The sequence below is a fragment of the Collinsella sp. CLA-AP-H1 genome, assembly GCF_040092945.1.
Lineage (GTDB): Bacteria > Actinomycetota > Coriobacteriia > Coriobacteriales > Coriobacteriaceae > Collinsella.
This window is the reverse complement of the sequence record NZ_JBBNKO010000010.1, coordinates 1-81,348: the sequence shown is the minus strand read 5'-3', so window position 1 is coordinate 81,348 and position 81,348 is coordinate 1. Positions and strand designations below refer to the sequence as shown.

The 81,348-nt window shown below is 58.7% G+C and carries 77 protein-coding genes, 6 tRNA genes and 1 riboswitch; of the genes, 56 read left to right on the top strand and 27 right to left on the bottom strand.

Going from position 1 to position 81,348, the window contains the following annotated elements:
- A partial coding sequence (locus AAAV44_RS06925) for an ATP-binding protein (RefSeq protein ID WP_349115139.1) occupies nt 1-414 on the top strand: 414 nt, incomplete at its 5' end.
- Here AAAV44_RS06925 and AAAV44_RS06920 read toward each other — a convergent pair.
- Nucleotides 404-1,264 carry a transposase gene (locus AAAV44_RS06920; RefSeq protein WP_349115137.1) on the bottom strand — a complete coding sequence of 287 codons (861 nt, stop codon included), beginning with the start codon at nt 1,262-1,264 and terminating at the stop codon, nt 404-406. The two genes, AAAV44_RS06925 and AAAV44_RS06920, sit on opposite strands and share 11 nt — an antisense overlap.
- A gap of 765 nt (nt 1,265-2,029) precedes the next feature.
- Between AAAV44_RS06920 and AAAV44_RS06915 the strand changes: the two genes are divergently transcribed.
- The 13 genes from AAAV44_RS06915 (at nt 2,030) to folB (ending at nt 12,033) form a co-directional block, all read left to right on the top strand.
- Nucleotides 2,030-2,119 (top strand) — tRNA-Leu (locus AAAV44_RS06915).
- A gap of 59 nt (nt 2,120-2,178) precedes the next feature.
- Complete coding sequence (locus AAAV44_RS06910; protein WP_349115136.1) at nt 2,179-4,524, top strand: SpoIIE family protein phosphatase; 2,346 nt, start codon at nt 2,179-2,181, stop codon at nt 4,522-4,524.
- Nucleotides 4,525-4,605: 81 nt separating this feature from the next.
- Nucleotides 4,606-5,352 carry an anti-sigma factor antagonist gene (locus tag AAAV44_RS06905; protein WP_349115135.1) on the top strand — a complete coding sequence of 249 codons (747 nt, stop codon included), beginning with the start codon at nt 4,606-4,608 and terminating at the stop codon, nt 5,350-5,352.
- A 105-nt stretch (nt 5,353-5,457) separates the two neighbouring features.
- A tRNA-Gly gene (locus AAAV44_RS06900) sits at nt 5,458-5,533 on the top strand.
- A 34-nt stretch (nt 5,534-5,567) separates the two neighbouring features.
- Nucleotides 5,568-5,641 (top strand) — tRNA-Cys (locus tag AAAV44_RS06895).
- A gap of 42 nt (nt 5,642-5,683) precedes the next feature.
- Nucleotides 5,684-5,759, top strand: a tRNA-Gly gene (locus tag AAAV44_RS06890).
- A gap of 486 nt (nt 5,760-6,245) precedes the next feature.
- Nucleotides 6,246-6,321 (top strand) — tRNA-Gly (locus tag AAAV44_RS06885).
- Between the two features lie 3 nt (nt 6,322-6,324).
- Nucleotides 6,325-6,399: transfer RNA gene (locus AAAV44_RS06880), tRNA-Val, on the top strand.
- 666 nt (nt 6,400-7,065) lie between these two features.
- Nucleotides 7,066-9,288 carry an anaerobic ribonucleoside-triphosphate reductase gene (gene nrdD / locus AAAV44_RS06875; protein ID WP_343001063.1) on the top strand — a complete coding sequence of 741 codons (2,223 nt, stop codon included), beginning with the start codon at nt 7,066-7,068 and terminating at the stop codon, nt 9,286-9,288.
- 426 nt (nt 9,289-9,714) lie between these two features.
- Nucleotides 9,715-10,296: an anaerobic ribonucleoside-triphosphate reductase activating protein gene (nrdG, locus tag AAAV44_RS06870; protein WP_349115133.1), complete on the top strand. Its 582-nt coding sequence runs from the start codon at nt 9,715-9,717 to the stop codon at nt 10,294-10,296.
- A 66-nt stretch (nt 10,297-10,362) separates the two neighbouring features.
- The gene (folE, locus tag AAAV44_RS06865; RefSeq protein ID WP_349115132.1) at nt 10,363-10,920 is read left to right on the top strand and encodes a GTP cyclohydrolase I FolE; all 558 of its coding nucleotides are present in this window, start codon (nt 10,363-10,365) and stop codon (nt 10,918-10,920) included.
- A 2-nt stretch (nt 10,921-10,922) separates the two neighbouring features.
- The gene (locus tag AAAV44_RS06860) at nt 10,923-11,504 is read left to right on the top strand and encodes an HD domain-containing protein (protein ID WP_343001061.1); all 582 of its coding nucleotides are present in this window, start codon (nt 10,923-10,925) and stop codon (nt 11,502-11,504) included.
- Nucleotides 11,505-11,547: 43 nt separating this feature from the next.
- On the top strand, nt 11,548-12,033 hold the full coding sequence (gene folB / locus AAAV44_RS06855) for a dihydroneopterin aldolase (RefSeq protein ID WP_349115131.1): 486 nt from the start codon (nt 11,548-11,550) through the stop codon (nt 12,031-12,033).
- A 6-nt stretch (nt 12,034-12,039) separates the two neighbouring features.
- Here the strand turns inward: folB and AAAV44_RS06850 are convergent, their stop codons facing one another.
- Together AAAV44_RS06850 and AAAV44_RS06845 are read right to left on the bottom strand one after the other, a co-directional pair.
- Nucleotides 12,040-12,816, bottom strand: a complete 777-nt coding sequence (locus AAAV44_RS06850) for a SprT family zinc-dependent metalloprotease (protein ID WP_343001059.1) — start codon at nt 12,814-12,816, stop codon at nt 12,040-12,042.
- 74 nt (nt 12,817-12,890) lie between these two features.
- Nucleotides 12,891-13,904: a membrane dipeptidase gene (locus AAAV44_RS06845; protein WP_349115130.1), complete on the bottom strand. Its 1,014-nt coding sequence runs from the start codon at nt 13,902-13,904 to the stop codon at nt 12,891-12,893.
- A 120-nt stretch (nt 13,905-14,024) separates the two neighbouring features.
- On the opposite strand from AAAV44_RS06845, the gene AAAV44_RS06840 reads away from it, so the two are divergent.
- From AAAV44_RS06840 to AAAV44_RS06830, 3 genes are all read left to right on the top strand, one after another.
- Entirely contained in the window at nt 14,025-14,453 is a 429-nt protein-coding gene (locus AAAV44_RS06840; RefSeq protein ID WP_349115129.1) for a peptidylprolyl isomerase, read from the top strand.
- Between the two features lie 3 nt (nt 14,454-14,456).
- A complete protein-coding gene (locus tag AAAV44_RS06835) occupies nt 14,457-15,035 on the top strand; it encodes a hypothetical protein (RefSeq protein ID WP_349115127.1) in 579 nt (192 codons plus the stop codon).
- Between the two features lie 81 nt (nt 15,036-15,116).
- A complete protein-coding gene (locus tag AAAV44_RS06830) occupies nt 15,117-15,914 on the top strand; it encodes an HAD family hydrolase (protein ID WP_349115126.1) in 798 nt (265 codons plus the stop codon).
- A gap of 14 nt (nt 15,915-15,928) precedes the next feature.
- On the opposite strand, the gene AAAV44_RS06825 is transcribed toward AAAV44_RS06830, so the two are convergent.
- The 5 genes from AAAV44_RS06825 to AAAV44_RS06805 all read right to left on the bottom strand — a co-directional run bounded on the left by AAAV44_RS06825 (nt 15,929) and on the right by AAAV44_RS06805 (nt 19,451).
- Complete coding sequence (locus tag AAAV44_RS06825; RefSeq protein WP_349115124.1) at nt 15,929-16,309, bottom strand: transcriptional repressor; 381 nt, start codon at nt 16,307-16,309, stop codon at nt 15,929-15,931.
- A 61-nt stretch (nt 16,310-16,370) separates the two neighbouring features.
- Nucleotides 16,371-16,781 carry an acylphosphatase gene (locus AAAV44_RS06820; RefSeq protein ID WP_022094408.1) on the bottom strand — a complete coding sequence of 137 codons (411 nt, stop codon included), beginning with the start codon at nt 16,779-16,781 and terminating at the stop codon, nt 16,371-16,373.
- Nucleotides 16,782-16,783: 2 nt separating this feature from the next.
- The gene (locus tag AAAV44_RS06815) at nt 16,784-17,890 is read right to left on the bottom strand and encodes a Gfo/Idh/MocA family oxidoreductase (RefSeq protein ID WP_349115122.1); all 1,107 of its coding nucleotides are present in this window, start codon (nt 17,888-17,890) and stop codon (nt 16,784-16,786) included.
- Nucleotides 17,891-17,963: 73 nt separating this feature from the next.
- Nucleotides 17,964-18,449: a ribonuclease HI gene (gene rnhA, locus AAAV44_RS06810; protein ID WP_117800865.1), complete on the bottom strand. Its 486-nt coding sequence runs from the start codon at nt 18,447-18,449 to the stop codon at nt 17,964-17,966.
- A gap of 63 nt (nt 18,450-18,512) precedes the next feature.
- Nucleotides 18,513-19,451, bottom strand: a complete 939-nt coding sequence (locus tag AAAV44_RS06805; protein WP_349115120.1) for a LysR family transcriptional regulator — start codon at nt 19,449-19,451, stop codon at nt 18,513-18,515.
- Nucleotides 19,452-19,724: 273 nt separating this feature from the next.
- Between AAAV44_RS06805 and AAAV44_RS06800 the strand changes: the two genes are divergently transcribed.
- From AAAV44_RS06800 to AAAV44_RS06790, 3 genes are all read left to right on the top strand, one after another.
- On the top strand, nt 19,725-21,035 hold the full coding sequence (locus AAAV44_RS06800) for an O-acetylhomoserine aminocarboxypropyltransferase/cysteine synthase family protein (protein WP_349115119.1): 1,311 nt from the start codon (nt 19,725-19,727) through the stop codon (nt 21,033-21,035).
- A gap of 312 nt (nt 21,036-21,347) precedes the next feature.
- Nucleotides 21,348-22,124 carry a hypothetical protein gene (locus tag AAAV44_RS06795; RefSeq protein WP_349115117.1) on the top strand — a complete coding sequence of 259 codons (777 nt, stop codon included), beginning with the start codon at nt 21,348-21,350 and terminating at the stop codon, nt 22,122-22,124.
- A 186-nt stretch (nt 22,125-22,310) separates the two neighbouring features.
- A complete protein-coding gene (locus AAAV44_RS06790; protein WP_238022794.1) occupies nt 22,311-22,517 on the top strand; it encodes a hypothetical protein in 207 nt (68 codons plus the stop codon).
- A gap of 108 nt (nt 22,518-22,625) precedes the next feature.
- Here the strand turns inward: AAAV44_RS06790 and AAAV44_RS06785 are convergent, their stop codons facing one another.
- Nucleotides 22,626-23,540 (bottom strand): ketopantoate reductase family protein, encoded by a 915-nt coding sequence (locus AAAV44_RS06785; RefSeq protein WP_349115116.1) that lies wholly within the window; start codon nt 23,538-23,540, stop codon nt 22,626-22,628.
- A gap of 327 nt (nt 23,541-23,867) precedes the next feature.
- On the opposite strand from AAAV44_RS06785, the gene AAAV44_RS06780 reads away from it, so the two are divergent.
- From AAAV44_RS06780 to AAAV44_RS06755, 6 genes are all read left to right on the top strand, one after another.
- A complete protein-coding gene (locus tag AAAV44_RS06780; protein ID WP_349115115.1) occupies nt 23,868-25,058 on the top strand; it encodes an aldo/keto reductase in 1,191 nt (396 codons plus the stop codon).
- Nucleotides 25,059-25,148: 90 nt separating this feature from the next.
- A complete protein-coding gene (locus AAAV44_RS06775) occupies nt 25,149-26,168 on the top strand; it encodes a Gfo/Idh/MocA family oxidoreductase (protein ID WP_349115114.1) in 1,020 nt (339 codons plus the stop codon).
- Nucleotides 26,169-26,318: 150 nt separating this feature from the next.
- Nucleotides 26,319-27,185, top strand: a complete 867-nt coding sequence (locus AAAV44_RS06770) for a deoxyribonuclease IV (RefSeq protein WP_349115113.1) — start codon at nt 26,319-26,321, stop codon at nt 27,183-27,185.
- A 147-nt stretch (nt 27,186-27,332) separates the two neighbouring features.
- A complete protein-coding gene (locus tag AAAV44_RS06765) occupies nt 27,333-28,193 on the top strand; it encodes an ABC transporter substrate-binding protein (protein ID WP_152067906.1) in 861 nt (286 codons plus the stop codon).
- 118 nt (nt 28,194-28,311) lie between these two features.
- Nucleotides 28,312-29,673, top strand: coding sequence for an ABC transporter permease subunit (locus tag AAAV44_RS06760; RefSeq protein ID WP_349090823.1), 1,362 nt, complete (start codon nt 28,312-28,314; stop codon nt 29,671-29,673).
- A 12-nt stretch (nt 29,674-29,685) separates the two neighbouring features.
- Nucleotides 29,686-30,438, top strand: a complete 753-nt coding sequence (locus AAAV44_RS06755) for an amino acid ABC transporter ATP-binding protein (protein WP_342996639.1) — start codon at nt 29,686-29,688, stop codon at nt 30,436-30,438.
- 115 nt (nt 30,439-30,553) lie between these two features.
- Here the strand turns inward: AAAV44_RS06755 and AAAV44_RS06750 are convergent, their stop codons facing one another.
- Together AAAV44_RS06750 and AAAV44_RS06745 are read right to left on the bottom strand one after the other, a co-directional pair.
- Complete coding sequence (locus AAAV44_RS06750) at nt 30,554-30,973, bottom strand: flavodoxin (protein WP_342996638.1); 420 nt, start codon at nt 30,971-30,973, stop codon at nt 30,554-30,556.
- 46 nt (nt 30,974-31,019) lie between these two features.
- Nucleotides 31,020-31,724 carry a DUF3793 family protein gene (locus tag AAAV44_RS06745; RefSeq protein ID WP_316366364.1) on the bottom strand — a complete coding sequence of 235 codons (705 nt, stop codon included), beginning with the start codon at nt 31,722-31,724 and terminating at the stop codon, nt 31,020-31,022.
- A 175-nt stretch (nt 31,725-31,899) separates the two neighbouring features.
- Between AAAV44_RS06745 and AAAV44_RS06740 the strand changes: the two genes are divergently transcribed.
- Nucleotides 31,900-32,283, top strand: a complete 384-nt coding sequence (locus AAAV44_RS06740; RefSeq protein WP_349115111.1) for a heavy metal-associated domain-containing protein — start codon at nt 31,900-31,902, stop codon at nt 32,281-32,283.
- A gap of 26 nt (nt 32,284-32,309) precedes the next feature.
- Here AAAV44_RS06740 and AAAV44_RS06735 read toward each other — a convergent pair whose 3' ends face one another.
- Nucleotides 32,310-32,735, bottom strand: a complete 426-nt coding sequence (locus AAAV44_RS06735) for a hypothetical protein (RefSeq protein WP_349115110.1) — start codon at nt 32,733-32,735, stop codon at nt 32,310-32,312.
- Nucleotides 32,728-34,233 carry a DNA repair protein gene (locus AAAV44_RS06730; protein ID WP_349115109.1) on the bottom strand — a complete coding sequence of 502 codons (1,506 nt, stop codon included), beginning with the start codon at nt 34,231-34,233 and terminating at the stop codon, nt 32,728-32,730. Before AAAV44_RS06730 ends, AAAV44_RS06735 begins: the two co-directional genes overlap by 8 nt.
- Nucleotides 34,234-34,470: 237 nt before the next feature.
- Here AAAV44_RS06730 and AAAV44_RS06725 point away from each other — a divergent pair, with 237 nt between their 5' ends.
- Nucleotides 34,471-34,995 carry an iron-containing alcohol dehydrogenase gene (locus AAAV44_RS06725; RefSeq protein ID WP_349115108.1) on the top strand — a complete coding sequence of 175 codons (525 nt, stop codon included), beginning with the start codon at nt 34,471-34,473 and terminating at the stop codon, nt 34,993-34,995.
- Between the two features lie 199 nt (nt 34,996-35,194).
- Nucleotides 35,195-36,889, top strand: coding sequence for a glucose-6-phosphate isomerase (gene pgi, locus AAAV44_RS06720; RefSeq protein WP_349115107.1), 1,695 nt, complete (start codon nt 35,195-35,197; stop codon nt 36,887-36,889).
- 141 nt (nt 36,890-37,030) lie between these two features.
- Here the strand turns inward: pgi and AAAV44_RS06715 are convergent, their stop codons facing one another.
- The 3 genes from AAAV44_RS06715 to AAAV44_RS06705 all read right to left on the bottom strand — a co-directional run bounded on the left by AAAV44_RS06715 (nt 37,031) and on the right by AAAV44_RS06705 (nt 39,899).
- The gene (locus tag AAAV44_RS06715) at nt 37,031-38,335 is read right to left on the bottom strand and encodes a VirD4-like conjugal transfer protein, CD1115 family (protein ID WP_349115106.1); all 1,305 of its coding nucleotides are present in this window, start codon (nt 38,333-38,335) and stop codon (nt 37,031-37,033) included.
- Nucleotides 38,328-38,945, bottom strand: coding sequence for an ATP-dependent Clp protease proteolytic subunit (locus AAAV44_RS06710; protein WP_349115105.1), 618 nt, complete (start codon nt 38,943-38,945; stop codon nt 38,328-38,330). Before AAAV44_RS06710 ends, AAAV44_RS06715 begins: the two co-directional genes overlap by 8 nt.
- A 63-nt stretch (nt 38,946-39,008) precedes the next feature.
- Nucleotides 39,009-39,899 (bottom strand): hypothetical protein, encoded by an 891-nt coding sequence (locus AAAV44_RS06705; protein WP_349115104.1) that lies wholly within the window; start codon nt 39,897-39,899, stop codon nt 39,009-39,011.
- 489 nt (nt 39,900-40,388) lie between these two features.
- On the opposite strand from AAAV44_RS06705, the gene AAAV44_RS06700 reads away from it, so the two are divergent.
- The 8 genes from AAAV44_RS06700 (at nt 40,389) to AAAV44_RS06665 (ending at nt 48,884) form a co-directional block, all read left to right on the top strand.
- Nucleotides 40,389-41,231 carry a Cof-type HAD-IIB family hydrolase gene (locus AAAV44_RS06700; protein WP_152067803.1) on the top strand — a complete coding sequence of 281 codons (843 nt, stop codon included), beginning with the start codon at nt 40,389-40,391 and terminating at the stop codon, nt 41,229-41,231.
- A 63-nt stretch (nt 41,232-41,294) separates the two neighbouring features.
- Nucleotides 41,295-41,954, top strand: a complete 660-nt coding sequence (locus AAAV44_RS06695) for an HAD family phosphatase (protein WP_040358370.1) — start codon at nt 41,295-41,297, stop codon at nt 41,952-41,954.
- 150 nt (nt 41,955-42,104) lie between these two features.
- On the top strand, nt 42,105-42,848 hold the full coding sequence (locus AAAV44_RS06690) for a GntR family transcriptional regulator (protein ID WP_006234364.1): 744 nt from the start codon (nt 42,105-42,107) through the stop codon (nt 42,846-42,848).
- 218 nt (nt 42,849-43,066) lie between these two features.
- Nucleotides 43,067-44,530, top strand: a complete 1,464-nt coding sequence (locus AAAV44_RS06685; RefSeq protein ID WP_006234363.1) for a YfcC family protein — start codon at nt 43,067-43,069, stop codon at nt 44,528-44,530.
- A 9-nt stretch (nt 44,531-44,539) separates the two neighbouring features.
- Nucleotides 44,540-46,123, top strand: coding sequence for an amidohydrolase family protein (locus AAAV44_RS06680; protein ID WP_349115103.1), 1,584 nt, complete (start codon nt 44,540-44,542; stop codon nt 46,121-46,123).
- A 1-nt stretch (nt 46,124) separates the two neighbouring features.
- On the top strand, nt 46,125-46,976 hold the full coding sequence (locus AAAV44_RS06675) for a sugar phosphate isomerase/epimerase family protein (protein WP_118449024.1): 852 nt from the start codon (nt 46,125-46,127) through the stop codon (nt 46,974-46,976).
- 61 nt (nt 46,977-47,037) lie between these two features.
- Nucleotides 47,038-48,006 carry an SIS domain-containing protein gene (locus AAAV44_RS06670; protein WP_022094440.1) on the top strand — a complete coding sequence of 323 codons (969 nt, stop codon included), beginning with the start codon at nt 47,038-47,040 and terminating at the stop codon, nt 48,004-48,006.
- A gap of 14 nt (nt 48,007-48,020) precedes the next feature.
- The gene (locus tag AAAV44_RS06665) at nt 48,021-48,884 is read left to right on the top strand and encodes a PfkB family carbohydrate kinase (protein ID WP_006234359.1); all 864 of its coding nucleotides are present in this window, start codon (nt 48,021-48,023) and stop codon (nt 48,882-48,884) included.
- Nucleotides 48,885-49,163: 279 nt separating this feature from the next.
- On the opposite strand, the gene AAAV44_RS06660 is transcribed toward AAAV44_RS06665, so the two are convergent.
- Together AAAV44_RS06660 and AAAV44_RS06655 are read right to left on the bottom strand one after the other, a co-directional pair.
- Nucleotides 49,164-49,946, bottom strand: coding sequence for a TatD family hydrolase (locus AAAV44_RS06660; RefSeq protein ID WP_260699856.1), 783 nt, complete (start codon nt 49,944-49,946; stop codon nt 49,164-49,166).
- A gap of 14 nt (nt 49,947-49,960) precedes the next feature.
- Nucleotides 49,961-50,758: a tRNA threonylcarbamoyladenosine dehydratase gene (locus AAAV44_RS06655; protein ID WP_349115102.1), complete on the bottom strand. Its 798-nt coding sequence runs from the start codon at nt 50,756-50,758 to the stop codon at nt 49,961-49,963.
- A 179-nt stretch (nt 50,759-50,937) separates the two neighbouring features.
- Here AAAV44_RS06655 and AAAV44_RS06650 point away from each other — a divergent pair, with 179 nt between their 5' ends.
- The 5 genes from AAAV44_RS06650 (at nt 50,938) to AAAV44_RS06630 (ending at nt 55,554) form a co-directional block, all read left to right on the top strand.
- Complete coding sequence (locus AAAV44_RS06650) at nt 50,938-51,216, top strand: autorepressor SdpR family transcription factor (RefSeq protein WP_260699858.1); 279 nt, start codon at nt 50,938-50,940, stop codon at nt 51,214-51,216.
- Nucleotides 51,209-51,913 carry an SdpI family protein gene (locus AAAV44_RS06645; protein WP_349115101.1) on the top strand — a complete coding sequence of 235 codons (705 nt, stop codon included), beginning with the start codon at nt 51,209-51,211 and terminating at the stop codon, nt 51,911-51,913. Before AAAV44_RS06650 ends, AAAV44_RS06645 begins: the two co-directional genes overlap by 8 nt.
- Before the next feature lie 184 nt (nt 51,914-52,097).
- Nucleotides 52,098-53,777, top strand: coding sequence for an energy-dependent translational throttle protein EttA (gene ettA, locus AAAV44_RS06640; protein ID WP_349115100.1), 1,680 nt, complete (start codon nt 52,098-52,100; stop codon nt 53,775-53,777).
- A 279-nt stretch (nt 53,778-54,056) separates the two neighbouring features.
- Complete coding sequence (locus AAAV44_RS06635) at nt 54,057-55,184, top strand: hypothetical protein (protein ID WP_148345610.1); 1,128 nt, start codon at nt 54,057-54,059, stop codon at nt 55,182-55,184.
- Between the two features lie 31 nt (nt 55,185-55,215).
- Nucleotides 55,216-55,554, top strand: a complete 339-nt coding sequence (locus tag AAAV44_RS06630; RefSeq protein ID WP_196022586.1) for a hypothetical protein — start codon at nt 55,216-55,218, stop codon at nt 55,552-55,554.
- Nucleotides 55,555-55,608: 54 nt separating this feature from the next.
- Here AAAV44_RS06630 and AAAV44_RS06625 read toward each other — a convergent pair whose 3' ends face one another.
- A complete protein-coding gene (locus tag AAAV44_RS06625; RefSeq protein WP_349115098.1) occupies nt 55,609-56,907 on the bottom strand; it encodes a hypothetical protein in 1,299 nt (432 codons plus the stop codon).
- Between the two features lie 140 nt (nt 56,908-57,047).
- On the bottom strand, nt 57,048-58,001 hold the full coding sequence (locus AAAV44_RS06620) for a hypothetical protein (RefSeq protein ID WP_260699863.1): 954 nt from the start codon (nt 57,999-58,001) through the stop codon (nt 57,048-57,050).
- 203 nt (nt 58,002-58,204) lie between these two features.
- Here AAAV44_RS06620 and AAAV44_RS06615 point away from each other — a divergent pair, with 203 nt between their 5' ends.
- From AAAV44_RS06615 to AAAV44_RS06595, 5 genes are all read left to right on the top strand, one after another.
- Nucleotides 58,205-60,184 (top strand): NAD(+) synthase, encoded by a 1,980-nt coding sequence (locus AAAV44_RS06615; RefSeq protein ID WP_349115097.1) that lies wholly within the window; start codon nt 58,205-58,207, stop codon nt 60,182-60,184.
- 118 nt (nt 60,185-60,302) lie between these two features.
- Nucleotides 60,303-61,466 (top strand): aminotransferase class I/II-fold pyridoxal phosphate-dependent enzyme, encoded by a 1,164-nt coding sequence (locus AAAV44_RS06610; RefSeq protein WP_006234344.1) that lies wholly within the window; start codon nt 60,303-60,305, stop codon nt 61,464-61,466.
- A gap of 201 nt (nt 61,467-61,667) precedes the next feature.
- Nucleotides 61,668-62,618 carry an L-lactate dehydrogenase gene (locus AAAV44_RS06605; protein WP_022094138.1) on the top strand — a complete coding sequence of 317 codons (951 nt, stop codon included), beginning with the start codon at nt 61,668-61,670 and terminating at the stop codon, nt 62,616-62,618.
- A gap of 126 nt (nt 62,619-62,744) precedes the next feature.
- Nucleotides 62,745-63,905: a DUF2974 domain-containing protein gene (locus AAAV44_RS06600; RefSeq protein WP_349115096.1), complete on the top strand. Its 1,161-nt coding sequence runs from the start codon at nt 62,745-62,747 to the stop codon at nt 63,903-63,905.
- Between the two features lie 110 nt (nt 63,906-64,015).
- On the top strand, nt 64,016-65,020 hold the full coding sequence (locus AAAV44_RS06595) for a nucleoid-associated protein (protein WP_195503303.1): 1,005 nt from the start codon (nt 64,016-64,018) through the stop codon (nt 65,018-65,020).
- Between the two features lie 142 nt (nt 65,021-65,162).
- Here AAAV44_RS06595 and dapD read toward each other — a convergent pair whose 3' ends face one another.
- The 3 genes from dapD to dapA are packed head-to-tail and all read right to left on the bottom strand — an operon-like array spanning nt 65,163 to nt 68,964.
- The gene (gene dapD, locus AAAV44_RS06590) at nt 65,163-65,882 is read right to left on the bottom strand and encodes a 2,3,4,5-tetrahydropyridine-2,6-dicarboxylate N-acetyltransferase (protein WP_349115095.1); all 720 of its coding nucleotides are present in this window, start codon (nt 65,880-65,882) and stop codon (nt 65,163-65,165) included.
- 39 nt (nt 65,883-65,921) lie between these two features.
- Nucleotides 65,922-66,662: a 4-hydroxy-tetrahydrodipicolinate reductase gene (gene dapB / locus AAAV44_RS06585; RefSeq protein WP_349115093.1), complete on the bottom strand. Its 741-nt coding sequence runs from the start codon at nt 66,660-66,662 to the stop codon at nt 65,922-65,924.
- A complete protein-coding gene (gene dapA, locus AAAV44_RS06580; protein WP_349115092.1) occupies nt 66,655-68,964 on the bottom strand; it encodes a 4-hydroxy-tetrahydrodipicolinate synthase in 2,310 nt (769 codons plus the stop codon). The genes dapB and dapA overlap by 8 nt, the downstream gene beginning before the upstream one ends.
- A 65-nt stretch (nt 68,965-69,029) precedes the next feature.
- Nucleotides 69,030-69,198, bottom strand: a riboswitch (Lysine riboswitch).
- A gap of 144 nt (nt 69,199-69,342) precedes the next feature.
- Between dapA and AAAV44_RS06575 the strand changes: the two genes are divergently transcribed.
- The 7 genes from AAAV44_RS06575 (at nt 69,343) to AAAV44_RS06545 (ending at nt 74,227) form a co-directional block, all read left to right on the top strand.
- Nucleotides 69,343-70,530, top strand: coding sequence for an N-acetyldiaminopimelate deacetylase (locus AAAV44_RS06575; RefSeq protein WP_349115090.1), 1,188 nt, complete (start codon nt 69,343-69,345; stop codon nt 70,528-70,530).
- Between the two features lie 101 nt (nt 70,531-70,631).
- Nucleotides 70,632-70,913: a type II toxin-antitoxin system RelE/ParE family toxin gene (locus AAAV44_RS06570; protein WP_271744584.1), complete on the top strand. Its 282-nt coding sequence runs from the start codon at nt 70,632-70,634 to the stop codon at nt 70,911-70,913.
- Nucleotides 70,885-71,226, top strand: coding sequence for a HigA family addiction module antitoxin (locus AAAV44_RS06565; protein ID WP_343007032.1), 342 nt, complete (start codon nt 70,885-70,887; stop codon nt 71,224-71,226). Before AAAV44_RS06570 ends, AAAV44_RS06565 begins: the two co-directional genes overlap by 29 nt.
- A 29-nt stretch (nt 71,227-71,255) precedes the next feature.
- Entirely contained in the window at nt 71,256-71,579 is a 324-nt protein-coding gene (locus tag AAAV44_RS06560) for a hypothetical protein (protein WP_349115088.1), read from the top strand.
- A gap of 186 nt (nt 71,580-71,765) precedes the next feature.
- On the top strand, nt 71,766-72,287 hold the full coding sequence (locus AAAV44_RS06555) for a DUF4352 domain-containing protein (RefSeq protein WP_349115087.1): 522 nt from the start codon (nt 71,766-71,768) through the stop codon (nt 72,285-72,287).
- Between the two features lie 39 nt (nt 72,288-72,326).
- Entirely contained in the window at nt 72,327-72,749 is a 423-nt protein-coding gene (locus AAAV44_RS06550; protein ID WP_349115086.1) for an XRE family transcriptional regulator, read from the top strand.
- A gap of 98 nt (nt 72,750-72,847) precedes the next feature.
- Nucleotides 72,848-74,227, top strand: a complete 1,380-nt coding sequence (locus AAAV44_RS06545) for a protein kinase (protein ID WP_349115085.1) — start codon at nt 72,848-72,850, stop codon at nt 74,225-74,227.
- Between the two features lie 38 nt (nt 74,228-74,265).
- On the opposite strand, the gene AAAV44_RS06540 is transcribed toward AAAV44_RS06545, so the two are convergent.
- Nucleotides 74,266-75,399 (bottom strand): hypothetical protein, encoded by a 1,134-nt coding sequence (locus tag AAAV44_RS06540; RefSeq protein ID WP_343001016.1) that lies wholly within the window; start codon nt 75,397-75,399, stop codon nt 74,266-74,268.
- A 234-nt stretch (nt 75,400-75,633) separates the two neighbouring features.
- Nucleotides 75,634-76,266, bottom strand: coding sequence for an MOSC domain-containing protein (locus AAAV44_RS06535; protein WP_349115083.1), 633 nt, complete (start codon nt 76,264-76,266; stop codon nt 75,634-75,636).
- Nucleotides 76,267-76,500: 234 nt separating this feature from the next.
- Between AAAV44_RS06535 and AAAV44_RS06530 the strand changes: the two genes are divergently transcribed.
- Both AAAV44_RS06530 and AAAV44_RS06525 read left to right on the top strand, forming a co-directional pair.
- Nucleotides 76,501-77,757: an ATP-grasp enzyme gene (locus AAAV44_RS06530; protein WP_035137907.1), complete on the top strand. Its 1,257-nt coding sequence runs from the start codon at nt 76,501-76,503 to the stop codon at nt 77,755-77,757.
- Nucleotides 77,758-77,841: 84 nt separating this feature from the next.
- Entirely contained in the window at nt 77,842-78,588 is a 747-nt protein-coding gene (locus AAAV44_RS06525; protein ID WP_270226906.1) for an aspartate/glutamate racemase family protein, read from the top strand.
- Between the two features lie 124 nt (nt 78,589-78,712).
- On the opposite strand, the gene AAAV44_RS06520 is transcribed toward AAAV44_RS06525, so the two are convergent.
- Together AAAV44_RS06520 and AAAV44_RS06515 are read right to left on the bottom strand one after the other, a co-directional pair.
- Entirely contained in the window at nt 78,713-79,459 is a 747-nt protein-coding gene (locus AAAV44_RS06520) for an energy-coupling factor transporter transmembrane component T (RefSeq protein WP_349115082.1), read from the bottom strand.
- Nucleotides 79,452-81,203 (bottom strand): energy-coupling factor transporter ATPase, encoded by a 1,752-nt coding sequence (locus tag AAAV44_RS06515; protein ID WP_349115081.1) that lies wholly within the window; start codon nt 81,201-81,203, stop codon nt 79,452-79,454. Before AAAV44_RS06515 ends, AAAV44_RS06520 begins: the two co-directional genes overlap by 8 nt.
- Nucleotides 81,204-81,348: the final 145 nt, after the last annotated feature.

The following is an 81,348-nucleotide window of genomic DNA, read 5'->3' as shown; positions in this document are numbered from 1 at the left end:
GTAGAGGTCGACTATCTGCCTCTTGAACTCGTCGGTGAAATGCCTCGGGTGCCTGGGGTCCCTCATATACGGCCCTCCCGTCTCTCGCGCCCCTCCCGGAACTGTCCACATCAGTGTAGCCAATCCAAGTACTACGCCCACTCGAGGCTGCTGATCATCGACGAGCTCGGCTACCTCGACGTCGGCAGCGCGGGCGCGGACCTGCTGTTCCAGCTGATATCGACGCGCTACGAGCAGCGCTCGACGATCATCACCACCAACGTGGGGATCAGCGGCTGGGGCAGGGTGTTCGGGGACGACGTGGCGGCGAGCGCGATCGCGGACAGGGTGTGCCACCACTGCCACCTGGTCAAGATAACCGGCAGGTCCTACAGGCTGAAGGACCTGCCGAGGGACGGGCCCGTCAAGCCGTGACCGGAATCGGTGAAAATACGTTAGCGCAACCGGTGAAACCGCCTTTGCGCGAACGGCGCGCCTGTTTGGCGAAACTGGTGAAAAATAGATTGACGCTAACATCCCCGGCCGCGACCGCGAGCTTGGCCGCGCTCACGGGCCCGCACCCGTACATCGCCAGCAGCGCGGGGCAGTTCTCCTCCAGGGACGCCTCGATCGCGCGCTCCATGTCGAGCGCCGCGTCGCGCGCCGCCGCCCACAGGTCCGCCAGCGCGCCGAGCGCGGCGCCCAGCGCGCCCTCGGCGCGCACGGAGGGGAGCTCCTCCATCAGCCTCGGCCCTCCCATGCCGCGGAACCTCGACCTGAGCCCCTCCGGCGCGGTGGTGAGCAGCGACCTCGCGGTGTTGATCGCCGAGGTCCGCGCCTTCACCGCCCCGGAGCGCGCCGCGAGCATGCAGCGCACCCCGTCGACCCACCCGTCCTGGCTCTTGGGGGTCCCGAGCTTCGAGCCGGACATCGCCGCGCGGGCGGCCCTCTCCGCGTCCGCCTCGTCGCACTTTCCCTGCCCCGGGCGCCTCCTCTGCGTCCCCGCCGGGGAGAGCGCCTCGCGCACGGGCATCCCCAGCGACGCGAGGTGCCTGGTGAGGCCCGCCCCGTAGGACGACGTCCCCTCCATCGCGATGCAGGCCGGCTCCCCGGCCGCCGCGATCGCCCCGGCGAGCGCCTCGTAGCCCGCCGCGTCGGCGGGGAACTGGCGGGACAGGACCTTGCGGCCCCTCCAGTCGAGGACGCACAGCCAGTGCGAGTCGGCGTGGGTGTCGACCCCGCAGAAGACCGGCCCGCGGGCGCCGGGTGTCGATTCGGCTCTCATGTCTCGCTCCGTTCTTTCCGTGCTCGCCTGGACCGGGCAGACGGCACACTGACGGGGCGCGATAGAATGCGGTTGTTCGGGTCCGCGGTATCGCTCCATGCTCCTATTAGGTCATGCGGCGGTCTCGGCTCGCCGCGGCCCGCGCGGGACATGTCAGGAAACGAGGGCAGCCCTGTGGGCGCCAGCGGAATGTGGGGTCACCGCGCGGTCCGCATCTTATGGTGTCGACGCCAATGGTATATGGGTGCGCGATTGGCGTCATCAATTCAGAAGATATCAGTGCGGAATGTTCTGAAAAGTAACACCAGGGCGGGCCCTACGTTAACTCGGCAGGGGGAGTGCGATTCCTCGATCGCTCACTAAACCTAATAAGAAATTGAGTGAGGCCGGAGCATTAGCTCCGGCCTCCTTATATAAGGGCTCGGCAAAGCCGAGCCACTAAATATATATCAGCCCCAGAACATGTTTGAGAACGGTGTCTGGAGTACGTGGACGCAGGTCCCGAATCGGTGTTGCCTCCCGGCGCATTCCGCAGGGGGAGCGATATTTTGCAGCACGAAGTGCGTAGCAAAATATCGCTCATGCCCGAGGACGCGCCGGAGGCAACACCGATTCGGGACCGGACATAAGCGTCTACCTGCGCATTTACAATTTCGTAAACTTTTTTCAAAAAAGTGCTTGCACAGTTCTCGAATCATAGGTTATTATCTTCCTCGTTGAAAGAGCGGGTCCAACCAAACGGACCGCGAATCAACAACATAGCATGTCGGAGTGGCGGAATTGGCAGACGCGCTAGCTTGAGGTGCTAGTGACCGCTTTTTGGTCATGCGGGTTCAAGTCCCGCCTCCGACACCATCGCATTTGAGAAGCCTCTTCGGAGGCTTTTTTGTTACCGATAGACGGTGGGGTTCACGATGGAAACGCTTGAACGCAACGAGTGGGCAGACGTTGCCCAACTAGTCGAGATCACGAGCGATGCTGTCATCATCTGCGAGCTCGACGGAACCATTTTGCATGTGAATAATCGCTTGCTTAGTTTGATGTGCGAGGAACGTGCTGACGTCATCGGTGGAGATGTCAAAGACGTCCTGTACTCTTCCGCTTTTGAACGTGCGACGGAACATCGCCTGCCATTTGAAACTGATGGCTCCGAGAACGAACTGATGCTCAAGCTGAGTGACGGTTCCTTTATCCCCGTCCTGGTTTGTGCCGGCTCGGTTACACCGCCTCGCATCTTTGGGCGCCGCGCGCCGCGTGTTCTGGTGGCGCTCCATAGCATCGAAGAGCAATACTCGCACGATCGCCAGCTCAAGCGTGCGCTTTCGGAGCTCAGGGTGGCGAATAAGCGCCTTTCGGGCACATTGTCGGTCATTATGAGTACGGTGGGTTCCGATGAGCTGCCTAGTTTGTTAGATACCGTTTTGAACCAGCTTGTAGGAACGCTCGATGCTTCGGGTGCCGCTATCTATTTTTCTGAGAGCGGCGGTTTTAAGCTTCGCGGTGTTTCCAAGGAGCTGCACGACAGCTACCTGCCCGAGTTTTTGCCGTATGGCGCTGGCATTCCGACGTATGTTCTTCGCGAGTCGCGCGCCTGTCGCTTGTCGATTCAACAGGACCTTGAGGGTGATAGGGCCGCCTCCGGTATGTTCATGGACCTGGACAATCGTTCTAAGCACCTGCTGCGCGTGCAAGATATGCCTCCATACCGCAGTGAGATATGTCTTCCCGTGTTTTACGGTACTCAGGTGCTCGGTGTGTTGGAGGTCGGTTGGAAGCGTCCGCAGGCACCGCTTGCCTATGACGTCAACGTGCTCGAGGTCATTTGCGATTACCTCTCCATCCAGCTGGTCGGCATGGCGTCAAGCTTGCGCTCGCGTCGTACGGCAGAGCTTGGTCGCTCGTTGAATGTGCTTCGGGATGAGCTGTTTACCTACCTCGATGATCCTGTTGCCGCCTCGCGTGCGGTGTCGACCGAAATCTGCGCCGTGCTTAATTGCCATTTCTGCCCCGTGGAGTATGATGCGGACCTCGAAACCTATGTCATCGATTTCGAGGGCGGCAGCCGTGTGGCGCTGCCGGGCGATCCGGAGTCGCTCTTCTTTTCCGTCACGACGCCGGCGGCACGCCTGGGGACATCTTCCGATGGGTTCGAGGCATCGGTGCTGGGCGGGACGAGCGCAGATGACCTCAAACATGTGCGCCTTACACGTGTGGACGAATCCACGTCTATGGGCGCATGGTTGAGGGCCCACGGCCTACCGTGTCAGGGACTTTATGTCGACTCCGGCATCGAAGCGGGGCGCTATCACTCGGAAGCGGATGGCAAACGAAGCAACGATGCGATTGTTCCCGCCGATATCGCCAAGGGGCCTACGAGGCGCGTTTTGCTGCTTCGTGATGGCAGCCAGGAGCCAATCGATGACCTTGAATACGACTACATGGTGCATTTAGCGCACGACTTTGAGCTGATCTACGAGGGTGAGTCTCAAAAGCGCGAAGAACGTCATATTGCTCAGACGCTTCAGATTGGCATGAGAAATTCGCTTGGTGACGTTCCGGGTATCGCAACCGATTCGGTGTACCTGTCAGCCACGAACTCGGCGTTGGTTGGCGGCGACTTTTATACGCTTGTCCGTCTTCCCGACGATTGCGCTGTAATGATTTTGGGCGATGTTTCCGGCAAAGGAATCGAGGCGGCGTCGATGTCAGCGCTCGTCAAGACGGCGCTGACGGCCTATGCCTGGGAGGGTGCGGGGCCTGCCCGCATGGCTCGCTCGCTCAATAGCATGCTCATGGGCTTTTCGAGGGTCGAGACGTTTGTGACGGCGTTTATCGCCAAGATTGACCTTAAAGCGGGTCGCGCTACCTATTGCTCAGCGGGACATCCTCCCACTATGGTCATTAGGCCAGAGTCGAAGCCGCTTGGCGGCGGAGAAGCCCGAGGGGGAGAAGTGGAGCTCCTTGGGTGCCAATCGGGTGTGATCGGTGCCTTTGGGAGCATGGTGTACGAGACGGGCGTGTTTACGTTCGCTCCTGGTGACATGCTATTTATGTATACCGATGGAACAATCGAAGCACGTGATCGCTCGGGTGCTTTCTTTGGCGAGCAACGTCTTCGTGACCTTCTGCTCTCTGTTTCGGGCGAGGGCGTATCGGGAATCTGCGGTAAGGTCTTGGGCGAGCTTGACCGCTTTACCGAGTCAGCGCTGGACGATGACATCGCGCTGGTTTCCCTTGAGTTTTTACGGGGTCGATCGTAGGCCGCGACGCTTGACGGGCAAAATCTGCGCAGTTGCAGATACGTATGCATCGAGCGAGCTCTTTTGGGGAACCATGGTCGTATGAATGAGTGGAATGACATAGCGGTTTTGACGCCACCGGGTGATGTCGACATCGCCTCGGTGTCCGTCCTGCGCCGACGGTTGGATAATCTGATCGACCGGGGCGTGCGTCGTGTTGTCATCAATTGCCAGGCCGTGGGCTTTATCGACTCGACGGGTTTGGCGTTTTTGCTTACACGTGCCAGAGAGCTCATGAGGCGAGAGGGCCTGCTTTCGCTCGTTAACGCCTCCGATGAGGTCATTCGCTTTTTGGAGATTGCCCGACTTGTCGACATCCTTCATGTTGCGGGTCCGGCGCGTGAGTCGATTCCCGCCATTCCGGTGGGAGAGTTGCCACGATGGAGCAAGAGCATCGAAGTGCGGCGAGGCATCGAGAACCTCCCGTATTATCGGCACCGTGTGGCCGAGCTTCTCGAATCGCTTCCCCTGAGGCGTGATGAGCGTTATGACGTCGCATTGGCGTTGGGGGAGGCATTGGGTAACGCGTATGACCATGCGGGCGGTGTTGGCTGCATCCTGACGGTTCAGGCCTATGGGGACCGTGTTGTGCTCGAGGTGCTTGATCGGGGTGCTGGCTATTCTATCGATGGGGCGAGCGAGCCGGTGGCATCCGAGGAACGCGGACGTGGTATCAAGCTTATGCGCATGCTCGTCGATAATGTGGAGGTTGCCCGTCGTACGGATGGCGCCGGCACACGCGTTCGGATGGTGAAGCTGTTTAGCTCGGCATTGGAATCGTGCGCTTAGCGCTCTGGCTTGACGTTGCCCACCTGCGCGAACTTGCACTGGACAACTTTTTTGAAAAAAGTACTTGCGTCTTTTGGACAACTCGCGTAAATTAATAACCCGCAAGCGGACATGGCTCAGTTGGTAGAGCACAACCTTGCCAAGGTTGGGGTCGCGGGTTCGAGCCCCGTTGTCCGCTCCATTGCATTTCCGGACCGTTCAGTCGGTCCTTTTTCGGCGAAGTGGCCAAGTGGTAAGGCAGAGGCCTGCAAAGCCTTTACCCCCGGTTCGAATCCGGGCTTCGCCTCCAGGCAACATCCGGGCGCTCCGGCGCCCGTTTTGTTTTACATATGCGGACATGGCTCAGTTGGTAGAGCACAACCTTGCCAAGGTTGGGGTCGCGGGTTCGAGCCCCGTTGTCCGCTCCAAACGCAACAGCCCGACTACCACGGTAGCCGGGCTTTTTCGTACCCATCGCCTGGGCTCGAACCCGAGAGGGAGCGAGCGTTAAGCAAACGCGGAGCGTTTGAAGCGAGCTGGCGAGGACGCCGACAGGCGGCCGAAGCCGGTGCGGATCCGCGAAGCGGATACGCGGACGCCCCGTTGTCCGCTCCACTAATTTTACGCGGTTCTAACGAACCGCGTTTTTTGTTGACGCTGCGCGGGCTCCGGGCACCCCATCTTGCCCCTCAGCTTCACGGGCGTGGCCATCCGGCCTACGCCCGCTTGCTTTGGGGTGATCCGGGGCACTGGGACGTCGCTCGCTGCTGGGGCTCTTTCCCCGTGATCTCCATCCTTCCAATGTAATGAACGGCAAAGCAGGCGGGGGTCATCGGTATCGGGAACTATTTTCAAATTATTCGAAAATAATTCTTGCATTTGGGTTAATCATCCCGTATATTAAATCCTCGCAGGCGGACATGGCTCAGTTGGTAGAGCACAACCTTGCCAAGGTTGGGGTCGCGGGTTCGAGCCCCGTTGTCCGCTCCATTTGGGCGTTTAGCTCAGGGGGAGAGCGCTTCCCTGACACGGAAGAGGTCAGAAGTTCAAATCTTCTAACGCCCACCAAATGTTCGCAGCTCAGAGACTAAGTCTCTGGGCTGTTTTGTTTTGGTTGCCAAATACGTCACCAAATTTCGAGTTTTTTGATCTTCCGGGATGCTTCTCAGTAGTCATCCGAGGAAACTCTCATCTTCTCCGCTTGCATACACATATCTTTCAAGGATTCGTGCCGCGGTTGCATGAGGCTCGGCAAGGCACGACCGCAACATGTTGGTCAAGGACAAACTTTTGGATTCTTTTAGCGCGAGCGGCTTGATTTTGGTGCTATTTGGCGGCGACTCGGTTGAGGGGGTTTCAAAACTGCCGCGCAGGTAGTCGAGTTGATAACGTTTTAGCAGCCTACCAAGAGGCCTTCATTTTTAATGCGTCTGCAAATTGACTAATTACTTTTACCTGCTGAAACACTATATGTTGTGTTTAACTTAAAAAATGAATACAGGATATAGATGCCTCTTTGTCGTATGATAGATGATGGACAGAGAGCGAGAACCTTATTCGCCCCATTTGGATGGATCTTTGAGCCCCTTGATCGGCTGCGAGGATTGTCCGCATGAGGGTCTATGGTTATCGAAAACACAGATTGCGCGACGGCGCCGCAAGACAGGGTAAGCCCTGCCAGGCATCGTTTGGCTCTGAAGCGCAATGAGGCTACGATGCGAAAGAGGCAAGAGGATGAAGATCATCAAGCGCAGCGGCACCGAGGTTACCTTTGACATCGATAAGATCGTCAATGCGATTCGCGCCGCAAACTTGGAGGTCGAGGAAGGCTCTCGCCTTACCGACCGCCAGGTGATCTATGCGGCACAAAACGTCGCCGAGGCATGTGAGAAGGCCGGTCACACCGTATCGGTCGAGGAGATCCAGGATTTGGTCGAGGACGAGATTATGCGTCTCGATTGCTACGAGGTCGCTCGCCACTACATCATCTATCGCTATGTTCAGAGCCTAAAGCGCCAAAAGAACACGACCGACGACAAGATCCTGTCGCTGATCGAATGCAACAACGAAGAGGTTAAGCAGGAGAACTCTAACAAGAACCCGACCGTCAACTCCGTTCAGCGCGACTACATGGCCGGCGAGATTTCCAAGGACCTGACGCAGCGCGTGCTGCTGCCCCAGGAGATCGTGGATGCTCACAACGAGGGCCTGATTCACTTCCACGATTCGGACTACTTTGCCCAGCACATGCATAACTGCGACCTGGTGAACCTGGAGGATATGCTCCAGAACGGTACTGTTATCTCGGGTACGCTGATTGAGAAGCCGCACAGCTTCTCGACGGCCTGCAACATCGCGACGCAGATCATCGCCCAGGTTGCTTCCTCCCAGTACGGCGGCCAGTCGATTTCGCTGACTCATCTCGCCCCGTTCGTCGAGGTGAGCCGTCAAAAGATTCGCGGCGAGGTTGCTCGCGAGCTTGAGGAGCTCGGCGTTTCCGCATCTCCCGAAAAGGTCCGCGAGGTCGTGGAGGATCGTCTGCGCGACGAGATCCGCCGCGGTGTCCAGACGATTCAGTATCAGGTCGTGACGCTTATGACCACGAACGGCCAGGCACCGTTCGTGACGGTCTTCATGTATCTCAACGAGGCCCGTACGCCCCAGGAGAAGCATGACCTTGCCATGATTGTGGAGGAGACGCTTCGCCAGCGCTATGAGGGCGTTAAGAACGAGGCTGGCGTGTGGATCACTCCGGCGTTCCCCAAGCTTATCTATGTGCTCGAGGACGATAACGTTTACGAGGATTCCCCGTACTTCTACCTGACTCAGCTGGCTGCGAAGTGCACCGCCAAGCGCATGGTGCCCGACTACATCTCCGAGAAGAAGATGCGCGAGCTTAAGCTGTCGAAGGGCGAGACCGCGGGCAACGGCGATTGCTACACCTGCATGGGTTGCCGCAGCTTCCTGACGCCCGATCGCTCGGGCAACGGCTTTAACAACGTGGCCAACGCGCTCAATTATGATCCGAACAAGCCCAAGTACTACGGCCGCTTTAACCAGGGTGTTGTGACCATTAACCTGCCCGATGTCGCGCTGAGCTCGCATCAGGACATGGACAAGTTCTGGAAGATCTTCGACGAGCGCCTTGAGCTGTGCCACCGTGCCCTGCTGTGCCGTCATGAGCGCCTGATGGGCACGCTTTCGGATGCCGCGCCGATTCTTTGGCAGTACGGTGCCCTGGCGCGCCTTAAGAAGGGCGAGACGATCGACAAGCTGCTCGTGGGCGGTTACTCCACCATTAGTCTGGGTTATGCCGGTCTGTATGAGTGCGTCAAGTACATGACGGGCCACAGCCACACCGAGAAGGAGGGCACGCCCTTTGCCATGGCGGTCATGCAGCACATGAACGACAAGTGTGCGGAGTGGAAAGCCGCGAGCGACATCGATTTCTCGCTGTACGGCACGCCGTTGGAGTCGACGACGTACAAGTTCGCCAAGTGCCTGCAGCGCCGTTTTGGCATTATTCCGGGCGTGACGGACAAGGGCTATATTACTAACAGCTATCACGTCCACGTGTCCGAGGAGATCGACGCATTCGACAAACTCAAGTTCGAGGGCATGTTCCAGCAGCTTTCGCCGGGCGGTGCCATCTCCTACGTCGAGGTTCCCAACATGCAGGACAACCTCAAGGCTGTCATTCGCGTGATGCAGTACATCTACGACAACATCATGTACGCCGAGCTCAACACCAAGAGCGATTACTGCCAGGTGTGCGGCTACGACGGTGAGATTAAGATTGTCGAAGATGACGGCAAGCTGGTGTGGGAGTGCCCCAACTGCGGCAACCGCGATCAGGAGAAGATGAACGTCGCCCGTCGTACGTGCGGCTACATCGGTACCCAATTCTGGAACCAGGGTCGAACCGAGGAGATCCGCGACCGCGTGCTGCATCTCTAATAACCATCCCAGGCCGCCCCGTAGCGAGGCCCCGGACCTTTACTCGCTATTTCGGACAGTCCTGGCTCACGACGGAGGCGCCACTGGCGCCTCCTGTTCGTGCGGAACTCATATCGAGCAAAGGTCCGGGGCCTCGCTACGGGGCGGCCAAGTTGACGTAGCTGAGATGCAGTATGCGGCCTGCTCACCCCTCGAAGTTCTTAGCGGAAATGAGTTGACTTGCAACAACGCTTTGCTTGTGATGACGGTTGAGCTGCAACAAAGTTTTTATTAGACCTCGAACCCTATACTCGATGTTCGCTTCGTTCATTGAGTTACCCTTTGCATGAGGCCGGGACATATCGTCCCGCCCGCAGTTTCGCAGGCCGCAGGCCGAGAATGTTTGAGGACGGGATGATATGTCCCGGCCTCCCGGGAGAGTTATCTATGAACTACGCGAACATTAAGTATTTCGACATTGCTGATGGGGAAGGTGTTCGTACTTCTCTGTTTGTGAGTGGGTGCCGTCGTGGGTGCAAGAACTGCTTTAACTCCGTCGCGTGGGACTTTGCCGCGGGCGAGCCATTCGATCGCGCCGTCGAGGATAAGATTATCGAGAGTCTCGACCATCCCTTTATTGATGGACTGACGATTCTGGGCGGGGAGCCGATGGAGCCCGAGAATCAGGCGGGTCTCGTTGAATTTATCGAACGCGTGCGTGCTGCCTATCCTGTGGAGTCGGGGAAGACCATTTGGTGCTTTACCGGCGACGTGCTCGAGGAGCTTATGCCGGGCGGTTGTCACCATACCGAGGTGACGGACCGTATCCTTGCCTGCCTCGACATGCTGGTGGACGGCCCGTTTGTTCAAGACCTGTACGATATCTCGTTGCGCTTTAGGGGTTCGAGTAATCAGCGGGTGATCGACATGAACGCCACGCGCGCTCGTGCCGCGCGTGAGGGCGTTGCGCTTTGCGATGCTGTGGAGCTTTGGCGGGACGATCCGGTCTATTCGACCCATACTATGTAGCTTGCGGCCGATGTCGGAGGGCGTGGTACCATAGCGCGAACGCAAAATCGGAAAAGTGAGGCCCAGATGGTCAATCAGGAAAAAGTCGAGGCCGCCATAAGGCTGTTGCTTGAGGGCATGGGCGAGGACCCAACTCGTGAGGGCCTGCTGGAGACGCCGGCGCGCGTCGCCCGCATGTATGGTGAGATTGCCGGCGGCATGGACCAGAGCGCCGAGGAGCACCTGTCCAAAACCTTTGCCGTCGCTTCGAACGATTTGGTTGTCGAGCGCGACATTACGTTTTACTCGCTGTGCGAACACCATCTGCTGCCGTTTTACGGCAAGGCTGCGATCGGCTATATCCCTAACGGTCGCGTTGCCGGACTCTCTAAGCTCGCTCGCACGGTTGAGGTCTATGCCCGTCGCCTGCAGCTGCAGGAGAAGCTGTGTGCACAGGTTGCTGATGCCCTCATGGAATATCTTGCTCCCCAAGGAGCGATTGTGATGATGGAAGCTGAGCATATGTGCATGACCATGCGCGGCGTGCAAAAGCCCGGCACCAAGACCGTAACGCTTGCTCGTCGCGGTGTCTTTGAGACTGATCCGTCGCTCGAGGAGCGATTCTTTAGGATGCTGGGCCGCTAACCATGAGGGTCGTCAACGACTTTGCATCGAAGACCGATGAGGGAACGCCGCGTCGTGGCTTTATGGCTTCGGGCCTGACCCCCTTTGGTGCCATGCCTCGCATTGACTACATCTGTGCCAACGGGCTGTTCCGGCGGCATCTGGGCAACATTGCGCAGTTGGAATCGGGGCGCATCTTTTGCCGCCACGGTATTGACCATCTGCTGGATGTCGCGCGCATTATGTGGATCAAGAATCTTGAGGAGCAACTCGAATTTGACCGCGAGGTCATCTATGCCACGGCACTTCTTCACGATATCGGCAAAGATGAACAGTATGAATCGGGTATATCCCATGATGTTGCAAGCGAACGCGTCGCTGATGCGATTCTCGGCGGCATGCCCGAAGACGTGGCGTTTGAGCCGGCAGATGCCGCAGCCATTAAGACGGCCATTCTGGGTCATCGAAAGCTGCGCGTGAACAGCCAGCCGCTTGAGCGTCTGCTTTATGCAGCCGACAAAGCGTCGCGCGCCTGCTTTGCATGCCCTGCGCGCAATGCCTGCAACTGGAGCGATGATAAAAAGAACCTGTCGATTCGCGTGTAGTCGGTATGCGCGGTCGGGGTTCTGAACGAAGGAGACGATCGCGATGACTAACAAAAAGCTACCTGAGAATGCAACCAAGACCGAGGGCGCCGAGCTCGCCCGTCGTGGCAGGGGCGAGATTTCCACCGCAACGGCAGTGCCTCATGTGAGCTATGACGACCTGCGCCATGCCGACCGCATTACTATCGACGGTCTCGAGGTCTTTGCCAACCACGGCGTGTATCCCGAGGAGAACGCCCTGGGGCAGAAGTTTGTCGTGTCCTTGGTGCTCTATGCCGACCTGCGCGCGGCAGGGGAGCACGATAACCTGGATGCCTCGATTGATTACGGCTCGGTGTGCCACGATGTCGACGGCTATCTGCGCGAGCATACGTTTAAGCTCATCGAGGCCGCGGCCGAGGGTGTGGCCTCGATGCTACTACGTCGTTACCCCTTGCTGCTTGGCGTGCGTGTTAAGCTCGATAAGCCTTGGGCGCCCGTCGGTCTTCCCCTGGCAAGCTGCGGCGTCGAGATCGAGCGCGTGCGCTAACCGGTTCTAATACGTCTCTATGGGCGGTTTTTTGAGCCGCTGCGACAGAGCTCTGTTGTTGGGGCAGTACGTGTCGAGGAGGGCGTGGAACCGCTGATTGTGGCTTGGCTCGAGCAAGTGGACGAGCTCGTGGGCGACAACCATGTCGAGGCATTCGACGGGGTAGGCGGCAAGTTCGCGTGCGATGCGAATGGCACCGGTTTTGGGCGTGCACGAGCCCCAGCGCGTTTTCATGCTGCGTACGGAAACGCGGGAAACGGTGACACCCATTGCGATTTCGTATGCGTGCACCATATCGCGCAGCGCTGATGTGACCTCGGACATATAGAGCTGGTCGATGTGGGCTTGGAGCTCATCGGACGTTAGGCCGTCGAGAGCCGTGAGCTGCTTTGCCTGCGTGCGCCCACTTGGCTCATCGGTACCCATAAAACTTGCGAAGGTAGCCTGCTTGGGTCGCGGTGCGGGTGATGCAAAGTTGTGGTCGAGCGCATCCTGTACCGTGATGGGCTTGCCCCAAAGTGCAATGATGGACGAGGGACTGAGCGGCTCTCTCGCCGTCGCCTGACGTTGCTCGCGCTGGGCAAGTCTGCCGATAATCCAGGCGCTGTTGCGCTTCACAAACGCTTCGATACGCTCGCGGCTGGCGCCGAGCGGTGCGCTGGCGTGGACCTCACCGCTCGATGTGACGCGTAGGTTGAAGTTCTTGACGCGCTTTTTGGTAACGACGACGGGGATGGATGTGCCATCCGGTCGGGATACGGAAATCGTAAACTGCTGCGTCAAAAGTGATCCTTCAGATTGGGGATGGGCCGGCATGTCGATCGCTTGACATGCCGGCCCGCTCAAGGGATGTGAAATTAATAACGCTCAAAGAAGGCAAGCGCGTTGTCGCTGCAGAGCTTTTGCATCACGGTCTTGCCAAAGTGCTTGGAGAGCATGTTCTGGAACTCGGGCATCATGCTGGCATCGGAGAGGAAAGCGGGTACCGTGGCGCCGTCCCAGTCGCCGCCGAGCGCGATGACATTTTCGCCGCCCAGGTCGAGCCAATGCTCGATATGTGCCGCCAGCTGGTCGAAGGTGACGTTTGCGGCGGTCTTGTCGGTTGCGTCGTTGGAAAGGAACTCGCTGCAGTAGTTGAGGCCGACGATGCCGCCCATGTCGCGAATGGTGCGGAACTGGTCGTCGGTGAGGTTGCGTTTGACGCCGCAAACCGCACGGGAGTTGGAGTGGCTGGCGACGAAGGGGCGCGTGGCGTGGGCGACAACCTCGTCAAAGCACTCATCGTTGAGGTGGGAGACGTCGAGCACCATGCCGGCGTGCTCCATCTGCGTAAGCGCCTCGATGCCAGCGGCGGTGAGGCCGGCGTGGGTGTCGTGGCCGCTCGCGAGCGGTCCCTGCGCGTTCCAGCTGAGCGATGACATGAGTACGCCCAGGCTCTTGAGTACCTCGATCAGCGCGGGGTCCTCGGCAAAGAACGTGGCGTTTTCGATGGTGTGGATGCAGGCGACCTTGCCGTCTTTGAGCGCGGGGCGAATGTCTGCGGCGCTGCGCACATTGACCATGCGGTCGTGGTTGAGCATGGCCTGGCCGCTCATATGCGCCATGATTTGCGCCTGGAAGCGCGCGGCGTGGGCGGTGGGAATCTCGTCGGGGACAAACGTGGCGAAGCACTGTGCCCAAGGAGTTTTGCCGATCTTTGCGAGCGAGATGGCGCAGGCGTTGCCCTCGATAAGGTCGAAATCCTGCGGATGCGTCTCGTCGCCGGGGAAATAGCCGTCGGTGCCCGCGGTAAAGCGCAGGTCGAGATCGAGCGTGGTCCAGCCGATGCGGTCGGCAGTGTCGCAATGTAAGTCAAATACGGGATATGCCATGGTTCCTCCGGTTGCAGCGTTTCTTTGCAAACTGTCTTTGAATTGTATGACTAGGGTATAGTTAGCGCCATATGTTCACGGCGGCCCGCGTTGTGCGCCGCCCTTATTACGGAGGTTACCATGTCCAACCAGGGCAAGAAGGTCAAGACCCATTATCGTGGCACGCTCGACGACGGCACGCAGTTCGATAGCTCCTACGATCGCGGCGAGCCGCTGGAGTTCACCTGCGGTGCCGGTCAGATGATCAAGGGCTTCGACGCCGCCGTTATCGATATGCAGGTGGGCGAGAAGAAGTCCGTACACATTCCTGCGGCCGATGCCTACGGTGAGCACAATCCCGAGATGGTTATCACCTTCCCGGCCGAGCAGGTTCCCAACATCGAGCAGATCGAGAAGGGCATGAAGCTCTTCCTGTCCACGCCGAGCGGCATGCCTGTCCCCGCCGTCGTCATCGACGTGACGCCCGAGGCCGTGACGCTCGATGCCAATCACGAGCTCGCCGGCAAGGATCTCAACTTTGATATCGAGCTCGTCGAGGTCGAGGGTTAGAGTATGCCTGAACGCTTGGTTTCGACGACATGCTTGGGAAATCTCAACGACCCGTCCTATGAACTCCTGCTTCGTCGGGAGATGGGTGGCATTTTTGAGGTTGACGAGCTGCTACTCGATTGGGACCAGGCTGATACGCGCACGTTTGTGGGCGTGACGGAGCTGGGGCGCACGGTGAATGTCCGGCTGGATGCCGCTGATGGCGAACGCCTTGCCGACGGCGACGTGCTCGCTATCGACCGCACGGGCACGGTGTCCGTAGTGGTTGTCGTGCGCCTGCGCAGTGCCGAGGTCTATTTGGTCGAAGTCGACCGCATGGATCCGATTGCGCTCGCGCATGCGTGCTGGGAGATCGGCAATATGCACGCGCCGCTCTTCCGGGGTGACTCGGACGAGCATACCGTGCGCATGTATACGCCGGTGCAACCGGTTTTGGGTCGCATGCTCCGGGGCATCGAGGGCGTTCGGCTCTCGGTGGTCACACGCGAGCTCGATGCCAGTCGACGCTTTGCATCGAGCGCGGCGGATGTTGTTGTGAGTATGGCTCCAGACTTTACGATCGTAAAGAAGGCGCGCGGCTAACGTGCGTATGCGTAAGACGGACTTTGAGAGGCAACTATTCAAAGTCCGTCTTGCTGTTGATGGGATGCTTTGGGGGAACATATGGGTCTTGAGGGAATCAAGCTGATCGCCTGCGATTTGGATGGCACGTTGCTGCATCCGGGGGAGCGCGAGCCACGCCCCGAGGCATTTGAGCTCATCGACGAGCTGCACCGTCGCGGCATTGTGTTTATGCCGGCGAGTGGCCGTCAATATGCGAGTTTGCGCTACCTGTTTGCCCCGGTGGCAGACGAGCTTGCCTATGTGTGCGAAAACGGCGCCCTGGTCATGAGCGAGGGGCGTGCCGTTGTCAAGCGCTCTATGGGGCGTGACCTGGCGATGGATATCGCGAATGCCGTAGTCGCCTACCCCCATGCCGATGTAACCCTTTCCTGCGAGGGGCACCTCTACACCATAAGCGACAACGATGCGTTCGTCGACCATTTGCGTTACGAGGTCCATTGCGATGTGGCGGTGGTCGACCGTCCCGAGGACATTGACGAGGATGTCATTAAGATTGCGTTTCAAACGCCCGAGACAGAGCAGCCGGCGGCGCTGGAGTATTTTGTGCGTCGCTTTAGCGACCGGGTCGATGTGATGACGTCGGGAACCGAATGGACCGACTTTATCGGCTTTGATTCGGGCAAGGGGTCCGCGCTTGCCGATTACGGTCGTGCCCTGGGAATTTCGCCCGATGAGATGATGGCGTTTGGCGATAACGAAAACGACCGCGACATGCTCAACGTGGTGGGCCATCCCTATCTGATGGAAAGCTGCAATCCCAGCATGCGCGGCATTAATGACCGCGTCCGCTATGTGCACACGGTCGAAGAAGAACTGCGTCGCCTGCTTGCCGAGTAGGCATGTCCCAAAATCTACCTACAGTTGGGGCAGAGGCCCTCGAAGATGGTGTAGTGCGAGGTGACGTTCCAACCGATTTGCTCGGACGCCTTGGCATCGAGCCGGGCGTCGAAGGGGAGCGGCACATCGATGACGCGGTTGCACGAGGTGCAGATAATATGCGCATGCGGCTCGACGGTGCGATCGAAGCGGCTGCCGCCCGGCGTCTTGATCGAGAGAATCTCCCCGGCATCGGCCAAGAGATTGAGGTTGCGGTAGACCGTACCGCGGCTGATTTTGTCATCCTGCGCGCGCACGACGTTGTAGATTTCGTCGGCGGTGGGATGGTTGTAGCTTTGGCGCACGGCGTCAAGAACCAGCTTTCGCTGCTTGGTATTCCTTCTTTGCACCGCCATGCGCCTCGCCTCTTTTCTATCAACGGTCGTAGGTAAATGATACCGTATTTAGCACACAATACTAATAATGAGGACTGAAACCGTCTTCATTGGCAAGTGGGGCTCGGGCCTGGGCATCTACAAGGCGAAAACGCGTTCCCATGCGCTCGTAGGAGGCATGAAGTGCCTCGAGATGAGATAGGATGTCTGCCGGAGCTCCCTGTATCTCCATCTCGACTGAGCCGTCTTCCATGTTACGCACCCAGCCGGTGAGTGCGCGTGCCTGCGCGAGGTTGGTGTTGGTAAAGCGAAAACCAACGCCTTGGACTTGCCCCGCCCAGCGCAGGAAATAACGCAGGGGAGTGTCTTGAGTGGCCTCGTCGCTTGCAAGCACGGTAAGCCTGCGGCGCAGCTCGAGCTCGACGTTTGACGGTTTTTGAGGCTCTCGACTGCCGCCGGTGACGCTGGAGAAGAACGTATCGAAGAGGCCCATCGCTATGCCTGCTTGCCTGCGTCGGCCGGGAAGGTAATGCCGGCCTGCTGGCGCACGGCATCCATGATGCGCAGTGAGACGAGCGTGACATCGCGGTAGTGGCCAAGCTCGTGGCGTCCTGCCGGGGTCTCCCAAATCTCTTCCTTAACGTTATTGATGCCGCCGATGGCGGTGATAAAGTCTGTGAGTTCGTATTCCATAGTGTTGCTCGATTTGGGCAGGTCGAGCACGCGGCCGTTGTCGCCCTGTTCGCGCGGTGCCTCGGTCGCCGAGCCGCGTACGACATCGCCGCGATAGTCGATGCGGACGTTGCGGGGCGTGGACAGATGGTCGATCTGGATAGTGCCACGCTCGCCTTCGATCTGCGAGGGCAGCAGGTCATTCGTAATTTTGGAGTGCGCGAGCTCGACGGAGATGCGGCCTCCGCCGTAGCTGGCGAGGATGGAACCGCAGCCATCGATGGGGCCGTGCGTGAGCTGTCGCGTGGTGGGGTCGAGCAGAGTAGCCATGCTCGTAAGGCCGGAGGGCATGCCGAAAATCTCGACCATGGGCTCGACGGTGTAGACGCCAATGTCCATGAGGGAACCCGATGCCATATTGCAGTCGAAGATATTGGTGGCGCGTCCCGCGAGAATCTCGTTGTAGCGCGAGGAATACTTGCCAAAGCGCAATGAGGCGCGGCGGATGGGCGCAATCTCGCCCAGGGCGTCCTCGATGGCGTGGAAAGCGGGGTCATGGAGCGGACGCATGGCCTCGAGGGCTACGACGCCCGCTGCCTCGGCAGCGCGGAAGACTTCCAGCGCCTGCGCCTCGGTGGCGCAGAAGGGCTTCTCGACGATGACGTGCTTGCCACCGGCGATGCAGACAAGGGCCTGCTCGTAGTGAAGTGCGTTAGGGCTGCCGATGTAGACGGCGTCGACGTCGTCGGCGGACGCAAGCTCGTCAAGTGCGGTGAAGTTACGCTCGCCGCCGTGCTTAGCGGTGAAGGCGGCGCCGCGATCTGCGTCGCGCGAGAGCGTGCCCACAAACGCGGCTTGGTCGTTGGCGTTGACGACCTGGATAAAGTCGTCGGTGATCATGGATGTGCCGATAGTCGCGATGCGCAGCATACGTCCCCCTTGCGTTGTTTGGTCTACAGGATGAGTGTAGCGCGTGGGGATATAAAGCTGCGCGAAAACGCTATTACAGGTCGCTCTCGTTAAAGCCGGTGTCGATATCGAGGTTGCTGCCGTCGGCCGCCGTGGTGGCAAGCTCGTCGCAGCGCTCGTTGAGCTCGTGACCGGCATGCCCCTTAACCCAGATGAACTCAACCTTGTGCTTGCTCTTTGCGGTGAGCAGGCGCTCCCACAGATCGCGGTTCTTGACAGGCTGCTTGTTGGCAGTCTTCCAGCCGCGTTTTTTCCATCCGTCAATCCAGTGCTTGTTGAAGGCGTTGACGACGTACTGCGAATCGGAATGGACTTCGACGTCGCAGGGGCGGTTGAGTGCCTCGAGCGCCACGATGACCGCCATGAGCTCCATGCGGTTGTTGGTGGTCTTGGCGTAACCGCGCGAAAGCTCGGAGGTGAAGGTCTTGCCGGCGGGGTTGGTGTATTTGAGCACGGCACCGTATCCGCCGCGTCCCGGATTTGATCGGGCCGAGCCGTCGGTATAGATGATGACCTTCACATGGTTCCTTTCGTTGGGTACGTTTCGTGTGAGTGACCATTGTAGCGCCGCGTTCGCCGAGGGCTAGCAATCTACCATATCTACCCCGTCCTCTGATGGCTGGTTTTCTTGGATGATGCGGTCGAGCTCGTCGAGGTATTGCTGCAACAGGGGAGAGGCCTTGCGTTCATCGTGCATGATATAGCCTACGTGCATCGTCGGGGCATCTGCCAGCGGAATCGATGCCATGCCCCATTGCATTTCGTTTGAGAGCACGCCGGTGGAGAGCGTGTAGCCGTTCGAGGTGATCAGCAGGTTGGTGAGCGTGCCGCGGTCAGAGACTCGAATGTTGCGATCGCAGGGGATGTAGCTAAACGGCTCCTCGGCGTAATAGAAGGAGTTTGAGGTTCCCTGCTCAAAGCTGTAGCGCGTATAGGGCGTAAGGTCGGCAAGGGACAGCTGCGGGCGGCGGGCAAGCGGGTGGCGCTCACTTACGAACACGTGGACCTTTGCATCAAAGAGGTGATGGAAGCTTGCTCGGGCATCGGTAAAGGCCTTCTGCAAGACACGGGTATTAAAGTCGTCCAGATAGAGGATGCCGATGTCACTGCGAAACGCGCGCACGTCGTCGATGATCTGCGCTGTGGTGGTCTCGCGCATGATGAACTCGAACTTGCTGTCGCGGCAGCGCTCGACGACGTTGACAAAGGCCTCGACCGAAAACGCGTAGTGTTGGGCCGAGATGGCAAGGCGGGCCTGAGGTGTACCGCCGTCCTCGTAGCGGGCCTCGAGCATGTCGGCCTGCTCTACGACCTGACGTGCATAACCCAAAAGCTCGGTGCCGTCGTTGGTGAGTGCAACACCGCGGCTAGAGCGCGTAAAGATTTCGATATGAAGTTCCTGCTCTAGGCTTTTGACGGCATTGGAGATATTGGACTGTGCCGTATAGAGGCGCTGGGCTGCGGCGTTGATCGAACCGGACTCTGCAACGGCGATCAAAAAGCGAAGCTGCTGGAGGGTCATCGGCGCCCATCCTTTCGAGTGTTATCTACAAAACCGATAACAGGTTAGCGCTTTTAAGTGATTGACCCGGGGAGACGATGCTCGTACTATTCAAAACACACAAAGGCGGTAGGTAATTAAGCCGACCACGGAACCGGGATGCGAAAGGAGGCCCGCATATGAATTGCTTACCAAGACGAATGCCGGGCTCCTGTTTGCGCCCGTCGGCGTGATCAGGAGACAGCGACTTACTTCTCTTACTCTTATTACTTTTGTTCGATCAAGGAGATCATCATGAGCCAGTTCATCAACAACCCCGAGCACACCTTTGGTTTCGACACCCTGCAGCTTCACGTTGGCCAGGAGAGTGCCGATCCTGCATCCGACTCCCGTGCCGTGCCTATCTACCAGACCACGAGCTATGTGTTCCGCAACTCCCAGCACGCCGCCGACCGCTTTGGCCTTGCCGACGCCGGTAACATCTACGGCCGTCTGACCAACTCCACCCAGGGCGTCTTTGAGGACCGTATCGCCGCCCTCGAGGGTGGCGTGGCAGGTCTTGCCGTCGCCTCCGGCGCTGCTGCCATCACCTATACCCTGCAGGCTCTTGCCCAGGCCGGTGACCACGTGGTGGCTCAGAAGACCATCTACGGTGGCTCCTACAACCTGCTGGAGCATACGCTCTCCCAGTTTGGCGTCGAGACCACGTTTGTCGATGCCCATAACCTGGAAGAGGTCGAGGGTGCCATCAAGGACAACACCACGGTCATCTATCTCGAGACGCTCGGCAACCCCAACTCCGACATCCCCAACATCGACGCCATCTCCGAGATCGCCAAGAAGCACGGTCTGCCGGTTGTCGTCGACAACACCTTCGGCACCCCGTATCTGTTCCGTCCGCTGGAGCATGGTGCCAACACCGTCGTCCACTCCGCAACCAAGTTCATCGGCGGCCACGGCACCTCGCTGGGCGGTGTGATCGTCGACGGCGGTAACTTCGATTGGAAGGCGAGTGGCAAGTATGCGCAGATCGCCGAGCCCAACCCCTCCTACCATGGCGTCTCGTTTGCCGAGGCTGCCGGTCCCGCCGCCTTCGCGACCTATGTCCGCGCTATCTTGCTGCGTGACGAGGGCGCCTGCATCAGCCCGTTCAACGCCTGGGTCCTGCTCCAGGGCACCGAGACTCTGTCGCTGCGCGTTGACCGTCATGTCGAGAACACCAAGAAGGTCGTTGAGTTCCTGGTTGGTGACAGCCACGTTGCCAAGGTGAACCACCCGAGTCTGTCTGAGCACCCCGATCACGAGCTCTATCAGAAGTACTTCCCCAACGGTGGTGCCTCGATCTTTACCTTTGAGATTAAGGGTGGCCAGGAGGCAGCTTGGAAGTTCATCGATCATCTGCAGGTCTTCTCACTGCTCGCCAACGTGGCCGACGTCAAGTCGCTCGTCGTGCACCCGGCTACTACCACGCACTCGCAGCTCTCTGCCGAGGAGCTCGCCGAGCAGAACATCACGCCCTCCACGATCCGTCTTTCCATCGGTACCGAGAACGCCGAGGATATCATTTGGGATCTGAAGCAGGCCTTCGCCGCGCTGGACGAGTAAGGCGACTTGTGCAAGGACCCCTTGCGACTCGATAGGTATAACTGCATAAAATGCCTGCTCAAGACGCCTGTGCGAACAATGGTTGCACAGGCGTCTTTTTTGCATAGAGAGGGCGCAAAAACAGGGTTTTTGACATGCTTTATGCATTCGAGTTGTGGAAAACTCCTGTTGAGAGGATGTGAGTTTTACGCAATTGACGTGCGCCTTTTGAGTAAAACCGCAGGTCGCGATTTGCTCGGGGTACTATGCAGCGCGATCGAATCATACGCAGCTCAAACGCAGCAAAAACGCACTACGGAGGTTTCCAGCTACATGAGGATCGATTCACGAAAACCGAAAGCCGCCGCCCTTTCCGCCGCTCTGACCGTGGCACTTTTGGCGGGCGCCGGTGCAACTGATGCCCACGCGGCAACACTGTCCGACACGGTTGGATCCACGCCGTCCGAGGCGACGCTGGTGCAGCCTGTCGACTATCGCAGCGACGGCTTTGGCTCCATGCAGGAGTGGAACGCCTCGATGGAGGTCAAGCGCGATTCCCTTGAGATGCGTGCTCAGATCATCATGAACATGTACGGTGACTATGCCACCGATGACGAGCGCGCTGTACTGCAGAGTTGTATCGACGGTGCGGGCAGTCTTTTGACGATGGAGGAGGTCGACGCGAAGTCGACCGAGCTCGATGAGCTGCGCACTGCACTTGAGGATGCCAAGCGCGAAGCGCTCGAGGTTGCTGCCACCGAGGCGGAGGCTGCCGAGGCCGCCCGGGCTTCGTACTACAACGCCGGTTACACTCCGTCCTACGCGTCTGCCGCGTCCTACGCGAACGGATCGGGCCTGACGCGCTCTATGGGTGTCAATAACTACAACGGTCGCCGCGAGACCTATTACAGCAGCAATGTGCTTTATCACTATCGCACGGGCGAATGGACTCAGGATTCTGAGGGCTTCTGGCGCGATTCCGACGGCTATTACGTTGTTGCCGCGGGCGATATGGCCCAGGGCTCGACCTTTACGGGCTCCAAGGGTGATTGCAAGGTCTATGACTCCGGCTGTGCTGCCGGAACCACCGATTACTACACCGGTTGGTAATTTTTCTGCATCACGGATATTTGGCGGACGGGCGTCTTTACCGAGCTTTAGGGCAACGTAAGGACGTCCGTTCTATGTATGCGTTTGAGTTAACAGAGCCCTTACCGTGGCGGTACGCTGGGCGTATGGATGCGGGGCACACTGGTTCTTGAGAAATAAGGTCTTTCTCTTGGAGGAAGTGGTCTTGTGAATGCTCGAGATATTGCCGTTGCCGCCGTCGCGTTGATGCTTGGCTGCCTTGGTCCCACGGCCGCGCTCGTCGCGGGCATGCAGGGGACATGCGGGGCTGCTCCTATCGTGGTCGGCGCGCTGATCGCGGCCACGCTGCTGGGAAGCGCAGGCGTGGTTCTTTGCCGCGACGATGAGGACGAGGTGCCGGGGTCGCAACGCTAACTGTTGTGAGATCGGCCGCCGGTCATAGACGAAGATGAAGGCCGCCGTAAGGGGAGTGCTCCTTGCGGCGGCTTTGCTGTTAAGGCTGTTGAATGCGGCGCGTCGGCGCTACCAACTTTTCTCGATATCGCGAATGCGTCGATAGAGCCATTCGTTTTGCGGTGCCTGGATATCGTGTTTGGCTGCGAGGCGGCAGATGGTGCCCGCGAACTCATCAACCTCGGTTTTGCGCCTTGCGATGCGGTCTTGAGCCATCGAGGGCATACCGGCGGGGTCGATTCCCTCGATGAGGTGCACCATTTGCGTCAGGTCTGCCTCGGTCAGTTCAACGCCCTCGGCGTTGGCGACCGCAAGCGTTTCGCGCATGGCGGAGACAAAACAGCGGCGCTGCTCGGAGCCCGGCTCCGTGGCGCTTCCGTAGGTCCCGCCGTAGGCCATGCAGGTCTGGTTGATGCCGTCGTTGAGCATGAGTTTGGCCCACATGCGGTGCGCAATGTCGCTCTCGACGGTATGGGCGATGCCGCAGCGCGTATAGAGCTCGTCGATGGCGGTAACGGTTGCGGGCTTGGTGCCCGCTGCCGCGCCAAAGCGGATTTCGCCCGCATTGGTAAAGGTGAGCGCGCCGTTGAGGAACACGGCGTCCATGCCCTGGCAGATACCAAGAACGGTATGCTCCCAGCCAAAGCGTTCGGCAATCTTTTGCTCGCTCGTAATGCCGTTGCACAGCGAGGCGATGAGCGTGTTGGGCCCCACGACACGCTCCATAGTCTTGAGTGCTTGGTCGAGACCGGTGGTCTTGACCGTCAGGATGACCAGATCGGCGGGCGCTGCCTCGCTGGCACGGACGGACGTGAGATCGCAAGGCTTTCCGTTGACGGTGAGCGCATCGCCCGCGTGACGCTCAAAACGGGCGTCATCCATAACGTATTGGACGGCGTCATTGCCGAGGGCCTTGGCAATCATGCTGCCGTAGAGCAGGCCGACGCCGCCCTTGCCGATAAAGGTGACCTTGTTGATCTGCATGTGAATCATCTCCCCATATAAAAGGCGCCCGCGTAAGGGGGCGCCTGATGGATTGTATGCTGCCAGGGTGATTGGTGGGTGCGCGGGGCGGCTGTTATAAAAAGAAACTATTGCGCTGTGCGCTTATGCCGCGGGGCAGACCGCAAAGACATGCGCGTGGTCATGCCCGGCTCCTTTCATCGGGCTTTTTGCTGATGTTAAAGCGGTGCCGTGACGGCTCGATTTCTGCTGCGTTACGATACGTTCTCGATTGCGATTCCACGATGTTTCGGCTGCGTGACCATTGTGTTTCGCCTTGCCGGGGCGCTGATGGCGAAGGGAGGGGCCGTGCAATACCGTGTTGACCCCAAAAGTGGTAACCGAATATCCGCTCTGGGTCTGGGCTGCATGAGGTTTCCCGGTGCGCCGGGACACCCCGATGCGAAGACGGCCGATGCCATCATCTCCCGTGCGGTGGAGCAGGGGATTAATTATCTGGACACGGCCTATCTCTATCCCGGCAACGAGGCTTGCGTGGGCGCTTCGCTTGAACGCCTGGGCTTGCGCGACCAGGTTTTGCTCGCAACCAAGCTGCCGCATGCTTCGTGCAAATGCGCGGAGGATTTCGATCGGTTTTTCGACGAGCAGCTGCGCCGCCTGCAGACCGACCATATCGACTATTACCTTATGCACAACATCACCTCGCCTGCGCAGTGGGAGCGCGTGGTGGCGCTGGGCATCGAGGACTGGATCGCGCAGCAAAAGGCTGCAGGGCGTATTCGTCAGATAGGCTTTTCGTACCACGGCAGCGCGGCGGACTTCCTTACGATGCTCGATGCGTATGAGTGGGACTTTTGCCAGATCCAGTACAACTACGCTGGAGAGCGATATCAGGCGGGAACGGCGGGGCTCATGGCCGCCGCCGAGCGAGGTCTCGCGGTGTTTGTGATGGAGCCGCTTTTGGGCGGACGCTTGGCAGGCAAATTGCCTCCGCGGGCGCGCGCTGTTCTCGATGGTGCATGCGATCGGCATTTGCATGCGCCTGCCGCTTGGGGGCTCTCGTGGGTGTGGAATCATCCCCAGGTGACCATGTTGCTTTCGGGTATGACCGATACCGCGCAGGTGGACGAGAATTCGTCACTGGCAGACCTTGCGTTGCCGAATTCGATGACTGCCAACCAGCTCGACACGATTGCGCGCGTGCTGATGGAGTTTGAGAAATCGAACCGTGTGCCCTGCACGGGATGCGGCTACTGTACGCCATGTCCCAAGGGTATCAACATTCCCGGCTGCTTTGCCGCCTACAACGCGAGCTATGCGCACAGCTGGTTTACGGGTCTATCGCAGTACTTTACGGCGAGTGCGGTGCGCACGAGCGAGCCCAAGCTCGTGAGCAATTGCGTCAAGTGCGGCAAATGCGCGCGCCACTGCCCGCAGCATATCGATATCCCCGAGCGTCTCGATGACGTGCGCCGACGCTTCCAGCCGGGCCCCGTAACGGCCATGCTTAAAGTCTTCGGCAAAACACGCTCCTCATGACCCTTTTATAACTTGTGGTGGAATAGTTCCTGTTTGCGGCAGAATAGGGACCAAACAGGAACTATTCCACCGCAACTGAAGGGGGCTGTCGTGGGTCATCGAGATTCATGTGATGATTTGCGTGAGGTTCGTTGGGGCATTTTGGGCGCTGGGCACATTTCTCATCGATTTGCTTCGTCGCTCAAGAAGGTCGACGGGGCACGGCTGGTGGCTGCGGCCGGCCGCACTCCTGCACATGTCGAGGAATTTTGCCGAGCGTTTTCGATCGATGCTGCGCATGGCCATGCCTCGGTCGACGATAACGGCGATGCGGCTTATGACGCGCTGATTGCCGACCCCGATGTCGACGCAATCTACTTGGCTCTTCCGCATTGCATGCATGCGCGTTGGGCCTGTCGCGCGCTGCGCGCCGGAAAGGCCGTGCTGTGCGAAAAGCCGGCCGTTTTGAGTGAGGAAGAGGCTCTCTCGATTGCCTCCACCTCTCGTGAGCGCGGCGTGCTGTTTATGGAGGCGATGAAGAATCGGTTTTGCCCGATGCGCACTCGCGTGAAGGACTTGCTTGCGTCGGGTGAGCTTGGCCGTATCGTCTCGATTGAAAGCGTGCAAAAGCTCGATTACGGCGAGCCTCCTTCGGGCTATCTGCTTGATCCGCTGCAGGGCGGCTGTCTATATGACATGGGCTGCTATGCGGTCGGTTGGTTTGAGGATTTGCTCGCGGGCGCGTGCGAGGTTTCATCCCGTGAAGTTCGCTGGCGTGACGTATCGGGCGGCCGCGTCGATTGGGCCGACGAGATCCGTATGAGCGTCGGCGGTATACCCATTCATATGGTGTGCGACGGCAAAGCAACATATGAAAGCCGCTTAACGATTGCCTGTGAGCGGGGCTCGTTGGAAATCGAGCGTCTCCATCGCCCCGAGCTCGCCCATGTGAAGTACTCCGACGGGCGCACGCTCGAAATAAATGCCCCGTTTGAGGTCGATGATTTCTACGGCGAAATCCAGCATGCGACGCAGCTCATTCAGGCGGGGAAACTCGAAAGCCCCATCATGTCCCTAGCCGCCACACAGCGCTGTGCGCACATCATCGATGCGATTCGTTTGAAACTTTAGGGCGTGGGGCATGGCACCAGCGCTTGGAATGCCTGGAGGCCTTTGTCCCTGATGCCCCTTTTATAACTTGCGGTGGAATACGGTCTGTTTGCGCCAAAATAGGGCACCAATAGACCGTATTTCACCGCAACTGATGAGGGGGAGCTGGAGATGCTGACGATCGGGTGTCATCTTTCGACGACGAAGGGCTATCGGGCAATGGGGGAGACGGCGTTGTCCATTGGCGCCAATACCTTTGCATTCTTTACGCGCAACCCGCGCGGCGGCAAGGCGAAAGACCTTGACATGGATGACGTGGCGGCCCTGCGCGAGCTTATGGAACAAAACGACTTTGGCCCGCTCGTAGCTCATGCCCCGTATACCTATAACCCCTGCTCAGCCAAAGAGCGGGCACGCGAGTTTGCCCTGGAGGCCATGGCAGAGGACCTGCGGCGCATGGAGGCGCTGCCCGGCAACTACTACAACTTCCATCCCGGTGCGCATGTGGGGCAGGGCTCCGACGCCGGCATTCAGATGATTGTCGACACCCTGTGCCAGGTGATGTTTGAGGGCCAGCAGACGACAGTGCTGCTCGAGACCATGGCCGGCAAGGGTACCGAGGTGGGCCGCAGCTTTGAGGAACTGGCGCTCATCATTGAGGGTGTTGCCGGCAAACGCTCCGAGCTGTCGTCCAAGCTGGGCGTTTGCCTAGACACTTGTCATGTGAGCGATGCCGGCTACGACATCATCCATGATCTGGACGGCGTACTCGACGAGTTCGACCGCGTGGTGGGTATCGATCGCTTGCATGCCGTACACATCAACGATTCGAAGAACCCTTGTGGCGCCCATAAAGATCGTCACGAGTGCATCGGCAAGGGATACCTTGGCAGCGAGGAATTTGGTGGCGGTATGCAGGTTATGCAGAATATTGTATCGAATGGCCGTTTGTGTTCGCTGCCGTTTATTTTGGAGACTCCGAACGAACTTGCAGGTTATGCAGCTGAAATTAGATTATTAAGGTCATTGCAGCAGTAATGACTGTCACAAAGTAGAGTATTCCATTCACGTTATGGGTTTGTTTCAATCAGTTTTCTCATTGCAGATTCGTAATTCCAGGTGCATAATAGCCAACAGTTTTTGCAGGCCTCTGAATCAAACGAGGTCACCGGAAGGAGACTGATTATGAAGCTCAAGAAGCTTGGCGCATTTGCCGCCACGGGTGCCATGGCGCTCGCCCTCGCACTGACGGGCTGCGGCTCGTCCAACGCCACCTCTGGTTCTAATGCCGGTTCCAGCAGCTCTGACGACGCTAAGGTCGAGAAGGTCGACGGCTCCAAGGAGTACGCGCTCGTCAAGGACGGTACGCTGACCGTCGGCACCTCTGCCGAGTACGCTCCGTTTGAGTACAAGGATGACAACGGCGATTATCAGGGCTTTGACCTTGAACTCATCAAGGCTATCGGCGACAAGCTGGGCCTGGATGTCGAGTATGTCAACAATGACTTTGACACGCTGGTTCCGGGCGTCGCTTCGGGCGCCAAGTATGACGTCTCCATCGCGGCTATCACCGACACGCCCGAGCGTGAGAAGGAAGTCACTTTCTCCGATTCCTACTACATGGACGATCAGGCTATCGTGACCAAGGTCGATAACACCGACATCACGGCCGACAACTACAGCGAGAAGCTCAACAACGCCGATGCTACCATCATCGTCCAGTCTGGCTCGACCGCCGAGTCCTTTGCCCAGGAGAACTTCCCCAAGGCCAAGATTGTCCCCTACAAGGACGCCACCGAGTGCTTCAGCGCCCTGCAGTCCGATAAGGGCGACGCCGTAGTCACCAACCGCTCCGTTGCCAGCCAGCTGACCGCCGAGCAGTTCAACACCTGCCAGACCATTAAGCAGATCAGCACCGGCGAGGAGTACGCCATCGCCATCAACCAGGGCAACACCAAGCTCAAGGACGACATCAACCAGGCCATCAAGGACCTGACCGACGACGGTACCGTTGACGCCCTCATGGCTAAGTACAACATCAAGTAAAATAGCTACTTGATTGCTCGCGGGCCCTTTCCGCTTTGGCGGAGAGGGCCTTTGCGCTTCTCTTGACGGAGAGCATTTCCGTCTCGTTTTGCCGGCAACTTCTACGATAGGAGCCACCTTGTCTCGACTGAACAAAGGGGCCGTGGAGCAGCGTTTTCCACTGCCCGCCTTGCTCCAAAAGCTAGTCTGCGTCATGGCTGTGGCGCTCGCGCTGGTGTGTGTGGGGGCATATGCGCCCACGACCGCCCAGGCGCTTGAGACCGCAAAGATTACCGCCCGACCCAACACCGGTTCGGGCAGCGCTGTGGTCGGCGGTACCGAGACGCGCATTACCTGGGAGGTCCAGGCCGATGCCGATGAGGAGCTGAGCGGTCTTTCGCTGACGTTTGTCGACGGCACGACGTTTGGTACCGATGACACGCGATTGACGATGCTCTCGGGCGAGGACCTCATGGATCGTACGCCCATGAAGCCCACGTGCAAGGCTGACGGCCAGACGCTCAAGATTGATTTTGGCGAGACGGCGCCTGCCGGCGGCTTTTTCCGTGTCGAGGTTTACGGCGTGACCTTCCCCGTCGAGGGCGGCGATGAGGCCTTTAGCGGCACCTACACTTTGGCCGATGGCTCGACCAAGAAGATCTCCAAGATTCCGTCGGTGGAGATCAAGGGTGTGACGGCCTTCGATAACTTCTTGGCCGATCTTAAGGAGCAGCCGTGGGTCGAGGCTTGGAACTCCAATATGTTCCTGCGCCTGTTCTTGAACCCGGTCATTTTGGTCCAAAGCCTGCCGATCGTCTTCAAGGGCTTCCTCATGTCGCTTTCGATCGTGCTTGTGGCGTTTCCGCTGGCAATTCCCTTCGGTTTCGCTCTATCGCTCATGCGCATTTCCAAGTCGCGCATCCTTCGTTGCCTTGCCGGCATCTATGTGAATATCATCCGTGGTACGCCGGCGTTCCTGCAGATCTATATCGCGTTCTTCGGTCTGCCGTTGGCCGGCGTCAAGGTTGATGACTACGTGCTCGGCGTCATCGTCATGGCCATGAATTCGTCTGCCTATTTGTGTGAGATCTTCCGCGCCGGTATTCAGTCGATCCCCAAGGGCCAGAACGAGGCTGCGCGTTCGCTGGGCATGAATGCCTTCCAGACGCTGCTCTACGTTATGATTCCGCAGACGTTCCGCAATGTTTTGCCTACGCTGACCAGCGAGTTTATCTTGCTTTACAAGGATACGTCGCTGCTTGCCGCCGTGGGTGTGGTCGAGATCGTCATGAACGCCCGTACCATCGTGGCCACGACGGGCTCCATTACACCGTACGTGGTTGCCGCCCTGTTCTATCTGGTCATCACCCTGCCGCTCGCTCGCTTGGTGAGCGGTCTTGAGGCGAGGCTTTTGGGCACGGCCGAGACCAAGAAGAAACGTCCCGCAAAGAGCGCCGGACAGGTTGTCGCGACGCCTGCCGATCACATCGCCGGTCTGTAAGGAGGTCCTATCATGAGCGAAACCAATAACTCGAACGAGGTCGTCGTCAGCATCAAGAACCTCCAGAAGGCCTTTGGCGACAACGTGGTCCTGCGCGACATAGATCTGGATGTGCACAAGGGTGAGGTCGTTGTGGTCTTGGGCCCCTCGGGCTCGGGCAAGTCGACGATGCTTCGCTGCATCAATCGTCTGGAGCATCCCACGAGCGGCTCGATTATCGTTGAGGGCGTGGATGTGTGCGCCAAGGGTGTCGACCTCAACAAAGTGCGCACGCACCTGGGCATGGTCTTTCAGCAGTTCAACCTGTTTCCGCACCTGTCGGTCAAAAAGAACGTCATGCTTGCGCAGCAAAAGGTGCTCAAGCGCAGCAAGGAAGAGGCCGAGAAGATTGCCATCGAGGAGCTGACCAAGGTCGGCCTTGCCGAGCGTATCGACTTTATGCCGAGCCAGCTCTCGGGCGGCCAGCAGCAGCGCGTTGCCATCGCCCGCGCCCTGTCGATGAACCCGCACGTCATGCTCTTTGACGAGGCCACCTCGGCGCTCGACCCTGAGCTCGTGCGCGACGTCTTGGGCGTCATGCGCGACCTGGCACACGACGGTATGACCATGATCGTCGTGACGCACGAGATGGGCTTTGCCCGCGATGTCGCCGACCGCGTCGTCTTTATGGACGGAGGCGTCATTGTGGAAGAGGGTACGCCGAGCGAGGTCTTCGACCACCCCAAGAGCGAGCGCACCAAGGCGTTCTTGGGCAATATCTCGTAGCCGGTTGATGTAACTGCCGTTACAAAAGAGCGGGGCTGGACTTGAATCCAGCCCCGCTCTTTTGTAGGGATGGGGATGCGCTTTGATGCAGGCTCTCTTGGAAGCCCTGGGTTCGTTACGCGAGCTCGGCTCCGAGGGCCTTGCAAGCGGTCTCGCCCTCGTCGTCGGGCGCGTCGTAGCAGATGGTGGAGTCCACGACGTTGACGCCGGCCTCGTCGGCGTCGGCCTTCCAGTTGTCCATCCACTCGCCCTCGGCCCACGAATAGGAGCCAAAGAGGACGACCTTCTTGTCGCCGAGAGCCTCCTTGACCTCGTCCCACATCGGCTGGAACTCATCGTACTCGAGTTCCTCGGAGCCCATGGCTGGGCAGCCGAAGGCGAAGGCATCATATTCGGTGGCCTTGTCGGCAGAGAAGTCGGCGCAGGAGATGACCTCTGCCTCGGCGCCGGCATCGGTTGCACCTTCGGCAACGAAGTTTGCCATGGCCTCGGTGTTGCCCGTGCCGCTCCAGTAGACGACGGCGATCTTGCTCATGTTGAGTCCTTTCAGTTGTGCGGCAGGTTGCCGCGGCTTCTATGTTCTATCGGGTTGCCTGGGCAAGTTGCGCCAAGCTGCAGCCCTGCTGATAGATGTAGGTAAGGTATTGCGTGCATGCACGATAGGAATCGAAGGTCGTGAGCGCCTGTTCGACGTTTGTGTATACCTTCCAGGCGCCAAAGACCTTATAGTTTTCGCCGTGCTGGACGATAAACTGATGGACATCTTCGTAGGGATAGCCCAAAAAATAGCCAATTTCGTGGGGGAACTCGCACATGCACCCCGTATCGCAGTGCCTATTTCGCGCGAGTGCGCAGACACTGCCGTCATAGGCGCTTTCTGCGGCATTGCTGCTTGCCAGCGTGATGCGCGCGGCGAGATGCACCAGGGATGCGGGCAGGTTGTGGACATCGTAACCTTCGGCGACAAGCGCCGTCGTGGCGCGGGGGTCGGAGAGGTATCGCATGAGGTCCGCAGGGCGGTACACATAGATGAGCGCTCCGCAGGGGCGCCAGACCAAAACGCTCATATGGATCCCGAGCGGCTGGAGCTCGCGGTTGCATTGGGCTATGACGGCGAGCAGGCGAGAGCGTCGCTCTTCGATTTGAGCGACGCCGAGTTTTCCGTTTTGGTTGGCGTAAACGCCGGGATAGGTAAAGAGCGAAGCCGGCTTGATACCTGCGAGCGTAGGGGAGCAGTTGCGCACGACAGCCGTTTGGTATGTTGGGATGTCAATGGTTCGAGTCACGTTGCCCCTTTCGAGCCCTCACTTGTTAGCCTAGGAAAACTTATACACGAAAGTAAGCCATGGTCAACAAAAAAGTTTGAAGCGGGAAACTAATTGACCGAACGGACATGATTTTGGGTTAAGATGGGGACACCCCATGGGGGTATCTAGATAGGGCTACTTGAAAGGGGAACGCATGAGTGACTTGCTCAACCCTGCGGATCTCATCGTGCTGGCCGTCATTGCCGTCGGCATGTTTTTTGGACTGCGTCGTATTGCCGCTTCGACACACGGGAAGAGTTGCTGCAGCGATGGCGCGAGCGGTAAGAAGGCCAAAAAGGTTGTTGTGGTGGATACCGATGCGTCACACTACCCCTATAGCGATGAGCTGCTCATCGGCGGCATGAGCTGTGACGGCTGCGCTCAGAACGTAGCCAATGCCCTTAATGCACTGGATGGCGTGTGGGCAACGGTGACGTATGCGGACCACACGGCACGCGTGCGCTCTAAGCAGCCGGTTGATCGCGGTGTCCTCGAGACGGCCGTGAAAGACGCGGGCTACTACGTCATGACGCTGTAAGCGCCGTCTTGGATGCATTTCCTTGTCTAGGCTCGTCCGCGCAGCTCGATGTCTTGGATATCGTCGAAGTCGATGGCGATATCTTTGAGCTTGAGGAGCCTGAAGGCAGGGAGTACCTCGTCAAGGATGCCGGTGTGGGAGCGATAGCCGTACGTATCGTAATAGGTGACGCGGACCAGGTCGCCACGTTTGAGACCCTCGAGCTTTTTAGAAAGCACGAGGGCTTTTTCTTCCGTGAGTTCACGTTTTGGCTCGACGGTGATTTCCTGCTTGCGCACGAGTTCGTAGTATCCCGTGAGGGCGGCAAAGGGCATAAACTGTGCGGCGCGGTTGGCGCGCACGGCACCGTTGGCTGTGAGGTTGGGGTCGGCGGCGCGGCGTCTGCCCTCGGGGTCCGCCAGGCGCTCGAAGGCGGTCGGCGGGCGCACGGGCTGTTGTTTGGGTTTAGGCACGGTGTCCTCCAACTTGGTCGTTGCGTTCGCGCGCGGTGGCGCCGGCGGTAAAGCTTAATCCCTTGACGAGCGCGTTCTTGCCGTACTTGCCTTTCACAGCCAGGACGGCGCGCGCCAGGTCGCGTTCGCGCTCATCGGCCTCGACATCGCTAAACAGATCGATAGTGGCAAATTCCTCGGGCATGAGGTTGCCAAAGCCCAGGTTGATTCGCTTGACCGGTCGTTTAGGGTCGACCGTTTGCGCCCAAAGGTCATCGAAATAGCCCATGATCTTCTTAAACGAATTGGTGCGCTCGGGCAGCTTGCGCGAGGCGTTGGAGTGTGCAAAGAGCGCGGCATAGCCACCACGCGGTTTGCCGCCATGCTCTCCCACAAAGATGCCATCGATTGCCTGCGCTTCGCGCACCAGGCGACGCCTTTCGTCATCGCACTGGACGGGCTTGGGCGCACGGGGTGCGAGCTCGGGGCCGGCGGTTGCGGTGGGTTCGATGCTCGACGTACTCGAGCGCAGGTGTCCGCATCCGTCCACATATTGTGCAGTACCGCTGGCATCAAGCCTGCGGATGTCGGCGCGCTCGCTCGCGTAGCCCACAAAGAGCGAGATGCTGTCACATACCACGTGCTTATCGACCAAGTCCAGCACGGCACTGTCGACCATCTCGCGCAAGACGGTGTAGGCCTGCTCGTAGGCATAGCCCTTCGAGAGCACCTGTCCTGTAGTGGTCGAAGTTGCTTGCGGGCGATAGGCTTGGATATCGGCGATGGTTGTCGGCTCGCGTCCGAAGGCGTGGTCGATGAGATACTCGGCATTGACGCCGAGCTCGTCGTAAAGCAGGTTTTCGTCGAGCGCCGCGACGCCCATCAGATCGTAGACGCCGTATTTTTCGAGTCGTGCTGCCACGCCGGGGCCGATGCCCCAGATATCGGTGATGGGACGATGGGGCCAGATTTCCTTGCGAAAGGTCTCGTCGTCGAGTATGCCGATGCGGCTGGGTACGTGCTTGGCGGTGATATCGAGTGCAACCTTGGCCTGGAATAGGTTGGGGCCGATGCCGACCGTCGCCGTGATGCCGGTGCGCGCCAGGACCTCGTCGCGCAACATGCAGGCGAGCCCTTCCGCATCGGTGTGATAAAGGTCCAGATAGGGTGTCACGTCGATAAAGCACTCGTCAATTGAGTAGACGTGAACGTCTTGCGGACTGACGTATTCCAGGTAGATACCGTAGATCTGCGCCGACACCTCCATGTAGTGCTGCATGCGCGGTACGGCCTTGATGTAGTCGATGCTATCGGGAATCTCAAATAGGCGGCAGCGATTGTGAATCCCTAAGTCCTTCATGGCCTGCGTGATGGCGAGGCAGATGGTCGTGCGTCCGCGCGATTCGTCGGCAACGACCAGGTTGGTGGTGAGCGGATTGAGCCCACGGTCGACGCATTCGACGCTGGCATAAAACGTCTTGAGGTCGATGCAGATGTAGGTGTGCTGCCCGCCCGCCATCCGAGCCCTCCCATCAAACACATGTTCTTATCGAATACTTGTTCGATAATACCCGCTCGTCCGGACGTCGTCAAAACCTGTCAAAAAGGGACTGGTTTGTTTTGGTAGGTATGGTCGTGCGGTTGGATCGGGTTTTAACGCAGCTCTAAAGAGTGCGAAACAGCTCGGAAAACCTCGCTTCGTAGCATGAGCCTAACGATTGATACCGCCTACGCGCACGGAAGGGTTGTGGGAAAGATGGTCAATTATGGGTTTGGTATGCCGACGCGCCTTGTTGCGGATGGAGACGTGGCTCGCTGGTGCGGACGATTGGTCGCTCACTACGGTGGCACCAAGGCGCTGGTCGTGTTGGGCGGTGACAAGCATACGCGCGATGAGCTTGTCTCGGCGGCACTTGGCTCGCTTGATCGAGCCCTGCTCGAGCGCGTGCTTTTTCGCTGCGGCTCGTTTGAGGGCGACGGGGGAGACGAGCTGATCGACGAAGCCGTGGCCCTGGCGACCGACGAAGGCGTGGACTTTGTCCTGGCGATTGGCGATGCCGATACTGCCGGCTTTGCGCGTGAGCTCGCGCGTCGCATGGCGGCGCTCGATGCCGTCGAAGACGGTTTTGTCCCTTATGGATGCATTCTCTCGGAGGGCAAGGTGCCTGCTGTCGTGGGCACCGGTGAGGTTCCCGTTTTTGCCATTATCGCGCCCGAACTGCTGGAGGGTATCGGGTCTCCTCTGCGTGAGTTGCTCGGTAGCGTCTGCGCCGCGGCCTAATATTTGCCATAAAAGGACGGGTTATTATTGGTTGGTAAAGCGTTTGACCTGCCAAAATAAGCCTGTCCCTTTTTAATCGGTTGCCGTTTGGGGGCCGATTGGCAACGCTCGCTGATTATAGTATTGACCTGCGCTAGAATAGTGGCATCTGAATGTCCGGGCGCATGGAGGCGTGCGCCCGTATGCTGAGGAGGACTCTATGGCAACTGTTGCCGCACCTATCGATGCTACGTCGACTGCCGCTTGGAAGGCACTCGAGGCTCATCAGGAGAAGCTCGAGGCTGAAGGCATCGACCTCAAGGCCTGGTTCGCCGCCGATCCCGAGCGTGTGAACAAGCTGAGCTTTGACGCTGGTGACCTGCACTTCGATTTGTCCAAGAACCTGGTGACCGATGAGACCGTCAAGCTGCTGTGCGATCTTGCCCGCGAGGTGAAGCTCGAGGAGCGCCGCGACGCCATGTTCTCCGGCGAGCACATCAACACCACCGAGGACCGCGCCGTCCTGCACACCGCGCTTCGCCGTCCGGCAAGCGAGAAGGGCCAGCTCATCGTTGACGGCCAGGATGTCGTCGCCGACGTGCACGAGGTCCTCGACCGCATGTATGCCTTCGCCGAGCGCGTGCGCTCCGGTGAGTGGAAGGGCGTTACCGGCAAGAAGATCGAGCATCTGGTGTCCATCGGCATCGGTGGCTCCGATCTGGGCCCGGTCATGGCCTACGAGGCCCTGCGTCCCTACGCCGACGCCGGTATCGACTGCCGCTACATCTCCAACATCGACCCCAACGATCAGGCAGAGAAGCTCAAGGGCCTGGATCCCGAGACCACGCTCGTGATCATCGTCTCCAAGACCTTCACCACGCTCGAGACCCTCACCAACGCCCGCGAGGTCAAGACCTGGATGCTCGAGCAGCTCAAGGCTCAGGGCGCCATCGATGGCTCCGACGAGCAGAACGCCGAGGCCGTGGCAAAGCACTTCGTCGCCGTTTCCACCGCACTCGAGAAGGTTGAGGCCTTCGGTATCGACCCCGCTAACGCCTTTGGTTTCTGGAACTGGGTCGGCGGCCGCTACTCCGTCGACTCCGCCGTGGGCCTGTCGCTGATCGTCGTGCTCGGCCCCGAGCGCTTCCAGCAGTTCCTCGAGGGCTTCCATGCCATCGACGAGTACTTCTGCAACACGCCGCTCGAGAGCAACGCCGTCGCGCTGATGGGCCTGCTCAACGTCTGGTACGTCAACTTCTTCGGTTCCAAGAGCCATGCCGTGCTTCCGTACTGCCAGTATCTGCACCGCTTCCCGGCCTACCTGCAGCAGCTCACCATGGAGTCCAACGGCAAGCACGTCCGCTGGGACGGCAGCGCTGTGACCTCCGATACCGGTGAGATCTTCTGGGGCGAGCCCGGCACCAACGGTCAGCATGCCTTCTACCAGCTGCTGCACCAGGGCACTGTGGTGGTTCCGGCCGACTTCATCGCCTTCGCTAACACTGCCAACCCTGCGACCGATAGCGGTCAGGACGTGCATGAGCTGTTCCTGGGCAACTTCCTGGCCCAGACCAAGGCGCTCGCCTTTGGTAAGACGGCCGACGAAGTTCGTGCCGAGGGCACGCCCGAGCAGATCGTCCCGGCCCGTTGCTTTGAGGGCAATCGCCCGACGACCTCGATCTTCGGCGACACGTTGACTCCGTTTGCGCTCGGCGAGCTCATCGCCCTGTACGAGCACATCGTATTTGTCGAGGGCACGGTCTGGGGCATCGACTCCTACGACCAGTGGGGCGTCGAGCTGGGCAAGCAGCTTGCCAAGCAGATTACCCCTGCCTTCCACGACGACGCCGCCAAGGCCGAGCAGGACGCTTCGACTCAGGCGCTCATCGAGTTCTACCGCGCTCACCGTAAGTAGTCGCTGCTGTTAACGCATCGTGCCTTATAGTCAGGGGCCCGTATCCTATCGGATGCGGGCCCCTTTGCTTTGCCGTGGTCCCGGGGCGCACGGCCTTTGTGGAACATCGCCGGGGCGCCGCGCGCTGCGAGAACCCTGCGCTTAGATCTTGGCCTCCGCATGGCCTCGCTGCGCCTCGGGCAGCTCCCCGTAGAGCGGATGGTCTTCGAGCCTAAAGCGCTCGACCTGTTCGGGAGTGCGACCGCGTACAAAGAGCCACGAGCAATCAATCGGCGTCGCCATGAGTGTGCTGGGCAGCGCGTCGGCGCGGTCGGAAAACACCCGGGCACTCTCGGGATCCTGGAACGCCAGCACCAGATGCGTGTCGCAGTTGCCCATGATGGAGCGTGCGCGTGCCTCGCCATAGAGCGCATCGAGCTGGTTGGTCGACTGCAGCAGCAGCGTTGCCCAGATGTTGCGGCTTCGGATAATCGAGAGCACGTTGTCGATCTGGGGGATCTGCAGATTTGCGAAGTCATCGAGCATAAAGCGCACGGGCACGGGCAGGCTGCCGTCGGGCTGCCTATCGGCCTCACGAATGAGGCCCATAAACGCCTGCGAAATAAAGAGGCCGGTCAGCGGATCGAGATTGCGGTCAATATCGCTCACGGTTACAAACAGGGCGCAGGGGGTGTGTCCCATGGAAGCGAAGTCCACCTGATGGCACTCACGATAGAGCTGTGCCGCACCGTCGAATCCCAGACACATGACCTTTTCGGCAAGGATGCCGACGATGCTCGCGTGCATGCGCTCGGCATTTTGCGTAATGGCGTAGCGCCGCCATAGCGAGAGGGCATAGCTTTGGGGGTCGGTCGTGATCAGGTCGTCAAACAATCGACCCGTGGCACCGTCCTGCAGGTGCTCGATCAGCTTGATGACCGAGCTGATCGTCTGCTCGTCGGCGGGTAGCTGTTCGGTGACGTAGGCGATAAGACACGACAGCAGGTTTGCCGCCGCATGATCCCAAAAAGGCTGGTTGTTGTCCTCGATGGGGCAGATGGCCTTTGCCACCGAGAGGATGTCCTGCTGGTTGGGCCTGCCGTCCGCCTTGCGGCGAATGTGCCTCAGGGGGTTGTAGCCGCAGCGCTCGATGCCGGGCGCAAGGGCCGGGACGGTGTTGAGGTCGGCGAAGTTGAGACATTGCACGCGGTAGCCGTGGGCTGCCAGCACGGGTCCCACTTCGCGACAGAGCGTGCCTTTGGTGTCGAGCACGATGTAGCTTGCGTTCATTTGCAGCAGGTTGGGCTTGAGGACGTTTCGGGTCTTGCCGGCTCCCGAGGGGCCGATCACAAGTGCGTTGTTGTTGAGTCCCGTTTGGCGGGTGTCGCAGGAAAGCGTTCGATCCTTGGCGAGGATAGTGGACGATACGGACTCAGATGCGGCGAGGCGGCTGGTGAGGTTAGACATGGGCGACCTCCTTGGTGGTCGAGAGGATTTCGTGGGCAAAGCCGAGCTCGACGGCGCGCTCGGCCGAAAGGTAGGTGTCTTTTGCAGTGAGGGACTGGATGCGCTTGGGCGTGAGGCCGCTGCGGTCCGAGAGGATTTGCGTGAGGGTCTTGCGGGTCTGCATGAGACGCCGGCTGGTTTCCTGCAGCGCAAGTGCCGAGCCGCCTGCCCCCTGGGGGATCAGCGGGTCGTGAATCATGAGCTCTGCATGGGGCGCCATACGGCGATCGTCGCCGCCCATAAAGATCACGGCGCCCATGGACGCGGCGAATTCCAGGCAGACGGTGCGGATGAGGCACGATGCGAGGCGCATGGCGTCATAGATCGCAAGACCCGATCGCACGCTTCCGCCGGCGCTGGCGACAAATATGGTGATGGGGCGGCTGGGGTCGGTGGCATCGAGCAGGCGGATCTGCTGGCATAGGTCGTGGGCCATCGGGGTTTCGATGTTTCCCATGACGGAGAGCTCGCGACGGGCAAGCATCTCATCGTAAATGCTGGTGAGCGTGATACCTCGGGCGGATTCACGCATGGTGAGGGGGCTGATGATGGGGGAATGATTGGTGTCCATGAGGACTCCTTTCTGTTGGTTGTGTTGTGGAATAGGATTGTTGCCCGCGGAGGGGCTGGCGGGCTACAGGGTTCGTCCGAGCCTGAGATCGAGCTCGGTTGTGGGGCAGGCTGCCTGTTCGTGCGGCTCGCAAGCGCCAAGGGCTCCAAAGCGATGGAGCGTTGCGACGGGCGTGGTGTAGGCGAGCCGCAGCTGATGCTCGGCAGGGGCACATCCGTCATTTTTGTAATGAGCCGCGTAGTACTGCGCGATGCTGGCGTTCATCTCGCTGCCATTGCGATGGCGCTCAAACTGGCGTCTGCAGGTCTCGATGATCTTTGCTACCGACTTGGGTGCCGTCGCGGGAACAAGGGCGAGATAGCCCTCAAATAGCTCGTTGATGCTCAGGAGGCACAGCAGGTCGATCAGCGTCCTTATGGCTGCTCCCTCGGCGGAAAAGTGCGCGGTCATGCGGTTATATCGGTTGCGGTCGACGATGGCCGCATGGGGTCTTGGAGTTTTCTGCCCCGTGGTCCCGGGCTTTTGCCGCGCCTGTGTATTGAGCTCGACGTTGCAGCGCTTGAGGCCGTCCAACGGAAGGAACAGTGCGGTGCGCAGGGTGTTCCGCTTGCTTTCGAGTTCATGACGCTCGTCGGGTTCCCATTCGAGCTTGAGTTTCGTGTCGAGCGCCGTAAGCATATGGGCTAGGCAGCCTACGGTAAGGACGCACGAATCGTTGTCGCGTTTTGGGGCATAGGGGTCTGTCAGCTTGCGAATGTCGGGGTCGCCCATGATCTTTGTGCAGCGCTTCAGCAGTTGAGGGTGGTCGGCCAAGATCGTCGCGAGCGGTAGCGACGCGTAGTTCTTGATGGTCGCGGCGGCAAAGGCGGCGTCATATTCGTTTGCATATGCTCGCTCAATTCGGGCATCCAGAATGCTTTTCTTACCGCCGTCTTCAGCGCGGTGGTTTGTCATAGCTTCTCCAATCGGTTGATGTTCGTGCTGTTTGTTGATGTGTTGGTTGTCGTGAGTGATGTGCTTGCCGTGGGTGATGTGCTGACGTTGGGGTGCTATGCGGTTTTCAATGAGCCCGTGAGGCAGTTGCTGCAGGGGTGGGATGGAACGGCCCATGCAAGGCGGAAGGCATCGTGCTCAAAATCGAGACAGCAATGCCCTGGGTGCCTCACATGTGGCAGTTACCTCATTAAGTTGTCATTGCGTTTGGGGTTGTACTTTGCCGATCTTCCTTTTCTTACACGCTAAAACTCAAACTTCATATGCTCGATCTACTTAAAACCGCAACGGCGGTCTTTTATCAACTTATATGTCGGAACGCGTCTTTGCAAGTACTTTTTTGCCTTTGTTTCAAATGGGGTGGTTTTGCAACCGTCATACGCGCGCTGTGCGAACGTGCCCCGGCTCGGATAAGATAGTGCGCGATAAAAACGATGCAAGGAGGCACATATGGCAATTAAAGCCATCGCAATGGATATCGACGGTACGCTTACCAACGATCAGAAGGTGATCAGCCCGCGTACGCGCGAGAAGCTGCTCGCGGCGCAGGAATCGGGTATTAAGCTCATCTTGGCTTCGGGCCGTCCCGCATGGGGGCTACATGCTCTGGCACAGGAGCTCGACCTCCAAAACCATGACGGTCTGCTAGTCGCTTTCAATGGCGCGCATGTGGTCGACGCTCAGACCGATGAGGTCCTTTTTGACCAGGCCATGCCAGCTGACGAACTGCACCGTCTGATTGATCACCTGCAAAACTATGATGTGATCCCCATGATCTCGCTCGGGCGCGACCTGCATGTAGAGGACTCGTATCGCTGCATGATTACACTGCCGGACGGCTCGCAGAAGAATATCGTCAAATACGAGCGCGATGCCTGCGACCTTAAGATCCGCGAGGTCGAGAGCTTGCATGAGGTCGTGGACACTTATCCCGTGGACAAGCTGCTGACGGCGGGCGACCCGGCCTATCTGCAAGCGCATCACGAGGAGATGTACGCGCCCTTTACCCAGACGCTTTCGGGTATGTTTACGGCCGACTGGTACTTTGAGTACACGGCGCCCGGTATTGACAAGGCCCGCGCGCTCGAGGGTGCCCTGCCCAAGCTCGGCATCGATGCCAGCGAGGTCGTCTCGTTTGGCGACGGCCAGAATGACAAGTCTATGATTGAGTGGGCCGGAACCGGTGTTGCCATGGGCAACGCCGTCGATGAGGTCAAGGCTGTGGCCCAGATGGTGACCGCCAATAATAACGAAGACGGCATTGCGGTGGCGCTGGATAAGCTGCTGGGTTAGAATCGCCGATAGTGCATGGCTCGGGCGTCCGCTTGCGGGCGCCCTTTTGTTAGGGAGGGTGCCGTGTCCGCATTTCCGTTCGACGCCGTTATCTTTGACATGGACGGCGTCATTGTCGATACCGAGTATTACTACCTGGGCGAGACTGCCGCGTTTGCCAAGGAGCTTGGGCTTAACCTGACTCAAGAGGAGTTGAACGGGCAGGTTGGTACCTCGCATCAGTTCTTCCTGCGTATGCTGGTCGATTGGTTTGAGCGCGCCGGGAAGGGGCATTTAACTGGCGAGGAAGCGTTGATCCGTTGGGACGAGTGGGCGCATAAGCGTCCGCGCGACTATCAGGCTTTGATTAACCCAGGCGCCGTGGATACGATTCGAGAGCTGCCGCGCCGTGGCGTTCGCGTGGCGCTTGCCAGCTCGTCTCCCATGGATAGCATCGAGGAAGTGCTCAATGCGTGCGGGCTGTCGGATGCCTTTGAGTATGTGGTGAGCGGCGAGCAGTTTAAGGAGAGCAAGCCCGAGCCCGACATCTACCTGCATGCGCTGGACCTGCTGGGGCTGCCCGCGAATCGCTGCTGCTGCGTTGAGGATTCGGTGCCTGGCATCACTGCCGGCAAGCGAGCCGGCCTGACAGTTATTGCCAAGCGCGAGGAGCGCTTTGGCTTTAGCCAGGATGCCGCGGACAAGATTATCGACCAGCTGCCGGAGCTGCTCACGCTTTCTTAGGAGCGCGGTAGTTGCGCGTTTTTCGGGTCAGATGAGTAAATACCCGACATTTTGGTGCGGCAGCAAGCATACTTTATGCTAATGCGGGCTTAAGGGCTTGTTGAATGCCCTTAAGCCCGCTTTTGACTTAATTGGGCTGGGAGAGGGTATATGCCACCGACTGAAGGACTAACTGACGGTAAAGCAGCGATACCGCTGTACCAACAGGTTATCGATATCATTAAAAACGAAATCAATTCCGGTGCCTACAAGGCGGGCGCGCGGATACCCAACGAATTCGAATTGGCTGAGAACTATAAAGTTGGCCGCGTTACCGTGCGACGCGCTATTGAGGAGCTCGTCCAGCAGGGCTATCTAACGAAGCGGCAGGGGAAAGGCACGTTTGTCAATGCCCCCAAGCTTAAGCGCAAGATTCGCCAGAAGGATGACGTCCAGAGTTTTTCGGACGCATGCCGCGTTAACGGAATGGAGCCGGGGGCGTGCGTCATTTCGAGAAAGATACTGCCGGCAGATTCTACCGAAGCGCAGTTCTTTGGTGTTCCCGTTGGAACTGATTTGATTTGCGTTGAGCGTGTACGTACTGCCGATGGAGTCCCCGTCATGCTCGAGAACAACATATACGTTTACGAGGACAACGCCTATCTATCAACGGCACCTCTATCTAACCAATCCATTTTTGAGTTCGTGCGCAACCGAACGGGCCGCACGCCCGCGTTTACCGACCCGTGCACGCTCGAGATCGCGTGCGCGTCGCCCGAGGTCGCTCGGCTGTTGGCAGTTCCCGTTGGCGAACCCTTGTTTTATATGGAAGCCTTCTTTTTCGATGAGCAGCGGCGGCCGTTTATCATCGGTCGTCAGCGGATCGTTGGGTCTCGCTACGTTTTTGACATCTAGGACATTGCGAATGGAAACGCCCGGTGGATCATCTCACCGGGCGTTTCCATACCGTTCACGGCGCGAACACAACCGTTCAACCGCGTTGCGGCAACCAGTTTGAAATTATCTTGATGAAGGAAAAAGCTGCTGGTAATCTATGGGACGTCATAGAACGTTTGCCTTATGCAAACGTTGAAGCGAGATGCGATGCAGTCTCGAGTTCTTTGGAGGTATCTATGTCAGATACGAAGGCGAAGAAGACAAACAGACGTTTTAAGTTCAAATTACCGCATGTCTATACGATCATGTTCTTGCTGATCGTTGTCTTTGCGGTCCTGACTTGGATCGTTCCCTCTGGTCAGTATCAGCGCAAGACGATTTCGACAGCGGCGGGCGAGCGTGAAGTCGCCGTTGCTGGAACCTATGAACAGGTCGATAAGAACTACACCGATTCCGAGACCGGCGAGACCATCAATCTGGGCCAGGATATCTTCGCGGTTCTGCAAGCGCCCACCAAGGGTATCCAAGAGGCTGCCGACGTCGTTGCGTTCGTCTTATTGATTGGCGGATCGTTCGCGATCATCACCAAGACCAACGCTTTGAATGCCGGCATGAGCCGTGTGATTAAAAAGCTCAAGAACAAGGACATCCTCATCATTCCCATCACGATGACATTGCTGTCCATTTGCGGCACTACGTTTGGCATGTCTGAGGAAGCCCTGCCGTTCTATGCCATCTTCATTCCCATCATGATGGGTATCGGTTATGACTCGATGACGGCATTCATCATCTGCTTCCTTGGTCCTAACCTGGGATATTGTGCTTCGACCATCGACCCGTTTAATGTTTTGATCGCCCAAGGCATCATTGGCATCGAGGGCAATCCGCAACTGTGGCTGCGCGCCGTTTCTTGGGTCATCTTCACTGCCGTCGGTATCGCATGGGCCATGCGCTACGCCATGCGCGTCAAGAAAAACCCCGAGTCGTCCATTGTGTACGAGGACGATAAGCTCAAGCGTATTGAGTTTTCCGTGACCGATGCCTCCATCGAGGAAGAGTTCACTATCCGTCAGAAGCTCGTGCTTATCGATTTTGCTTGCGGTATGGGCATTATCGTCTGGGGTCTTGTTACCCAGGGCTGGTACATGAATGAGATTTCCGCCGTGTTCCTTGGCATGGGCTTGCTTGCCGGTATCCTGGGCGGCCTTGACCAGCAGACGATCGCAGAGGAGTTCGTTAAGGGTCTCGCCGACTTTGCGTACGCTGCCATCGTTATCGGTATCGCTCGCGGTATTCTGGTCATCGCCGAGGGCGGCATGATCATCGACACCATCCTCCAGGCGCTCGCTACCGCGCTTGCCGGTGCACCCGCCGCCGTCTACACCACGTTTATGTATATCGTCCTTGGCCTGCTCTCTTTGCTGGTTCCCTCGAGTTCTGGCCTGGCGGCGCTCACCATGCCCGTTATGGGCCCCCTGACCGAGCTCATGGGCCTCAATCCCGAGGCGGCCGTCACCGCGCTCCAGTTTGCCAACCAGACCATCAACACCATCAGCCCCGTGGCGGGCATGACGGTCGCCGGTCTTGCCGTGGCTAGGATTTCGTTTGGCCAATGGTGGAAGACCATTTGGAAGTTCTTCATTTTCATGGTCGTCTTTGGCCTGATCGTAACGGCAATCTCTGGCATGCTTCCGGTGTAGGTGGTTGTGATGTCTGATCGTTTGACGGTCCTGACGTCTAAGAGCGTCTTTACCGGTACGGGGGACCTGCCGTTTGAAGGTTTCGTAGCGGTCCGTGGCAATCGAATTGAGGCTGTTGGCACCAAGCGTGAGGTAGCTTCGTATTTGACCCAGGCGGACGAGGTAGTTGACCTGGGCGACCGCACTGTCATGCCCGGCCTGATCGATGTGCATACCTTCTATACAGGTTGGGCGCTGCGGACGTTGGGGACTGATCTGTCCGGCATCGATGATGCCAAAGAGGCCGTGTCGCTCTTGCGTGCATGGAAAGAAGATCATCCGGATTGCGCGACGGCTTTTGGCCACAACCTACCCGAAACGTTGGCATCGGATGCCGAGAACGCAAATACAGCAGCTGTGTTTGACGATTGTTTTGGCGATATCCCCGTCGTCTGCTTTACATCGGGTGCGGAGACCTGCGTTCTCAATGCTGCCGCCAGTACGCGATACGGCTTTACACCCCAGGCGTGCTATGCCGAGAAGATCTGGCGCATGATGAGCGATTTCCTCGCGCTGCCCGAGGTGCGTGCCGGGTATTCGGACTACATGAGCATGCTTAACGAGCGCGGCGTTACCGCCATCAAGGAAATGGCGTTTGATGACTACTACGGCTTTGCCGACGAAATGGCTCGCCGTGAGGAATCTGGTGAGCTGACGGTTCGCGTCTCTATGATGTCGCAGCCGGTGGGCGCCGGTGCAAATCTGGCATATGCCCGCGAGGCGCGAGAGCGCTTCCGGGGACCGTTCGTTCGTTTTTCTGGCTTCAACCGTATGACCGATCGCGGCGTATGGGCGGGGCTTGCCGAGATGATAGACCCCTATGAGGACTCGGCCGATGCGGGCGCTGCCGGCAAGACGGTCGTCGAGGAGCCAGAGTGGGATCTGATTGAGAACGAGCTGCGTGCAATTGATGCTGACGGCTTCCGATATTCCTTGCATTGCCAGGGCGATGGCGCCGTTCGTCGCACCGTGGCGCTCTATGCCTCGCTGCCTCGAGACGAGCATGGACGGATGCTTCGCCGCCATGCGATTACCGATCTCGAGAACTCTGACCCGACCGATCTTGTCGAGTTTGGCAAGTTAGGTGGAATTTGCGAGGTCTATCCGCAGATTCTGACGCTGGACCGGCGCGAGGATTGCCTGTCGATGATGCGTCGACAAATTGGCGAGACGCGACTTTTGCACAGCTGGAATCGCCGCGGCATGGAAGATTCCGGATGCACAGTGTGCTGCGGCACGGATCTGCCGCTGCTTATTCCGAGCCTGGGCGAGTCAATCTACAGCGCGTGCGGCGGACTCTTCGCCGACGGACTGCCCGTGAATGAGGTCAACACGCTGACGCTTGTCGAGCTCTTGCGCGCTTGGACTGCCGGGGGCGCGTACGACCTGATGCGCGAAGACGAGCTGGGTACGCTCGAGGTTGGCAAGCTTGCCGATATCTGCGTGCTCGATCGGGATGTGTTCGACCTCGATTATCGCGACGCACGCGATCTTGCGGTTGACATGACGATGTCGGACGGACAAATCGTGTTCGATCGAAATAAGGAGGCATAAGATGTCTGAATCCAAACCGACGCTGCACCGCGAACAGATTGCGGGCATGAATATCCACTACATCATGTGGTCGCTCGATTACTTCCTTGATGTGCAGCAGCGTTTGGGCTTTGAGTCCATTGAGCTGTGGTGTGCGGAGCCGCATGTGACGCTCGACCACACGGGCTACTTTGAGGCTGAGGTCCTGGCGAAAAAGGCTGCAGACCGTGGGCTTAGGTATCGTACTCTGTGCCCCGAGAATGTTGTCTATCCTTGGCAGTACTGCGCACGCAAACCGCTGCATGAACAGCGCAGCCTGGCGTACTTTAAGCACGGCATTGAGCTTGCCGAGGTACTTGGGTGCGACCGTATGTCCGTCAACTCGGGCTGGGGCGACTGGGACGAGGACCGCGAGGAAGCCTGGAAGCGCAGCCGCGAGCACTTGTCCATTCTGGCGGAGTATGCCGGCGAGCACGGTCTGGTGCTTACGATGGAAAGTCTGCGTCCCGAGGAGAGCAACCTTGTGACGACGGTTTCCGATGCGAAGCGCATGATTGACGAGGTCGCGAGCCCGTACTTACAGCCCATGGTTGATACAACCGCGATGGGCGTTGCAGGCGAGACGCTCGAGGACTGGTTTGCCGCCTTTGGTGATGGGGCAATTCACGAGATGCACTTTATCGACGGTGACCCGTATGGCCATCTGGTGTGGGGCGATGGCAAGCACGATATGGACGCCTTCGTCGCCACGCTCAACGCCCATGGTTTCGACGGCATGCTGGGCCAGGAAATCACGGACGGTCGTTACTACGATGATCCGGCGGCGGCAGATGCCAAGAACATGGCCGCATTCGAGAAATATCTGATTGACTAAAACAACTATCGGCCACGCAGCCAACTTCATTGATTGCGGCCAAACAAGAAAGGAACTGGATATGAACGCACACGATCTGATCAAAGAGGCAATTGCCGAGAAGGGCAAGTTCGACAGCGTCTACTGGATTGCTTGCGGTGGCTCCATGATCGATTTGATCCCGGCCCATGAGCTTCTGCAGCGCGAGGCAACCACCTTCACTTCGTATATCTATACGGCTCGCGAGTTCGATATCATGCGTCCGCGTCGTCTGGGCGAGAAGTCCCTGGTCATCGCTTGTAGCCACAGTGGCAACACCCCCGAGGTCGTCGAGGGCTGCGAGATTGCCCTTGCTGCCGGCGCTACGGTGATCGCCCAGACCGACAACGCTGGATCCAAGATTGACTCCGGCAAGTGGACCACGTGGGTCTACCCGTGGGGCGAGGGCGTGCCGCAGGCCGAGGTCCCCGCTGGCATTTCGCTGTCGCTTGCGGCCGAGCTGCTCGATCAGCAGGAGGGCTACGCCGATCTTGCCGATATGTATGCCGGTATCGCCGAGATGGATAAGATTCTTCCCCCGGCACGCGAGAAGGTAAATGCCGAGCTGGGCGATCGTTTTGCCAAGCTTTGCCAGGAGCACGAGTTCTTCTATATTCTGGGCAGCGGTCCCAACTTTAGCCAGACCTACGGTTTCGCTATCTGCTCTCTTATGGAGATGCAGTGGCAGCACTGCAGCTACATCCACTCTGCCGAGTACTTCCATGGTCCCTTCGAGGCTACTCAGGATGGCGTTTTTTACTTCCTGCAGATGGGCTCCAGCGAGTGCCGTGCTATGGACGAGCGCGCCCTGGCGTTCCTTAAGACGCATACCGATACGCTGATGGTGCTCGATGCCAAGGAGTACGGTATGGAAGCCGTGCCGGCGAGCGTCCGTGCCTATCTGGACCCGGTGCTGTTCTACGCCATGAACTGCGAGCTGCGTGCCGCACGCGGCAAGGTGTTTGATCACGATCCCGATTTCCGTCGCTATATGGGTGTTGTCGAGTACTAGAAGGAGCAAAGGCCATGGCATTTAACGTTAACGCGCTCGGATTTGGCGACAACGTCGTCGATCGCTACGAGCATATCCACACCATGTATCCCGGCGGCAATGCGGTGAACTTCGCCGTTTATGCCAAGAAATGCGGTGCCGCACGCTCCGCATACATGGGCATTTTTGGCAATGATGCCGCTGCCGAGCATGTCATTGCAAGCCTCGAGGATGAGGGTATCGAGCTTGACAAGTGCGAGCAGATGATTGGCGAGAACGGAGCGGCTCGCGTGACCGTCGTTGACGGTGACCGTGTCTTCCTCGGCTCCAACGAGGGCGGTATCCGTGGCGATGCGCGCTATGTCCTCGATCGCTTTGATCTTGCGTACATGAAGCAGTTCGATGTGGTTCATTCGGGCAACTATTGCTTTACCGAGCGCGAGCTGCCCAAGTTGAAGGCTGCGGGCGTCACGGTCTCTTTTGACTTTTCGGACGACTCCACCGACGAGTACTACGAGCAGATTGCGCCCTACGTCGATTTCGCTTTCTTTAGTGCGGCGGATGCTGCGAGTGAGGACGAGATTCGCGAGCGTCTGGCATGGGTGAAGGGCCTGGGTCCGCGTTTTGTGTCGGCTACGGCGGGCGCCGAGGGCTGCATTGCTTACGACGGCGAGCGTTATTACCGCCAGCTGGCTAAACCGGTAACGGACATGAAGGACACCATGGGGGCGGGCGACTCGTTCCTCACCTCGTTTTTGATGTGCTATCTCGATTCCGCCAAGCGTGGTGAGGATGGCGCCGAGGCCATCGAGCGCGCGCTCGACTTTGCTGCCGGGTTTGCCTCGACCGTGTGCGGCATGGAAGGTTCTTGGGGCCACGGAGCACCAATCGTCGAATAGCCGAGCTGTCCCGGGGAGCTGTATTGGTGCCTTCCCGTGACTCGGTGGTCAAAAAAAGCCAAATATGAGTACTGTGACTAATTTAGTCGCAGCAAAATCGACCCCTTCAGACGTGATTTGAGCGTTTGGAGGGGTTTAAGATTGCGAAAATGCAGGATGAGTGACTGTAAAAGTGTTAGTTAATGGACAATCGTAGATTATTCTGGTGGTCGGAAAGCTCAGAGTAATGTATCCATTTCGCTAGCAGTACTCATATTTGACGTTTTTTGACCACAGGGGTTAGCGAAGGCTAAAAACAGAGTGTGCATTCGCTAAAACCGCCGACTCAATATGCTTTGCGTCGCATTTTTTGAGCGAGGCGACGTGTTCTGAGGCGCTTTCGAGCGATCTGATGAGTGACTGTGCGCTTATTTCTGCGTTTGCCTCCGCTGGTGCATCGGTCTCGAGCAGTAAACGATCGAGTGGAATTTGTCGTACGTATTCGCGTCCTCGTTTAGATGCGAGCATGCGTTCGTTGACGGAAAAATAACAGCCCGCATTACGCGCGCGGACGAGTTCGTCCGAAGTACCGCTAAACCAGTGGAAGATGATAACGGGGGAGTCGGGGTTTGGGATGAGTAGTCCATGCGATTCGAGGACGTCCAGTACGGCTTCTGCCGAACGAACGGCGTGAATTGATATCACGCGCCCGGTAAGAGGATGCTGCACGAGCGCATCGCAGAGCCGGTTAAGTGCCTGTATTTGTAGCGGCTCACTTCCAGCAAAGCGCGCGGAAAAGTCGAGTCCGACTTCGCCGATGTAGCGTTCTTGGGCAGCAACTTCGCAAAGCAGATTGACTTCGACAAAACCGCAGTGGCCATCGGCGAGCCACCAGGGGTGAAGCCCAACGCCGGCGATGATGCCTGGTTGGCGACAGGCGCGCTCGTTTGCGGCCGAAAAGTCGCGCGGATTGACGCCGCAGTCAAATAGACCCAAGCCCAGCGCCGTCGCCTCATCGGCAACGGCGTCCGGGTGAGCCATTAAATCAAGATGGCAGTGTGCATCAAATAACCGGGGCTCCATCTCGGTGCGCTCCGCTAGTCCAGACGTTGGTCATCGGAGCGTACGCGCTCAGTGCCGCGGCCGCTGATCTGGCGGATAACCTCGCCGGCAATCATCTGGCCCATGATGGGCGGCATAAAGCTGGCGGTTCCCAGCTCGGTACGCTCGTGGATGTTGGAAGGGTCGCGGGGCTGTGTCTTAACCGATTCCTCACAGCTAAACAGCACGTGCAGGCTCTTGATGCCGCGCTTCTTGCATTCTTTGCGCATGATGCGGCTCATGGGGTCACGTACCGTATCGAAAATGTCGGCAAAGCGGAGGCACTCGGGATGGAGCTTGTTGGCCCCGCCCATGGAGCTAACCAAACGAATGTCGTGGTCCTGAGCATATTTGGCAATGGTGAGCTTGGCCGAGATGGTGTCGATGGCGTCGACGACGTAGTCGATCTTGCCTTCCGTCTGCTCCAAAACGCTCGCGAAGAAATCATCGATGTTGTTGCTCAGCAGGTATTCGGTGCGTTTGATGACGGTAGCGGTAGGGTTGATGTCGTGAATCATAGCCTCCATGACGTCGACTTTGCGCTTTCCGATGGTGCTGTGAAAGGCGATGGCCTGGCGATTGATATTACTGGGCGTGATGATGTCCTTATCCAGAATGACGAAATGACCGATGCCGCCGCGGGCGAGTGCCTCGCAGCAGTTGGAGCCCACGCCTCCGCAGCCGAGCACCAGCACCGTAGCATCGGCGAGCTTATCGAGTGCCTCGCGGCCCATGATGATCTCGAGCTTGGTGTCGCGTGTCTCGATGGCGGCTGCGGCAGCGGTTTCGGTCATAGACATCCTCCGATGGGGAAGCGAATCGTGTTTTAGCTATCGTCATTATAGGTAATCGCCCATAGGTTGCGATGGCGTTTGCTTTGATGTGGTTTGAAGCATTGCGATTAGATAGTTGGACAAACATCTAAATATCGAGTATAGTGTACACGTCATGAGAGATGATGAGAGGAGGTCTTATGCCGGGAGAGGGTTTTAAGGCGCTTGCCGATCCAACGCGACGGCGCATTTTGGAGTTGCTGCGCGAGGACAATTGCACGGCGGGGGAGCTTGCCGAGCATTTTGATATCAGTAAGCCGTCGCTGAGCCATCACTTGGCGACGCTCAAAAACGCCGGGTTGGTGACCGACGAGCGCCATGGCCAAAACATCGTATACAGCTTAAACACCACCGTCATGCAGGATTTAATTGGCTGGTTTATGGGCTTTACAAACACTGAAGGTGATAAGGATGAATAACGAAAACAAGGGCATTCACCCCACGGGGGTATCGTCGCGCGTGTGGATTGCGCTGGTCGCTCTGTGCGTCGCCAATGTCGTAGCGCACCTCATGGTGATGCCGAGCTTGCCTACGCAGATTCCCACGCACTGGGGCGCGAACGGCGCCGTCGACGGTTGGGGTCCTAGCTGGATGGCCTCCGCGCTCGGCGTGCTGCCTCTGGCGCTTCTCGCAATGTTCCGCATGGTGCCGCGCATCGACCCCAAAGGTGAGGCATATCGAACCTCGGGCAAGTTCTACCAGGGCTTCGTAATCGCCTTCACCTTGTTCATGTGCGCCATAAGCTGGCTGGGAGAGCTTACGGTCTGGGGCGTGGTGCCGGCGGTCGGTTCGGTTAACGTGCTGATTTCCGGTGTTGTCGGTTTGCTGTTCATCGGCGCAGGCAACTACTTGCCGCGTGTGAAGCAGAACTATACGCTCGGTATCAAGACACCCTGGGCGCTTGCCGATCCCGAGAACTGGCGCCGTACGCAGCGTTTTGGCGGCGCCTGCTTTATGGTGCTGGGTATTGGCCTGATTGTGATGGGCGTGGCAGGCAGCGTGCTTTCGAGTGAAGTCGTCGCCGCGGTGATTGCGGTTCTGGCGTTTGGTTCGGTTGGAGCCGTCTACGTCTACTCGTATCTGTTGTGGCGCAAATCGCAGCGAGCCGCTCGTTAAGGTTGCGGAAAACTAGCGTACGCAGTTCATAGTATGTTCCGGGGGACTTTTCCCAGGTAGTATTAGGGGGTGTGGGCAACCATGCCCCTTTTTCGTTACGTTTCAGAGCTGGTTTTCTCATTTCGTTTCCACTAAAGCGAATCAAGAATAGGGAAACAGCAGGTAGAAAGGATAGAACAGACATATGGCGGAGTTTATCTACCAGATGTATCAGGCTCGCAAGGCCCATGGCGACAAGGTAATCCTTGACGACGTGACCCTGAGCTTCTACCCCGGTGCCAAGATCGGCGTCGTGGGTCCCAACGGCATGGGTAAGTCGACCCTGCTCAAGATTATGGCCGGCATCGAGGAGGTCTCCAACGGCGATGCCAGGCTCACCCCCGGCTACACTGTGGGTATCCTGCAGCAGGAGCCGCCGCTCGACGACGACAAGACCGTCATCGAGAACGTGCGCATGGCATTTGGCGATATGATCGCCAAGGTCGATCGCTTCAATAAGATCGGCGAGGAGATGTGCGACCCGGATTGCGACATGGACGCCCTCATGGCCGAGATGGGAAAGCTCCAGGACGAGATCGATGCCGCCGACGGCTGGGATATCGATTCCAAGCTCGGTCAGGCCATGGACGCCCTGCAGCTGCCCGATTCTGACATGCCGGTCAACGTGCTTTCCGGCGGCGAGCGCCGCCGCGTGGCCCTGTGCAAGCTGCTGCTCGAAGCTCCCGACCTGCTGCTACTCGACGAGCCCACGAACCACTTGGACGCCGAGTCGATCCTGTGGCTCGAGCACTTCCTGCACAACTACCAGGGTGCCGTTCTGGCCGTCACGCACGATCGCTACTTCCTGGATAACGTTGCCGAGTGGATCTGCGAGGTCGACCGCGGTCACCTTTATCCCTACAAGGGCAACTACTCCACGTATCTGGAGACCAAGGCCGCCCGTATCGAGGCGCAGGGCAACCGCGACGCCAAGCTCGCCAAGCGCATGGAGGCCGAGCTCGAGTGGGTGCGCAGCTCGCCCAAGGCCCGTCAGGCCAAGAACAAGGCCCGTCTGGCTCGCTACGAGGAGATGGAGGCCGAGGCCCGCGCAAGCCAGAAACTCGACTGGACCGACATCCGCATCCCTGTGGGCCCGCGTCTGGGCAACAAGGTGCTTGAGGCCCATCACCTGCACAAGGAGTTCGACGGCCGCGTGCTCATCGATGACCTTTCGTTCACCCTGCCGCGCAACGGCATCGTGGGCGTCATCGGCCCCAACGGTGTCGGTAAGACCACGCTGTTCAAGACGATTGTGGGCCTGGAGCCGCTGACTTCGGGCTCGCTCGAGGTGGGCGAGACCGTCAAGATCTCTTACGTCGACCAGAACCGTTCCGGCATCGACCCCGACAAGAACCTGTGGGAGGTCGTCTCGGATGGCCTGGACCACATGATGGTCGGCGAGACCGAGGTTCCGAGCCGCGCGTACGTGGCGAGCTTTGGCTTTAAGGGCCAGGACCAGCAGAAGCGCGCTGGCGTACTCTCCGGTGGCGAGCGCAACCGTCTGAACTTGGCGCTTACGCTCAAGCAGGGCGGCAACCTGCTGCTCCTCGACGAGCCCACGAACGACCTCGACGTCGAGACGCTGTCCTCGCTCGAGGCGGCGCTGCTCGAGTTCCCGGGCTGTTCGGTGGTCATTAGCCATGACCGTATGTTCCTGGACCGCGTTGCCACGCACATCCTGGCGTGGGAGGGCACCGACGAGAATCCGGGCAACTGGTATTGGTTTGAGGGCAACTTCGAGGCCTATCAGGCCAACCGCATCGAGCGCCTGGGCGAGGACGCAGCCCAGCCGCATCGTATCCACCGCAAGCTGACGCGCGACTAGTAGCAAGTAGAAAGGCCGCCACCAAGGGCGGCCTTTCTTGTAGCGATTGCACTGCAGCTATGCCCTGGCTGCTGGTTTGATTCATAATCAAAGTCATCTCTTTGGGATTAAAGCCCGTTTTTGCTATGAGTGATTTTCTAATTCCGTTTAAAACGTAAAGACGCATTGGGTTGCAAGGACATAAGCAAATCGAATTGAAATATAACCAGTGCTGTAACGTTAAAAAAAGATTATAGAATAGGAGTACCTTATAAGTCGCTTCTCTAGAAAGAAGAACATATGCTTTCGCGTCGTCGTTTTCTGCAACTTGTCGCGTCTTCAATTGTCGCCTTAGCCGCACGTCCGAAAGAGGTTTTTGCTTCGACGGGCAATATTGATGGTGAGCAGATACAATTTACTTCTGAAATTGCGCAAGAGCTTGCCGATAAATATATAAAGGGACTCCTCGGCTATTCGTATACGCCTTCTGACCCTATTCCTTTTGTAGATGTTGATGGGTCCCCGCTTGGTTACATTGTTCCGGTTGTGACATCCAATAGAGCCGCGGGCTATTTGGTTTTAGATGCTTCAGATGATGAAATACTTACGGGATATCGTTTTGGAGATGGCTTAGTCAGCCCTATGGATCGGGGAGGAGATCTTGGTGTCGAGTCTTATTCGTTCAATAACCCAGTCGTAATGATCAATCCATTCGAATTCGGCGTGCAATCTTTGGACGGTTCAATAACAACAAATTGCGGAAGAACAATCCCGGCTGTTTCCATAGAAGGACGGCCTGTCGTTTTATCGAATAAACCTTCAAGCTGGAACGATGTTGTAATTTACGCAACTCAAATGCAGGATTACACAGTATCTGGATTTCGTTCCATTTCTCAGTTTATGTCATATGATGAAAGCGAGATTAAGAGGCTTACCGCCCACTATGCTTGTATGGTGACAGCTTTTTCGAACGTTGCGGAACTGTATGGCATTGCCAATTTATATAGCGACCCTTCGCAATATATGCAGATATGGAATTACACCAATACCCATGCTCTTTCCGATGAAGAACAGACTGTTCCCGGCGTTGTTTTGGGTGGAACGCCGATATCAACCTGTGCAACGGGGTTTACAAATTACTGCGCAAGCAGAGGAAGTACTCTTATCGCCCGCACTGTCTCCTCTCCGGCTATCGCGAGCATTCAAAATGAGATTAACTCTAATAGACCGAATGTTTTACATGCGAGTTTGTACAACGGATCAGCCCATTCTGTAACAGCGGAGGCTTACGCCACACTTACTGGTAAGAAAACTGGAGAGACAAGGCAGATGATTGGCATAGCGGACGGCTGGAATTCATCTTTATCCTTCCTGAAGTATGATCAGAGCTATTATGCGTGGACTTATGGAACGACTTTTTCGAAGTAGGGCGATTCGTCTAGCTCTGTCTTTGGTGCTGATGGCTTCATTGGTGGGCTGTTCAACAAAGGAAGAGATATCGCGCGGAGGTTCCGGAGAAGTGACTGCGACAGACTCAGGTTCATTAGAAATAGCTGGCGGGCATGCCGATGTGATGTTACAAGGAAAAGGCGTGCTTAGGTCGATTGATGCTGAAGACGCTGTCTGCTCAATAGAGGATTTGAAGACAGGTGAAACTGCATCGTACCGAGTTTCAGATAATGCTGCGAATATGATTGAGTCGATACCGACTGGAGCGCAGGTTTCTTTTAGATACTTTGCTCCGCAACTTGAGGATGAGCTTGCTTCTCTGGTGTCTATATGCACCGATGACAACTAAAAGGCCTGAATTCAAACGGCCTCGGATGGTCAATTGGCTATCCGAGGCCGTTTTTTACTCGACCGGGGCTTCGACCTTGTCGATGGCCCAGGCGGCTCCGAGACCGCCGGTGGTGTTGCGGCGGATGCGCACGGTAACCTCGCGGCGCTCGCCGGCCTGCGTGTAGCACAGGGGGAAGTTTGCGCGGTTTCGCGCGGCCTCGATGGTACCGCGCTCGCGGGCGATCCAGTAGTACTCGCCGACAATGCCGAGCGTGTCGGCGCCGTAGGGGAGATAGGTCGACAACTGGTGCAGAAGCGGGCCGGGGCAGAAGACCTCGGTTGCGAAATCGACGGGGAAGTCCTCAGGGATGGCGGGCGCTGCGGGTGCGGGGGTTGGGGCCGCTGCGGGTACCGAAGCCGGTGCCGGTGCGGGAACTTGGTCGCAAGTAGAGGTGGGCACGGATTCGATGACGGGTGCGGGCTCAGGCACCGGTTCCGGCTTAACTGCGGAATCTGCGGGCTTCACGGTGACGGGCGCGTCTACAGCTGCAGTTTCAAACTCAACCTGCATCGCGCTCTCATTCTCGACGCTCGACTTTGCTTCGATGGGCGTGGATGCCATAGTGGTGATGCCGGCGTTGGCGTTCTCGGGGTCATAGACGACCGTGAGCGAGATGGCGGGCTGCGGCGTCTCGGGCTTCGGCGTCGACTCGGTAGCGTCTTGATCGGCGGGCTGATCGTCCTCGGCCTCGTCGCTAAAGACATCACTGTTTTGGAACGAAGGCGTCTCGGGTTGGTCGGCGGTTTTTTCGGTTGTCGACTTGGGAGCTTCGTTGAGCTCCGCAGTGGCTTCCTGCTCGGATATGACTTCGGGATCAGTCGTGGCGGTGGTTTCGGTTTCGGCTTCTGCCGTTACCTCAATAGCAACTTCGATCTCTGTCTCGGGCTTGGGTTCCGGCGCGGCTTCAACCATGGCTTCGGGCTCGGGACGCTTAACGTGCTTGGGGCGCACGGCCTTGAGGTCCTTCTCACCGCGCTTTTTCTTTTTGTAGGACTGCTTGGCGCCCTTGGCGGTCTTGGGCTTGTCCTCGCCCTTGGCAAGCGCAGCATCCCAGGCCTCGTTGGCGATGACCGTGGCATACAGGCGGCCGCCTTTAAAGACGGTCAGCTTAATGCAGTCGTCGAGCTCCTCGAGCAGCTCGCGCGTGGACTCGAAGCCCAGGTCATAAGCGGTCATGTCGCCAGCGGCGAGCGCCTCCTCGACCTGCGTCATAAACGTTTGCTTGCCACATCCAATCGCATCGCGCAGCAGGCGATACAGATAGATGTGGTTGCCCAGCGAAAGCGTGGGCCTAACTATTGTCTTGCTCATGGCAAATCTCCTCTTTACACATGTAAAGCATCTTACCATCGCATGGCGTTCGCCATGGCGGCGCCCAAGGCAAACGGGCGCGAATCGCTTTCGATTCGCGCCCGTTGTACAGGTCGGTTATCTATGAGAGGCAAACGTGCTTAGTTGCCCGATGCCGTGCCTTGGCTCGAGTTGTCAGATGCCGTGCCGGAAGCGGTTCCGCTCGAGCTGTTGGTGTTGTTACTGTCTGCCGTGCCCGTTCCCGACGTAGTGTCGCTCGTCTGGCCTCCCGTGTTCGGCTGTGAACCGTCAGTCGTTTGGCTTGAGTCGGTCGTGCCGGACGGCGTGCCACTGTTGGCCGTAGAGGAATCGGTGCCCTGCGATTGGTTTTGGGTGTTCGAGGACGAATTGGCAGAGGTAGGACTGTCTTGCGTGTCGTCCGTCTGTGCCTGCTGATCCTGCGGCTGAGTGTTGCCATTTGCATCGCTCTCGGTCGTGCGCGACGACAGGATTGGCTCGGGACGCTCGCCCAGACCCTCACCGGCAGTGGTGATAAGGATGGCGCCGGCGCAGGCGATGACCGCGACGATGGCGATGGCGATCGAGAAGACGATGACCTTCTTTTGTGTCTGGCTGCGCTCTGCCGCCGCCTTGGCGCGCAGACTGTTGGGGGCGACGCGCGCCGTGGTCGCGCGTCCCGCAACCTGGCGCATCTCCTGCGTGGTCGCGGCGCCACCTAGGTGCTCCTCGACATCGGGCTCAACGGGCTCGTAGGCGCCGGCAGGGTAGTCGACAGCGGCATGCGTGCCCTTGATTGCTTCGGCGCTGGCGGAGATAAAGTGGCGATAGACCTGCGAGGACACAACAGTGATGACTGAGCTCACAGCGGCACCAATCACCGAGCCGGCAATGCCGATCTTTGAAGCAAGCGCCACGCTCGTGGCGGCAGCTGCGGCGCCGGCGATGATCTGGGGAATGGAAATGTCGTCGAACAGGCCCTTTTTGGGCGCGATGGCCATGGTCTGTCCAATGGAATGGTTCTCGTGTACGCCGTTGTTGAGCGATGCCGGCGTCATGACGCGCGTGCGCGGCGCGTCGGTGTACTTGGTTGTCATACGGGGTCCTCCCGGTGTAAATCTGCTTCGTTTCGTGTAGCCATCAGGGTACCCACCAGATGTGAATCGTACGTGACATTTAACAGATACCATCAACTCATCAATTGCTCACCAAGTTGGTGGGATGCGGTTCCACCCGGCGGTTGAACTACAATAGGACTTGCTAATTGTTGTGAATGGCGTCTACGCACGGGAGCATTCTTATGAATCTTCACCTTTCTCAGTCTGATGGCTTTTTGCGTGTGGCGGCGGCGTCGCCGCAGATTCGCGTGGCGGATGTCGAGGGCAATGCCGAGGTTGCGCTGGCGGCTGTTCGCGATGCTGCCGGGCGTGGCGTTCGCGCGTTGGTGTTGCCCGAGCTTAATCTGACTGGCTATACCGCGGCCGATCTGTTCCATAATCGCACACTGCTGCATGCCTGCGAGGCTGCTCTGGTGCATATCCTCGATGAAACCCGTGAGCTGCCGATCGTCTTTACCATCGGTCTTCCCGTTGCGGTTGCCGAGAATATCTACAACTGTGCCGCCGTGTGCTGCGCGGGCGAGCTTTTGGGCCTCACGGCCAAGAAGTATCTGCCCAACTATGGCGAGTTCTATGAGCGTCGCTGGTTTGCTCCGTCGCCTGCGGATCCCGTGTGGGTTGAATTTGCCGGTCAGGGTCCGGTTCCGCTGGGTTCGGGGCTTGTCTACCGCTGCTGTGATGAGGGTGCCGAGGATATGGTGCTGGGCGTTGAAGTCTGCGAGGACCTGTGGGTGCCGGCGCCCCCTTCGACCGAGATGGCGCTTGCCGGTGCGACGGTGATTCTCAACCCGTCGGCCTCGGACGAGATTATCGGTAAGGCAGATTACCGCCGCAGCCTTATCTCCAATCAGAGCGCGCGCCTGTACTGCGCCTATGCCTACGCGGACGCGAGCGAGGGCGAGTCCACGACCGACATGGTCTTTGCGGGTGAGAACCTCGTCTACGAAAACGACTCCAAGCTCGCCGCAACCAAACTGCTTACCTGCGATATGGCCATCGCCGACGTTGACCTTGACCGCCTGGTTGCCGAGCGCCGTCGCTCGACGACGTGGACGCGCACCGACGATGCGCCGGAATCCGCGACCGTTGAGTTTTCGTTTGAGGGCGTACTGGCCGAAGAACCTGTCCTGCGCGATGCGCTCGACATCGACCGAGTCTTCCCCCGCGCTCCCTTTGTGCCGGCCGACCACGGTGATCTGGCTGAGCGTTGCGAGACTATCCTCGACCTGCAGACCGCCGGCCTCAAGACCCGCCTTGCCCATACGGGCACCAAGGCGGCCGTCATCGGCCTTTCGGGCGGCCTCGATTCCACGCTGGCGCTCCTCGTGACCGTGCGTGCGTTCGACGCCTTGGGCCTGCCGCGCACCGGTATCACGGCCGTGTCCATGCCCGGCTTTGGCACGACGCACCGCACCAAGTCCAATGCCGAGTCGCTCGCTCGCGACCTAGGCGTGAGCTTTCGCGAGGTCTCGATCCATGCTGCCGTGGAGCAGCACTTTAAGGATATCGAGCATGATCCGACCGTGCAGGACGTGACCTACGAGAACAGCCAGGCGCGCGAGCGTACGCAGATTCTGATGGATTTGGCCAACCAGGCTGGCGGTTTTGTCATTGGCACGGGCGACCTGTCGGAGCTGGCGCTCGGCTGGGCTACCTATAACGGCGACCACATGAGCATGTACGCCGTCAACGCGAGCGTGCCCAAGACGCTTGTGCGCCATCTGGTACGCTATGCCGCCGATGTCTTTGGCGGGCGCATTGCCGAGGTCTTGCTCGATATCCTCGATACGCCGGTGTCCCCCGAGCTTCTGCCGCCCACGGGCGACGGCGAGATTGCGCAGAAGACCGAGGATTTGGTGGGCCCGTACGAGTTGCACGACTACTTCCTCTACTACCTGCTGCGTTTTGGCTTTGAGCCGGGCAAGATCTACCGCATGGCTCTCAAGAGCTTCGAGGGCGTCTACGACGCCAAGACCGTCCACACGTGGCTACGTACGTTCTACCGTCGCTTCTTTGCCCAGCAGTTTAAGCGCAGCTGTCTGCCCGATGGTCCCAAGGTGGGCTCGGTGACGCTCAGCCCGCGCGGCGATTGGCGTATGCCGAGTGACGCTAGCTCGCGTCTGTGGCTTGCGCAGATCGACGCGCTCAATCCAGTTGACTAAGGTTGGCTAAATTGAACCAATACGGGGGTTGTAAGCGTTACACTTTTGCAATCTGATGGCCCGTATCGCGCGGCGCTCTTGTCGGAGCGCTGCGTTTTTTATATCGAAAGGTGGCACCATGCAGGCATCGCAGCGTCTCGACCGCTTTGGCGCGGAGGTCTTCGCCTCGCTCAACAACAAGCTTCTCGCGCTGAAGGCTCAGGGCAAGACCATTTACAACATGAGCGTGGGCACGCCCGACTTTAAGCCGTACGACCACGTGGTCGAGGCGCTCACGCAGGCGGCCCAAGATCCCGAGATGTGGAAGTATGCCCTGCGCGACCTGCCCGAACTCAAGCAAGCCGTGTGCGATTACTATGAGCGCCGCTTTGGCGTTTCGGGCATTACGCCGTCTATGGTGCAGTCGTGCAACGGCACGCAGGAGGGCGTGGGCCATTTGGGCCTGGCCCTGCTCGATCCGGGTGACACCATTCTGGTTCCCGATCCGTGCTATCCGGTCTTTGAGGCGGGCGCCAAGATCGCCGACGCCAAGCTCGAGTACTATCCACTGGTCGCCGAGCACAATTACCTGCCCTATGTGGCGGGCATCGACCCCGAGGTCGCCGATCGTGCCAAGTATATGATCGTGTCGCTGCCTGCGAACCCGGTCGGCTCGGTGGGCACGCCCGAGGTCTACGAGGAGATTATCGCCTTTGCCCGCGAACATGATCTGTTGATCGTTCACGACAACGCATACTCCGACATCGTGTTCGACGGCGAGCCGGGCGGCAGCTTCTTGCAGTATCCCGGTGCGCTTGAGGTGGGCGTGGAGTTCTTCTCGCTCTCCAAGTCGTTTAACGTCACCGGTGCCCGCATCGGCTTTTTGGTCGGTCGCGAGGATGTGGTCTCGGCCTTTGCCAAGCTGCGCGGCCAGATCGACTTTGGCATGTTCTTCCCGATCCAGAAGGCCGCCATCGCCTGCCTGAACGGTCCGCGCGATGAGGTCGAGGCGCAGCGTCTGAAGTACCAGGAGCGCCGCGATGCCCTGTGCGACGGTCTTGAGGGCCTGGGCTGGGAGCGCCCCAACGCGCATGGCTCTATGTTTGTGTGGGCCAAGCTTCCCGGTGGCCGCACCGATTCCATGGCGTTTTGCGAGGAGCTCATGGAGAAGGCCGGCGTTGTGGTGACGCCGGGCGCGAGCTTTGGTCCTTCGGGTGAGGGGCACGTGCGCATGGCGCTGGTCTTGCCGCCCGACCAGATCGCTTTGGCTGTCGAGGCCATTCGCGAGGCGGGCCTGTATTAGAAAGCTATTTCGGCTCGTCAATAGCTCGAAACCGATTTCGTGCAGTTATTTTACGAATTCTGCAAACAATTTCGGTAAACGGTCGATTTTTGGCTGCGAATAGGAGCATAATCAAAGTCCCGATTGGATGTATTGGGATCACGGCAAGCCGCTCGGGTCGTTCCCGGGCGGCTTGTTTGTGGAGAGAGATGGGAGTTTCTAATGGTTAACGAGAAGAAGGTCGCTATTGTCGGGTGCGGTTTCGTCGGTTCGTCTTCGGCGTTCGCACTGATGCAGAGCGGTCTGTTCTCCGAGATGGTCCTCATCGACGTGGACAAGAACCGCGCCGAGGGTGAGGCCCTGGATATCGCGCACGGCATGACGTTTGCCGAGCCGATGAAGATCTACGCCGGCGATTATTCCGATGTCGCCGACGCCGCTATGATCGTCGTCACCGCTGGCGCTGCCCAGAAGCCCGGTGAGACCCGCCTGGACCTGGTCAACAAGAACGTCAGCATCTTTAAGTCCATTATTCCCGAGATTAAGAAGTCCGGCTTCGACGGCATTCTGCTAATCGTCTCCAACCCGGTCGATGTTCTGACCTACGCCGCCATCAAGATGTCCGGCCTGCCCGAGGGCCACGTCATCGGTTCCGGTACCGTGCTCGACACCGGCCGTCTGCAGCAGATGCTTGGTGCCCACGTCGAGGTTGACCCGCGCGATGTCCAGGCCTATGTCATGGGCGAGCACGGCGACTCCGAGTTTGTCGCTTGGTCCAGCGCTCAGGTTGCCGGCGTTCCGCTGAACACCTTCTGTGAGCTTCACGGCCACCTGGAGCATGAGGCTGCCGAGAAGCGCATCGCTGAGGACGTCAAGAACTCCGCCTACACCATCATCGAGAAGAAGCACGCCACCTACTATGGCGTCGCCATGGCCGTCAAGCGCATCTGCACCGCCGTTATGCGCGATGAGCAGACCGTTCTGCCTGTCTCCTCGCTCATGGTGGGCGAGTATGGCCTGTCCGATCTTGCCATCTCCATGCCGACCGTCGTTGGCCGCGACGGCGTTGTCTGCCGCGTCCCCGTGCCGCTGAACGATGACGAGCAGCATGAGCTCACCGTCTCCGCCAAGGCCCTCAAGGACATCATCGACAGCGTCGATTTCTCCTGCTAAATCAAGCTCGCTAGAGCGAAAAGCTACAATGAAGGCGTCCGGGTCCACACGGCCCGGGCGCCTTTTGGTGCAAAGTAACCTGACCCCAATGCACCATCCCAATACACCATAGTTGATGGGAGGGCCATGTCGGATTCGCCTAATTTTTTGACCTATGCCCAGACGGCGTTTGATCCGTTTGAGGAGCGGCCGTTCTGCGCGGTGGACAGCCTGGTCTTTGCGTGGTTGTCCTATTTGCGTTTGCCGGGTGATATGGCGGAGCTGACGAACTGGCAGGGCCTAGACGTACGCGAGCTGCTGCGTGCCGAGTGCTACCGGGACATGATTGACGACTTGTGGGACCCAGAGGGGAGCAGGGCCTTGCTGGAGGCCGTGGCAGCAAGTCCTCGCTACCGTGGCGTGCACGTTTGCGGCTATCGTGCTGTGAGCGATATGGTGGCGACGGAGCAGTTTGCAGCCATGACGTTCCGGTTTCCGGCGGGGTTTAGCTATCTTTCCTTCCGGGGGACCGACAGCACGATTGTGGGCTGGAAAGAGGATTTTAACATGGCGTTCCGGTGTCCTGTGCCGGCCCAGGAATCCGCGGCGCGTTATGTGGACGAGGCGGCGGATGCGATTGACGGGCCGCTTTTGTGCGGAGGTCATTCCAAGGGCGGAAACCTTGCGGTGTACGGTGCGGCGATGTGCTCCGATGTCGCCCGTGAGCGAATCGAACGGGCGTATTCCCATGATGGTCCGGGCTTCGTCGAGGAGTTTCTGAACGGCAACGCCTTTGCCGATCTTTCCGGTCGAATCGACAAGACGCTACCTCGGTCGTCGATCTTTGGCATGATGTTCGAGACACAGGAGGACTATGCCATCGTTGAGAGCACCGAGTTCAGCCTGCTGCAGCACAATCCCTTTAGCTGGGTGGTTGATGGTTGCGACTTCGTGTACTGTGAGCGCCTGTCTGCCGGTGCTCGATACGTTGATGGTTCCATTCGTGAGATGCTGCTTGCAGTGTCGCCTAGCGAACGCGAGCGTTTTGTAGATGCGTTGTTCTCCGTGTTTGAGGCTACGGGTGCTGAGCGGTTTGCGGATATCGCTGGGAATCTGCGCGAGAGCCTGCCCGTGATGCTCCAGGCTGCGCAAGGCTTTGACGAGGATACACGACGCTTTGTCTCGCAGACCATCGTTGCGATTCTTAAGTGTGCGCTGCTGCCCAAACGACCCCAGATCGACGTGCCCGCTGCCGGCAAGAGTTTGGCAGAACAGCTCGAGGCTTGGCAGTCCGAGCTCCTGCGCTAACCATTGGTGCAAGCAACCTGTCCCCGATGCACCAATCTTCGAAGCGCCTGGGGCGGGCTCGACCGCTATACTGATTCGTGCCGAAATCGATCTAGAACGGAATGCCGTATATGAAAATCAATCACGCGATTCTGCATATCCTGGACTTTGACTCTGCCGTCAACGTCATGAGCCAGCGCGAGTTGGATATCGAAAGCCGTACTGTCCGCAACTTCGTGACCACACATCTGCGTCGCGCGCGCACTTCGGCCGATAACAAGCGTGCCACGTTTGCCGAGAACTCCGCATTCGGCGGCGAGCTCAAGAGCTATTTCTTTGGTGAGCGTGAGTTCGTGGACCTGTCGCAGCAGATTGCGGAGTTCATCTCTTCCGAACTCACCAAGGCCGAGAAAGCTGAGTCCACCGACGTGCTCGTGGCTGATTTTGACGACGATGAGGATGCCCGCTGGTTTGCCGTGATGCTGCTGGGCTCCAAGCAGGCCTTTATGCACGAAGTGGGCCGCGAGGAAGGGGAGGTGCGCAACGACATCGCGCGCCACTACGCCATTCTGCCGAACCCCTCGCAAAAGGTGCCGAGCTATGCCATCGTGCGCGCGAGCACCATGGAGATCGGCTATGTGGACAAGAAACGCAAGATCGCCGGTGAGGACCGTATGCTTATCCCCGATGGCCTGCTGCAGTGCGACACGGGCGTATCGGGCAAGGAGGTCATCGACACCGTGACGCGTGTGGTCGAGGAAGTCGCCGGGGAGCACGGTGCCAACACGGCCGTGGCGCTCGCAAAGGTTAAGGCCGCTGTGGCCGAGAAGGTCGAGGATGACGAGGAGCTGCCGCCTTGGGATATCGTCGACGAGGTCTTTGAGGACGAGCCGGTCATCAAGGAGAGCGTGCGCGCGGCACTGACCGAGGAGAAGGTGCCTGAGCGTGTGCCCGTGGAGCGCAAGCAGGTCGAACGCGCGGCGGTGCGCAATCATAAGATCCGTACCGACACGGGTATCGAGATCAGCTTCCCGGCCGAGATGGGTTCGAACTCCGAGTACATTGAGTTCGTCAACGAGCCCAACGGCCTCATCTCTATCGAGCTCAAGAACATCGGAAGTATTGAGAATCGATAAGCTGTGCTTGGACGTTGCAGAAAAACAAAGGCCGAAGCCCTTCGGGACTTCGGCCTTTTTTGTTTTCGGCTTGGTTGCTGACATTGCGCCGCAGGTTGGGCATACGTCAGCGAAAACGCGGTTTGTCAAAACCGCGTAACTATTAAAGTTGACGTAAGCCCTCTTCCAGTCCGGTCTTGCTGTTGGTCTTCTCGTCGCGCATCTTGATGACGCGGGCGGGGACACCGGCCACGACGGCGCCGGCGGGGACATCCTCGACGCACACGGCGCCGGCGGCAACGACAGCGCCCTTGCCTACGTGCACGCCCTCCAGGACCACGCCGTTGGCGCCGATCATGACATCGTCCTCGATGATGACAGGCGTGGCGCTTGCGGGCTCCACGACGCCCGCCAACACGGTGCCGGCGCCGATGTGGCAGTTCTTGCCCACGGTGGCGCGACCGCCCAGCACGGCGCCCATATCGATCATGGAGCCCTCGCCGATAACGGAGCCGATGTTGATGATGGCGCCCATCATGATGACGGCGCGGTCGCCGATCTCGACGCGGTCACGGATGATCGCGCCCGGCTCGATGCGGGCGTTGATACCCTTAAGGTCGAGCATGGGCACGGCAGAGTTGCGGCAATCGTTTTCAACGTCGTAGTAATCGATAGAATCGGCATTGGCGTCAAGGATGGCCTTAAGCTCATCCCAGTCACCAAAGACGGTCTTGCCACGACGACCGCCGTAGACGTGTGCATTGCCCCACTGGACCTTCATGCCCGGCTTCTCGCGCACGTACAGCTTGACGGGTGTCTTTTTGGGCGCAGTGGCGATGTAGTTGATAATCTCCTGTGCATCCATCTCGGCTGCGTTGCTCATATGCTGTCTCTCCTTTGAGGGGGTATGGTTGATAACTAGTTAGGCGAACATGACCTGGTCGAAGGTGTAGAAGCCGGGGTCGCGGGTGATGAGCTTCTGTGCGGCTGCCAAGGCGCCGTTGACGAAGATCTGACGGCTCGTGGCGCGGTGGACGAGCGTGACCTCCTCGTCCTGGCCAAAGAAACTCACCTCGTGCACGCCGGCGACGGTGCCGCCGCGCAGCGAGTGCATGCCGATCTCCTTGGGGTCGCGCGCGCCGCACATGCCCTCGCGGCCATAGACGGGGTGGTAGCCTGCCTCGGGTTCAGCTTCGACGACGGCGTCGAGCAACAACTTGGCAGTGCCACTGGGGGCGTCGACCTTTTGGTTATGGTGCGTCTCGACGATTTCACAGTCAAAGCCGGGCAGCTCGCGTGTGGCCTGTGCTACCAGATGACGCAGGGCTGCGATACCGATGGAGTAATTGCCGGAGTGCATGACGCGGGCGTTCTGACCCAGCTCGCGCAGGCAATCCATCTGCTCGGGTGTGTAGCCCGTGGTGCCCGAGACCAACGCCGCGCCCGTGCGCTCGACATAGGCGACGACGGCATCGAAGGTCACGACGTTTGAGAAGTCGATAATCACATCGGCAGCCGGTGCGTTCTCGAGCTCGCTCAAATCGAAGCCAATCTGGGCCACGATATCAAAAACGGGCTGACCGGCGGCGTCGACAACGCCCTCGGCGGTAGTGCGGATGAGCGAGCCCATGCGGCCCGTTCCCATAATGACGGTCTTAATCAAGCAGACCAGCTCCCTTCAGAGCATCTGTGAGTGCGGCGCGCGTGTCGTTGGCCATGGGGCATAGCGGCATGCGGTAGTTTGCCTCGATCATACCCATCTGAGCGAGCGCTTCCTTAACGGGGATGGGGTTGACCTCACCAAAGAGGGCATTGATGAGCGGCTGACCGGCAATCTGGATGTCGCGGGCTCGCTCCGCGTCGCCGTCCAGATAGGCTCGGCACATGTCGTGCACGAGCTGCGGCTGAACATCGGCCCACACGCTGATGGTGCCCGAGGCGCCCAGGCTCATGAGCGGTACGGTAAGCGCGTCCTCGCCCGAGTACATGCGGAAGTCGTCTGACAGCAGGTGGGCGATCTTGGCCGCGTAGGCGACGTTGCCCGAGGCCTCCTTAATACCCATGATGTTGGGGTGCGCGGCCAGGCGTTCTACGTTGCGCTCGCTGATGCCGCAGCCACAGCGGCCGGGGATGTTGTACAGGATGCAGGGGATGTCCACGGCATCGGCGACGGTCTTAAAGTGCTGATAGATACCCTCTTCATTGGACTTGTTGTAGTAGGGGGTGATGAGCAGCAGGCCGTCGGCTCCCAAGCCCTGGTAAGTAAGCGACTTGGTGAGCATGGTCTGCGTGGAGTTGGAGCCCGAGCCGGCAATGACGGGGACGCGTCCTGCAACATTCTTGACCACGGCGGCGACGACGGAGTTATCCTCGTCGTCGGTCATCGTGGCGCTCTCGCCGGTGGTGCCCAGGGTGAGGATGGCGTCGGTGCCGTTTTGCAGGTGGAAATCGATAAGGCGCTCGAGTGCGTCAAAGTCGACACTGCCATCCTTTTTAAACGGCGTGACGAGGGCGACGATTGAGCCCTCGAGATTGCGGATGTCCATGTTCTTCTCCTTCGCGTCCGCGATCTGGATGCGTTTGTTCCATTGGGCGGCGACTGTCAGGCGCTCGTCTTGGGCGCGACGGCGGGCACTTTCGGCGCGCGACTTGGCCAGCAGCTCTCGGCCGCTCGGCAGCACGTCGAGCGTGGCAAAGTAATCGCCCGGGCGCTCGGCGCGGCGGATGAGGTCGGCCGAGCCATCGGGGCGCAACAGGACCTCGGCGGAGCGCAGGCGTCCATTGTAGTTGTAGCCCATGGAGTAGCCATGCGCGCCGGTATCGTGGATCACAAGCAGGTCGCCCATGTCGATATGCGGCAGCTCGCGGTCGATGGCGAACTTGTCGTTGTTCTCGCACAGATTGCCCGTGATGTCGTAGGTGTCCGTGACGGGCGCTGTGGTCTTGTCGTCGCCACCCGGCTGGCCCATCACCGTAATGTGGTGGTAAGCGCCATACATGGCAGGACGAATCAGATCGACGGCGCTTGCGTCCACGCCGATATAGTCCTTGTAGATCTGCTTTTCGTGGATGGCTTTGGTGACCAGGCAGCCGTAGGGGCCCATCATAAAGCGGCCCATCTCGGTGCAGATGGCCACGTCGCCCATGCCAGCGGGAACCAGAATTTCGTCGTAGGCCGCATGCACTCCTTCGCCGATGGCACGGATATCGTTGGCCTGCTGCTCGGGCAGGTAGGGGATGCCGACGCCGCCGGATAGATTGATGAAGGCGACGTGTGTGCCGGTCTCGCGCTCCAGGCGCACGGCAAGCTCAAAGAGGATGCGCGCAAGCTTGGGGTAATAGTCGTTGGTGACGGTGTTGCTGGCAAGGAATGCGTGGATGCCAAAGTCCTCGGCACCCTTGGCCTTGAGCGTGCGGAAGGCCTCGAAGAGTTGCTCGGTGGTCATGCCGTACTTGGAGTCGCCGGGGTTATCCATGATGCCGTTGGAGAGTTGGAACAGGCCGCCTGGATTAAAGCGGCAGCTGACCGTTTTGGGGATGGGCCCCGCAACACGCTCAAAGAACTCGATGTGGCTGATGTCGTCAAAGTTGACGATGGCACCCAGCTTGTTGGCGAGCTCAAAGTCGGCAGCCGGCGTGTCGTTGGACGAGAACATGATGTCGTGTCCCGTGATGCCCAGCGAGCGGGCGATCATGAGCTCGGTATAGCTCGAGCAATCGCAGCCGCAGCCGTATTCGTTGAGAATGGAGATGAGCGCCGGGTTGGGGTTGGCCTTGACGGCAAAGTATTCCTTAAAGCCCGGGTTCCATGCAAAGGCGTCGCGCACTTCTTGCATGTTGCGGCGGATGCCCGCCTCGTCGTATAGATGAAACGGCGTGGGGAACTGCTCGACGATATGCTCGAGTGTCTCCTTGTCCACAAACGGCTGCTTGGCCGCATATGCCTCGTTGGGGGTCAATGCCATGTCCCGTAAACCTCGCTATCCAGACGGCGCCATCTGCGCATCGAATCCGCATAGCGTGGACCCAATGTCCGGATAGCGCTCCCGCATTGCTGCAGACAGTCCTGTGGGTGTTTCCCACAGGCCCACCAGGTTGTTCGTGCCCGAAAAACCCAGTTCGGCGGGTTTCGCCTCCCCACGGGGTCAAAGCCTGCCGGCTCGCCCGCGGCTCTTCGTGCCCGCGCCTCTATCAAGTGGTAAAGACCCTATCACGTTGCACTTTACCAAACAAGAGTATTCGTATATAACGTTTAAAAAATGCAGCAATATGCTGGAAACATGTGTGCCACAATCCTGTATCACAATAAGTTGCAACAGATGTGCCTCACGAAGGGATTCTCTATGACCGAGCTCCAAGAACTCCGTCGCTATCGCCGCGATCTCCATCGCATTCCGGAGCTCGATTTCGATCTTCCGCAGACTATCGCCTATATCGAGGGCGTGTTGGCGCCGCTCGCTTGCGAGGCGACCCATCCGTGTCCCAGCTGCGTCTGCGCTTTCTTCGACGCTGGCGTTGGTGCCGCGCGTGCCACGGCGATTCGCGCCGATATGGATGCGCTGCCCATCGCGGAGGCGACGGGAGCGGCCTTTGCCTCGATCCATCCCGGCAAGATGCACGCTTGCGGACATGACGGACACATGGCCATGGCACTTGCCGCCGCGACGTATGTCGACCGTACGATTCGCGAGCAGCCGGGCGCCATTAGGCGCAACGTTCTCTTTGTGTTCCAGCCGGCCGAGGAAACGACCGGTGGTGCCAAGACGGTATGCGAGAGCGGTGTGTTCGAGCGCTATGGGGCTGACCGCATTTTTGGCTTCCATGTGTGGCCCGATCTGCCTGCCGGCACGTTGGCGAGTTGTTCCGGTCCGCTGCTGGCGCGTTCGAGTGAGACACACATTCATATTCACGGGACGAGCATCCATATCGCTAAGACCTATGGCGTTCCGGTCGAGGAATCGCACGATGCGGCGCTGGCGGCTGCCAAGTTCTTGGTTGCCGAGCGCGAACTGATGGACGAGCTGGGCACCGACGAACCCTGTATCGGCAAGTTTGGCCTGCTGCAGGCTGGCACCGTTTGCAACGCGGTGGCGGGGGAGGCCCATGTTGCCGGCAGTCTGCGCGTGTTTACAGACGGTATGTTCGACCGTGCGCGCGAGGGTGTGCGTCGTGTACTCGACGAGGCATGCGCTGCAACGGGCTGCACGTACGATCTCGACTTTGCCGAGGGCTATCCGCCGGTCGACAACGACCCCGAGTTGTTTGCTCGAATCGCGCCTGCTCTGCCCGAGTTGCAGCTCGTGGACGAGCCGCTGCTTATTGCCGAGGATTTCGCCTTCTATCAGCGCCATCTGCCAGGCGTGTTCTTCCTGCTGGGCACGGGCGTTCCTGTCAGTCGGGATAATCCGAGCGACACCGAGGGCTGTCCCGCCTATGCCACGAGTGCCCTGCATACTGATACCATGCTCTTTGACGAGGAAATCCTACTCAAGGGTCTCGATGTCTACAAACGATTGCTTCTGCTTGGTTAATTGGCGAAGGATACCTGCTCTAGAAAACACGAACAGATGTACGGTATAATAGAGATGTAAGTCTATAGAAACGTTTGACGTTATTAACGTAAGGCGATACTATGATTGCATCATATAAAGATGAAGACACTGAACGCTTCGCAATGGGTGTGCGGATTAGGAAGTTCATTCCTTTTGAGCGGGTCGCCTTGAGGAAGATTCGCCAACTGCAGATCTGCGCTTCGCTTGATGATCTTCGCGTTCCGCCAGGTAATCGTCTTGAAGCGTTGAAGGGCGATCGCGCTGGTCAATATAGCATCCGTGTTAATGAGCGCTATCGGGTCTGTTTTGAGTGGAGACAGGGGATGGCTTGGAATGTCGAAATCGTCGATTATCACAAGTGATGAGACCGCGCCCGATTTGCTGTCGCCGGTGACTCCTGGTGAACTTCTCAAAGAGGAATTTCTTGTTCCTATGGGCATTTCTCAATATCGCCTTGCTAAGGAGACCGGGATTCCGGCACAGCGTATTGGGCAGATTATTTTGGGAAGGCGTCGTGTTACGGCTGACACTGATCTTCGCCTTTGCCGCTACTTTGGCCTAACGGATGGCTATTGGCTTCGCGCTCAGATGGCGTTTGACCTCGAGGCAGAGAAGAGGCGCATCGAGCCGGAGCTGGATAAGATCGTTCCCGTTCAGCGGGCCGTTGCGTTGTAGTGCTCAAAGATATTGAGGTTGGAGTGACGATGGAACGACGCCGACAGACTGCCGTGTATAGTCCGGGTGGATGCGGGTGTGGCTTGCTGCTGCTTCCGGTTATTGCTGTGAGCATTGGCGTAATGTTTGCGCTTGCCGGGTTGGCAGCAGCGGCACTTGTGCTGTTGATTGCGGCCATTGGCGTGACGATTTGGCTCTGCCGCAATCGCGAGCAACGCCGTGCCGACGGTAAAACCGATGTTGGCTGGGTCGTATTCCTGGTCATTGCGTACCCGCTGAGTGTCAGCTACCTGGTGTTCTTTGTCCTGTTGATAGTCAGTACCTTTACCGGGGAATCCGTCACGGTGGGTTGATGCACTGCCAGCAGACGGTCGCGCAAAGTGCGTTTGCTCGGCGTTTGGATAACCGCATTGGCCGTTTACCGCAACCTTAGCTCTCAGCTAATGAATTCAAGTTTAATCCTTCCTACGATGTGCTGTGTGCCGGCGCGGTAGCCGGATCGTAGGAAGGATGCATAATGAAAAAAGCTCGAAAACGAAGTGCTGCTGAGCCGTCGCGCTGCACTTGGCGCATTCGCCACCGTCGCCCTGGGGACTGCCGGTCTTCTTGCCTGTTGTGGTAGCGATAAGGCGACCGTCACGGAGGACGCTGGCGATGGCGACAAGAAGGAAGAGGCGAAGAAGGAAGAACAGTCTACGACTGACCTGGCGGTTGGTGCGACGGTGACCACGGCTGCCGGTCTTTCCGTCGTTGTCGATTCCGTCCAGCCCGGCCTCACAAATTATGACGGTTCGACCATGACGGGCATTCACGTCACGTACGTTAACAATGGCGATGAGGGCGCAGATTACAATATCTACGACTGGAAGGGCGAGGACGCCAACGGCGCTCAACAGAATCAGGGTTACTACAGCGAGGGCTCTGATGAACTGCAGTCTGGCACCCTTGCCGCCGGTGGCTCCGTGGCGGGCAATATCTACTTTGATGGCGATATCAAGAAGGCACTGTATTTTGCCAACATGTTTGATAAGTCTGCCACTGCAAGCTGGATGCTGGCCTAGCATGTCGCTACCGTTGCGCCGTATGGGAGGTGAGGTCGTATGCCCGATAAAAAGCTGACGGACGAGTTGCTCAATGAGCTTCTCGACGCGCCAAACATCGATGTCTATATCAAAGAACACGACTTTGCCGCTCCGTCGCTTTCGGACTACCTTAAGCAGCTGCTGCAGGAAAAGGGCTTGGAGCGCTCGCGCGTGGTTCGTATGGCCGATCTCAATGAGACCTTTGGCTATCAGATCTTTACCGGCGCGCGTCATCCGAGTCGCAATAAGGTGCTGCAGATTGCCTTTGCGATGGCGCTGACGCTCAAAGAGACCAACCGTGCGTTGACGGCTGCCGGGGTAAGCGTCCTAAACTGCAAGGACCGCCGCGATGCGATTATCATCTTTTGCATCGATCGCGGATGCAGTCTCCAAAAGGTCAACGAGGAGCTGTATCGCTTTGGCGAGGAGACGGTGAGTTAGCGGCTGATATCTGAGCCGGCGGAGCTGCCGAACAACGATGCAAACGAACGGGGCGCGGATGCCATGGGGTGTCTGCGCCCTGCGCTATGATGGAGGCTATGGATACTCAGACCCCAACATATTCCGATGACGAGCTGACCGCAGCGCTTGCCGAGCACCTGGCGTCGCTCGATTGCGACGACAGCTATCGCGTGGAGCGTGTACTTAAGCGCTCGTCCGTTGAAACAACCGAGCTCGTGTACTTTGAAGGAACCGGCGGTGGTTCGCTCGGTCCCTTTGTTCGTAAACGCATCGATGCTTCGGCTCAAATCGGCGGGGCATACGAGCGTCTGTTTGCCGCTCAGCGGGCAGGCAGGCGTTTTGAGCACCTGCCCAGAATCGTCGATTGTTGTCGTGTGGGCGACGAGCTCAACGTGGTTATGGAATACATCGAAGGGGAGACACTCGGGGCGCTGGTGGACCGTCTGGGAGCCACCCCCGATTATGCGCGTGAATTGTATCCTGCCCTATGCGATGCCGTGGGCGAGCTCCATGCCGGTTTTGCAATGGTGGGGGAGACGTCGGCGCCGGTGATCCATCGCGACCTCAAGCCGTCGAATATCATCGTGACAGGTGCCAACTATACGCCTGATGACGGCCTGACATTTTCATCGCTGGTGATTATCGACCTGGGGATCGCGCGCGTATGGCGCGATGGCGCCGATGCTGACACCGTCAAGTTTGGCACGCGACCCTATGCGCCGCCCGAGCAGTATGGGTTTGGGCAGACGAGTGTGCGCAGCGATGTCTACGCACTTGGGGCCCTGTTGTTCTTTTGCTTGACGGGAGTCGACCCTAAACCAGGGCTCGACATGCGCGAGCAATGTGAGGCATGCGGCATTCCCACTCCACTTACCGATGCCGTCTGCATGTCGATGGCGCTCGACCCGGCCAAGCGTTTTGCGAGCGCGGAAGCGTTGGGACGGGCGACGCGCGCGGCATACGATCTAAGTCGCCCCGTGCGGCCTCCTGCGCCTGTGCTTGTCCGTACTCCGGCCTCGGAGACGGTGTTGACGCCCCAAGGGCTCCAGAACCCCACAGGGCTTCCTAGGCCTGCCGCCTCCACTGCATGCGGTCTGCTCTCTCGCGTTCCGGAGTCTCTGGGGCGCATTTGGAATACGCTCGTCTTCTTCTCGCTGCTTGTGTTCTTTGCCGGAAGTCACTTTGCCGTCTTTCATCCCACCGGAGCAAACCAAAGCTACCCGACGTGGCTTCTCATAATCGAGTATTTTTTCTTTGTCGATGGCCTTATGGTGCTTATGCATTTTGCGCTGCTCGATAAGCGCCGTCTTCGTCGGCGATTCGCATTGCTCGACAGCTATCGCGGCAAGAAACTCGCGAAACTCTGGCTCAAGGCATTGGGTGTGCTGCTCCCATGCATGATCGTCATAGTCGCGGTTGCCAATGCGACCGGCGTCGTCGATACCTCCGCTACCTAAAAGAAAAAGGGCCCCATTGGGGCCCTTTGCAGTTGCACTTAGATGCGGTTCATCTGGGCGGCGACTTTGTTGTACCAGTCCTGCCACGTGGGCGGGCAGTACTTTTTGGCCGCTGCCGGGGTAAGGGTGGAGCCGTAGTTGGCGCCCAGATAGGCAACGTGAGCGGAGATGCCCTCGCTCCAGCTGCCAAAGCTGCGCCAACCGCCGCCACGTGCACTCCAGCCCCAGGCGTTGTAAGAATTGGCGCAATAAGCACCCTTGGTGCTCTCGATGCAGGCGATGGCGGGGGACCAACGGGGGTCGACACCGGTATTCCAAGCGGCGACGGCAAAGTTATACCCCTGGCCTGCCATGGGGGAGCCGGCGAGATAATTGTCAATGCGGCTCGTCCACTCATTAATGAACGAATCGTAATCGGAGCTACCGGTATTGGCGTTGTTCACCGTGGTGTCGATGGTGGTGTTGGTGTTGGTGGCCTGGCTGCTGGAATTGCTGCCGCTTACGCCCTCGCCCGAGAGCTTCTCGGCGGCAGCGGCCTTATCGGCCTCAAGCTTGGCAAGCTCGGCGGCATTTTCCTGCTCGGCTTTTGCCTGTGCCTCGCTGCGGAGCTGCTGGGCCTGCGCCAGCGCATCCTCGGCGTTTTTCTGCTCTGCCTCAAGCTGAGACTTGGCCTGCTGGAGCTCAGCCTTGTTCTGCTCGAGTTCGGTTTGCATGTTATTGAGCTGTTCGATCTCGTCGACGCTCGAGCTCGTGATCTGGTTGGTGTATTTGCAGGTCGTGATGAACTCACCCAGGCTCTGTGCGTTGACCAGGAAGCTCACGATGGGATTGGTGCCCTTCTGATACTTGTACAGATCGCGCATGGCGGAGCTTGCCTTGGCCTGCTGCTCGGGAAGCTTGGCCTCGATTTCCTCGATGCTTGCCTCATTGGAGTCAATCTGCTTTTGCAGGTCATCGAGTTTGGTGCGGGCGTCGTTGTAGGCGCTCGTGGCGGCTTCGATCTTCTGCTGGGCTGCGGAAAGCTGGTCCTGCGTTGCCTGCGAGGCGGCATACGCCGCAACGGGGGAGAGCATCGGCGTGGCCGTCAGCGCAACGGCGAGCACGGCGCTCGTGATGATACGAGCCGGCTTCGACGCAATGAGCGCTGCGGTGCGATGATTCGAATGCTGCATCCAGTCCCTCTGCAATCAATCGTAGGTTATGGTTCGAACGGTATTCTACTACTGCTTTCGACCTCAACTTGAACCTTAAAGGTTCCAAAGGGTCAAGTTGAACTTGAGGCTTTGGCTTTGACCTGCAGTTATGATGAATTGTTGAGAAACCATAGAGTTCAACTTTAACGTTACAGAGCTCTGTTTGAGAGGGGTTTTGGGCTGTAAAAGCCATCTCAACGTGGGGTTTTATAACTACAGCGTGCCCTTCTGGCGAGCCTGCTCAATCTCTTCGAGGGCCTCGGCGGGGGTGAACGAACAGGTGCCGTCGCCGAGTTTGATTACCTGGATATCGTCGCCGGCGTAGACCTCTCCGCCCTTTAGTACCACGCCAAAAACGCCCTCGTGGGGAAAGATGCAGTCGCCGGCGAGATAGTAGATGGCACAGCGTGTGTGGCAGACCTTGCCGATTTGGCTGATTTCGACAAGCACCTCGCTGCCAAGCTTGAGCTGTGTGCCCAAGGGGAGCGAGAGCAGGTTGATGCCCCGGGTTGTGAAGTTCTCCCCAAAGTCACCCTCGTGTACGTCGAGCCCGCGTGCCTGCGCCGTCTGGATGGACTCCGCGGCTAAAAAGGAAACCTGACGGTGCCAATGTCCGGCGTGCGCATCGGTGGCGAGGCCATATTGCTCTATAACGGTGTCGCGTCCATCGGCGACGGGCGACTTGCGAGTGCCCTTGTGTACCGACGTGTTGATCGAGACGATGTGGGCGGGTCCGTTGTAGGCGTCGTTTGCCGTGCACAGGGGAGCGGTCGCTTTCGCACGTTTCGCCAGCTCGCGCCTCGCGGCATTGAGGATGGGATTATCGGTCGGATGGTCTTGGGGCACGTGCGCGCCTTTCGCTCGAGGATGTCAATACACTGAATCCTACAACAATGGTAGGTTCATTGCCCGCTGTCATACAATGGTGAGCGCCGTCTTCGTGCTGGCCTTCGTGCTGGACGATTACGTCGATTGCCATAGATACGGTGGAGCTTTGGGCGCCGGCGGCTTGGCACGCTAGAATAAATCAGTTGCGCAAAGACCGCCCGTTGTGTGGGCAGTTCATGATAGGAAGTTTCCATGGCATTGCAATTTACAGAGCGCGAGTTCATTCCCGTGCTGCTCGGTGGCGACATCAACGCCTATTCGGTGGCGCGCGCCTTCTACGAGGAGTACCAGGTCAAGAGTCTGGTCTTTGGCAAGTATCAGACGGGTCCCGCGTACCGCAGCCAGATTATCGACTACACGCCCAACGTGGATATCGACACCATGCCCGTGATGCTCAAAACCGTCAACGGCATTGCCCAAGCGCATGCCGACAAGACTATTGTCCTTGTGGGCTGCGGCGACAACTATGTCGCTCTCGTGGCTCAAGCCAAGGATGCTCATGAGCTGGCGGATAACATCGTCGCTCCCTACGCGCCCTACAGCATGCTCGAGCAGTGCCAGAAGAAGGAGATCTTCTACGAGCTGTGCGAGAAGCATGGCGTGCCCTATCCACACACGTTTACCTTTACCAAGGCGATGCTTAATGCCCAGGGTGAGGCGCCTGCCGAAGTGCTCGACCAGATCGATTTTCCTTACCCGATGATTCTGAAGCCTTCTGACGGCATCATGTGGTGGCAGCATGAGTTCGAGGGCCAGAAGAAGGCCTATGAGATTGCCGACCGCGCCGAGCTGGAACAGGTCATTCGCGATTCGTATGCCAGCGGCTACACCGACGATCTGATCTTGCAGGATCGCGTGCCCGGCAACGACGAGTACATGCGCGTGCTCACCAGCTATTCCGACCGCAACGGTAAGGTCCGCATGATGTGCCTGGGCCATGTGCTGCTCGAGGAGCATCAGCCCCACGGTGTCGGCAACCATGCCTGTATCATTACCGAGCCTAACGACGAACTCATGGGCGGCGTGCGCAAGCTGCTCGAGGACCTTCACTTTGTGGGCTATTCCAACTTTGACGTTAAGTACGACGAGCGCGACGGCTCGTTTAAGTTCTTCGATTTCAACACGCGCCAGGGTCGCAGCAACTACTACGTTACCAACAGCGGCTTTAACGTTGCCAAGTATGTGGTGGACGAGTATGTGTTCAACCGCCCGTTTGAGCCGGAGTTTGTGACGGCGCAGGACGAGGCCCTGTGGATGGTCGTCCCCATGGGCGTCGTCGACAAGTACGTCAAGGATCCCGAGCTGCGCGCTAAGGTGCATCGCCTGGACAAGGAAGGTAAGGGCGCCGACCCTTCGTTTATGAAGGGCGACTTTGTCTTTAACCGCTGGCTGCGCATGTGGCACACCAAGCTGCGCCACTTTAAGCTGTTCAAGACGTATTACAAGTAGATGAGTGCGGCGCCCGTCCGGTTTGCATCGGGCGGGCGCGGGTATGATACGCGCAATTGCGCAAGCGTCACCAAGGAGGCGGCGATGGAAAAGCTGGGAGTTATCGGCGGCATGGGCGCCGAGGCCACGTCGTATTACTACGACCAGGTGGTGCGTCATACGGCTGCTGCCTGCGATCAGGAACATATCGACATGGTGGTGCTCTCCAAGTCGACCATGCCCGACCGCACGCTGGCCATTAAGACCGGCGAGCATGCCAAGCTGCTGGCGACCATGAAAGAGTGTGCCCAGGCACTCGAGTCGCTGGGCTGTGCGCACATTGCCATTCCCTGCAACACGTCGCACTACTTCTACGACCAGATCCAGTCGTTTACCACAGTGCCGATTATCCACATGCCGCGTGAGTCGGTGCGCTATGCTCTGGCCGGTGCGGTGATGGGGGAGTGCGAGTTCGATCCCAACCTGAGTATGCCGGCCGAGCCGGTGCACAAGATTGGCATCATGGGCACCGACGGAACCGTGGGCGCGGGCGTCTACGGCCGCGAATGTAAGGCTGCGGGTGTTGAGGTCGTCTATCCCAGCGAGAAACGTCAGAACGATGTGATGTCGCTTATCTACGATGATGTGAAGGCCGGACGTGAGCCCGATATGGATAAGTTCGACCGCGTGATGTGGGAGTTCGCCCGTAGCGGCTGCGACCGCGTCATTCTGGCCTGCACCGAGCTCTCGGTGTTGCAAAAGTACCGAGAGATGCCCGAGATCACCCTCGACGCCATGGATGTCCTGGTGCGCGAATCCATCATCCGTAGCGGCGCCCCCTACCGCCTCTAGCTTCCGACCTGTCAAAAAGGGACAGGTTAATTTTGGTAGGTTTTATCTGGTGAAACAGTAAGGCCTCGGCTCGTTTGGTGCGAGCCGAGGCCTTTTGCGTTGGGCGGTTGCTGTCAGTGGTGAACTAGAACAGGAAGCCGATGGCGATGAGGGCGATGCTGACGATGAGCACGGCGATGTCTAGGCCCTTGATGGGGTAGCGCTTGTACGAGCTGGCGCGCGTACGCAGATAGAAGCCGCGCTGTTCTGCCGCCAAGGCTGTGGCATCGGTCTTGCCCACGCTCGAGATGAGCAGCGGCACGCACAGTGGCAGCATGAGCTTAAGCTTCTTGATGGGGTTCTTGGTGTCGTACTCGACGCCGCGTGCGGTCTGCGCCTCCATGATGGCGTTCATCTCTTGACCAAACACCGGCACGAAGCGCAGCGCCGTGGTAAAGGTGAAGGCATAGCGATACGGCACGTGCAGCACCTCGACGCAGGCGTTGGCAAGGTCGTTGAGCTTGGTCACCGTGAGCATGAGGATGAGTGGTAACGCCACACCCAGCAGGCGCAGGCAGGCCTTCGATCCTGTGATGAGGCCCGTGTCGGTGATAAAGCCCCACACCACGTTGCCATCGCGCATAAAGGCCAGCTGGAGCACCAGCATGATAAGCGCGAGCGGAATCAGCAACTTGAGCAGCGAGAACAGACGGTCGACGACGCCGGCATAGGCACCCAGCGCAAGGGTGAGTGTCAAAAAGCCCAGCAGCGCCACGTAGGTGTCGGACAAGAAGATGCCGACGATGATGGCGGCGGCGAGGCCCAGTTTGACGACGGGGTTTAGGCGATGCAGCAGTGTATCGCCCGGCATGTAGTCGATGACGTTAACCACGGTGGACCATCTCCTTGGTAATTCGAACGACATCGGTGACCTCGCTCACCTGCGCAAAAGCGGGCGAGACGGAAGATGCCAGACGGCGCGAGAGTTCGATGACCTGGGGCGGCTCAACGTAGGCATGCTGCATGAGTTCGATGTTCGAGAACAGCTCGTGCGTGCGGCCGCGGTCGAGGATGCGACCGTCGGCCATTACCACAATGCGCTCGGCAAAATCCGAGACGACTTCCATATCGTGGCAGACCATGATGACGGCGCAACCGCGCTCGGCCATGGTGCGTACCGTTTCCATCACGGTCATGCACTCGCGGTAGTCCAAGCCGCTCGTGGGCTCGTCGAGCACGACGATCTTGGGCTCAACCACTACGACGGAGGCAAGTGCCACCATTTGTCGCTGGCCACGCGAAAGCGAGAACGGTGCCTCGTCGGCGGGCAGACCAAAGCGGTCGATGACCAGCTGGGCGCGACGCAGAGCCTCGGCACGGTCCATGCCGCCCAGCTCCAAGCCAAAGGCGACCTCGTCGAGCACGGTATCCTTGCAGATCTGGCGGTCGGGGTTTTGGAAGAGGGTCGCGACCTCGCGAGCGATGCGGCTCGTGGGAACGGCTGCGGTATCCAGTCCCGTGACGCGCACGCTGCCCGAGGCGGGCTTAAGCAGGCCCGTGAGCAGTTTGGTGAGCGTGGTCTTGCCGGCGCCGTTTTGGCCGACGATGCCCACGAGCTCGCCGGGATAGAGCGTCAGGCTAAGGTCGTGTACGGCGGCGCCGCCATTGGGATAGGCAAACTCAACATGGTCGAAGGTGAGTACGGGTTCGGCGTCCTTGGCATGAGGGCGCAACGACGGTGCATGCGGGGAACCGGCGGGCGCCTGGGCTTCGATAGCCGCGTGTGCGGGGTCGACGATGCCCGAAATCAGGCGCTCAGCCTCGTCGACATCCAGACAGGGCGTGCCGCTTACCAAGCCATCGGTCTCGAGGCTGTTGAAGATGCGCGTGACGCGCGGACAATCGACACCGATGGTGCGAAGCTCGTCGGTGCGTGCGAAGACCTCGTGTGGCTCGCCCTGCAGCGCGATTTCGCCATGGTTGAGCACGAGCACGCGGTTGCAGTACTCCGAGAGCAGGGCGACCTTTTGCTCAACGACGACGATGGTGATTTCAAGTGCGCGGTTTGCCTCACGCAGCGTCTCGAAGACCAACGTGGAGCTGGCGGGGTCGAGTGCCGCGGTGGGCTCGTCGAGAACCAAGACGCGCGGACGCATGGCGAGGATGGCGGCGATGGCTACCTTTTGCTTCTGTCCGCCCGAGAGGGTGGCGATCTCGCGGTCGTGCAGGTCGCTGATGCCGACGGTCTCGAGAGTTTCGCTCACGCGCTGCTCGATCTGGTCGTGGGGAACGCCAAAGTTCTCGAGCCCAAAGAGCATCTCGTCCTCGACGACCGAAGCGACCATCTGCGTGTCGATATCCTGTAGCACACTGCCGACGATTTGCGACACGTCGGTGAGCGAGACTTCGCAGGTGTCGTGGCCGTCGACCATGACGGACCCAAAGAACGTGCCGGTGTAGTGGTGGGGCACGGCGCCCGACAGGCAGGCGGCAAGCGTGGACTTGCCGGCGCCCGAGGGCCCGATGATGCCGATGAAATCTCCCTTGTTCACGCTGAGCGAGATGTGGCTGAGCGCCTGCTCGGTCTGCGTGCCATAGGAGAACGAGACATCGTCGACGTTGATGATCGTTTCCATGGATACCTTTCGTAGTCATTGGGTGTTCCTATAGTTTTGTCAACCGTCGGGGCTACTCCCGGTAGGGCACCCGGTCGCGCATCACGGCGTATATCGCCCTGAGCCGCTTCCTCGCGACGGCCTTGAGCGCCCGCCCGTGCCCCAT

Bases quoted from the DNA above. Each gene is read 5' to 3' on its own strand.
- folE (WP_349115132.1), top strand. From the start codon at position 10,363: ATGGTCAATCAGGAAAAAGTCGAGGCCGCCATAAGGCTGTTGCTTGAG.
- AAAV44_RS06840 (WP_349115129.1), top strand. From the start codon at position 14,025: ATGTCCAACCAGGGCAAGAAGGTCAAGACCCATTATCGTGGCACGCTC.
- AAAV44_RS06630 (WP_196022586.1), top strand. From the start codon at position 55,216: ATGGCTTCATTGGTGGGCTGTTCAACAAAGGAAGAGATATCGCGCGGA.
- AAAV44_RS06805 (WP_349115120.1), bottom strand. From the start codon at position 19,451: ATGACCCTCCAGCAGCTTCGCTTTTTGATCGCCGTTGCAGAGTCCGGT.
- AAAV44_RS06605 (WP_022094138.1), top strand. From the start codon at position 61,668: ATGGTTAACGAGAAGAAGGTCGCTATTGTCGGGTGCGGTTTCGTCGGT.
- dapD (WP_349115095.1), bottom strand. From the start codon at position 65,882: ATGAGCAACGCAGCCGAGATGGATGCACAGGAGATTATCAACTACATC.
- AAAV44_RS06635 (WP_148345610.1), top strand. From the start codon at position 54,057: ATGCTTTCGCGTCGTCGTTTTCTGCAACTTGTCGCGTCTTCAATTGTC.
- AAAV44_RS06710 (WP_349115105.1), bottom strand. From the start codon at position 38,945: ATGGACACCAATCATTCCCCCATCATCAGCCCCCTCACCATGCGTGAA.
- dapA (WP_349115092.1), bottom strand. From the start codon at position 68,964: ATGGCATTGACCCCCAACGAGGCATATGCGGCCAAGCAGCCGTTTGTG.
- AAAV44_RS06690 (WP_006234364.1), top strand. From the start codon at position 42,105: ATGCCACCGACTGAAGGACTAACTGACGGTAAAGCAGCGATACCGCTG.
- AAAV44_RS06835 (WP_349115127.1), top strand. From the start codon at position 14,457: ATGCCTGAACGCTTGGTTTCGACGACATGCTTGGGAAATCTCAACGAC.
- folB (WP_349115131.1), top strand. From the start codon at position 11,548: ATGACTAACAAAAAGCTACCTGAGAATGCAACCAAGACCGAGGGCGCC.
- AAAV44_RS06670 (WP_022094440.1), top strand. From the start codon at position 47,038: ATGAACGCACACGATCTGATCAAAGAGGCAATTGCCGAGAAGGGCAAG.
- AAAV44_RS06540 (WP_343001016.1), bottom strand. From the start codon at position 75,399: ATGCAGCATTCGAATCATCGCACCGCAGCGCTCATTGCGTCGAAGCCG.
- AAAV44_RS06700 (WP_152067803.1), top strand. From the start codon at position 40,389: ATGGCAATTAAAGCCATCGCAATGGATATCGACGGTACGCTTACCAAC.
- AAAV44_RS06525 (WP_270226906.1), top strand. From the start codon at position 77,842: ATGGAAAAGCTGGGAGTTATCGGCGGCATGGGCGCCGAGGCCACGTCG.
- AAAV44_RS06530 (WP_035137907.1), top strand. From the start codon at position 76,501: ATGGCATTGCAATTTACAGAGCGCGAGTTCATTCCCGTGCTGCTCGGT.
- AAAV44_RS06755 (WP_342996639.1), top strand. From the start codon at position 29,686: ATGAGCGAAACCAATAACTCGAACGAGGTCGTCGTCAGCATCAAGAAC.
- AAAV44_RS06645 (WP_349115101.1), top strand. From the start codon at position 51,209: ATGAATAACGAAAACAAGGGCATTCACCCCACGGGGGTATCGTCGCGC.
- AAAV44_RS06815 (WP_349115122.1), bottom strand. From the start codon at position 17,890: ATGCTGCGCATCGCGACTATCGGCACATCCATGATCACCGACGACTTT.
- AAAV44_RS06545 (WP_349115085.1), top strand. From the start codon at position 72,848: ATGGATACTCAGACCCCAACATATTCCGATGACGAGCTGACCGCAGCG.
- nrdG (WP_349115133.1), top strand. From the start codon at position 9,715: ATGAACTACGCGAACATTAAGTATTTCGACATTGCTGATGGGGAAGGT.
- AAAV44_RS06675 (WP_118449024.1), top strand. From the start codon at position 46,125: ATGTCTGAATCCAAACCGACGCTGCACCGCGAACAGATTGCGGGCATG.
- AAAV44_RS06905 (WP_349115135.1), top strand. From the start codon at position 4,606: ATGAATGAGTGGAATGACATAGCGGTTTTGACGCCACCGGGTGATGTC.
- AAAV44_RS06610 (WP_006234344.1), top strand. From the start codon at position 60,303: ATGCAGGCATCGCAGCGTCTCGACCGCTTTGGCGCGGAGGTCTTCGCC.
- AAAV44_RS06515 (WP_349115081.1), bottom strand. From the start codon at position 81,203: ATGGAAACGATCATCAACGTCGACGATGTCTCGTTCTCCTATGGCACG.
- AAAV44_RS06845 (WP_349115130.1), bottom strand. From the start codon at position 13,904: ATGGCATATCCCGTATTTGACTTACATTGCGACACTGCCGACCGCATC.
- AAAV44_RS06705 (WP_349115104.1), bottom strand. From the start codon at position 39,899: ATGACAAACCACCGCGCTGAAGACGGCGGTAAGAAAAGCATTCTGGAT.
- AAAV44_RS06600 (WP_349115096.1), top strand. From the start codon at position 62,745: ATGTCGGATTCGCCTAATTTTTTGACCTATGCCCAGACGGCGTTTGAT.
- AAAV44_RS06715 (WP_349115106.1), bottom strand. From the start codon at position 38,335: ATGTCTAACCTCACCAGCCGCCTCGCCGCATCTGAGTCCGTATCGTCC.
- AAAV44_RS06860 (WP_343001061.1), top strand. From the start codon at position 10,923: ATGAGGGTCGTCAACGACTTTGCATCGAAGACCGATGAGGGAACGCCG.
- AAAV44_RS06725 (WP_349115108.1), top strand. From the start codon at position 34,471: ATGGTCAATTATGGGTTTGGTATGCCGACGCGCCTTGTTGCGGATGGA.
- AAAV44_RS06665 (WP_006234359.1), top strand. From the start codon at position 48,021: ATGGCATTTAACGTTAACGCGCTCGGATTTGGCGACAACGTCGTCGAT.
- pgi (WP_349115107.1), top strand. From the start codon at position 35,195: ATGGCAACTGTTGCCGCACCTATCGATGCTACGTCGACTGCCGCTTGG.
- AAAV44_RS06830 (WP_349115126.1), top strand. From the start codon at position 15,117: ATGGGTCTTGAGGGAATCAAGCTGATCGCCTGCGATTTGGATGGCACG.
- AAAV44_RS06655 (WP_349115102.1), bottom strand. From the start codon at position 50,758: ATGACCGAAACCGCTGCCGCAGCCGCCATCGAGACACGCGACACCAAG.
- AAAV44_RS06660 (WP_260699856.1), bottom strand. From the start codon at position 49,946: ATGGAGCCCCGGTTATTTGATGCACACTGCCATCTTGATTTAATGGCT.
- AAAV44_RS06800 (WP_349115119.1), top strand. From the start codon at position 19,725: ATGAGCCAGTTCATCAACAACCCCGAGCACACCTTTGGTTTCGACACC.
- AAAV44_RS06685 (WP_006234363.1), top strand. From the start codon at position 43,067: ATGTCAGATACGAAGGCGAAGAAGACAAACAGACGTTTTAAGTTCAAA.
- AAAV44_RS06565 (WP_343007032.1), top strand. From the start codon at position 70,885: ATGTCGAAATCGTCGATTATCACAAGTGATGAGACCGCGCCCGATTTG.
- AAAV44_RS06730 (WP_349115109.1), bottom strand. From the start codon at position 34,233: ATGGCGGGCGGGCAGCACACCTACATCTGCATCGACCTCAAGACGTTT.
- AAAV44_RS06795 (WP_349115117.1), top strand. From the start codon at position 21,348: ATGAGGATCGATTCACGAAAACCGAAAGCCGCCGCCCTTTCCGCCGCT.
- ettA (WP_349115100.1), top strand. From the start codon at position 52,098: ATGGCGGAGTTTATCTACCAGATGTATCAGGCTCGCAAGGCCCATGGC.
- AAAV44_RS06820 (WP_022094408.1), bottom strand. From the start codon at position 16,781: ATGGGCCTCTTCGATACGTTCTTCTCCAGCGTCACCGGCGGCAGTCGA.
- AAAV44_RS06575 (WP_349115090.1), top strand. From the start codon at position 69,343: ATGACCGAGCTCCAAGAACTCCGTCGCTATCGCCGCGATCTCCATCGC.
- AAAV44_RS06595 (WP_195503303.1), top strand. From the start codon at position 64,016: ATGAAAATCAATCACGCGATTCTGCATATCCTGGACTTTGACTCTGCC.
- AAAV44_RS06920 (WP_349115137.1), bottom strand. From the start codon at position 1,264: ATGAGAGCCGAATCGACACCCGGCGCCCGCGGGCCGGTCTTCTGCGGG.
- AAAV44_RS06910 (WP_349115136.1), top strand. From the start codon at position 2,179: ATGGAAACGCTTGAACGCAACGAGTGGGCAGACGTTGCCCAACTAGTC.
- AAAV44_RS06625 (WP_349115098.1), bottom strand. From the start codon at position 56,907: ATGAGCAAGACAATAGTTAGGCCCACGCTTTCGCTGGGCAACCACATC.
- AAAV44_RS06770 (WP_349115113.1), top strand. From the start codon at position 26,319: ATGCTGACGATCGGGTGTCATCTTTCGACGACGAAGGGCTATCGGGCA.
- AAAV44_RS06620 (WP_260699863.1), bottom strand. From the start codon at position 58,001: ATGACAACCAAGTACACCGACGCGCCGCGCACGCGCGTCATGACGCCG.
- AAAV44_RS06650 (WP_260699858.1), top strand. From the start codon at position 50,938: ATGCCGGGAGAGGGTTTTAAGGCGCTTGCCGATCCAACGCGACGGCGC.
- AAAV44_RS06765 (WP_152067906.1), top strand. From the start codon at position 27,333: ATGAAGCTCAAGAAGCTTGGCGCATTTGCCGCCACGGGTGCCATGGCG.
- AAAV44_RS06680 (WP_349115103.1), top strand. From the start codon at position 44,540: ATGTCTGATCGTTTGACGGTCCTGACGTCTAAGAGCGTCTTTACCGGT.
- AAAV44_RS06560 (WP_349115088.1), top strand. From the start codon at position 71,256: ATGGAACGACGCCGACAGACTGCCGTGTATAGTCCGGGTGGATGCGGG.
- AAAV44_RS06615 (WP_349115097.1), top strand. From the start codon at position 58,205: ATGAATCTTCACCTTTCTCAGTCTGATGGCTTTTTGCGTGTGGCGGCG.
- AAAV44_RS06825 (WP_349115124.1), bottom strand. From the start codon at position 16,309: ATGGCGGTGCAAAGAAGGAATACCAAGCAGCGAAAGCTGGTTCTTGAC.
- AAAV44_RS06750 (WP_342996638.1), bottom strand. From the start codon at position 30,973: ATGAGCAAGATCGCCGTCGTCTACTGGAGCGGCACGGGCAACACCGAG.
- AAAV44_RS06550 (WP_349115086.1), top strand. From the start codon at position 72,327: ATGCCCGATAAAAAGCTGACGGACGAGTTGCTCAATGAGCTTCTCGAC.
- nrdD (WP_343001063.1), top strand. From the start codon at position 7,066: ATGAAGATCATCAAGCGCAGCGGCACCGAGGTTACCTTTGACATCGAT.
- AAAV44_RS06570 (WP_271744584.1), top strand. From the start codon at position 70,632: ATGATTGCATCATATAAAGATGAAGACACTGAACGCTTCGCAATGGGT.
- AAAV44_RS06785 (WP_349115116.1), bottom strand. From the start codon at position 23,540: ATGCAGATCAACAAGGTCACCTTTATCGGCAAGGGCGGCGTCGGCCTG.
- AAAV44_RS06740 (WP_349115111.1), top strand. From the start codon at position 31,900: ATGAGTGACTTGCTCAACCCTGCGGATCTCATCGTGCTGGCCGTCATT.